This is a genomic window from Cryobacterium breve, assembly GCF_027594785.1.
GTDB lineage: Bacteria > Actinomycetota > Actinomycetes > Actinomycetales > Microbacteriaceae > Cryobacterium > Cryobacterium breve_A.
The window spans coordinates 2,125,042-2,238,622 of record NZ_CP075584.1 but is presented as its reverse complement, the minus strand read 5'-3'; the positions used below and the strand labels follow the sequence as shown (position 1 = coordinate 2,238,622).

Below are 113,581 nucleotides of genomic sequence, written 5' to 3'. Positions count from 1 at the left end.
GGATCACTCTATTCGGGGAGTACAGCAGCCGCCTCGGGGATGAGTCGGTGCTCTGCATTACTACCTGTGTGCGGTTCCGGAATGGGTGGTCCGGAACCTGGCACCCCCGGTGAAGGGGGTTCCTGTTATGCAAGGTACGCTCATTTTTTTCCAAGGTATCCCCCACAAGTGGGGGATTACGGCGCGTCGAATGACGGCGGATGCGGCGAGGCGCCTCCGTTCTGATAGTGCGCTGGGCCGAACTGCCGCGATTAAATCGGGTCTGACCGAGCTATTCGTGGATCGCGACGACCGTGCGCCCGTGCAGGCGACCCGCGAGGATGTCATCGGCCGCGCTGATGGCCTCCCCGAGCGGGATGCTCGACGTCAGGCCGTCGAGGAGCGCCAGGTCGAGGTCGGATTCAAGCCGCGACCACGCCTGTTCCCGGAGGGCCAGGGGGGCCTCGACGGAGTTGATGCCCACGAGGCTCACCCCGCGCAGGATGAAAGGCATCACCGTCGTCGGAAGGTCGGCGCCCTGGGCAAGGCCGCAGGCGGTGACGACGCCGCCATAGTTCGCCTGGGCGAGGACGTTGGCGAGGGTGGCGCTGCCGACGGAGTCGACGGCCGCCGCCCAGCGCTGGGCCTGCAGTGGCTTGCCGGGCTCGGAGAGGGTGCTCCGGTCCAGGACGGCCTCGGCCCCGAGGGTGCGAAGGTAATCGCCGAGCTCGTCGACGCGGCCCGTCGACGCCGTCACCCGGTAGCCACGGGCCGAGAGCAGGGCAACCGCGATCGACCCGACGCCGCCGGCGGCACCCGTGACGAGCACGGGACCGGAGTCCGGCGTCGTGCCGCCGCGTTCGAGCGCGAGCACGGCGAGCATGGCGGTGAAGCCGGCCGTGCCGATCGCGGCCGCCTGGCGGGCACTGATCCCGGCGGGCAGGCGCACCAGGGAGGCCCCCGAGACCCTGGCGCGTTCGGCGAGGCCGCCATGGTGGGTCTCGCCCAGGCCGGAGCCGTTCAGGATGACCCGGTCTCCCGGAACCCAGCGCGGGTCCTCGCTCGACTCGACGGTGCCGACGACGTCGATCCCGGCGATGAGGGGCCACACGCGGATGACCCCGGGCCGACCGGCGAGCGCGAGCCCGTCCTTGTAATTGAGGCTCGAGAATTCGACGGAGATGGTCACGTCACCCGGCATCAGGAAGGTCTCGTCGACGAGCGTGAGCGTCGCGTGCTGCGACTTCGCGCCGTCCTCCGCAACGGTTCGTTCGACGACGATGGCGCGGAACCGAGTCTCACTAGTCATGCTCCGAGCCTACGACTCGTCACTCGCCCGCCTTCCTCCCCCTCCGCGAGAGTGCACTTTTGGCCCTTATGGCGGCGGTTTAAAGGGCCAAAAGTGCGCTCTGGCGGAGACCGCGGGGACCCGGATCACCCTCGCCAGCTCGCGGCCGAATCGATAACATGAGCGCTATGACCGCCGCCGCCGTGCCAGAGAAGGTGCGGATCGTGCCGCGCCGGCTCTCTCTGAGTGCGGGCGTCGACGCCTTCTTCTTCGTTTTCGGAGGGTTCGCCGCGGTCTGGCTCGCCGTTCTGCTCGTGAGCGAGAGCTTCCTGCTCGGCTGGGGTGCGCTCTGGTTCGCCGTGCTTTTCTGGGTGCTGCTCGCGTACCTCGTGCTCCCGAGGCTGCACCGGATCCTCACCCAGCTGTACGTCCCCAACTACTTCATCGGCCGCACCCGCACGAGCGACGGCCTGCTCGGCGACCCGGTCAACCTCGCGATCACCGGCTCGGCGGAACAGCTTCAGCAGGCGCTCGCCGCGGCAGGCTGGACGCGGGCGGACGACATCACTCCCGGCACGGCCTGGAGGATGGTCTCGGCGACGCTCGCCAGGCGCAGTTATGACGAGGCGCCCGTCAGCCCGCTGTTCCTGTTCGACCGGATGCAGGATTTCGCGTACCAGCAGGAGGTCGCCGACAATCCGGCCAAGCGGCACCACGTGCGGTTCTGGCGCTGCCCGGACGGCTGGCTCCTCCCGGGCGGGACGAGGGTCGACTGGCTCGCGGCGGGGACCTTCGATCGCGCCGTCGGCTTCTCCCTGTTCACCCTGCAGATCACGCACAAGATCGATGAGAACACCGACATCGAGCGGGACCACATCGTCGAGTCGCTGCTTCAGGCTGGCTCGGGGGCCCGGGTGGACGTGATCCGGGACTTCGCGAGCGGCTACCACGCGCGCAACGGCGGAGGCGACACGATCCAGACGGACGGAGACCTGCCGGTCATCGACGTGTCCGGCGTCGCGGTGTCCGGCAGCGCGGCTGCGCGGGCGGGTTCTGCTGCCGCGCCGGTTCCGTCCACGGCATCGGGCGAGGCACCGAACGGGAGCGCGGCGCCGGCGGCACCCGGTGTCCACCGGCGGCGGCCGGCTTCGATCAGCGTCGGAGCCCTGATGCTCTCGGCTCGGGTCCTGTCCGGCCTCGGTGTCATCGTCCTCGCCGCGCTCGACTGGCCGGAGTTCGTCTCGGCCGTCGCCATCGACGGCAAGCCGGCGGGCACCGTCGACCCCGCGACGGCCGGCGTCGCCCTCGGGCTATTGCTGGCCGGCTACGGAGTCGTCCTCGCCCTCAACATCGGCTTCGCCGCATTCGTGTACTTCGGCCGGAACTGGGCGCGGATCGTGGCGATGTCGTTCGCGACGGTGAGCATCATCACCAGCTTCGTCGACTATGTCGTCAACGGGGCCGCGATCACCCTGCGGACCTCGCTCGTGAGCGTCACCTTCGACATCCTCATCCTGCTCGCCCTCTCCGCGAAGGACGCCAGGGAGTTCTCCCGCGCGCGGCCGGTCAGGAGTGCGCGGGGCAGGCGGGCGCCGTAGCGGTGCAGTCCCGGCAGACGACGAGCTGTTCCCGGCAGGACGGCTCGCGGCAGTTCATCATCTGATTCGTCGCTGCCGCGCAGCAGGCGCACCGGCCGAGGACCGCGGTGTCCCCGGCGAAGTCGACGGACATCCGCTGGTCGAAGACATAGAGCGAACCGTCCCAGAGGCCGGAGTTGCCGTAGGCCTCGCCGTAGCGCACGATACCGCCGTCGAGCTGGTAGACCTCGCCGAAGCCGCGGTCCTTCATCAGCGAGCTGAGCACCTCACAGCGGATGCCGCCGGTGCAGTAGGTGACGACCGGGCGGTCCTTGAGGTGGTCGTACCGGCCGCTGTCGAGCTCGGCGGCGAAGTCGCGGGTCGTTGCGACGTCGGGAACGACGGCGCCCCGGAAGCGTCCGATCTCCGCTTCGAAGGAGTTGCGGCCGTCGAAGAAGATCAGGTCGTCGCCGCGCTCGGCGACGAGTTCGTGCAACGCGGCGGGGTCGAGCCGGGTGCCGCCGCCCTGCACTCCCGCCCCGGTGACCGTGAGCTCGCCGGGAGCGCCGAAGCTCACGATCTCCTCGCGCACCTTCACCACGAGCCGCGGGAAGTCGAGGCTCAGCCCGGCTTCGTCGAGGCCGGTGCCTTCGCTCCACTTGAAGTCGATGTCGCGGAACGCCGGGTACTCGCGCGTCGTCCGCACGTAGCGTTTCACGGCGGGGAGGTCGCCGCCGACCGTGCCGTTGATGCCGTCCTTCGAGATCAGGATGCGGCCGCGCAGTCCGAGCGCTTCGCACAGGCCCCGCTGCCAGAGCCGCACGGCCTCGGGGTCGGCGAGCGGCGTGAAGACGTAGTACAACAGGATCTTCGGAATGGCCACCGCGCCATGTTACCCGCCCTGGTTCGGCATGACTCCTGCAGATTCCCGCGGTTGACGGCGGGGGCCCCGGAATCACGCGGCAGGAATTCCACCGCAGGGGAATGTGCAGGAGTCATGCCCAGAGGTTGGAGGACAGCCGGGTCTCCTCGAGGTCGAGCATGCGCTGGGCCCTCTCGATGAGGTGCGAGCCGTAGACCCCCGTCTCGCGGGCGTCGAGCAGGGCGGCGCGCTCACGTGCGAGCACGTGCAGCCGCAGCGCACGGTGCTGGTGGTGCGGTGCCCCGGTGGCCGGGGCCGCCGTCTCATCGAGCGCCTGTGCGCGGCGGATGCTGTCCGCACGCACCAGGGACAGTGCCTCCGCGGTGAACGGTTCACCACCGTCCTGCGCGAGCGCAGGGTTGCCGAGGCTCTGGAGCCCGGCCGCGCTGATCTGGCCGACGAGGGCTGCGAGGCCACGCTGGTCATCCGCCTCGGCGCTTCCGGTGAGCCCGAGCCTGCGGATCAGCAGCGGCAGGGTGCCGCCCTGCACGAGCAGGGTCACGAGGGCAACGGTGAACGCGATGAAGATAAGCTGCGGCCGGTAGGGGATGCCGGTCGGCAGCGACTGCGCGGCGGCGAGTGCGACGACGCCTCGCATCCCCGACCAGCCGAGCACAGCGCCGTCCCGCCAGCCGAGGCTCTCGACCGTCTGGAAGTCGAGGTCCGCCCGCCTCCTGGTCAGCCTCCGGTGAGCACTGGCCTGGGCGACGCCCTCATGCCTGGCCATGCGCAGCCGCCGCAGTGCGGAGTCGACCTCCCGGCCGCCGGCCCGGGCCCTGCGCTCTTGTCGTTTGAGCTGGGCGACAAGGGGTACGACGAAGGCGCCCCGGACGACGACGAGGACGACGGTCGCGAGAAGTCCGATGCCGACGGCCTCGATGACGCTGACATGATCCTCGTGCACCTCGCCGACCAGGTACTTCAGTTCGAAGCCCATCAGGAGGAAGACGCCGTTCTCGAGCACGAACTGGATCGTCCGCCAGTTCACCTGTTCGCTGATCCGCATCTCCGCAGTGAAGACCAGCGGTCCCCGATGCCCGGTCACGAGCCCGGCGACGACGACGGCGAGCACCCCGGACGCGTGGACGTGGTCGGTCGGGATGAACGCGAGGAACGGCACCGCGAATGAGATCGTCGTGTTGAGCACGACATTACCCAGGCGCGACCTCAGCCACACGGTCAGGTGCCCCACGACGAGACCGATCCCGATCGCGACTCCGACGGCGTACACGAAGTCCCCGGCCACGCCGATCAGGGACACCCCGCCTGCCGTCGCCGCGATCGCACAGCGGAACAGCACGAGGGCCGAGGCGTCGTTGAGCAGTCCCTCACCCTCCAGCAGGGTCACCACCCGGGGTGGCAGCCCCAGCCGGCGCCCCATCGAGGTCGCTGCGACCGCATCCGTCGGGCTCACGACCGCACCGAGCGCGAGGGCGGCGGGAACGCTGAGGCCGGGCAGCAACCAGTGGAACAGTGCTCCGCTCGCGACGGCGCTCACGATCACGAGCAGCACAGAGAGCCCGGTGATCGCCGTCACGTTGCGGCGGAAGTCGTGCAACGGCACGTTGACCGCCGCCGAATAGAGGAGCGGAGGGAGGACGACCGCGAGGATGAGCTCTGGCGGGAAATCGAAGGCCGGTACGCCGGGGACGAGGCTCGCAGCGATCCCGATGGGCACGAGGAGGAGCGGGGCGGCGACTCCGAGCCGCGGCGCGATGACGGCGACCGACACGATGGTCAGGATGCCGAAGACGCCGAGAAGGGAATAGTCCATTGCTGGACCGTAGCGAGCCGGGCTGGACCCGACCGCTGTGCGACCTTGGCGGCGCCTGAGGATCTTCGAAGCGAGGACGCCTGGCGCCTAAACTGGGGACAGCCCGCACAAGAACCCCCGCCGCCAGGAGGACCCATGACCACCGTCGATCCGCTCGCCGTCTACGGCGAGGTTCCGCTCTTCACCCTCTCGAGCACGGATGTGACCGACGGGGCACCGCTTTCGGCCGCCCAGTTCGGCGCGGGAGCCGGGGGCCTCGACCGGTCGCCGCAGCTGTCCTGGAGCGGGTTCCCGGCCGAGACGAAGAGCTTCGCGGTCACGATGTACGACCCGGATGCACCGACCGGCTCCGGCTTCTGGCACTGGGCGGTCTTCAACATCCCGGCCTCCGTCACGTCCCTGCCGGCCGGAGCCGGCGCACCCGGCGGAGCGCTGCTGCCCGCCGGAGCGCTCACCCTGCCCAACGAGCCTGCGGCTCACCTCCTTCATCGGCGCCGGCCCGCCGCCCGGAACCGGCACCCACCGCTACCAGTTCATCGTGCACGCAGTGGATGTCCCCGCCCTCGACCTCGACCCGGGCTCGACTCCCGCCGTGCTCGGCTTCACCCTGCGGTTCCACACCCTCGGCCGTGCGGTCATCGAGGCGACCGGCGCATTCGGCGGGGCGGCACTGCACCCCTAGAACGCCTGCCCGGGGCCGAAACCTGAGGTCCTCTCAGGTTGCTCACACACGGGGGACCTAGGTTCGTGCTGTGAACCAGATCCGCAGCACCCTCGCATGACCGCAGGCACCACCCTGAAACCCCGCGAAACCAGTCTCCGCCGCGTTCCCGTCTGGGTCTGGCGGGCCCTGATGATCCGGCTCTCTCCCGGCGAGCCTGCACAAGTTCAACCTCCAGCCGATCGATACGGTGGACTACCACCTCGACGTCGACTACATCGGGGACGCGAGCCGCGACCACCGGCTCGACGTGATGGTGCCGCACGACCCTGCCGGTCCGCTTCCGGTCTACGTGTATTTCCACGGCGGCGGCTGGACCTCCGGCGACAAGGCGCCACTCACCAAGTACTGCGCGAGCCAGGCCGCGGACGGGATGGTCGTCGTCAATGCCAACTACCGGATGGCCACCCGGTTCCAGCTCAGGCACATGCTCGAGGACGGTGACGCGGTGCTCGACTGGGTGGCCCGCAACGTGGCCGACTTCGGCGGTGACCCGACCCGGATCGTGCTCGGCGGGGATTCGGCCGGAGGCCACATCGCGGCACTCCTCGCTGCATCCGCGTTCGAGCCGGAGCTCGCGGCCCACTACGGCATCGAACCCCACGTGGCTCCGGGCAACCTCCGCGGTCTCGTGCAGCACTGCAGCATCGCCGACCTCTCGGTGATGTTCGAGCGCGGCTTCGTGCTGAGCCTCAACTTCCTGCGGATGCTGCTGCCCGAGCGGGGGCGCGGAGTCGTGCTGCGGGCCGCGGCTCGGTTCATGAACCCGATCGAATGGCTCGACAGCGGATTCCCGCCCGTCTTCGTCACGACGAGCGAGCGGGACTACTTCTACCGGGCGAACCTGAACTTCATCGCTGCGCTCAAGCGCCGGTCGATCCAGGTGGACAGCCTGATCTACGACCGGCGGCAGGCGAACACCCACCACACCTGGCAGCAGGACGCGCGGCATCCCGAGTCCCAGGAGGTCTACCGGCGCCTCGGCGCGTTCGTCCGTCGGGTCGCGGCCCTTCCAGTGCCCGTTCCGGCCCCGGTCACCGTTTAGGAACGGCGGTTCAGGCTCTGGGCGCCGGTCGCGACCAGGACGCCGCCGAGGCCGATCATCATGACTCCGCCGCCGGCGGAAAGCCGTTCAAGGCGTTTCGGCGACTTCGCGAACCAGTTCCGCGCCGTGCCCGCCGCGAGTGCCCAGACGCTGTCGCCCGCGAGGGCGAGCACGACGAAGATGGTGCCGAGGGTGAGCAGCTGCAGCGGCACCGCACCGGCACGGTAGTCGACGAACTGGGGCAGCACGGCGACGAAGAACACGATCGACTTGGGGTTCGTCGCGCCGACGACCGACCCCTCGGCGAGCAGCCGCCACCAGGGCCGGCCGACGAGCGTGACGCCGCGTGCCCGGGTGACGGCGCCGCGGTGCGTGATCGCGTGGATGCCGAGGTAGACGATGTAGGCGGCGCCGACGACCTTGACGATCGTGAAGACCACGATCGACTGGGTCACGAGCGCGCCGAGGCCGAGGGCGACCGCGGCGATGAGGGGCAGCATCCCGAGGGCGTTTCCGAGCACGCTCAGGAAACCGCCGAGACGCCCGAGCGCGAGGGAGCGTCCGATCACGAAGAGAACGGTCGGCCCCGGCAGTGCGATGAGTGCGACGGAGGCGAGCGCGAACGTGAGCAGGTGATCGATCGGGACCATACCGGAATGCTACCCAATCGCCCGAGGCGTTAACATCGCAGGATGCATATGCTGATGCGCACCCTCTTCCACGGCTGGCTGTCGAAGCGGGGCCCCCGCGTCGGGTCCTATGACGTCGTGAGAACCCGGTTCGTGACCCTCCCGACCGACCAGGACATCCTGCGGCACATGAACAACGGGGTGTACCTGTCGATCATGGACATCGCCAGGCTCGACCTGCTGCACCGCACCGGCATCTGGCCGATCTTCACCGCGCGGGGCTGGTACCCCGTCGTCGTGAGCGAGACCATCAGCTTCCGTAAGTCGCTCACCGTCGGCCAGCGGTTCACCGTCGAATCGCGCATCCTCGGTTTCGACGAGAAGGCCGTCTACGTGGAGCAGCGCTTCGTGCGACCGGATGCCGACGGTAACCCCGAGATCCTCGCGCTCGGCTTCATCCGGGGTCGCTTCCTCAAGCGCAGCGGGGGCGTCGTCGGAATCGAGGAACTGCTCGCCGCCGTCGGACCGGCGCCCGCCGGTCTCACCGTCCCGACGTGGCTGCTCGAGTGGAGCGCCGACGTCGCCCTGCCCGCGACCCGCGCGACCGCCCCGAGTCTCTGGGAATAGCCGGCGGCAGCGGGCGCAGCAGTTCTGGCGCGCCGACGTCCGGGAGGGCTCGCACCCTCGGGGACGGTCGGCAGGACTATGCGCGCGGCGGTGCGGGGACGGGAGCGACCGGGGGCTTGGTCGGGACGATGAGCTCGGAGTAGTAGAGCTCGTGCCCGCCCGCGTAGTGCTCGTGGGCGGGCAGCGGCTGCCCGGTGCGCACGGCGACGAGGCGATCGAGGTAGTAGTCCCAGAACGGCCCGACCCGTGCGGCGTCCGCCGCGGAGTGCAGGCGCTGCCCGAGGGTGAGCGTGGTCATTCCCGCGCCTTCGACGAGGTGCAGGATCAGGTGCCTCGCCGCTTCTCCCTCGCCGAGGTTGACGGTGAACCGCTTCGGCGGGATGCACTTGAGGATCGTCACATACGTCCACTCGGCATCCGCTTCGGAGAGCTTGAAGCGCACCGCACCGGTCTCCGGCGCCCCGGTGTACGTCCCGATCCACCCGGCGAGGCCACCGGGCCGGCTGACGCTCGCCCAGACGTCGTCGATGGGCGCCGTGAAAAGACGATCGAGCATGAGGTACAGCCCGTCCTCGCGATGGGCGAGGCGACCGGTGGGCTTGGCTGACATGGGAACCTCCGCGGTGAGTGAAACAGGAGCCGTGCCTTCAGGCTAAACCCGTTCGGCGTCCCCGTGCCACAGCATCGCCTGTGCCGGCCTGGTCCGCTGGCCCCGGCCGCCGAAATCGACCGACGAAATCGGCCGGCGGGTTCAGTCGTCGAGCTCTGCCTCGAGCACCGCCATGGCGGCGTTGTGCCCTCCGATGCCGCTGACGCCGCCGCCACGGCGGGCGCCGGCGCCGCAGACCAGGATGCGCGGATACCGGGTCGCGACCCCCCAGCGTTCCGCCGCGGTGCCCCGGGGAGCGTCGTCCTCGAGGAACGGCCACTCGAGGGGACCGTGGAAGATGTTCCCGCCGGGCAGGTTGAGGGCGTGCTCGAGGTCGAGGGTCGTCTTCGTCTCGATGCAGGGCCGGCCGGCCGCATCCGTCAGCAGCAGGTCTTCGATCGGCTCGGCGAGCACCGAGTTGAGCGAGGCGAGCACGGCCTCCTGGAGCCGGGCCCGCGTTGCGTCGTTGTTCTCATCGCTCAGCCAGCGGTTCGGTGCGTGCAGGCCGAAGACGGTGAGGGTGTGGGCGCCGGATGCCGCGAGCTCCGGCGACAGGATGCTCGGGTCGCTCAGGGAATGACAGTAGATCTCACAGGGCAGCCGGTCCGGGATGATCCCCCGGATGGCCTCGTCGTACGCGCCCTCGAGCTGGATGTACGTCTCGTTGACGTGGAAGGTGCCGCCGAACGCGGCCTCTGCGGTGACCGACGTGTCGCGGAGCCGCGGCAGGCGGCGCAGCAGGAGGTTGACCTTGACCTGGGCGCCCTCCGGCTTCGGCGCGGGCACCCGGTCGGGAGTGGCCTCTGGCGCGGCGTCGCGATCCTCCCGGCCGCCGGCATCCGCTTCGAGGAGCCTGCTCGAGCACCCAGGGGGCGACACCGGAGAGCACGACCGTTCCGGCGACCTCGCGGATGCTGCCGCCGCGCCGGTAGCGCACGGTCCCGTCCGGAGTGACGCTCGTCACCTCGGCATCGGTCACGATCCGGGCGCCCGCCTGCCGCGCCGCCTTCTCGAGTTCGCCCGTCACGGCTCCCATCCCGCCGATCGGCACGTCCCAGTCCCCGGTGCCGTTGCCGATCACGTGGTAGAGGAAGCATCGGTTCGCAGCGAGGTCGCTCGCATCCGCAGACGTGAACGTGCCGATCAGGCCGTCGGTCGCGACGACGCCGCGCACGAGGTCGTTCGTGAAGGCCTCGGTGATCGTCCGGCCGAGCGGATGCTCGACGAAGCGATCCCACAGGGAGTCTTCGCCGAGCAGCAGCCTCGCCTCGGAGCGGGTCGGCAGGGGTTCGCAGACCGTGGGGAAGAGCGCTCGGGCAAGCCGCCCGGTGTCGGCGTAGAAGTCGGCCCAGGCCGGGGCGTCGGCGGGTGCGCCGATCCGGTCGAAGCTCGCCTGCGTGGCGGAGTCGTCGCCGTTGTCGACGAGGAGCCCGCCGGCCGGGTCCGCGGGGTTCGGCGTGTACGAGGAGAAGCGGCGACGCGCGAGGCCGATCTCGAGGCCGAGTTCGTCGATGATCCGCTGCGGCAGCAGGCTGACGAGGTAGGAGTAGCGCGAGAGCCGGGCGCCGACGCCCTCGAACGCCTCCGCGGAGATCGCGGCCCCGCCGACGTGGTCCGCGCGCTCGAGCACGATCACGCTGCGGCCGGCGAGGGCGAGGTACGCGGCTGCGGTCAGTCCGTTGTGTCCGCCGCCGACGATGACAACGTCATGAGTGGGTTCCGTCACGCCTCGAGACTAGCAACGGGCGCCGTCGCGTGTGGGCCGGCGCGGGACATCCGACCCGGACGGCCCAGACAGCCCGGACGACCTGGACGGCCCGGACGGCCCCGACAGCACTCAGGGGACGATGTGCCCTGCGGCGCGGAAGAGCTCGTACCACTCGGCCCTGGTGAGCGTCACGTCGGAGCCCTGGGCCGCGCCGGTGACGCGCTCGGGGGTGGTGGTGCCGAGAACGACCTGCATCCGGGCGGGGTGACGGAGGATCCAGGCGGTCGCGATCGCGATCGCCGGGACGCCGTACTGGGCGGAGAGTCGGTCGATGACGGCGTTGAGCTCGGGGTACTCCGGCGAGCCGAGGAACACCCCCGTGAAGAAGCCGGCCTGGAACGGCGACCAGGCCTGGATGGTGATGTCGTTCAGGCGGCAGTAGTCGACGATCCCGCCCCCGTCGCGGGTGACGGCCTGCTCCTGCGCGCTCATGTTCGCGGCGACCCCCTGGGCGATGATCGGTGCGTGGGTGAGCGAGAGCTGCAGCTGGTTGACGACGATCGGCTGGCGCACGTACTTCCGCAGCAGGTCGATCTGGCGCGGGGTGTGATTCGAGACGCCGAACGCCCGAACCTTGCCCGCGGCTTCGAGTTCGTCGAACGCGCGGGCGACCTCCTCGGGTTCGACGAGGGCGTCGGGGCGGTGCAGCAGCAGGATGTCGATGTGGTCGGTCCGCAGGGCGGCGAGCGACCCCTCGACGGACTCGATGATGTGCTCGTAGGAGAAATCGAAGTACGGACCGTCCCCGACGATTCCCGTCTTCGTCTGGATCGTGATCTCGTCACGCTGCGCGGGCGTGAGCTGCAGGGCCTCGCCGAAGCGACGTTCGCAGCCGTGCAGTTCAGAGCCGTAGATGTCGGCGTGGTCGAGGAAGTCGATTCCGGCGTCGCGGGCGGTGCGCACGAGGTCGCGGACCTCGTCGTCGCTCTTCTCCTGGATGCGCATCAGGCCGAGGATGACGTTCGGGGCGACGATATCGGTGCCGGGCAGGGTGAAAGTCTTCATGTCGACTCACGCTAGGCGAGGCCCGTGCAGAAGTAAAACAACTGACGGCGATGCGATTGAGAAGGGAAAGCGCTCAATGGCTCGGGGTCGCCCGTTCACCGGTGTTGCTCCCCGGTGGTACTGCCCGGTGTTGCTCCCCTCGGGCGCTGCGGGTCAGTTCGGGCTGCTCGCCGGCTGGCGCTCGAGGGTGCCGATCTCTTTCCCGCCCTGGTCCGTGAGCGTCATCGTTGAGCCGTCGATGGTCGCGGTCGTCGCGGCTCCCAGCCAGGTGTCGACACCCTCGCAGGCCATCAGGGTCGAGGCGATGGGCCCGAATTCGATCCGGTCACCGCTCATCTTCCAGGTGCCGACGAGCCGGTTGCAGCCGTCGGTGCCGGAGAGCGAACGGTCCTCGTGGAGTTCGAGGCTCGGCATCCGTGGGGCGTCAGGGTCGCCCCAGACTCCGGTCGCGGCGCTTTCGGCGGATGCCCCGCACCCGGAGAGCGCGACGGCGACGCTGGCCGCCGCGGCGGCCACGAGAATGCGGCGGGAGAGGCGGGTGACCACGGGGACTCCATAACCGCACGCGGTCGCGGGCGTGCTCTGCTTGTTATTCAAGGCCAGCCCGTGACCCCCGTCAAGGCGCGACCGCGCGGGCGAGCGCGTCGCGCACGGCGACGACGCCCGGGCGCCTCGTGCTCGAGCGGCGCGCGGCCGAGAAGAGGGTGCGGCGCGGGTCGCCGGGCAGGTCGACGAGGCGCACCGTGGGGACGGCACCCGCCCAGACCAGGTCCGGCAGGATGCCGACGGCGTTCCCCGATTCGATCAGGCGGATGTGCGCGATCAGGTCCGCGGTCTCGAACCGGACGTCCGGTTCGAACCCGGCTTCGCGGCAGAGCTGGCTCGCCCACGACCGGGAGACGGTCCCGTGCGGTTCCATGACCCACGGCAGCCCGGCCATGCCGGCGAGCGTCCCTGCTGCGCTCGCGGCCCCATCTGCGCCCACGCCGACACCGGCGCTCGCGGGCGGCAGCGCGAGCCGCAGTGCATCCGTGGCCAGGTGCACCCGGTCGAGGTCCGCCCGGTGCGCCCGACCGTGCCCCGGGTACTGCTCGGCGAGGACGAGGTCGAAGTCCCTGGCGCTCACTTCGAAGAGGCCGCGCTCCGGCTCGCGCTCGGTCACTTCGACACGCAGCCGGGGGAATTCGGCGGTGAGGAGGGTCAGTGCCCGCGGGATCACGGCGTGCGACGCGGACTGGAAGACCGCCACCCGCACGGTGCCGGAGACGGTCGTGAGCGAGGCCATCATCTCGGCCTCGGCGATCTCGAGCCGTTCGAGCAGGTGGGCGGTGTGCTCGACGAGGATCTCGGCCTGCGCGGTGAGCTGAACGCGGCGACCGACCTTGTGCAGGAGCTCGACCCCCGCCTCTTTCTCGAGCAGGGCGAGTTGCTGGGACACCGCGGAGGGGCTGTACGAGAGCGCCTCGGCAACCCCGGCGAGGGTCCCGCGGATCTTCAGTTCACGCAGCAGGCGCAACCTCCGCACGTCCAGCATCGCGTGTACCTTCCACTCGGCCCCATTGCACACAAATACTAACCAATACTCTGCACTAACGGTCGCTTTTGCTTATCGGAAGTTCCCGGGACACTGGACTCAGATTCCGTCCCCCCGGAACGGCTCCCGGCCGTTGCGCGAGCGAAAGACTACCCTCATGACCATGAGCAACTCACCGTCCGTCGTGCACCAGGCCCAGAGCGCGGAGGTTGTCACGCTCGTCAGGAAGTGGCTCGCGGAGAGCACCGCCATTCCTGCGGATGTCTCGGCCGAACGCCTCGCCGGCGTGCTCAAGGACCCGAACGGACTCGACTTCACGGTCGGCTTCGTCGACGGCGTCATGCGCCCCCAGGACCTCATGGTCGCCGGGTACAACCTGCAGGCCGTCGCGAAGAAGGCCCCAGGCTTCCTGCCCGGGTACCTGCGCGGCGCCATCGGCCTCGGCGGCGTGCTCGGCCCCGTGCTGCCGTGGGTCGTCATCCCGGCCGCACGCAAAGTGCTGCGGCAGATGGTCGGGCACCTCGTCGTCGACGCGACGCCGGACAAGCTCGGTCCCGCGATCGCGAGCCTGCGCGCATCCGGCAACCGGCTCAACATCAACCTGCTCGGCGAGGCCGTGCTCGGCGAGAAGGAGGCCATGCGCCGGCTCGAGGGCACCAGGGAACTGCTCGCCCGCCCCGACGTCGACTACGTCTCGATCAAGGTGTCGTCGATCGCGAGCCAGCTCTCGATGTGGTCGTTCGACGAGGCCGTGACGCGGGTCGTCGAGAGGCTGACGCCGCTCTACGAGCTCGCCGCGGCATCCGCTGTGCCGAAATTCATCAACCTCGACATGGAGGAGTACCGCGATCTCGATCTCACGATCGCGGTCTTCTGAACGCATCCTGGACCAGCCCCGGTTGCTCGGTCTCGAGGCCGGCATCGTGCTGCAGGCCTACCTGCCTGACGCGCTCGGCGCCTTGCAGGGCTTGACCCACTGGGCGCAGGGCCGGCGCGCGGCCGGGGAGCCCCGATCAAGGTGCGCGTCGTCAAGGGCGCCAACCTCGCCATGGAGCACGTCGACGCGATCGTGCACGACTGGCCGCTCGCGACCTACGGCACCAAGCAGGACGCCGACACGAACTACAAGCGAGTGCTCAACTGGGCGTTGACCCCGCAGAACACGGATGCCGTCCGCATCGGCGTCGCCGGGCACAACCTCTTCGACGTGGCGTGGGCCCACCTCCTCGCCAAGCGGCGCGGCGTCGACGACCGGGTCGAGTTCGAGATGCTGCTCGGCATGGCCACGAGCCAGGCCGAGGCCGTGAGCCGGGACGTCGGCAGGCTGCTGCTCTACACGCCCGTCGTCAACCCGGCCGAGTTCGACGTGGCGATCAGCTACCTGATCCGCCGCCTCGAGGAGAACGCGAGCCAGGACAACTTCATGTCCGCCGTGTTCGAGCTCACGACCTCGCCCCCGCTCTTCGAACGGGAGAAGGAGCGCTTCCTCGCCTCGCTCCGGTCCCTCGAAACCTCGGTCGGCCCAGAGGCGTTCGTGCCCGCGCCGAACCGCACCCAGGACCGGTCTGCGGTCACCCAGCTCGAGGCGACCGAGTCGGCGGCCGACGCTGCCCAGCACACCGACGACGACCTCGGCCTCACCAATGCCGTGCTCGGCTTCACCCGCGGCTCGCTCAGCGACACGGCCGCACTGCTGACCCACGCGGGGCCGGGGAACGCGGCCGCCGGCATCCGCCGGTTCCACAACGAACCGGACACCGACCCTGCCCTGCCCGCGAACCGGGCGTGGGGGCGCCGGATCCTCGCCCAGGTCGAGGGGTCCCGCCTCGGCATCGACACGATCCTCGCCGCCCGTGTCGACACCGAGGAGCAGCTCGACGCCATCATCGACACCGTCACCGCGAGCGGCGACGAGTGGGGCCAGCGCCCCGGCGGGGAGCGGGCCGCGATCCTGCACCGGGCCGGGCTCGCGCTCGCCGCGAACCGCGACCGCCTGATCGAGGTGATGGCCGCCGAGACCGGAAAGACCATCGCCGAGGGCGACCCCGAGGTGAGCGAGGCCATCGACTTCGCGCATTACTACGCCGAACGCGCCCGCGACCTCGACGCCGTGCAGGGCGCCATCTTCGTGCCTCCCCGCCTCACCGTCGTGACGCCGCCGTGGAATTTCCCCGTCGCGATCTCCGCAGGAGGGGTGCTCGCCGCGCTCGCGGCAGGCTCCGGCGTCATCGTCAAGCCCGCGAAGCTCGCCCAGCGCTCCGGCGCGGTCATGGTCGAGGCGCTCTGGGAGGCCGGGGTGCCCCGCGACCTGCTCGCACTCGTCGACCTCGCCGACCGGGAGCTCGGCACCCGGCTGATCGGGCACCCCTCGGTCGACCGGGTCATCCTCACCGGAGCGTACGAGACCGCGCAGCTGTTCCGGAGCTTCCGCGAGGACCTGCCCCTGCTCGCGGAGACGAGCGGCAAGAACGCGATCATTGTGACACCGTCCGCCGACCTCGACCTCGCGGCCGCCGACGTCGTCAAGAGCGCCTTCGGGCACGCCGGCCAGAAGTGCTCGGCAGCGAGTCTCGTCATCCTTGTCGGTTCCGTCGCGCGGTCCGAGCGCTTCCTCGGCCAGCTCGTCGACGCCGCGACCAGCCTGCGGGTCGGTCGCCCCTCCGACCCGGTCACCCAGATGGGCCCGCTCATCGAACCGGCGAACGGCAAGCTCCTGCACGCCCTCACCGAGCTCGGCGTCGGCGAGAGCTGGCTCGTCGAACCGAAAAAGCTCGACGAGGACGGCGCGCTCTGGTCGCCGGGCATCCGCACCGGCGTCGCCCCCGGTTCCTACTTCCACCTCACCGAGTTCTTCGGGCCCGTCCTGGGAGTGATGCATGCGCGCACCCTCGAGGAAGCCATCCGCTTTCAGAACGCGGTCGACTACGGGCTCACCTCCGGCCTGCACTCGCTCGACCCCGAGGAGCTCGCGACCTGGCTCGAGACGATCGAGGCGGGCAACCTGTACGTCAACCGGGGGATCACGGGGGCGATCGTGCAGCGCCAGCCGTTCGGCGGCTGGAAGCGGTCCTCGGTGGGAGCAGGCACGAAGGCCGGCGGCCCGAACTACCTCTACGGCCTCGGCAGCTGGGTGACCAACCCGGGCAGGAACAGTTCGACCCTGCACCTGCGCGGCCTCGAACCGAGGGTCACCCAGCTCATCGAGGGCTCGCAGGCTGTGCTCGACTATGCCGACTTCGACGTGCTGCGCCGCTCGGCCCTCAGCGACGCGCTCGCCTGGCGTGAGGAATTCGCGATGGTCAAGGACGTCTCCGAGCTCGGCGTCGAACGCAACCTGTTCCGTTACCGGGCGTTGCCCGTCACGGTGCGCCTCGCCGAGGACGGGACCCTGTCGAACCTGTTGCGGGTGCTCATCGCAGCGACCCTGTCGAAGTCGCGTTTCTCGGTGTCGAGCGCGGTGCCGATGCCGCCGATCGTGCGGGTCGCCCTCGCGGAGCGTGAGATCCAGGTCACGGTCGAGAGCGACGCCGAATGGCTCGCCCGCGCCGCGGCAGGCGGCATCACGACGAGCCGGGTGCGGCTCATCGGCGGCGGCCCGCTGACCGGGGCGACGGATGCCGCTGCCCAACTCGCGCACGCCCTCCGCGGCAGCCCCGACGTGGCCGTCTACGCCCACCCGGTCACGCAGGCAGGCCGGGTCGAGCTGCTTCCGTTCCTCAGGGAGCAGGCGATCTCGATCACGGCGCACCGCTTCGGCAACCCGAGCACCCTCTCCGTCGGCATCATCTGACCGCCCCGCCCCGCCCCGCCCCGCCCGCGCGCCCCGCGCGCTCATTTCACACCCCGCGAGAGCGGAGATTTGGCCCTTTAAACCACGGCGTTAAGGGCCAAAACTCCGCTCTCGCGGATTGGGCGGGCGGTCAGGGGAGCGCGGCACACAGCGCGCGTACGAGGAACGATCAGTTGAGTGGGGGATAATACCGGGGACCGTGGCGTGCCAACGGCGCCATAACTCGACAGGGGATCAGCACTTGGACGGAAACGCAACGACGTCGCACACCAACGTCGCGCTCTTGGCGGTAGCGAGCACCCTCGCGCCGATCGTCACGACCTCGATCGAGATCGACCGTCGCCTGCAGCCGGCCCTGAAGCGCCTGCGTCTTCCGAGCGGGTTGCTCCAGCGCGTCGCCGGCGTCTACGAACGCCGCAACTGGGGCAGCGACCTCGCCTTCGACGACGCGGCCGTGTCAGCGGGCAAGCGCGCCCTGAGCGAGGCCGGGGTCGAGCCGGGCCAGGTCGGTCTCCTGATCAACACCTCGGTCACGCGCAAGCACCTCGAACCCTCCGTCGCCGTGCGCATCCATCACGGCCTCGGTCTGCCGTCGTCGGCCACCAACTTCGACATCGCGAATGCGTGCCTCGGCTTCGTGAACGGGATGACCCTTGCCGCCCAGCTGATCGACTCCGGCCAGGTCGACTACGCCGTGGTGATCGACGGCGAAGACGCCGACGAGATCCAGGCCAACACGATCGACCGGCTCGGACGGCCAGACATCGGCCGCAAGGACTTCATGAGCGAGTTCGCCAGCCTGACCCTCGGGTCAGGGCGGGCGGCGGCCGTCCTCGGACGTGCGGACCGGCATCCGGAAGGCCATCGCATGCTCGGCGGCGTCACGCGCGCCGCGACCCAGTTCAACGGGCTCTGCGTCGGCAGCGTCGACGGCATGTTCACCGACGCCAAGGCGCTGCTCAAGGGCGGCATGGAACTCGTCGTCTCGGCCTGGACGGAGGCCAAGCGCGACTGGAACTGGTCGAGCATGGACCGCTACATCCTGCACCAGGTCTCGGACGTGCACACCAACGCGATCGTGAAGGCCACCGGGCTCGATCGGGCGCGCGTGCCCCTCACCTACCCGCTGTTCGGCAATGTCGGGCCCGCGTCGATCCCGATCACCCTCGCCGAAGAGGCGAAGACCCTGCACCGGGGCGACCGGGTGCTGCTCATGGGGGTCGGCTCCGGCCTCAACACCGCCATGATGGAACTGGCCTGGTGACCGGCCGCACCATGACGCACCCCCGGCAACAGCACCAGTACCGCCTGCCGCGCGCCGCGGCGACACCCGCGCCGGCCTCACTGCCGCCCGAGGGGCTGCCGGGGCTCGACCCAGCTCTCTCGAGACTCGTCGAGGCCGAGGAGCCGGGCGCCGGCATCCGCACCTGGCACCTGCTCGACAACGGACCCCTGCTCGCATCCCACGGCATCACCCCGGTCGGCACGGTGCTGTGCGTGCACGGCAACCCGACCTGGTCGTACCTGTGGCGCTCGCTCGTGACGCAGGCAACGGATGCCGCCACGCGTGGCGAAGAGGCCTGGCGTGTGATCGCCGTCGACCAGCTCGAGATGGGCTTCTCCGAGCGCACCGGGACGGTGCGCCCGCTCGCGCGCAGGGTCGCAGACCTGGGCGACCTCACGGAGGCGCTCGGCCTGGCCGGGCCGGTCGTCACCTTCGGCCATGACTGGGGCGGAGTCGTCTCCCTCGGCTGGGCGATCGACCATCCGGACCTGCTCGCGGGCGTGCTGCTGCTGAACACCGCGGTGCACCAGCCGGAAGACGCCGCGATCCCAGCGCCCCTGCGGCTGGCACTTCAGGGCGGCGTGCTCGGTACTGCGACCGTCACAACGTCCGCATTCCTCGACACGACGCTCGCGCTCGCGCACCCGCCGCTGTCCGCCGCTGTCAAGCGCGCCTACCGGGCGCCGTACCGCGGCGCGGCCCGGCGCGGGGGGATCGGTGCGTTCGTCGCCGACATCCCGGTCGGTCCCGGATCCGCCAGCACTCCGGAACTCGACCGCATCGCCTCGGGAATCCGTGACCTCGACGTGCCGGCCCTGCTGCTCTGGGGTCCCACCGACCCGATCTTCAGCGACCGCTACCTCGACGACCTCCTCGACCGGCTCCCCGGCGCCGACGTGCACCGCTTCGAGGGCGCAGGGCACCTGGTCGCCGAGGACGTCGACTACGCCGCGGCGGCACTGACCTGGCTCGCGGACCGCGGCCCGGTCGCGGCCCCGTCCACTCCGGTGCCCGAAAAGGACACCTCGGACCGGGCAACCGCGCCTGGACTCGGGGGCGGCGGATACCAGCCGCTCTGGCACTATCTCGACGAATTCCGGGAGAGCGACGACATCGCCCTCGTCGACATGGCGCCGGGTCGCGGCGCCGCTCCGGTCACCGTCAGTTGGCGCGAGCTGTCCACCCGCGTGCGCCGGCTGGCCGCCGGGCTCTACCAGATCGGCGTCCGTAGCGGCGACCGGGTCTCGCTGCTCGTTCCCCCGGGCGCCGACCTCACGGCCGTGCTCTACGCGTGCGTGCGGATCGGCGCCGTCGTCGTGGTCGCGGATGCCGGCCTCGGCCTGCGTGGCCTGACCCGGGCCGTCCGCGGCGCGCGACCAGACCATGTCATCGGAGCGACGCCCGGGCTGTTCGCTGCCCGGGCCCTCGGCTGGCCGGGACAGAAGATCTCCGCGGTCACCCTCGCCAGGCCGCTTGCCCGGCTCCTCGACGTCTCCTTCACCCTCGCCGAGCTCGAGTCGCTCGGCGCGGAGGAAGGGCTGCCGCCCGAGCCCACCGCGACCGACACGGCGGCGGTGCTCTTCACCTCCGGTTCGACAGGGCCGGCCAAGGGCGTCGTCTACACGAACGGCCAGCTCGCCGCGGTCAGCCAGGCCCTCCGCGCCCAATACGGCGTCGGCCCGGGGACGGGCCTCGTCGCCGGTTTCGCACCGTTCGCCCTCCTCGGCCCCGCCCTCGGTGCACGCTCGGTGACCCCCGACATGGACGTGACCTCGCCCAAGACGCTCACCGCGACCGCCGTCGCCGCCGCCGTCGCCGCGATCGACGCCTCCGTCGTGTTCCTGTCGCCCGCAGCCCTCACGAACGTCGTCGCGACCGCGGGAGACCTCGCTCCTGCGGACTGGGCGTCCCTCGCCGGGGTGCGCAGTTTCCTGTCCGCCGGTGCGCCGGTCGCCGAGCCGCTCCTCGCGGCCGCCGCACGGCTGATGCCGGGCGCGACGGCCCATACCCCGTACGGCATGACGGAGGGCCTCCTGATGACGGACATCACCCTCGAGGGCATCCGGGCCGCGTCGGGAGAACTTCACCGCGCCCCGTCACGGGCCTTGACGGATGCCGCGAACCGTCTGAGCGAAACCGGTCAGCCGGACACCGACGTCGAGACCGCGGCAACCCCGGGCGGGGTCTGCGTGGGATGCCCGACCGGGACCACGAGGATCCGGATCAGCGCGCTCGACGATCGGGGTGCCGCGACGGGCGCGCTGTCCGAGGCGATCGGCGTCACCGGTGAGATCGTCGTCTCAGCGCCCCACGTCGAAGACCACTATGACCGGCTCTGGCTCACCGACCGGGCCGCCCGGCGCGGCGCGATCGCGGGCGAACGCTGGCACCGCACCGGCGACGTCGGTCACCTCGACGCCGACGGCCGGCTCTGGGTCGAGGGCCGGCTGCCCCACGTCATCGTCACGAACGCCGGAGTGGTCACTCCGGTCGGCCCTGAGCAAGCCATCGAACGCATTCGGGCCACGCCCAGGGACGCGGTCACCGGCGACACCCGTGGCCGCCCGGCGCAGGGCCACGCCGGCGTTGCCCGGGCCGCCGTCGTCGGAGTCGGGCCGGTGGGCACGCAACAGCTCGTCGCCGTCGTCGAAACCACGCCGGCCGCACGCCGGGTCCGCCTCGCGTCGAGCGAGCTCGCCGCGGCGGTCCGGCTCGCGTCCGCGGCTCCGATCGCGGCCGTGCTCGTCGTCCCGAACCTGCCGACCGACATCCGGCACAATTCCAAGATCGACCGCAGTCGGCTCGCCCGCTGGGCGGGCGGCGTCCTTTCCGGTGGGCGGATGACGCGACCGTGACTCCGCTGCGGGTTCTCGTCACCGGTGCGAGCGGTTTCCTCGGTCGGTCGGTCGCCGCTGAGCTCGTCGCGGCCGGGCACGAGGTGAGCTGCTTCCAGCGGCGGCCGTCCGGCGTGGCCGGGGCACGGGACCTGCTGGGTTCGGTGACATCCGCGGCGGACGTGACGCATGCCGTCGTCGGCATGGATGCTGTCGTGCACCTCGCCGCGAAGGTGTCGCTCGCCGGCGACCCGCGCGACTTCGAGGCGGTGAACGTCGGGGGCACCCGCTCATTGCTCGGCGCTGCAGCGGATGCCGGGGTCTCGCGCTTCGTGTTCGTCTCCTCTCCCTCGGTCGCCCACTCCGGGGCATCCATCGTCGGCAGCGACGCCGGCCCGGCAGATCCGGCCCGCGCCCGCGGCGACTATGCCCGCACCAAGGCCAGGGCGGAACTGCTCGCGCTCGACGCCGACTCTCCGCTCATGCGCGTCGTGGCCGTGAGGCCGCACCTGGTCTGGGGCCCCGGGGACACCCAGCTGGTGGCCCGGATCGTCGACCGGGCGCGGGCGGGGCGGCTTCCCCTGCTCGGACACGGCGCAGCCCTCATCGACACGACCTACGTGGACAACGCCGCCACGGCGATCAGCGCCGCCCTCGACCGGGCGCGAGACGTGCACGGCAACGCCTACGTCATCACCAACGGCGAGCCCCGACCGGTCGCCGAGCTGCTCGCCGGGATGTGCCGGGCGGCCGGCGTGCGCCCGCCGGCCTGGTCGGTTCCCGCCGCCCTCGCACGCGCAGGCGGCACCGCCATCGAGGCCGCATGGCGAGTGCGTCCCGGAGCCGACGAACCCCCGATGACCCGCTTCCTCGCCGAACAGCTCTCGACCGCGCACTGGTTCGACCAGCGTCGTACGCGCGCCGACCTGCGCTGGGCCCCGCAGGTCACCCTCGACGAGGGATTCCGCCGCCTCGGCGCCTCCTACCTGCAGGTGTAGTTCGCAGCCGACCGTCGCCGTACGCGCCCACAATCGCCGGCGCGCTGGGCAAGCTCGGCGGATTCGGCGACTCTCGCCGGCCGCGATCGGGGTCGGGAAGGCGACGAACCTAGGGGCGGATGCCGAGCGCGGCCGAGACGAGCGCGAGCGCGTCGTCCGTGGCGAGGCCGAGCGCGCGCATCCGCTCGGCGAATTCAGCGGCCGCGCGTTGCGCCTGGCGCCGGGTCGGGTCGCCTGTCGCGGCGATGAAGGATCCCAACCTGCCGCGGGTCTCGATGACTTCGCCCTGCTCGAGCTCGCGATAGGCCCTGGCCACGGTGTTCGGGGCGAGTCCGAGTTCGTCGGCGAGCCGGCGTACGGTCGGCAGCTTGTCCCCGGGAGCCACGGCACCGGTTCGAACGGCCTCGAGCACCTGGAGCCGAAGCTGCTCGAACGGCGGCGTGGGGGAGTGTTCGTCGACGGTGAGCTTCATGATGCCCGCACCCGGCTTTCTTTGTGTTGGTTATGTACCAAGCTAGCCTGCCGGAACCCGTGCGCGAAACCGCTCGCTGCGGCATACTCGGTCCCATGAGATTCACCACAGTCCTCGAGCTTTCCGGTAAATCGGCAACGGGCATCCGCGTTCCCGAGGAGGTCGTCGTGGGCCTCGGTCCCGGCAAGCGCCACGCCATCACGGTCACGATCGGCGGCCACACCTACCGCAGGCTCCCCGTCGCCCCGTACCGTGGCGCGTACATGATCGCGCTGAGCGCCGAGAACCGCGAGCAGGCCGGCGTCGCCGCGGGCGACGAGATCGAGGTCGACGTCGAGCTCGACACCGAACCGCGGGTGGTCGAGGTGCCCGCAGACTTCGCGGCCGCACTTGACGAGCAACCGGATGTCCGGGCCGCCTTCACGGCGCTGTCCTACAGCAACCAGCGAGCTCACGTGCTCGCGATCGAGAGTGCGAAGACTCCGGAGACCCGCCTGCGCCGGATCGAGGCCGCCCGCACTGCCCTCACTCCTGCCACGCCGACTCCGTGACCTCTCAATCCCGGTCTTATCCATTCGGTGTCGGGAGAGACCACATCCCGTCCACCGGCTTTCTCGCTCATTGACCTTTCACGGAGCGGGGACAGTCCCCGCCCAGGAGCGGCCCCGAACAAGGCGGCTCGCCAGGCTCGCTAGGCTCGAAAGGTGACCTGGCCCGCCGACCTCCCCGCCGAACTGGCCGGACTCCTGCCCAGCCTCGTCGGGGTGCTGCTGCTGATCGCGGTCGTGACCGCCCTGCTCCGCGGCTTCCACGTGCCGCGCCCGTACGCCCCGGCACTCGCCATTCTGCGGGGCACGCTCCAGCTCGCAGCAATCAGCCTCATCCTGAGCGGCATCATCTCCGACCCGCTCTGGGTCGGAGTCGGCCTCAGCGTGATGTTCATCGCCGCGGTGAGCACGGTCAACCGTCGACTCGGAGCCACCCGGCAACACTTCGGCTGGATCGCCGTCGCCATGGGGATCGGCATCCTTGCGACGCTCATCGTCGTCTTCTCGGTCGGCGCGATCGAATTCTCTCCGCGGTATGTGCTCTCCTACGGCGGCATCATCATCGGCAATGCGATGTCGATCGCGACCCTCACCGGCCGGCGTTTCGGCGAGGCGGTCACCGACCACTGGGACGAGGTCGAGGGCTGGATGGCGCTCGGGGCTACCCCGCGGCAGTCGACGCTCGACCTGGCGCGACGCGCCGTGTATTTCGCGATCATCCCGACGACCGACCAGACCAAGACCACGGGACTCGTCACCCTGCCCGGGGCGTTCGTCGGAGCCATCTTCGGCGGGGCCTCGCCGCTCGAGGCCGGACGCTTCCAGATCGTCGTGCTCGCCGGCATCCTCTGCGCGGGGGCGATCACCGCAATCACCTTGATCCAGTTCCTCGCGCCGATCCGGATGAAGCCCGCCACGATCCCGACCTAGTCACGACCGACAAAGACCGCTCGCTCTTCCCGCGAGAGCGCACTTTTGGCCCCTAAACTGCTCGCTTAAGGGCCAAAAACGTACTCTCGCGGGCAGCGGTGAGGGTTGTACGGGCGACGGGCGACGGGCGACGGGCAGCGGATGCCGCGGTGCGGCTACTCGGCCGCGCGGTGGATGAGCCGGGAGAGCACGATCGCACTGCGGGTGTGGTCGACGTTGGGTGCGAGGCGCACCTTCTCGAGTGCCGCCTCGAGCCCGGGAATGTCCCGGGCCCGGATGTGCACGATCGCGTCCGCGCTTCCCGTGACAGTCCCCGCGTCTACGACCTCCGGCACGCCGGAGAGGATGCGCAGGAGTTCGTCGGGCGCGACGGTGCCCCGGCAGAAGAGTTCGACATAGGCCTCGGTGCTCATGCCATCGATGGCGGGGTCGACCTGGATCGTGAAGCCGCGGATGATCCCGTCGGCGACCAGCCGGTCCACCCGGCGCTTGACCGCGGAGGCGGACAATCCGACGACTGATCCGATATCGCCGTACCCGGCCCGGGCATTCTGTCTCAGAAGGTCGAGTATCCCGCGGTCGAGGTTGTCCATTCCGAGAGTCTAGGGGGAATTCCGCGCGCCGGCGTGGAATTCCTGCGCAAATGGTCACAATCACGCCGATTATGCGCGCATATTGGCGTGCAACGTTGATTCACGCTGTGTGAGAATGGGCACGGCGTCTCCGTGCGGTGCCGTTCGACAGTCAGTCGACTGGCGAACAGCCGCGCAGAGCTCTCATGAGTGACCTGGTCCGCCCACCCACCCCGCGTTCCGATTCCGCCAGGAGCCGACGGAGCGCAGACGAAGGAGACCTCATGACCATCGATCTCGACCCCACGACGACAGCGACCGCGGCCGCAGCCGCAGCCCCGGTGCGCACCGCCGTCAAGCGCACGGTGCTGATGTGCAAGCCCGACTACTTCACCGTCGTCTACCGGATCAACCCGTGGATGGACCCGGCCATCCCGACCGACACGAGCCTCGCCGTCGCCCAGTGGCAGACCCTCTACGACACCTACGTCGGCCTCGGCTTCGACGTGCACCTGATCGACCCGATCGACGGCCTGCCCGACATGGTCTACGCCGCCAACGGTGGTTTCGTCATCGACAACATCGCCTACGGCGCAGCGTTCACGTACCCGGAGCGCCAGCCGGAGGGCCCCGCATACATGGACTGGTTCCGCGCCAACGACTTCGACGTGCGGGTGCCCGTCGAGATCAACGAGGGCGAAGGCGACTTCCTGCTCGTCGGCGACGTCATCCTCGCCGGCACCGGGTTCCGCAGCGCCTCGAACAGCCACGAAGAGGTATCGGCGATCTACGGCCGCCCGGTGATCACGCTCAACCTCGTCAACCCGAGCTTCTACCACCTCGACACCGCCATCGCCGTGCTCGACGACACCAACATCGCCTACCTGCCGAGCGCATTCGACGGGCCGAGCCTCGCCGTGCTTCGCGAACGCTACCCCGACGCGATCATCGTCACCGAGGAGGACGCCGCGATCCTCGGCCTCAACTCCTACTCCGACGGCTACAACGTCGTCATCGCCGCCCGCGCGAAGGACTTCGAGCGCCAGGCTCCGCGAACGCGGCTACAACCCGATCGGCGTCGACCTCTCCGAGCTCCTCCTCGGCGGCGGCGGCGTCAAGTGCTGCACCCTGGAGCCTGCGCCGATGAGCATCAACACGAACACCCGACCGGGCGCGCACCGCGCCAACCAGCCGACGGATGCCGCCCTCGGCGCCTCCGCGGAGGCATCCGCAACGCCCGCCGCGTTCATCGCCCTCGAAGAAGACCACGCCGCCCACAACTACCACCCGCTGCCCGTCGTCGTCGCGACCGGCGACGGCGCCTGGGTGACGGATGTCGACGGCAAGCGCTACCTGGACTGCCTCGCGGCATACTCGGCGGTCAACTTCGGCCACTCGAACCCCGTGCTGCTCGACGCCGCGCGCGCCCAGCTCGGCCGGATCACGCTCACAAGCCGCGCCTTCCACAACGACCAGCTCGGCCCGTTCGTCACGGCTCTCGCCGAGCTCGCCCACAAGGACATGGTGCTCCCGATGAACACGGGCGCCGAGGCCGTCGAGTCCGGAATCAAGGTCGCCCGCGCCTGGGGCTACCGCGTAAAGGGCGTCGCGGCGGACCAGGCGAACATCATCGTCGCCGGGGGAAACTTCCACGGCCGCACCACCACCATCATCAGCTTCTCCGACGACGAGTCGGCCCGCGCGGGCTTCGGCCCGTTCACGCCCGGGTTCCGCACCGTGCCGTTCGGCGACGCCGCGGCGCTCGAAGCGGCGATCGACGAGAACACGGTCGCCGTGCTGCTCGAACCCATCCAGGGTGAGGCCGGCATCGTCGTGCCGCCCGCCGGGTACCTCCCCGCTGTGCGCGAGATCACCACGCGCCACAACGTGCTCTTCATCGCCGACGAGATCCAGTCCGGCCTCGGCCGCACCGGAGCGACCTTCGCGTGCGACCTCGTCGGCGTCGTTCCCGACCTGTACCTCCTGGGCAAGGCCCTCGGCGGCGGCATCGTTCCGGTGTCCGCGGTCGTCGGCAACCGCGATGTCCTCGGCGTGCTGCACCCGGGCGAGCACGGCTCCACGTTCGGCGGCAATCCGCTCGCCGCCGCCGTCGGCCTCGCCGTCGTGCGGATGCTGGCAGAGGGCGAATACCAGGAACGCGCCCGCGAGCTCGGCGCCCACCTGCACAAAGCCCTCGACGGCCTCGTCGGACACGGGGTCGTCGCGGTCCGCGGCGCCGGGCTCTGGGCCGGAATCGACATCGATCCTGCTCTGGCGAGCGGCCGCGCCGTGTGCGAGGCGCTCATGGTCCGCGGGGTCCTGGCCAAGGACACCCACGGCTCCACGATCCGTCTCGCGCCGCCGCTCTGCGTCTCGGAGGCCGACCTCGACTGGGCCGTCGCCCAGCTCGCGGCCGTGCTCGACGGGTTCGCCGCCGCGTAGCTCACCGACGGCCACCTGCCGCCGACGTGTGCCGTTTTCGCCGAGTCGACCCGTTCCAGCGGGTCGGTTCGGCGGATGCGAGCACTCTCGACGTGGTGATACCACGGTGGTACCATTTCGCCATGGCCATGACAGTGAGACTCCCCCAGAGCTCGACTCCGCGCTGGAGTCCCTTGCACGCCTTCGCCACACCTCCAAGCACGCGTTGCTCATCGAGGCAGCCGATCGTTTCGCACGGCAGGAATCAAAGACCGCGCGCGTGCTCGCGAGCGTTGACGAGATCACCGCAGAATACGCGGATCTGCTGACCCGGCTCGAAGACGCCTGAGTCCGCGGGCGCTCGGTGGTGATTGAGTACATCGAACCTGAGCAAGCCCTGGCCGTCGTGGCACATCTCGGACTTCATATCCGCGATCAGGGCTTACTCTTCTCTGCGCTCGCCCGGCCATCGGCGGGCATGTTCGGCGAAGATGCCTACGCGACGCTTGAGTTGAAGGCGGCCGCCCTGATGTCGTCACTTGCGCAGAATCACCCCCTGTTCGATGGGAACAAGCGGCTGTCGTGGATCCTCACCCTGGCCTTCCTGCGGCTCAACGGCTTTCGTGTGGTCATGTCGACGGATGACGCGTTCCAGCTCGTGATCGCGGTCGCGCAAAGTGAGCTCGACCTCGACGCGATTGCGGCAACACTCGCACGCCATCTCATCCCCCTGAACTGAGCGTCCCAGGGCGACTCGTCGCCTCAGGCCCTGCTACACCGTCGCGGGCACCCCCTCCGGCCGGGCGATACGGCTCAGGCGCGAGAGCTGGGTGACGTGCCCCGGCTCGAGCTCCTCGAGCGACTTCACGCCGAGCAGGCGCATGGTGCGGGTGATCTGTTCCGAGAGAATGGCGATCGCCCGGTCGACGCCGGCCTCTCCGCCGGCCATCAGCCCGTAGAGGTACGCGCGGCCGATCAGGGTGAACCGCGCGCCGAGGGCGACGGATGCGACGACATCCGCGCCGCTCATGATGCCGGTGTCGAGGTGCACCTCCATGTTCCCGCCGACCTCGCGGGCGACCTCGGGCAGCAGGTGGAACGGGATCGGTGCGCGGTCGAGCTGGCGGCCGCCGTGGTTGGAGAGGATGATCGCGTCGATCCCCATTTCGGCCAGCCGGGCGGCATCCGCCACGTTCTGCACGCCCTTGACGACGACCTTGCCCGGCCACTGTGCCTTGACCCAGGCGAGGTCCTCGAAGGTGACGGTCGGGTCGAACATGGTGTCGAGCAGTTCTCCGACGGTGCCGCTCCAGCGGTCGAGGGAGGCGAAGGCGAGCGGCTCGGTCGTGAGGAAATTGATCCACCACTCCGGGCGCGGCAGGGCGTTGACCACCGTGCCGACGGTGAGCCTGCGGGGGGGATCGAGAAGCCGTTGCGCTTGTCGCGGAGGCGCGCTCCGGCAACGGGCACGTCGACCGTGACGAGCAGGGTGTCGAAGCCGGCCTTCGCTGCCCGGTCGACGAGCGCCATCGAGCGGTCGCGGTCCTTCCACATGTAGAGCTGGAACCAGTTGCGGCCGTGCGGGTTGGCGGCCTTGACGTCCTCGATCGCGGTCGTGCCCATCGTCGAGAGCGAGAACGGGATTCCGGCCTTCGCGGCCGCGTGCGCGCCGGCGATCTCGCCCTCGGTCTGCATCATCCGGGTGAAGCCGGTCGGTGCGATCCCGAACGGGAGCGCGACCGGCGCCCCGAGTACGTCCCAGCCGGTCGAGACCGTCGAGACGTCGCGGAGGATCGCCGGGTGGAACTCGATGTCCTCGAAGGCCTGGCGGGCGCGGGCGAGGGAGATCTCTGCCTCGGCTGCGCCCTCGGTGTAGTCGAACGCCGCCTTCGGAGTGCGCCGCTTGGCGATCGCGCGCAGGTCGTAGATGGTGAGGGCGCTTTCGAGCCGGCGCTTCTTCGCGTTGAGCTCGGGCACCTTGAACTGCATGAGCGGAGCGAGATCTTTGATCTTGGGGATGCGTCGTTGAACCATGGTCTGGAATTCCGTTCTGGGCTGGGGGCAGGGCGGGTCGGGAGCTACGGCGGTCGGGTGATCGGGTGATCGGGTGATTGGGTGATCGGTGGTTCAGGTCAGGTCAGGTCAGGTCGGGGAGCGGTGCCCCGACGAGGTCGGGATCGCCAGGTCGTGCCGTGAGCCGGGTCTCGGCGTAGTAGCCCGCGATGTGGGCCTGGACGGTCCGGCGGGCCGCGGCGGGGTCGGCCGCGCGAATGCACGCGACGATCTCGCGGTGTTCGAGCCTGAGGCGAGCGGATGTCTCCGCCCACGACCCGAGCCGGGCAACGCCCGCGCGTGCGTACGCTTCGATCGCGCTGCGGAGTCCGGCCATGGTCGCGGTGATGACCTGGTTCCCGGACGCCTCGGCGAGGGAGAGGTGGAACTGGGCGTCGAGCGCGAGGAACTCGGCCTCGGTCCGGCCCGGGGCGTCCATCGCGTCGAGGAGCCTGTTCCGCGCGGGCCAGGGACGCGGTGCCGACCCTGGCCGGGCCGTCGGCGTCGGCGAGTTCGGTCACGACGGCCGCCTCGAGCACGAGTCTGGTCTTCACGACATCCGCCACCGGGAACCCCTGGGCCGCGACCTGCAGCCGCATCAGCGCCGACATCCCGCCGCCGGGCAGCGCCACGATGATCGCCCCGGAGGTCGGCCCGGAGCCGGTCGCGGTGCGGATGAGTCCGAGCACTTCGAGCACCCGGAGCGCCTCGCGCACGCTCGACCGGCCGACTCCGAGGGAGGCGGCGAGGGCGCGTTCGGGTGCGAGGCGATCACCGGGTCGCAGCCGCCCGGAGAGCAGGTCCCGCTCGATCGACTCGAGCACGAGTTCCCAGGCCCGGCGTTCGTCGGGGAGTGCGCCCTCCGCGGGCACGGCGTCAACGGTCACGGGCTCCTCCTCGGCAGTGGGGTGGTGTCGGTCGTTGGGGCGGCGACTGTGGAACGAAGCCGCTGTGGTCTGACCACACACTACACGGCGACGGATGCCCGGGTCCACCCCTATTCCCCACCCACCCCTCCCGCCGCGAGAGTACGAAAAGGGCCCCTTCACGTCGTCCGGAGGGGCCATTTTCGTACTCTCGCGGAATCGAACGCCGGAGCCATTGCGATATGGTTCGTCCAACCCGAGCACGCCCAGGCCAGGAGGCGCCATGACCGAGAACCCCGCACCGCTGCTGATCGACCTCGAACTTCCGGCCGCGAACGGCGGAAGCGCCGGACTCCGCGCGGTGCTCGGGGTGCCTGCCGGATCCGGTCCCTGGCCCGGTGTGGTGCTCGTGCACGAGGCCTTCGGCATCAGCGACGCGATGCGCCGCCAGGTCGAACGACTCGCGGCGGCCGGCTACCTCGCACTCATGCCCGACCTCTTCACGGAGGGCGGCGCCCGAAAATGCCTCGTCGCGACCTTCCGCGCACTGACCGCCGGCGAGGGGCGCGCCTTCATCGACATCGAGAACGCGCGACAGGCGCTGATCGCCCGGCCGAACTGCACCGGTGAGGTGGGTGTGCTCGGCTTCTGCATGGGGGGCGGCTTCGCGCTCGCGGCCGCGACGCGCGGGTTCGCCGCGGCATCCGTCAACTACGGCCGGTTGCCGAAGGACCTCGAGGCCGCACTCGAGGGCGCCTGCCCGATCGTGGGCAGCTACGGCGGCAGGGACCGCTCGCTCGTCGGCGCGGCCGCCCGGCTCGAGGGCGCGCTCGAGACTGCCGGCGTGCCGCACGACGTCAAGGAATACCCGACGGCCGGGCACTCCTTCCTCAACGATGCTGACACGGGACCCGCCGCCGTGCGCTTCCTCACGCAGCGTATCCTCGGCGCCGGCCCCGACCCGGAGGCCGCCGCCGACGCCTGGACCCGGATCGAAGCATTCTTCGCCGAGCACCTCGCCCCCGCCGCGGACCCCGCCCCCGCAGACTGACCGGGCCCCCGCAGACTGACCGGGCTCAGCGGGCCGACGTGAGGGCGGGTTCCGCCGGGGTGACACCGGATGCCGCGAGCAGTTTCATGAATTCGCGCATCCAGCTGGGGTGGTCCGGCCACGCCCTGCCGGAGACGAGGTTGCCGTCGACGACGCCCGCGCCGTTCTCGAACACGCCTCCGCCGAGTTCGACGTCGATCTGCAGGGCCGGGTACGCCGAGCTCGTGCGGCCGTGGAGCACCCCGGCGGCGGCGAGCAGCATCGGGCCGTGGCAAAGCGCGGCCACGGGAGCGTTCCGCTCGAAGAAATGCCGCACGATCCGCTTCGCGTCTTCGTCGTTGCGGATGTACTCCGGGGCTCGCCCGCCGGGGACGACGATCGCCGCGTAGTCGGCCGGGTCGACGTCCTTGAACGCCACGTCGGCGTCCCAGGTGTGGCCGAGCTTCTCGGTGTAGGTGTCGAACCCGTCGACGAAGTCGTGCACGACGAACTGGAGCTTCCTCTTCTCCGGCGCGCCGATATGCACCTCGAAGCCCTCCTCGAGCAGCCGCTGGTAGGGGTAGAACACCTCGAGGGTCTCGGCGGCGTCGCCGGTGAGAATGAGGATCTTGGTCATGACGTTCCTCTCTGAACGATGTCGAACTCAGCGCACGGATAGTGCCTGAACGCCTTCAGTGTTCCCCCGACCGGCGAGCCGGGCAAGTGCCGCCGGGCGCAGAGCAGAATGCGGAGACACGCCATGCCCGCATGCATCGGCGCGGACGTGCGCGGACCAGCGCGGACAGACGCGGAGCAGGGCGGACCGGAACGGACCGGCTCAGATGAACATCAACACGACGCCGAGGACCGCCGAAACGAGCCCGGTGCCGAGCAGGATCAACCCGGTCAGGCGCAGGGCCTTGCCCTCCGATTCCGGGGCGTGCGTCACCCCGCGGGATGCGTCACGTGAGTGGTACCAGACCGGCACGTCGTCGCCGGGGGCGAGCCGGTGGCTCTCGTGCGTGTTCGCGGCCCGTTCGTGCACGTCCCCTGAGCGGTCGAACCAGCGGATGACCGTGTGCGATCCCGAGGAGGCGATCACGCCATCCGTCGCGACCCACCCGCCCTTGACTCCGCGGATGGCGAGCCCGAGGACATACAGGACGGCGCCGACGACGAAGCCCACGAGGGTCAGGACCTCGCTGATGAGCCCGACGAGGTCGTGCGTGTCCATTCGCCTCCCGCTCGTCTCGTGCCCGTTCGTCAGGTGCCCGTTCGCCCTGTGACCACGATCGTATCGTGCCCCGGCGGGGTGCCGGGAGAGTCGCCGATGCCCCTGAACCGGGGGGCAGCGGATAGAGTCGATAGATGACCACGGTCGAAAAACCCGTCCCCGTCCACAAAGACCGCAGCTTCTTCGGACAGCCGCGGGCCCTCGCTAATATCTTCGGCGTGGAAATGTGGGAGCGGTTCTCCTTCTATGGGATGCAGGGCATCCTGCTCCTGTACCTGTACTACTCGGCCGCCGAGGGCGGCCTGGGGATGGAGCAGGCGACGGCCGCGGGCATCGTCGGCGCCTACGGCGGAGGGGTCTATCTCTCGACGATCCTGGGCGCCTGGATCGCCGACCGGGTGCTCGGAAGTGAGCGGGTGCTGTTCTACAGCGCCATCGTGATCATGCTCGGGCATCTCGCCCTCGCCCTCGTGCCCGGCATCGCAGGCGTGACCGCCGGCCTGCTCCTGATCGCGGTCGGCAGCGGCGGCCTGAAGGCCAATGCGACGAGCGTCGTCGGCTCGCTGTACACAAGGGACGACCCCCGCCTCGACGCCGGCTTCTCCCTCTTCTACCTCGGGATCAACCTCGGCGCGTTCTTCGGCCCGATCCTGACCGGGCTCCTGCAGACCACGGCCGGCTTCCACTTCGGCTTCGGCCTCGCGGCCGTCGGCATGGCGATCGGGCTCACCCAGTACTCCTTCGGACGCAAGAGCCTTCCCGAGATCGTGCACCAGGTGCCGAACCCGCTTCCGCGCTCGCGCTGGACCCCCTACCTCGTCGGTGCGGTCGCCGCGGTGGTGCTCGTCGTCGTGCTCGTGCTTGTCGGCGTGATCACGGCGGACGGCCTCGTCACCCTCGTGATCGCCCTGACGATCATCGCGACGATCAGCTACTTCGTCGTCATCCTGCGCAATCGCCAGATCAGCATCGTCGAACGCAAGCGGGTCTACGCCTTCATCCCGCTCTTCCTTGCGAGCGCCGTGTTCTGGTCGCTCTCCCAGCAGCAGTTCACCGTCGTCACGATCTACACGGACGAGCGTCTCGACCGGCACCTGTTCGGCTGGGAGATCCCGGTGTCGTGGATCCAGTCCTTCAATCCGGTGTTCATCATCCTGCTCTCCGGCGTCTTCGCCGCCCTCTGGACCCGCTGGGGCAGCCGCCAGCCATCGACTCCGGTCAAGTTCGCGCTCGGCACCGCGGTGATGGGCGTCGCCTTCCTCGGCTTCCTGCCGTTCGTGGGCGGCGGGGCCAACTCCACGCCGATGCTCGCGATGATCGGCATCCTCTTCGTGCTCACGGTCGCCGAGCTCCTGATCGGGCCGGTCGGCCTCGCGCTCACCACGAAGCTCGCGCCCGCGCCGTTCCGCACCCAGATGGTCGCCCTGTTCTTCCTGTCGATCGCACTCGGCACGGCCGTCTCCGGCTGGCTCGCCCAGTGGTACACCGAGGTCCCCGAGACGCTCTACTTCAGCGTGATCGGCGGCGTCGCGATCCTGTTCGGTATCGGCCTCGCGGTCTTCGCCCGGCCCGTACTCCGCCTCATGGGCGGCGTGCGCTAGCGAGGTTCCTCCCCGGCTGCCGCGGTCACCGTCGCGCCGGTTTCGGCGGCCCGCTACCGGAACGGCGGGCGCGGCCTGCCGAAACCGGCGCGGGCGCGGCCCGGCGAGCGGATCCCGAGGGCCGGGCTCCCGGCATCCGCTCGCCCCGGTTGCGGCCGGGAGCAAGCACACGGCCGTGCCCTGGCGCACGACACTGCTGCGGTGCGCGGGCGGAGCTAGCGGGTCGCCTCGATGATCGCAATCTCGCGGGTGGCGGTTTCGCGGTCGATCGGGGCGGGGTCTAGCCCGTCGCCGTCATGGCGCACCAGGACATGCGGAAGCTCGCTGCGGCGATATCGCACCCGCAGGCTGCGATACCTGATCAGCCAGAACAGCATGGCCCCCGCGGCCAGGACGCCCGAGAGCGCCGCGACGCCGAGCGCCCACCGCGGGCCGAACTGGTCGGCCACCCAGCCGACGAACGGGGCGCCGAGGGGAGTGCCGCCGGCGAAGATGGCCATGTAGAGCGCCATCACCCGCCCGCGCATGGCCGGCTTCGTTGTGGTCTGCACATAGGCGTTCGCGGTCGTCATCAGGGTGAGTGAGAACAGCCCGACGAACACGAGCGAGACCGCGAAGCTCAGGTACGTCGGCATCACCGCGGCGATGCCGCAGGACAGCCCGAACAGCGCGGCGCCGGCGACCACGAGGCGCAGGCGGGGGCGACTGCGGCGTGCCGAGAGCAGCGCGCCGGCCACGGAGCCGATCGCCATGATGGAACTGAGCAGCCCGAACTCGCCGGCGCCCATGTGGAACTCGATCGTCGCCATGGTCGCCGTGAAGATCGCGAAGTTGAGCCCGAACGTGCCGATCAGGAAGACGGCGATCAGCACGACGATGATGTCTGGCCGATGCGAGACGTAGCGGAATCCGGCCATCAGCTGGCCGCGCTTCCGGGGGCCCGTGGCTGCGACCGCAGCTCGCTCGTGTGCAGCAGGGTCATCGCGAACACGGTCGCCGCAAAGGTGACGGCGTTGATCAGGAACACCCAGCCGGCGCCGACCGCGACCGTCAGGAGGCCGGCGACGGCCGGGCCGATCAGGCGGGCGCCGTTGAAGGACGCCGAATTCAGTGCGACCGCGTTGGAGAGGTTGCTGTCTGGCACGAGCTCGGAGACGAAGGTCTGGCGTGCGGGAGAGTCGATGGCCGCGACGACACCGAGGCCGAGCGCGAAGAGATAGACGTGCCAGAGCTGGGCGACGCCGGTCACGACGATCAGGCCGAGCCCCAGCGCGAGCACGCCCATGAGGCTCTGGGTCGCGATCAGCAGCTTGCGCCGGTTGAACCGGTCGGCGATGAGGCCGGACCAGGGCATCAGCAGGAGTTGCGGTCCGAACTGCAGGGCCATCACGATGCCGACCGCCGTCGCGTTGTGGTCGGTGAGCATGGTCAGGACGATCCAGTCCTGGGCCGTGCGCTGCATCCAGGTCCCGACGTTCGACACCAGGGCGCCTGCGAACCAGATCCGGTAGTTCGGGACGCTCAGGGAGCGGAACATGGCACTCAACTGTCGGTGAGCTCCTTCATGACCGTGATGGCCGCGGAGAGCACCGTGCGCTGCTCGGGGCTGAGCCGGTCGATGCGCACGGCGAGCCAGGCATCCCGGCGATTACGGGTCTCGTGCATGAGCGTCCGGCCGGAGTCGGTCACCGTCAGGATGATCTTTCTACCGTCGTCTGTCGAACCCGCCCGGTGCACGAGACCCGCCGCGACGAGCGCGCCGACGGTTCGGCTCATCGACGGCGGTGTCACGCGCTCGTGCTCGCTGAGTTCGCGGAGCGTGAATGGGCCGTTGAAGAAGAGCGAGCCGAGCGCAGAGAACTGGCTTGCGCTCAGTTCGTTGTCGGCCTTCTCCTGGCGCAACCGGCGCGCGAGACGGCCGTTGGCCACCCGGAAGTCATGGCTGAGTTCGGCAATGGTCGGCCGGTGGCCGGCGTGGGTGTCCGGCGGGGTCACGGCCGGTTCGAGCATGGATTCCATAGCACAACAGTGTAACCGTTTAGCGATGCTAAGTATTCCCGGAATTCTGTCCCCGCGGGGCGTATCCGTTCTGCCAGACTGGCGGCGTGCCCACCTACACGGATGACTATGGCGTCGCCTTCGAGTACTACGTCTGGGACGTGCCGCGCCCGCGCGCCATCGTCCAGGTGGTGCACGGGGTCGGTGAACACGCCAACCGCTACACCGAGCTCGTTGGACGGCTGAACGAGGCCGGCTACACCGTCTACGCGGACGACCATCGCGGCCACGGCCGGACCGGGCTGCGGCAGTACGCGGGGGACGCGTCCCGGCTCGGGCGCCTCGGCCCTGGTGGGCTCCGTGCGGCCGTCGCGGGCGTGCACCAGCTGACCGGCATCATCCGCTCGAAACACCCCGACCTGCCCCTCGTCCTGCTCGGGCACAGCTGGGGTTCGTTCATGGCGCAGATGATCGTGAACGACCATGCGGATGACTATGCCGCGGTCGTCCTGACCGGAACCGCCTACCGCTGGCCGGGCTACCTCAACGGCGGTGACCTCAACGCCCGGCACAAGCATCTCGGAACGACCGGCGTCGAATGGCTCAGCCGCGATCCCGCGGTCGCGGAGGCCTTCGTCGCCGACCCGCTCACGACAACGACCCCCCTCGCGAAGCTCTTCGGCCTGCGGGAGGCCGCCCGACTCTTCGGTCGGCCGGCCCGCGGACTTCCGCCCGACCTTCCGCTCCTGATCCTGGTCGGCGGCGACGACACCGTCGGTGGGGAGCGCAGCGCGACCATGCTCAAGGACGCATACGCGCGTCGCTCAGGACTGCGTGACATTCACCTCGTGGTATATCCCGGTGCACGGCATGAGGTGTTCAATGAAACGAACCGCGCGGAGGTCTTCGCCGATCTGATCGGCTGGCTCGATAGTCAGTTACCCCCTGGGGCCGGGGGAATCGACGGTTAGGCTGGCCTCATGCATGGTGAATACAAGGTCCCCGGTGGCAAGCTCGTGGTCGTCGACCTGGACGTCGTCGACGACACGATCATCAATTTCCGGCTCGCGGGGGACTTCTTCCTCGAGCCCGACGACGCCCTCGGGGCGATCAATGCGGCCGTGACCGGCCTCCCCGCGAGCACGGATGCCGCGAGCCTGGCCGCCGCCGTGCGCGCGGCCCTGCCCGCCCACGCGGTGCTTCTCGGTTTCTCGCCGGAGGCGGTCGCGGTTGCGATCCGCAGGTCGCTCGCGCAGGCGAGTACGTGGCGCGACTACGACTGGCAGCTCGTGCACTCCAAGGCCGTGCCGCCGGTGATGCAGATGGCGCTCGACGAGGTGCTCGCGATCGAGGTCGGGGAGGGCCGGCGCCAGCCGACGCTGCGGATCTGGGAATGGACGGAGCCCGCCGTCGTCATCGGCAGCTTCCAGTCGCTCCGGAACGAGGTCGACGCCGAGCAGGCTGCAGCCCACGGCTTCACCGTCGTCCGCCGGATCAGCGGCGGCGGCGCCATGTTCATGGAAGCCGGCTCGGTCATCACGTACTCGATCTACGCCCCCGCCGCGCTCGTGCAGGGCATGACCTTCGCCGATTCCTACGCGTTCCTCGACGAGTGGGTGCTCACTGCGCTGCGCTCGCTGGGCATCGACGCGCACTACCAGCCGCTCAACGACATCACGAGCCCGACCGGCAAGATCGGCGGTGCCGCTCAGAAGCGTCTCGGCAGCGGTGCCGTGCTGCACCACGTGACCATGAGCTATGACATGGACGGTGAGAAGATGGTGCAGGTGCTGCGCATCGGTCGCGAAAAGCTCAGCGACAAGGGCATCACGAGTGCCGTCAAGCGGGTCGACCCGCTCCGCAGCCAGACCGGCCTCAGCCGTGCCGAGATCATCGACCGGATGAAGCAGACGTTCACGTCCCTGTACGGAGCCGTGGACGGAGACATCACCGAAGCGGAATACGCCGCGGCCGAGGCGCTCGTGGCGAGCAAGTTCGGCACCGACGAGTGGATCGCCCGCGTCCCCTGAGGCAGCGAGTCCGCGCGAATCGGCGGGACGAGCGCGCCCTACTGGCCGCGGGTCAGCAGGTCCTGGTATTCGGCGTGCTTGTCGATCCACGCGACGACGTACGGACAGACCGCGACGACCGTCAGGTCGGTGCGCTCCCGCATGTCGTCGAGGGCGTGTTCGACGAGGATACTCGCGAGGCCTTCGCCCCGGTGCCGGGGGTCGACCTCGACGTGGGTGAAGAGCACCCGCGAGCCCTCGATCACGTAGTCGGCGAAACCGGCCGTCGTTTCCCCGAACATCAGGCTGTACCGGGAGAGGGCCGGCTCGTGCCGGACGGTGGGCTGCGCGGAATCCTGCGTCGTCGCATCCGCCGGAGTCGTCGTCGATTCGGTCGTCGGGGAGTCTGTAGTCATCCCCATAGAGTAGGCCGACTGACACAATGAGGGAATGCCAACCGCGTGGTCCCCGTCCTCCCCCAACCGTGTCATCCGTGCAGACAACCTCGAAATCCTGCCGTCCCTCCCCGAGGGGGCGTTCACGCTGATCTACCTCGACCCGCCCTTTAACACCGGTCGAAAGCAGAATCGGCGCACGACGACGTCCGTGCGGGTGCTCCCGGCGAGCGAAGCACCCTCCGAAGCTGGCCCGGGCTCCGTCCCCCGGAATGGGGTCCCTGTGACTTCGCCCCGGGCGGGCGGTTTGGCGGCGTCCGGCACGATCACGGGATTCAAGGGGCAGCTGTACGAGCGGATCAAGGGCGACCTGCTCGGCTACGACGACCAGTTCGAGGACTACTGGGCGTTCCTCGAACCAAGGCTGATCGAAGCCTGGCGCCTCCTCGCCGAAGATGGCACCCTCTACCTGCACCTCGACTACCGAGAGGCGCACTACGCCAAGGTGCTCCTCGATGCGCTCTTCGGCCGCGACTGCTTCCTCAACGAACTGATCTGGGCATACGACTACGGCGCGAAGTCCAAGAACCGCTGGCCGACCAAGCACGACACGATCCTCGTCTACGTGAAGAACCCCCAGCACTACTACTTCGACTCGACGACCGTCGACCGCGAGCCCTACATGGCGCCCGGCCTCGTCACGCCGGAGAAGGTCGCCCGCGGCAAGCTGCCCACGGATGTCTGGTGGCACACGATCGTGTCGCCGACCGGCAAGGAGAAGACCGGCTACCCCACCCAGAAGCCGGTCGGCATCCTGCGGCGGATGATCCAGGCCTCGAGCCGCGAGGGGGACTGGGTGCTCGACTTCTTCGCCGGAAGCGGCACGACGGGCGCCGTCGCCGAGTCCCTCGGCCGCCGCTTCCTGCTCATCGACCAGAACCCGGAGTCCATCCAGGTGATGCGCACCCGGTTCGCCGCCCTGCCGGAGGTCGAGTTCCTCGACGCATCCTGACCCGCAGGTACGCGGCCCGTACTTTCGGCCGCCGCGCTGCATGAGGTGTCGCATATCGAGGTTCGCGGGGCCTGCGAACGTCGATATGCGACACCTCAGGCATGAATGCGCGGCGATTCGGGCCGTCTGGGAGACTGAATGGATGAGACTCCGCATCTTCACAGAACCCCAGCAGGGCGCCAGCTACGACGACATCCTCGCGGTCGCTCAGGCGACTGAGGCGCTCGGGTTCGACGCATTCTTCCGCTCCGACCATTACCTGGCCATGGGCGGCAGCGGACTTCCGGGACCGACGGATGCCTGGACGACGCTCGCCGGACTTGCCCGCGAGACCAGCCGCATCCGCCTGGGCACCCTCGTCTCCTCGGTGACCTACCGGGCGCCGGGGATCCTCGCGATCCAGGTCGCCCAGGTCGACCAGATGTCGGGCGGACGGGTCGAGCTCGGGCTCGGCACCGGCTGGTTCGAGAAGGAGCACCTCGCCTACGGGATCCCGTTCCCCGCCAAACGCTTCGGCATGCTCGAGGAGCAGCTCGAGATCGTCACCGGGCTCTGGGAGACCCCGGTCGGTGACCACTACAGTTTCACCGGCGAGCACTACACCCTCGTCGATTCGCCGGCCCTGCCGAAGCCCGCCCAGGCGCGCGTTCCCGTGATCGTCGGCGGCGGCGGGGCGAAGCGCACCCCGGCCCTCGCGGCTCGGTTCGCGACCGAGTTCAACCTGCCGTTCCCCGAGTTCGCGGACATCCCCGGCAAGTTCGCCGGCGTGCGGGCGGCGTGCGCGGCGATCGGGCGGGACCCGGGGAGCCTGCACTACTCCGTGGCGCTCATCGCTGTCGCCGGGCGGGACGAGTCCGCGTTCGTGCGTCGTGCGGCCGCGGTCGGCCGCGAGCCTGCCGAGCCTGCGCGAGCACGGCCTCGCCGGTACCGCCGCGGAGGTCGTCGACCGCCTCGGAGCCCTCGCCGAGGCCGGCGTCGACACGGTCTACCTCCAGATCATGGACCTCGCCGACCTGGACCACCTCGACTTCATCGCCCGCGAGGTCGCACCCCAGCTCCCCTGACCGCGTCCCAACCCCGCTCGTCCCTCAGGAGGTGTCGCATATCGAGGTTCCGGGGCGCCGGGAACGTCGATATGCGACACCTCACGCAACTCGTGAGCGGGCGCGCGCGCGGGCGCGCGGGCGGGGCGGATGCCGCGGGGCGGGTCAGGCGGACTCGCGCAGCACCAGGCTCGTCGGCATGATGTTGCGGTGCGGCACGGTCTCGTCGTCCGCGAGCAGGCGCAGGAGCAGGTCCGCCATCGCGAAACCCATCTCCTTCGAGGGCTGGCTCACGGTCGTCATCCCGATCGACCCCGAGATGGCAGCGGGGCTGTCGTCGTACGCGACCACCGCGATGTCCCTGGGCACGGCGCGGCCCTGCTCGGCGAGGACGCCGAGCGCGCCGGTCGCCATCAGGTCGCTCGCCACGAAGAGGGCGTCGATGTCCGGGCAGCGCTCGAGCAGGCGCCGGGTGGCCGCTGCGGCACCGGCGGCCGTGAAGTCGGCGTGCTCGACGGCATCGGTCGCGAGGCCCGCGTTCTCGAGCACACGGCGGAACCCGGTGAGGCGGTCGATACCTGCCGGCATGTCGACGGGCCCGGTGATCGTGCCGATCCGGCGCCTGCCGATGTCGACAAGGTGCTGGACGCCGCTCATGGAGCCCGCGATGTTGTCGACGTCGACGAAGTAGTTGTTTGCGCCGGAGTCATTGGTGGGGCGCCCACCGAAGACGACCGGCATCGTGGATTCGAGGTCGGCGACGAAGCTGTCCCCGGTGTGGTGCGAGATGACGAGCGCCCCGTCGACGTTGCCCGCGCGCAGGTAACGCATGGTCTTGTGACGCGGGTCAGTCGAGGCGACCAGAAGGTTGAGCGTGTAGTCGCTTTCGTCGAGGCGCTGGGTGATGCCCTGCACGACGGCGGCGAAGTAGGGATCGCCGAAGAATTTCGTCATGTCCTCAGGCACGACGAGGGCGACCGACTGGGTCTGCCGGCTGGCCAGTGAGCGGGCAGCGCGGTTGGGCACGTAATTGAGCCGTTCGATCGCGGCCGTGACGGACACGACGACCTCCGGCCGCACCTTGGGCGACCCGTTGACGACCCGGCTCACCGTGGCTCGGGACACGCCTGCCTCAGCCGCCACCATTTCGAGCGTCGGCTGCGGCGGACGCGCGTTGCGGACTCCCATTGTCATGGGGTCATTCTATTTGGGTGCGCGCGACCCGCTGGTACGCCGCGGCCAGGGCGCCGTCCCGAGGCGTGCGCGGGCTCTCCCCGAAGCCGCGACCGAACGGGTTTCGTGTCGCCTTGACAAGGACTCGGTGGAGGACCTAGTGTTGCGTTGATCAGTGAGAGCGCTCTCATACCCTAAATGAGAGCGCTCTCACACCACATTCGGTGCGTGCCTCTCGCTGAGAGCCACTCGTCGGGCGCCGGTCGCTCGCAACACACATTTCTCGCCTTACACACGCACAACCACGCACACAAAGGAGTGACAGTGAAGTTCTCACGACGCACCAAGGTCGGGGCAGCAGTAGCCTGCGCCGCATCCTTCGCCCTCATTGCGACGGGTTGTTCATCGGCAGGAACCGGCACCTCAGCCGGTGCCTCCCCGGTCGAACTGACCGTCACGACGTTCGGCACCATGGGCATGGATGCTCTCTACGCACAGTACGAGGCCTCGCACCCCGGCATCACCATCAAGGCGAACAACATCGACACCGGCGCCAACGCCCAGACGGATGCCTTCACCAAGATCGCGGCAGGAAGCGGCCTCTCCGACGTCCTCGCCGTCGAAGAAGGCTGGCTGGGCGCGATTCAGAACGTCTCGAGCCAGTTCACCGACCTCAAGGCTTATGGTGCCGATTCGGTCAAGGACCGTTGGGTGTCGTGGAAGGTCGCCCAGGCCACCGACAAGGATGGCCGCATCATCGGCTACGGCACGGACATCGGCCCGGAGGGCATCTGCTACAACAGCAAGGCCTTCGCAGCAGCCGGTCTTCCGACCGACCGCGCCGCGGTCGCGACCCTGCTCGGGGGCAGCGGCTCCACCTGGGACAAGTACTTCGCAGTGGGCGAGCAGTACCAGAAGGCAACCGGCAAGGCGTGGTTCGACCAGTCCGGCTTCATCTGGAACTCGATGGTCAACCAGCTCCCCGAGGGTTACTACACCAAGGACGGCAAGCTCAACGTCGAGAACAACGCAGATCTGAAGTCCGCCTGGACGAAGCTCGCCGCCGCGAACGCGGCCGGCCTCTCCGCCAAGCAGACCCAGTGGGACTGGAACAAGGGCACGTCGTTCACCGACGGCACCTTCGCGACCTTCATGTGCCCGGGCTGGATGCTCGGAGTCGTCCAGGGCCAGGTCAAGACTGCCGGCGGCGACGCCGTTGGCGCGACGGCCGGCTGGGACTTCGCCGACGTCTTCCCCGGAGGAGCCGCCAACTGGGGCGGTTCGTTCCTGACCGTTCCGACGCAGTCGAAGCACCCGAAGGAAGCCGCTGAACTGGCCACCTGGCTGACCGACGCCAAGCAGGAAGTCGCCGAGTTCCAGACGGCAGGTGCGTTCCCGAGCGTCACGGCCGCCCAGACCGATCCTGCACTCGCCGCGGGGACCGGCATCTCGGCGTTCTTCAACGACGCACCGCTCGCATCCATCCTGAGCAAGCGTGCCGACGGCGTGAAGGCCCAGTACAAGGGACCGGATGACTCCACGATCCAGGAGAAGGTCTTCGGACCGTCCACGATCTCCCTCGATCAGGGCGTGTCAGGCGACAAGGCCTGGTCAGACGCCATGACGCTGTTCAACCAGCTCATCGTCAACAAGTAGGCACGTAGCCAGCATCCGCTTGCCGGGCTCTCCCACGCCGCACTCCGGCGCAGGAGGGCCCGGCTTGAATGCAGAAAGCCACCATGACACTCACACGTGAACCAGAACTCAGCAGCCCGCCGCGGCCAGACCGCACCGGTCGCAAGAGCGCCCTCACCTACAAACATCGGCTCAGCCGCCTGGATGTGAAGCTCTCGCCCTACCTGTACATCTCGCCGTTCTTCGTGCTCTTCGGCGTCGTCGGCCTGTTCCCGCTGGTGTACACCTTCGTGGTTTCGCTCAATAAGTGGAACCTGCTGAGCGGACCGGGGGAGTGGGTCGGCTTCGACAACTACGCCGCCGAGCTGAACGACCCGCTGTTCTGGAACTCGCTGTTCAACACGATGAGCATCTTCCTGCTCTCGAGCATCCCGCAGCTGATCGCCGCGACCTTCATCGCCGCGGTCCTGGACCAGAACCTGCGCGCCAAGACCTTCTGGCGCATGAGCGTCCTGATCCCGTACGTGGTGACCCCGGTCGCCGTCGCCCTGATCTTCTCGAACATGTTCAGCGAGCAGAACGGCATGATCAACCACCTCCTCAGCTTCGTCGGCGTCGATCCGGTCATGTGGAAGACGGATGTCTTCCCCAGCCACATCGCGATCGCGAGCATGGTGAACTGGCGCTGGACCGGGTACAACGCCCTCATCCTTCTCGCCGCCATGCAGTCTGTGCCGCGCGATATCCACGAATCGGCCGCCCTCGACGGTGCCGGATTCTTCCGCAGGTTCTTCTCGATCACGCTGCCGAGCATCCGCCCCACCATGATCTTCGTGATCATCACCGCCACCATCGGGGGCCTGCAGATCTTCACGGAGCCGCGCCTGTACGACGCGACGACCCCGACGCCGGGCGGTGCCCACCGGCAATTCCAGACCACCGTGCTCTATCTGTGGGAGATGGCGTTCCAGCGGCAGAACTTCGGCAAGGCCTCGGCCGTCGCCTTCATCCTGTTCATCATCATCGTGGCGTTCGGCGTGCTGAACTTCCTCATATCTCAGCGCATCGCCACCACTGATTCCCGCACGGACGTGAAGTCCGCGAAACGGGTGCTGCGGCGCAAGGCCGCGGCCGACCGGGAGGAAGCCCTGGCGGCATCCACCGCGGGCCTGCCTGTTGATTCCCCTCCATCCAGCACGCTTCCCTCCGGCGCGAAGGAGCCCAGATCATGACCGGCACACTCACCCCCACTCCCACCGAGCCGGTTCGCCCGGCCCGGCCCGTCAAGCCCCGTGCCGAGAAGAACCCCGCGGGGCGGATGAAGGGCCACAAGGGCCTGGGGATCGACAGACGACCCGGTTTCCTCACGTACGGCATCCTGCTCGCCCTGTTCCTCGGTGGTGCGTACCCGCTCTGGTGGTCGGTCGTCGTCGGCTCGAGCTCGTCATCCGTCTTGAGCCAGGAATGGCCGCCGCTCCTCCCGGGCGGACAGTTCTGGGTCAACGTCGCTGCCGTTTTCGACACGATTCCGTTCTGGCAGGCGCTGCTCAACAGCGTCGTCGTGTCGACGATCATCACGGTCTCGGTGGTCTCGTTCTCCACGCTCGCCGGCTACGCCTTTGCGAAGCTGCGCTTCCGCGGCAGCAATGGACTGATGGTCTTCGTCGTCGGGACGATGGCGATTCCCACCCAGCTGGGGATCATCCCGCTGTTCATCCTGATGCGCCAGTTCGGCTGGACCGGTACCGTCGGTGCCGTCATCGTCCCGACCCTCGTCACCGCGTTCGGTGTGTTCTTCATGCGGCAGTACCTCGTCGACGTCATCCCCGACGAGCTCATCGAGGCCGCCCGCGTCGACGGCGCGAACATGATCACGACGTTCTGGAACGTCGCCGTTCCCGCGGCACGACCGGCGATGGCGATCCTGTCGCTGTTCACCTTCATGATGGCCTGGACCGACTTCCTCTGGCCGATGATCGTGTCCCCGCAGAACCCGACACTCCAGGTCGCGCTCAGCCAGCTCCAGTCCGCCAAGTACGTGGACTATTCCGTCGTGCTCGCCGGAGCCGTGCTCGCGACCCTGCCCCTGCTGATCCTGTTCGTCCTGGCCGGCAGGCAGCTCATCTCCGGCATCATGGCGGGCGCCGTCAAGGGCTGATCGTCGCCCGACCAGAAACGCGAAAGCGGGTAAATCGTCGTTCTCAGTGTTCGAAAACGACGATTCACCCGCTTTCGCGTACTTTCGATCCGATCAGGCGAGCGCGGCGACCGCGGACGGGACCGGTGTGCGGCCGGAGACCAGGTACAGGGTTTCGAGGGCGCCGGAGCCCGAGGCGATGAGGGCGGCGAGCACCGCCGCGACGTCCGCGCGCGGGATCGTGCCGCGTACCTCGGGAATGCCCGGTCCGGTGTGCTGGAGGCTGACGAGCCCGGTCGCCGGGTCGTCGGTGAGGGTGCCGGGGCGCACGATAGTCCAGGTGAGGTCGCGGCGCACGAGATCCTCTTCGGCGGCGAGCTTGGCCTGAAGGTAGGCGAGCATGTCTTCGGGTACTTCGGCCGGCTCGGCCCCACCGCGCACGAGGTCCACCCCGGTCGATGAGACCTGCACGAAGCGTGGGACTCCGGCGGCCTGGGCGGCATCGGCCAGCAGCACGGATGCCCCGAGGTCGACGGACTTCTTGCGCGCGTCGCCGCTGCCCCCGCCTGCGCCCGCCGCGAACACGGCCACGTCTGCCCCGGACAGGGCCGCCGCCAGCTCGGCCGCTGTCGAGGACTCGAGATCGAGCACGACCGGGGTGGAGCCGTCGGTGCGGAGGTCCTCCGCGTGAGTCGGGTTCCGGATCAGTCCGATCACCTCGTGACCGTCCGCAGTGAGGTTCCGGGTCAACAGCCGGGCGATCTTTCCGTGGGCACCTGCAATAACAATACGCATCTGTTTGACAGCGCCGCAGGGACCTCACAAATTCCCGCGCCCGGCATACGCTCGCCTCACCGTGCCGGCAAGCGGATGCTCGGGGCGTGGTCAGGCGCGGCCGGGGCGCTCGAATTCGTCGCTGTCGAGTCCAGGCTCGACGAGGGCGCCCATCGTGTCTGCGGCGTGCTGGGCGATCATCGCCTCGGAGGAGCGCTCGGTTGCCTGTGCGGCGGCGTGCTCGTCGGCCGCCTCCTGCATGGCGCTCGTCTTGCGGAGCGGATCGACCTTGAGGAACAGGCTCAGCACGAATGCGATCAGCACGACGACGAGGCTCACCCAGAACACCGTGACCGTGGCGTCGTTGAAGCCGACGAGGAACGGCTGCGACAGCCGCGGGTCTGCCGCGTTCAGGAACGAGGTGTCCCCGTCGAGAGCCGTGCCGAGCCCTGCCGGGTTCTGCAACAGGGCCAGGATGCCCGAGTTGGCGGGGTTGGCGAGCACGGCGGGATCGGCGGCGGCCGCCTTGACACCCGCGACGATCGTCGGATTCCCGAATGCCGCGCCGAGGGTGTCCGGGATGCGGGTGAAGAGCACCGAGAACAGCACGGCGGTGCCGAGCGTGCCACCGATCTGACGGAAGAACGTCGAAGCGGATGTCGCGACGCCGATGTCCCGCGGCCCGACCGAGTTCTGGCTTGCGATGGTGAGCGTCTGCATGAGCTGGCCGAGGCCGAGGCCCACGAGGAGCATGCCGGTCATCATGAACCAGACCGGCTTGTCGGCGGTCGCGAAGGTGAAGAGGAAGAACCCGCCGGCCATGAATGCGGTGCCGACCGTAGGGAACACGCGGTATTTGCCGGTGCGTGCGATGATCTGGCCGCTCACGATCGAGGAGATCATCAGGCCGAGGATCATCGGGAGCATCATGAAGCCGCTCTCGGTCGGGGTGGCGCCGTTGACGAGCTGCAGATAGAGCGGGACGGTCATCATCGCGCCGAACATTCCGAAACCGACGAAAACGCCGAGCACGGTCGCCATCGAGAACGTCGCCGACCGGAAGAGCTTGAGCGGGATGAGAGCGTCGTCGCCCATCAGTCGCTCGGCCACGATGAACAGCACGATGCCGAGCACGCCGGTGACGTAGCAGGCGACTGAGGTGAACGACCACCAGCCCCAGGTGCGGCCCTGCTCGGCGACGAGCAGCAACGGCACGGCGGCGACGATGACCGTGACGGCGCCCCACCAGTCGATCCGCACGGGACGCTTGAAGTGCGGGATGTGCAGGAAGCGGATCGCGATGATGAGCGCGACGATGCCGATCGGGATGTTGATCAGGAAGACCCAGCGCCACCCGGTGATGCCGAGGATCGTCGTCGCTCCGGAGAGGACCCCGCCGATGAGCGGGCCGATCACGCTCGAGATGCCGAAGACGGCGAGGAAGTAGCCCTGGTACTTGGCGCGCTCCCGCGGCGCGAGCATGTCGCCCATGATCGTGAGCGGCAGGGCCATCAGGCCGCCGGCGCCGAGGCCCTGGATGGCCCGGAACACCGCGAGCTCGTACATCGAGTGCGACATCCCGGCGAGGAGGGACCCGATCAGGAACACGGTGATCGCGATCAGGAACAGCGGCCGGCGACCGAAGATGTCACTGAGCTTGCCGTAGATCGGCGTGCTGATGCACGACACGATGAGATACGCGGTCGTCACCCACGCCTGTAGCGACATGCCGTCGAGGTCGTCGGCGATGGTGCGCATCGACGTTCCGACGATGGTCTGGTCGAGGGCCGACAGGAACATCCCGGCCATCAGGCCGAAGATGACGAACAGGATCTGCCGGTGCGACATCAGGGGAGCGGAGGAGGGCGAGGAGGCGGGAGCGGGAGGAGTTTGCATCGTCTGCAAAGTTACACGATGGGCAGGGAATCCTCAACAGGTTTTCGGGCCCGGGCCCGGGCGTTGGGGGGTGGTGCGGCACGCTCATCGGGCCGCTCCCGGGACTAGGCTCATGAGCGTGCGTACAGAAGGACAAGCGGGGGGCTCACGCCGGATGGGTTGGCGACGAATCACGGCCATCTCCCTCGCCGCCGTTCTCGTGGCCGGCGGGGCGGTCGCGATCGGTTTTTTCGCGACTCACGTCCCGACCTCCGTCGCGACGGCGCTGCCCGGAGCGACGCCGGGCCAGGGGGCTTCCGCGACGCACGCGCCCGGTGACAGGCCGACACCCACGGATGCCGCGCGCTCGGCCCCGACCGGATCGCCGACCCCGATAGCCCTGGTTCCGCGCTTCGACAAGGCGGCGCGTTCGCACGATGACCCGGCCAGTATCTGGGTCGTCGTCGACAAGGACCGCCCCCTTCAGCCGGCCGATTACGCCCCGCCGGACCTCGTGGCCGTACCCGTGCCGCACGTCTGGGAACCGCAGCTGCGCCGGGAGGCATCCGACGCCGTCGTGGCCCTGTTCGCCGCCTTCACGGCCGAGACCGGGCTGCAACTTCAATCGCAGAGCTCCTACCGCAGCTATCCCACCCAGGTGTCGGTGTACAACGACGACGTCTCAGCCCACGGGCAGGCGGTCGCGGACACGAGCACCGCCCGACCGGGCACGAGCGAACACCAGACCGGCCTCGCGATCGACATCAGCGCGCTGCCGGGGAATTGCTCCCTCGAAGCGTGCTTCGGGGCGACCCCGCAGGGCACGTGGCTCGCGCACAACGCCTGGAAGTATGGTTTCCTGCTCCGCTATCCGGCGGACAAAGTCGCCGTGACCGGCTACGCGTATGAACCGTGGCATTTCCGTTACATCGGCATCGATCTCTCGACCGAAATGCACACGGACGGCGTGACCACCCTCGAGGAATTCTTCGGTCTCCCGGCGGCCCCGACCTATCACTAGCTCCGGCTCACGCATGGGTTTCGGAGGCTCTGCACAGGGTTCTGGCATGTGGGCGTGTTCGCATGTCGGGTCCCCGTTCGCCGTCCAGAAACGATTTTGTGCGCCCCCATACACGTCCTGAAGGTCCCGCCCGCTCCCGCCATCGCCGGGAAGATCCACTGCCCCTCCACCCCGTCAGCCCCACACAGCCGGCCGATTCCCGGTCGACCGACCCCCTCGGCGCCGTCCGCTCCCGGCACCGCCTCGAGAAGGCACCGTCCGGTCACCGCCCGCTGATCTGGCTCGCCGGCACGGCCGCAGCAGCCAGCCTGTGCCTCGGCCTCTTCGTGCCACTCTCGAGCCAGGCGTCCCCCGGGGCCGCCACCGCGGCGTCCGCGCCCCGCGCCACCTCGCGACCGGTGCCGGCGAGCGTCGTGCCCGCCGTGAACGTCGCGGCCGGGAGCCCCGTGATCTACAGTTCCGTGAGCGCCGGCGACGGCGGGTCCGCCGGACCCGTCACCGGAGGAACGGTCGTGAGCGTCACCGGCTCCGGGCTCGCGGGCGTGTCAGCCGCGAGCTTCGGCGGCAATCCCGGCACCGTGCTCTCGGCGACCGATACGACGGTCACGATCTCGACGCCCGCGTCGACCGACTACGGCACGGGTTCGGTGACGGTCTCGCTCGTCGACAGCACCGGGGCGATCGTTCCCGTGGCGAGCACCCCTGCGGACGCCGCGAACGCCGCCGCGGCGGCCGCGACGGCAGCCGCAGCGGCGAAGGCGTCTTCGGTCGCCTCGCTGTCGCAGGCGATCACACCCCTCGTGGATGCTACTGCCCCACTCGCCGCCGCGACCCCGGTCCCGAGCAGCGCGTCGGGCGCCCTCGCGAACACCGGCTCCGGCACCACGGCCGGCGAGGCCGCAGGCACAGTGAGCGCGGCAGCCAGCGTGAGCGCGCTCACCTTCCAGTACGTCCCCGACCCGCGCATCACCGCGCAGGTCGACTATGTGCGCGCCCACTGGAGCTCATACAACTCGGCCGTCTACGGCTCCATCGGCGGCAACGACTGCGTCAACTTCACGAGCCAGTCGTTGATCGCGCGCGGCTGGACGATGGACGCCGGGTGGTCGTACAGCCCGGCCGGCGCCGGATACAGCACCGCCTGGTCGAGCTCGACCGCGTTCGCCGCATACCTGTCCGCCCACCCCGAGCGCGCCACGCCGCTCACCGCAGGTCAGAGCGACCGGGTCAAAGTCGGTGACATCGTGCAATTCGACTGGGACCGCTCCGGCGACAAGGACCACACCGGAATTGTCACCCGCGTCGTCAAGGACGCCTCGGGAACGCACATCTATTACGCGGGTCACACCGAAGATAGCCTCGACAAGTCCGTGGAGGAATCCCTCGCGAACACCGGTGGAACGGTGAGCTACTGGAGCGTCGCCTAGCCCGGCGATTCAGCGACACTTCATAGCGTGGGGACCGCTTTTCCCATTCAAGTGTGATTATCTGGATGTATCCCCCCCAAACGAGACGAGGAATTCGTGCAGTTCACCCGACGCTTTCGCATCAGCGCAGCAGCGCTCGCGTTCGCCGTTCTCGTGATCGGCACCGCAGCCGTCGCATCGTGGGGCAATGACGAGTCAGACTCCGCGCGTGCGGAGATCGCGGCGTCGGCGATCCCGACGGACACGGCAACGGACACCGCGACCCCCCGGGCGACGCCGGCGGATGCCGGTGCACCCGTCGCTGTCGACACCGCGCCTGTAGCCACGGCGACACCCACGCCGGCGCCGGCGCCCGCTGCGACCGCGGCCCCCGCCCCGGTCGCAGCGGCCTCGGCCGGGGGGGTGCAGGCCCAGGTCGACTACATGATCGCGCACTGGACCGACTACAACACGGCGGACTACGGCATCATCACCGACAACGACTGCGTCAACTTCACCAGCCAGTCCCTGATCCAGCGCGGCTGGGCCATGGACGGCAGCTGGTGGGCCAAGGGCACCGGATCGTCCTTCACACACTCGAACGCCTGGGTCAGCTCGACCGCGTTCCGCAACTACCTCGCGAGCTCCGGCCGGGCGACCGCTCTCACCGACCAGCAGCGCGACCAGGTCAAGGTCGGCGACGTCGTGCAGTTCGACTGGAACAACTCGGGCGACCGCGACCACACCGGCGTCGTGACCCGCATCGAGGGCAGCGGTGACGACATCGTCATCTACTACGCCGGCCACACCGACGACACCGACTATCTCTCCGTCGACTACGCGATCACCGTGAAGCACCCGGGCGCCACCGCGTACTACTGGAGCATCCCCTAACCACCGATCGCCGCGCCCGGCGGATGCGCCCGCCCGCGTACTCGGGGATCGCGCCCGTAGCCGATTTCGGCAGCCCGCGCCCTCATCCGCTGGCGGCCGCGCCGGTTTCCGCAAGCCGCGCCCGCCGTTTCGGTAGCGGACTGCGCAAACGGGGGCGCCATCGCGTCGAACCCGCCTGGCCGCCCGCGTCAGACGACGGATGCCGCCGCCGGCGCCCGCCGACCGGCGAACGTGAGCGACGGCATCCGTCTCGGAAAGCGCCTAGGCGATGGCGGCGTCGACGATCGCCTTCGCCTCGAGCCTGCACCTGGCGCAGGTGCTCCGGGCCCTTGAAGGACTCGGCGTAGATCTTGTACACATCTTCGGTGCCGCTCGGGCGGGCCGCGAACCAGGCGTTCTCGGTGACGACCTTGAGGCCGCCGATCGCGGCCCCGTTGCCGGGCGCGTGGCTGAGCTTCGCGAGGATCTTCTCGCCGGCGAGCTCGGTCGCGGTGATCGCGTCGCCGTCGAGCTTGCCGAGTTGCGCCTTCTGGGCGGGCGTGGCCGCGGCATCCACGCGGGCGTACGCCGGGTCGCCGAAGTGCTCGACGAGCTCGGCGTAGCGCTGGCTCGGGCTCTTGCCCGTGACGGCGAGGATCTCGGAGGCGAGCAGGGCCAGCAGGATGCCGTCCTTGTCCGTCGTCCAGACCGTGCCGTCGAACCGCACGAAGCTCGCACCGGCGCTCTCCTCGCCGCCGAACGCGACCGAACCGTCGATGAGGCCGGGCACGAACCACTTGAAGCCGACGGGCACCTCCCAGAGGTCGCGGCCGAGGAATCCGGCGACCCGGTCGATCATGGTGGAGGAGACGAGCGTCTTGCCGATCGCGGCATCCGCCCGCCAGCCCTCGCGGTGGCTGTAGAGGTAGTCGATCGCGACGGCGAGGAAGTGGTTCGGGTTCATCAGGCCGCCGTCCGGCGTGACGATGCCGTGCCGGTCGGCGTCGGCGTCGTTGCCGGTGAGGATGTCGAAGTCGTCCTTGTGCGCGATCACGGAGGCCATCGCGGAGGGGCTCGATGGGTCCATCCGGATCTTGGAGTCCCAGTCGAGGGTCATGAAGCGCCAGGTCGGGTCGACCTTGGGGTTCGTGACGGTGAGGTCGAGCTCGTAGCGGTCGCGGATGGCGCCCCAGTAGCCGACACTCGCGCCGCCGAGCGGGTCGGCGCCGATGCGGATGCCGCTCGCCTTGATCGCGCCCATGTCGATGATGTTCTCGAGGTCGTTCACGTACGCACCGCGGAAGTCGTAGGTCTCGACCGCGCTCGGTTCGCTCATCTTCACGTCGACGAGGCCACCGGCGATGAGACTCGTTGGCCCGGGCGGCGATCCAGGAGGTGGCGTCGCTGTCGGCGGGTCCGCCGTGCGGGGGGTTGTACTTGAAGCCGCCGTCGGTTGGCGGGTTGTGGCTCGGGGTGACGACGATGCCGTCGGCCTCGTCGGTGTTCCCCGCCCGGTTGTATGCCAGGATCGCGTGCGAGAGCGACGGGGTCGGCACGTAGTCATCGAACTCGTCGACGAGAACGCGCACTCCATTGCCCACGAGCACTTCGAGCGCAGTCGTGTACGCGGGGGCGCTGAGGGCGTGCGGGTCGGTGCCGATGAAGAGCGGACCGGTGATGCCCTGATTCGTGCGGTATTCGACGATGGCCTGCGTCGTTGCGATGATGTGATTCTCGTTGAAGGCTGTGTTCAGCGAGCTGCCACGATGCCCGGAGGTTCCGAAGGCCACCCTCTGGGCGGGCACGGTCACATCGGGTTTCAGGTCGTAGTACGCCTTAACCAGCGCGTCGACATCGATCAGGTCTGATTCCAGGGCCGGAGTGCCCGCACGTTCATTCATGTCCCCAGTCTGGCACTGCAAGTAGGCTGTGAGCCATGTCCGAGACGCGCAAAGCCAGCTACAGCTTCCTGGGGCCGGCTGGCACCTTCACCGAAGCGGCACTCGCCCAGGTGCCCGAGGCGCGCGGGCAGGCCTGGCGTTCGGTCAACAACGTCGGGGAGGCCCTCGCAGACGTCGTCTCCGGCCGCAGCGTCGCCGCGATGATCGCGATCGAGAATTCCGTCGACGGCGGCGTGTCCGCCACCCAGGACGCCCTCGCGAAGGTCCCGGACCTCCGGATCATCGGCGAGTATCTCGTGCCGGTGAACTTCGTCCTCGTGGCCAGGCCGGGCACGACGCTCGCCGACGTGAAGATCGTCGCCGCGCATCCGGTCGCCTACGCCCAGTGCCGTGACTGGCTCGAGACGCACGTGCCGCACCACGGCCACATCCCCGCCTCGAGCAATGTGGCCGCGCCGGCGTCGCTTCTCGAGACCGAACAGGCGGATGCCGCGGTCGCCCCTCCGGGGATCGAGAACCATCTCGACCTCACGGTTCTCGCCACCGACATCGGCGACAACCCGAACGCCGTCACCCGGTTCGTGCTCGTCAGTCGAACGACCGTGATCCCGGCCCGCACCGGTGCAGACAAGACGAGCCTCATCGTCGAACTGCCGGAGGACCGCGCCGGGGCGCTCCTCGAACTGCTCGAACAGTTCGCGACCCGCGGGGTCAACCTCTCGCTGATCCAGTCGCGCCCGATCGGCGACGCGCTCGGCCGGTACCGGTTCGTGATCGACGCCGACGGGCACATCCACGACGAACGCGTCGCCGACGCCCTGCTCGGCCTGCGCCGGTTCAGCCCGAAGGTGATCTTCCTCGGCTCGTACCCGCGGGCGGACCGGCAGCAGAACGAGTACACGAAGCGCTACGACGACGACGTCTATATCGGCGCGCGCGCCTGGCTCGACACCCTCCTCCGCGGCGCCTGACCCGCCGCCCCATCTCCCCCTCCCCCCCCCCCTCGTCCCGGTCTACTTCGGTCCGCGAGAGTACACTTTTGGCCCTTTAAACCCGCGGTTTAAAGGGCCAAAAGTGTACTCTCGCGAGCAGGAAAGCAGGAAAGCATGCGAAGAGGGGCGGGGCCGGGCGGTGGGCGTTACGCGGAAGCGGGCGCGGGCATCCGCACCGTGAGCGCGTCGGGGTCGGCCCGCAGGGAAACCGCGCGCACCGGACCGAACTCGTCGCCGTCGATCTCGAACTCCTGAGGGTGCTCGAGCACGATCCTGATCCGTGAGCCCCGCAGCGTCGTCATCACCCGTTCGTTGTTCGACTCGCTCTGGGCGATGATCCGGCGCCCGACCGCCGAGCGGCGCAGCACGCCGTTCTCCCACGTCACCCGGCGCCAGATGGTCAACCAGCCGAGGACGCCCTTGGGCTGCAGCACGGCGATGTCGAGGATCCCGTCGTCCACCTGCGCGTCGGGCAGGAACTGGATGTTGCCCGGCAGCACCCCGCAGTTCGCGACCAGGATCGTGCTCACGTGCGCCGGGCGGTCGGTGCGACCCTCGAGGCTATAACGGATGCGGAACGGTTTCGACTTCGGAATCACCCGCATTCCAGCATCGACGTACGCGAGCCAGCCGACCTGCTTCTTGAGGTCGGCGCTCGTGTTCGCGATCATCTGGGCGTCCAGGCCGAGGCCGGCCATCACCAGGAAGACATGTTCGGCCTTCTCGCCGTCGGTGTCCGTGAGAAGCGCGACGCCCAGGTCGATCGCCCGGTCGACGCCGCCGAACGCGATCTCCACCGCGGCATCGAGGCTCGCAAGCGGCAACTGCAGGTTGCGGGCCAGCAGGTTCCCTGTGCCGGACGGCACGATCGCGAGCGCGACGCCCGAGTCGCGCAGGGCCTCGGCGACCGCGCGCACGGTGCCGTCACCGCCCGCCGCGAGCACCACGGATGCCCCCTGCTCGATCGCCGTCCGGGTCGCCCGCTGCCCGGCATCCGTCTCGGTCGTCGACAGCCAGACCGTGCCAGCCCACCCGGCGGCGGACTCCGCCGCTGCGACGCTCGCGCGGAGCTTGTCCACGTCGACCTTGATCGGGTTGTACACGACGGCCGCTCGACGGACGCTCGGAGTCTCACCGGGAGTATTCACGGGTTCAGGCTAGCAAGGCGTTCCGGCGGGCGCTTGTAGACTGGCACCGTGATTGATCCTGTACTGCTGCGAGAGAATCCCGATCTGATCAAGCGTTCGCAGAAGGCGCGGGGTGCGTCGGTCGAGGCCGTCGACGCCGCGCTCGCCGCGGACACCGCTCGGCGCACGTCGATCAAGGCCTTCGAAGACCTGCGCGCCGCCCAGAACCAGTTCGGCAAGCAGGTCGCGAGCGCGCCCCCCGCCGAGAAGAAAGCCCTTGTCGCCGAGGCCCAGGCCCTCGCCGCCCGGGTCAAGGCCGCTGCGGCGACCGCGACGGATGCCGAGGCGCACTTCACCGGGATCGTCCGCACTCTCGCCAACCCCATCATCGACGGCGTCCCGGCCGGCGGTGAGGAGAACTTCACGACGCTCCGCACCCACGGCGAGATCCCCACCTTCGACTTCGAGGCCCGCGACCACCTCGAACTGGGCGAAATGCTCGGCGCGATCGACATGGCCCGCGGCGCCAAGGTGTCCGGGGCGCGCTTCTACTTCATGCGCGGCATCGGAGCCCGGCTCGAGATCGCCCTGATGAACATGGCCCTCGACCGCGCACTCCAGGCCGGGTTCATCCCGCTGATCACGCCCACCCTCGTGCGCCCCGAGATCATGGACGGCACCGGCTTCCTCGGCGAGCACGCCGACGAGATCTACTACCTGCCCGCAGACGACCTCTACCTCACCGGCACGAGCGAGGTCGCGCTCGCCGGGTACCACTCGGACGAGATCCTCGACCTGAATGATGGCCCGCTGCGGTACGCCGGCTGGTCCACCTGTTACCGCCGCGAGGCCGGCTCCGGCGGCAAGGACACCCGCGGCATCATCCGCGTGCACCAGTTCAACAAGCTCGAGATGTTCACCTACGTCCTCCCCGAAAACGCCGAGGCCGAGCACGACCGCCTCGTCGCCCTGCAGGAGGGCATGCTCCAGTCCCTCGGCCTCAGCTACCGCGTGATCGACGTCGCAGCAGGCGACCTCGGGTCGAGCGCGGCCCGCAAGTTCGACATCGAGGCGTGGGTGCCCACCCAGAACGCCTACCGCGAGCTGACCAGCACGAGCAACTGCACCACCTACCAGGCCCGCCGTCTGGACATCCGCTACCGCACCGAATCGGGCAAGACCGCACCGGTCGCCACCCTCAACGGCACCCTCGCGACCACGCGCTGGATCGTCGCGATCCTCGAGACGCACCAGCGAGCGGATGGCTCGGTGCTCGTCCCCGAGGCGCTGCGGCCCTGGCTCGGCGGCCTCGAAGTCCTCGAGCCGATCCGATGACCGCGACCGTCTCGCCCTGGCTCGTCGCCCTCGACATCGACGGAACCACCGTGCACGAAGACGGTTCGATCAGCCCGGCGGTCCTTGCCGAAGTGCAGCGACTCACCCGTGCGGGTCACGAGATCATGCTCGCAACCGGGCGTTCGACGGCGGCGACCCTGCCGGTGCTCGAGCGGCTCGACATCACGCCCCGGTACGTCGTCTGCTCGAATGGAGCGATCACCCTGCGCCGGGACCTCACCGGCCCGACCGGGTACCGCCGCGAATGGGTCGAGACCTTCGACCCGAGCGAGGTTCTGCTCTCGATCCGCTCGCACCTCGGCGACGCGCGCTACGCGGTCGAAGACGAGCACGGCTTCTACCGGTACACCGAGCCTTTCCCCGATGCCACCATCGGCCTCGACAGCGAACACGTCGAGTTCGACGAGCCTGCTCCGCCACGAGGCCACCCGCGTTGTCGTCATCTCGCCGGACCACGAGATGGAAGACTTCCTGCAGGTCGTCGAGCAGATGGGCCTCAACCGGGTGAGCTACTCGATCGGCTGGACCGCGTGGCTCGACATCGCCCCCGACGGCGTCAACAAGGCCACCGCGATGGAGCGGGTCCGGGCCGAGCTCGGCATCCCCCGTTCCCGGGTGATGGCGGTCGGCGACGGACGCAATGACATCGAGATGCTCGAATGGGCTGGGCTCGAGGGCCGCGGCGTGGCCATGGGCCAGTCTCCCCGTGAAGTGCTCGCGGCGGCCGGGGAGATCACCGGAGCCGTGCTCGACGACGGCCTCGCCACGGTTCTCGCTTCGCTCTGACGCCCCTCCGGCACCCCGGCTGACCGCCTCGCGGCGGGCGTCCCAGCTGGCTGGCAGGGCGGGTAAGGCGCGATCGGCTAGAATCGGTCGGTATTCGTGTGTTGTCGACCGGGCGTTCTTCGTCGGACCGGGCCACGAACGGGAGGGCTGTCCGAGCGGCCGATGGAGCCAGTCTTGAAAACTGGTGGACAGAAATGTCTCGTGGGTTCGAATCCCACGCCCTCCGCACGAACCCGTTACCCGGCCGGCACAGAAGGGATCTGAGTGATCGACCAACCGAGACTCCGTTCTGCACGATCGCACAAGCTCAGTACTATCGCGCGGCACGGCCGGTTGAAGCACTCGAATCCTGTTGTCACCGTCGTCAAGTTCCTGGCAGCCGCCATGGCCGTCGTGCTCGTCAGCGGCGTCTCCGTCGCCGCGATCGCCACCCTCGACGTCGCGTCGAGCGCACAGCCCGGGGTACACCTCGCCAACGAGACGAACGGCCCCGTCCCGCAGATCGGCGCCATCACGGGTGGCGTCAACCTCCTCATCGTCGGCAGCGACAGCCGCAAGGGCCAGGACCCCTCGTTCGGCCCGGTGGACTCGACCGGCGACCTCAACGACGTGACCATGCTCCTGCACATCTCGCAGGACCACACCAATGCCTCCGTGATCAGCTTCCCGCGTGACATGTTGGTGCCGATTCCGGCCTGCCCCGACCCGAGCGGCGGCACCTTCAACTCGATGAGCCGCCAGAAGATCAACACGACGCTCACCTACGGCGGGCTGGCCTGCACGGTGCTCACCGTCGAGAAGCTCACCGGCCTGACGATCCCCTTCGCAGCCGAGGTGCAGTTCAGCGGCGTCATGGCGATGTCCACCGCTGTCGGCGGCGTCCCGGTCTGCGTCGCAGAGGAGATCCAGGACGAGTACACCGGCACCTTCCTGAAGCCCGGCATGCACACCCTCGAGGGTGTTGCAGCCCTGCAGTTCCTCCGCACCCGCCACGGCGTCGGCGACGGCAGCGACCTCACCCGGATCAATAACCAGCAGGTCTTCATGTCGGCCCTGGTCCGCACGATCAAGAGCGCGAGCACCCTGTCGGACCCAATCAAGGTCTACTCGCTCGCGAAGGCCGTGACCGCCAACATGAAGCTCTCCGACAGCCTCAACAACGTCTCCACGATCGCGTCGATCGCCGTCGCGCTCAAGGACATCGATCTGAACCAGGTCGTCTTCGTGCAGGTGCCCACCGGCGGCACGGCCGGCGGAGTCCTGCCCCTCCAGCCCGACTTCAAGGAACTCTTCACCGCGGTAGCGGCCGACAAGGCCCTCAAACTCGGCGGTACGACGGGCCGTGGCGCGACGCTGGACCCGAGCGCCACTGCGACTCCGGCACCGACCGCGACGACGGATGCTTCCGCGACGCCCGATCCCGCGGCATCCGCCGGCGCCACCCCGACCCCAACCCCGACGGACGTGACCACGCTGTCGGACTCGGCGACCGGCCAGACCGCGGGGGAGCTGACCTGCTCCGTCGGCCGCACCCTCGACAACCAGTAGAAGCGGGGCCGTCGGGCACCTGTGCAAACGGATGCCGCCGGTACGGTTATGATTACACTCGTGTGTTTGCTCGGTGAATTCTGCCGCAGGCGCCAAGGAGACGTCGCATAGTACGGCTTAGTGCACCACCCTGCTAAGGTGGAGTACCCTTCACGGGGTACCGTGGGTTCAAATCCCACCGTCTCCGCACTAAAAGGCCCCCGAGATCCGCGCAAATACGCGGAAGTCCGGGGGTCTTTTTCATGGGCCGGGCGGGTTTGCCCACATTTTGCCCACAATTGCTGGAGCGGCGGCGTGGTTGAGGCCCACTGCAACGGCGTCTAGATCGTCATCGAACAGGTCGGCGTAGACGTCGAGGGTCATCGCCGCGGACGCGTGACCGAGCATCCGCTGCACCGCCTTCACGTTCGCTCCCGACGCGATGGCGAGGGATGCGGCCGTGTGGCGCAGGTCGTGCAGGGTCATCGCGGGCAGGTCGGAGGCGACGAGCGCCGTCTTGAACCACGACCTCGAGCCGCTGCTCACTCGGGTTCGCCGGAGGTGTTCCCCGGCGCTGTCGGAGAAGAGCAGATCGTTGGGGCCCTTGCCGGTGAGGTTCTCGAGCAGGGACTGGGTGAGGAATGCCGGGAACACGACTGTGCGGCGCTTGTCGGACTTTGGAGTCCCGACCTCGATGATCCCGCCGACTTCGACGGCGTTCACGCTGACGGAGATCCGGTTCCGGACCAGGTCGACGTCTCGCACGCGCAAGCCGATGGCTTCGCCCCAGCGCAGCCCCGTATACGCGAGCACGAGCAGTAGCGTGCGGTGGATGCCGGAATTGTCTGCGAGGCGCACCACCTCCTCGTGCGTGAGGTAGCGATGCTCTTTCTTGGGCTTCCTGGGGAGGTTCACGCCCCGGGCGGGATTCGTGGAAATGCGCTTGTCCCGGACCGCGACGTCCAGAATCGACGCCAGGACTCCGAAGGCCCGGATGACGGTCGTGGCGCCCCGCGTGCCCGTCATCGTCGACACCCACGCCTGGACGTCGCTGTGGCGGACCCCGCTGACGGAGATCCTCGCCCAGCGCGGCGCCACGTAGAGCCGCCAGGCGATCTCGATGGGACGGAGCGAGGATGGCTTCAGGTGCGTCTGCGAAGCGAGCCAGTCAGCTCCCAGAGTCCCAATGGTGACCTTGGCGGCGGAGGCCTCGACGTACTCGCCCCTCGCCATGGCAATCTCGACGGTCGCGGTGAAGAGCTCGGCTTCCCTCTTCGTCTTGAACCCGCGCTTGTCCGTCTGCGTGTGGTCGGGCCGGCGGTACCGCACCCGGTACCGCTTGCCTGCTGCGGTCGTGTACGAGGTGATCGATGCCATGAGTAATCAGCCCAGCCTTCCAGTCGGACGAGTGCGACCGCCGAGACAGTGTCCGTCAGCGGCGATCTCGATCTCAAGGGTGCACCTGCTCGTGGGTTCGCTCAATGCTCACGTTATCCAGGACGACCGACACTGCATCTGTCGTCGGACGGTGACCAGCGCCACTGACTATCCAAGCCCGACCGCCCGTGAGAAGTGTCCTGTGGATAACTTCCGTCGGCCTGTCGCTTTGGGGAACGATTATTTGTCCCTCCTGGGGACCAAAAATTTGTCCCTGAAGGGGACCAAAAAGTTGCCTCGAAGGGGACCAGAAAATGACCCCCTAGCAAGAAGGAACAGGAATGAGCAAAAACGGAGCATTACGCGCGCGCGAGAAGAGGCTGTGGATAACTCTCTCGGCGGCTTCGCCCATACCGACATCCGGCCCTGACTGTGGTCGTTTCGCGGGCATCCTCGCACACGATGCAGGTCCGATCGACGGGCCCGCTGCCAGGCCGCGTCGCCGCAAGTTCGCGTGCCCGATACTGTCAGTGCTGGCGGAGCTTCGAGGATCGCACCGTCAACCGGGCACTCGTCCGCTTTGGTATCCAATGCGTCCTTGGCGAGGACCTGGCGACCGACAAATGCCTCACGTCATCGGCGACGGAAGCAACGCACGGACGCCGCCGGCATCGCCGCTGAGGCCCGGGTGCGGGTCCCTATGGTGAACGCTGTTCTCCGACGAGGGGACCACGAGCAGTGTGCACGTGGGGGGCATGCCGCGGTGACTCGACGATGGCAGGACGTCGATTTCGCCGCGCTAGTTTGAAGCCGAAATCGCGTTCTTATGGATGCGCAAATCGCGGCTGCCTATTCGTTTGGGTATTCGTTTGGGTATTCGCCCAGAGCGAATACCCAAACGAATAGGTAAGGGCCTCTTTCCCTGTCCCACCGCGACCCCCTCGCTGCGCTCGCTTCCCAACCCCCCACACCCAACGGCTTTGTGTGGGGGGTTGGGAAGTAAAGGGGTAGTGGTGGGACAGGGAAAGAGGAAGAAGTGTATGAGAGAGATAAGTCAAAGAAACAAACAAAAACAAAAAACAAAAAACAAAACTAAGTACAAAAAAACAAGAACAAGGAACAAGGAAAACAGGACGACGTAAATCAGAAAATCACTGGTTTTAGAGCGGACGGATATTGCGACGATCGTGCAGTGGACAGACCGTGACCAGGCGATGGTCGACTGGCTGCTGGTCGTGCGACTGGCGGGAATGGATGCAATCCGCTGGGCACTGGGGGCGCTCTCTGGATCTGGTTTCCCCGTGAGCACTCGGAAGGCGCAGAAGTGCGCGCGTCGCCGCTGGGGGTGTCTCATAACTAGCGGTGTGCACCGCAATTCAAGCCGGAGGTTGTGTTACGTAGCTATGAGACTCGCCGCGGGACGAGATTCCGGCGATCGGTCAGGGCGAGAAAGCGAGTTGTTAGATGTCTTTCATCTCTAGGGATACAAGACATCGGGACGAAACCGCATGTTGCGGAGATCCCGCAGGATCAGTCTTCGACTCAGCCGCTCCATACAATCGAGAGATGGTTGACGATACGGTGTTCGGGGAATGGTGGCTGCCCGAGGAGGATCAAGCCAGAGCCTCAGGAGCGTTGGCCCTGAGTTCTCGCTTTGCCAAGTTGAGTCTGATCGGATCCCTGGAGCCAGCCTCGGCGGGCCTTGCTTCGCTGTTTTCAGAGCCCTCAACACACCCTGTGGTATTCGGTAGCGAGATGGTGCCCGACCGGAAAGTCACCATCTTCAACGCGAGCGGATCAGTCGTTCACAACGGTTCCCTATCGAATCCGGTCACGAGACAAGACCTGAACATCACGGGCACCATTCTTTTCGGCTGCCACCTGGCTGATAGCAGCCTGCCCGTCGTATCCACAATTACCGCTCGGATATTTGGCCTCGGACATTGGCTAGGAGCAAAGAGCGTGCTCGGCCAGCGGGAGACTTCTGCAACGGACCCGTCGAGGACCTTGGCCATCCTGGTATCGCACAGTCCGAAGCTAGAAGCGATCGAGATTCGGAAGGGAACATCCCTTCAGTTCTTCTTCACCTATTCCGAAAGCACTGTCTACGGGGCTGAGGGAACAGTCCTCTCGCTAACGAACGATGGTGCAGCCCAGCTTTCGTACGAGACACCGGCCACTCTGGCAGAAGCTGAAAACGACGTTACACTGTTGGTCCGGCTTGTGACCTTCTTTACGGGGTCGACGTCGTGGGTGCAGAGCCAAGTCGTGACATTGGGCGGTGACTCATCTCCGATCGAGGTGTGGCGGGGCGGCCGCCCAGATTTCGAGGTGCCGGAAACCTCGGATCTCGGTCAGCGTGAAGTACTCCACTCCACGCAAATCGAGCTCAGCAGCGTCGTGACGAAATGGTACGAACTAAATCGAGGCACTGGGCGAGCCGGGGTGAACGTTCTACAGGCACATCACTTCAAAGTCGACCAATATGTGGAGACAGGATTTCTTGCCGCCGTCACCGCATTTGACGTCCTCTATCGGGTCTTGTCAACGGGCCGAGAACAGGAGCCTGCCGACCAGGAAGGCAGCAAACCCCGACGCCGTTTCGAAAGCTGCCTGCGCACGGAAAATACTTCCCCCGGAACTCCAAGGTGCGATACGCAAGACGGGACACACCGACACTCCCTTGCGGAGCCAGTTGCGATACCTACTGACGTGGATTGGCCCGCAACAGTTTGCTGAGGTCGTCCCAGTAGACAAACAAGCCTCATGGACCGATCTGACGAAAGACGTTCGAAATTCCATCACTCATGACGGTGATTTCACCGCGTGGATCGATAGCGGCGGACTCCTCGCACTGCAGCTGCAGGTCCGATGGCTCCTGAAGCTCGCGATCCTCAAACACTTGGATGTCAGCGACGATCAACTGGTCAAGGCAACTCTACATTCCGCGGAAGGCCGTTCCGCCAGCTACACGTGCCGCTATCTTCCGACACTCCAAAGCGGGGTCGAGTAGCGTCTACTGCGATCGTCGCGTGACTTACCCGCGATGACTGTCTCGTAACCAAAGTGTCTCGTGTCCTATGGGTTGCGAGACAACCGGACGGGTACAAACGTTGTCGCGTTAGAGGCGCCTGAGTGCGAAACCTTAGCGGGCGGGTCTCACGGGCACCTCTTGCCCACGCACTTTGTGAATGCCTCTGTCCGCGGGGGAGTGTCCGTTGGAGGTCCCGCGTGCGGGCATGTCGCGTTATGGCCTGGCGAGTGGGTTATCACACGTTCGCGGAGAGGGCGGCCCCGGTGATGTCCAGCACGTCGAGTACCTGCACGGTTGGTTCAGTACTTGGACGGTGTCCACCGAAAGCCGCATCCACAGCAGCGTGGATTCGCTGGTCAAATGCCTGGGTGCAGGCTTCCTCGGACTCCCATACGTCGATATAGCGAAGCCCGCCATCCTCGCGGCGGACGCAGAGGTGAAGGATCGACCCCGCAACCGGCTCAGTGCCGAGGTTGTCCATGATTCGGCGGTACCCCGCTTCGTCAATGGGAACGTCTTGAATGAATGCATAGACCATATCGACCCACTCCTTATTTGATCCGAACTACAATCGGATGAATATGCACTACTGTGATCTTCATGACGACCGATGTCAATGCTCCGCGAAAATATCGCTCGACGAAGCGAGCCATGCAAGCCAAAACCACACGTCTTCAGCTCTCCTCTCGGCAGCCTGGACCCTTTTCACCGAACGCGGATACGTGGCAACAACGGTGGCGCAAATCGCACAAGCGGCGGGAACGTCCGTGGATACGCTGTACGAAGCTGTCGGTCGAAAGCCGGTACTGCTTCGCCAGGTCGTGGAGTCAGCGATATCTGGAAGCGATGAGACCATTCCCGCCGAACGGCGCGACTATGTGCAACGGATCCGAGAAACGCCGGATGCCGCGACGAAGTTCCAGATCTACGCAGCTGCGATCGCCGCCATGAGCCCAAGAACCGCGCCCATCTTCCTGGCACTACGGGACGCAGCGCGAACCGAGCCCGGACTGCGCCGCCCTCCACGAAGAAATATCGACCCGACGCGCCACCAACATGCTTCTGTTCGCAGCCGACTTGCGCCTGACCGGGGCTCTTCGCCCCGAACTATCGGATGAAGTCATCGGCGACATCGTTTGGGCCACTGCTGGAGCAGAGCACTACACCCAGCTCGTGGACTCCCGAGGATGGAGCGCCGAACGTTTCGGCGACTATCTCTACGAAATGTGGTCCCGACTGTTCCTGGCCTCACCGGGCACTCACCTCAATCAAGGCCGCGTGCCGGGCCCACCCTAACGCCCGCCGTTGGTCCTTCAGAAATTGCGTTGCGGGCCCGTCGGAGGGGACTGCCCCGAGCGCCGTTCTTCGCTGAGACACGTCCTGAGGCTTCGCGCTGACCTCAGCGCATTGAGCATTTGAGACCAACCCCCTTGTGACCGCTGGGCCGGCACGCAAAGCCTCCCAGTAAGCGTTGGGTTATTGGGTGCGATCTGCCGCGTGGAGTTCGCGAAGGGCTTCCGCGGGCGAGGTGCAGGGCACGTCAGGAAAGCGGGCGCGCACGCCGTCGACGCCGGGTAAGAAAGTCATGTCGGATCGGTCCATCGCGAGCGCGGCTCGAGCTTGTCTGCCCAGTTCAGGGCGCAGCCGTCCGATCGTGGCGGCCATGATATGTAGAGCGACGCGCGGGATATGCCGGGGTGCGTCTGAGCCGCCGCTGTACGCGACCACCATGCGGGCAAGCTCGTCAAAGGTGAGGTTCTCCGGTCCGCCGATCTCCAGCACTTGTCCGCGGGTCGCCTCATCCAGGGTGACGTGCTCGACGAGCGCGGCGACGTCCCGCACCGAGACGAAGTTGATCGGGTTCTGTCCGCGACCGAATACCAGCGGGCGGTTCGACCGCCCAGCCGTATTGTTGAGAAGATCGATCCACAACTCCAGGAACGCCGTGCTTCGCACGACCGTTGAGGGAACTGTGCTGGCGGCTAGGACGGTCTCGGCGGCATGCTTCATCCGAAATATGTCGAGGGGGCTATCCGGTGCGGCACCAACGATCGACATGAGCACCATCTCGGCGCTTGCTGTTTGAGCGGCCTTGATCAGGAGCGTATTGCCGTCCCGGTCGACCGTCTCGGGTGAAACACCTCCCGGTCCGGCGAAGCCGTGCACTGCCGACACCACGACATCGACACCGGCCACGGCGGCCATCGTGCTGACCGGATCTCGCACATCACCCGTCACCATCTCGATTCGCTCACCGGCCAGATGCGCGGCACGATGCGGATTACGCGTCATCACGCGCACGTCAATCCCGCGGGCAGCAAGGTCACGGACAACGAGCGTGCCCAGTCGTCCGGTGCCTCCGGCAACAAGAACCCGGGAGATCATGACGCTCTCCTCACGTCGACCTGGCCCCGTACCGCTGCATCGACATCTCCACCAGCCGCATCGACTGGCTCCAGGAAGAAACGGGCCGAAGCGATCAGCCCGGCAGTGACGGCGAAGACAACCACCCCCCGCATCAGATGCGCGGTCCCATCCCGCCTCGTGCCGCGGTGCTCCCACTCGGTCCACACCACGTTGCCCGACACGACCAACGCCACGATCTCTGTCGAGACGTCGGGTATTGCAGCCAGGATCTGCATCCAATTACGGCGTACCTGCTCATGACCGACGAAGCTGCGTTCCGGATGCACCGGCGTCTCATTTCGGTAGTCGGGCGTGAAACAGGCGACGATCGCGTCTATATCGTGCGCGTTCGTGGCGACCCGCAACCGTTGAACGACCGCGCTCGGATCTACTTCCACCACAGACATGCCGTCTCCATTCCCAGACCGGAACTGGCGCGGCCAGTCGTCTTGTGAAGCCGCTCTGGTTGACCATCAAATTCGTTCCAGTACACTGGAACCATTCTCTAATTGTGGAGCCGATATTGGACACTGTCAACCCTCGCCCCTATGATTCCAGCCGCCGGCGCGAACAGGCACGCCACAACCGCGAGGCAATCGTCGTCGCCGCGCGGCAACGATTCCTGAACGACGGCTTCACCGCCACGACGATCGCATCGATCGCGGCCGACGCCGGCACATCCGCCGACACCATTTACAAGTCCTTCGGAGGAAAAGCAGGGCTCCTGCGCGCGATGTGCAAGGACGCGCTCAAGGGCGAAGGCCCGATCCCCGCAGAACAGCGCTCGGACGCGATGCAGGCGGCCGAAGCCGACCCCCGAAGGATGCTGCGCGGACTAGGCGCGTTCACCACAGAGGTCGCGCCCCGGATCGCTCCATTGCTCCTGCTGCTGTCAACAACGGCGGAGGTTGATCCGTCAATGGCTCAATTGCGTGCCGACTTCGACACCGCGCGCCTGACCCGAATGACCCATGTAGCCCAAGGCTTGGCCAGCAAGTTTCAGTTGCGTCTGGGCCTCTCCGTCGATGAGGCGGCCGAGATCATGTGGGTATACAGCTCGCCTGAGCTCTACAGCCTCCTGGTGCTCACCCGCGGTTGGCGCCCCGAGCGCTACGGCGAGTTCGTTGGCGAATCGCTCGTCGACGCCCTGCTCGGGGGCGCGATGCCGACAAGGGCACCGAGCCCCTCGACCAGCTCTGACCGCGACCAGCACGGGGGCCTCATAGTCGCAGGAAGAATTGCCATCCGACCGACCCCCGCATGTGCGAAATACGAGCATCCCGTAGGCGGAATCCAGGTGAAAACTATGCTCCGTTGACCGTTCCTTTGTGAAACGCGAGCACGATGTCCGGTGTCTGTGCTGGCTGGGCAAGAATCCGTCCCAATAGAGGGCCGGCCTGCGGGCGGATCGGCGACAATGCGGCGACAACGCAAACTGCCACCATTGCGCCATAGTTGGAACGACGAGAGGCTCAAGTAGATATGGTGACAGGGACTTACGTTCCGAATGAACTGCTGTCGCGACTGGTTGGTGATCGGATGTATTCGGTCGAGTTCGTACTGAACGCCTATGTCCAGTTGCGATTCGATGGAAGGCCCGGTTCCGGTCCGGTCACTCTGAACTGCTACGTATGGCCGGTCGTCCAGACAGCTGATCGCCTCTGGCACGAGCAGGACCTTGGCTACGCAGATTCGGTACGCCGATTGACCCCTTGCGCGGTGACGTCGACGTGCGAATCCACCGGTGCGGGCATTCGTATCGACCTCGATACTGGCGCCATTGTGATTCACCCTGAGAAAGACGATGTCTACGTTGAGATCGCAGAGTTCAGGGGATTCCACGACGAAGCTTGGATGGTCTGGCGCCCCGGCGAGGACAGCTTCGAGGACTTGGCCTGACCGCACACTTCCGGGAAGGGGTGGCCCAAAGGCTCGAAGGGGGTCGCCTTTAAGGTCTGTTCGCGGGCGGCAGGTGAAGCGTTCTAGGTTAGGTAGATGCTTATCCTCGAAGCGCCAGATGCTCAGGGAATACTGCTGTTCGGATCGGGCGCCGGTGGCGACCCTCGCCGGTACGGCACTGTGCTCCACTCTCTCCCGGTAATCGGATTCACGGTACTGGCACCTACGAACGAGCGGTTCGACCCGCGGACCGTGACGACCGAACAGCTTCTTGATCGGGTGCATGGCATGGCTTCTGCTCTCTCGAAATACGCGCGCACCGATCTGCCGGTGGTCGCCGCTGGACACTCAGTGGGCGGTTGGGCGGCCCTGTGCCTGGCCGGAGCTCATCCTTGGGATCGCGACGGTCAGCCGATTCCGGTTCACGCCGAGGAACGGGTGACGCGGCTGGTGCTGCTCGCGCCGACCGTCGGCTGGTTCCAAGCCCCTGGGGCACTGGCGGAGGTCACGGCGCCCACGGACGTTTTCGTGGGGGCGAAGGATTCCATCACTCCTGCTTCAACGCTCGAGATCCTGCGGTCAGCACCCGCCAGGGTGAACATTCACACGGAGGAGAATGCCGGGCACTTTGACTTCATGACCGACCTGCCTCCGGGCATGACGCCCACGAGCGGCCTTGACCACGTCACGTTCCTGCACAAGCTGGCCTCACAGATAGCCGTTGCCATCCAGCAATGAGATTGTGAAACGGAGGCCAGCCTCTGCCCACATTTTGCCCACATCTGAAAGAAATCACGCTGATTCTGACCGTGTCCAAGTGACCCAAAAACGTTGAAATTACGCGGAAGTTGGGCCTCCGTCAAGCTGCCGTTGGGGTCCGATTAGAGTTCAAATCCCACCGTCTCCGCAGTTTTTCACCCCTACATCCCAGTGCTTTCAGGGGATGTGGGGTTTTTTCTTCGCCGAAATCCTCCCGTGGCAACACTGTGGCAACACGTTGAGAACGTGGCAGCCTGATTCAGGATGGTGGCAACGGCGTCAAAGCGAAGCGCGATTCCCTGCACCTCTATGAGGAGTGCGAGGTCGATGCCGTTCATCAACGCATACCACTTCCTCTCCCAGATCATCATCGGGCTCGTGCGGCAGCCATGCGCTCCGGGCTTCGGAGAGCCCCACGGACCGGCCTCTGATGCGTTGCCACTCGCGTTCACGGAGTCTCCCGCCCGCGAACAGGCACGCAATCATGGGTACGCTCGATGAGGTGCGTCTGCAAAACCAGTTGACGTGCCGCTCGACGGGCAATGCCCCCGTCGCGCTCGGCTCGTACGTGAAGGAAACACCGTGTCTGATCACGCAAGAATCAAGGGCCACACCGTGACCCGCACCGTACACATCGAGGCTCCGCGTGCGAACGTCTGGAAGGCGCTGACCGACCCCGAGGTGATGGTCAAGTGGTTCGGAGACACTGTGGGGTTCGCCGCGCTCGAGCCCGGTGCCGCTGGGAGCATCGACTGGGATGACTACGGCAGCTTCCCGATCGAAATCACCGAGGTGGTGCCCGACTGCTCGTTCGGCTTCCGTTGGTCGGGAATCCCCGCCGAAGCGCTCGCCGAGTACTCGACGCACGTGCGCTTCAACATCGCCGATGCAGGTACAGGGACGGATGTCACGGTGATCGAATCGGGCTTCGACACACTCCCCGGCGGCACCCGCTACCGTCGCGAACGTCTTGAGCAGAACCGAGAGGGCTGGGACCTCGAACTCGACGAGCTCGCGATCCTACTCGAGGGTGTCACCCAGTAGTTCACGTGCTGGAAGAAACTCGAGCCTGCAGTGCACCTCGGGTCAGGGTCATCCACCACGAGTCACGAAACTGCCGCTTGAAACCGAACCCGGCGTAGAACGTCTCGGTTCTGTTGAAGTCCCCTGAGGGGAGATTCGGCACAGCACTGTCGTATGCAGGGGTCTAGGCCATGCTTCGATCGTGTCAGGCAACCGGTCCTGCCGGTAGATCCGATTCCGTCTTCGCCTCGCTGGGTGCATGGTGCGGTCGCCAAGCAGTGGTTCCGGACTGGGATGATGGCTGGGGACAACCCCACATTCGCACAAGGAGGTACCTGCCGGTGGCCGGTATCGAACTGCCCGGCTCCGGCGGGGTGAGCGCTCGCCGCCAGCGGAACATCGCGCTGCTCGTCGCGGGGACCTTCTTCATGGAGATCCTCGACGGGACGATCCTGACCACGGCCGCTCCCCAGATCGGGCGCGCGTTCGGGGTGGCATCCGTCGACGTGGGCGTTGCGATCACCGCCTACCTGCTCACGCTCGCGGTGCTCATTCCCCTGAGCGGATGGATCACGGCCCGCTTCGGCGCTCGGAGGGTCTTCCTCACGGCGATCGCGGTCTTCACCGTCGCCTCGATCCTGTGCGCGGCGAGCCCCAGCCTGCTCCTGCTCACCCTGAGCCGGGTGTTGCAGGGTGCCGGCGGAGCCATGATGGTTCCGGTCGGCCGGCTCGCCGTCCTGCGGGTGACCGCGAAGGGCGACCTGATCCGCGCCATTGCGCTCCTCACCTGGCCGGCGCTCGCCGCGCCCGTCATCGCGCCCCTGGCCGGGGGCCTGATCACGACGTATGCGTCGTGGCACTGGATCTTCCTGATCAACGTTCCGCTCGGCCTCATCGCGTTCCTCGCCGCGCGCGTCCTGGTGCCAGGGGAGGAGCCGGTCAGTCCGGCAGCCCTCGACTGGGCCGGCCTGTGGCTGAGTTGTTCGGCGCTCGGTTCGCTCGTCGTGGCGGCGTCGCTGCTGTCCGCTCCGGTGCCGGACTGGCCGGCGCTGTTGGCTCTCGCGTCGGCCGGTGCGGCGCTCGGGGGGCTCGCCGTGCGGCACCTGAGGCGAGCCCGGCATCCGCTGCTCGACCTCGACGCCCTGCGCATCGAGACCTTCCCGCGTCGCCCACGCCGGCGGCTGGATGTTCCGGCTGACGATCAGTGCGGTGCCGTTCCTGTTGCCGCTGTTGTTCCAGGACGCGTTCGGCTGGTCCCCCGTGCTCGCCGGCTCGCTCGTGCTCGCCCTCTTCGCGGGGAACATGGCGATCAAGCCGGTGACCACGCCGCTCCTGCGGCGGTTCGGATTCCGGCGCGTGCTCCTGTCCGCCACCACCGGCGCCGCTCTCAGCATGGCGCTTGCCGCGCTCCTGACCGTCGAGACGCCTGTCGTGATCATCGTGGTCCTGATGGTTTTCAGCGGGGTCGTGCGCTCGGTCGGCTTCACCGGGTACAACACCATCGCCTTCGCGGATGTCGGGCACGGGCAGATGACAGCCGCCAATACGCTGGCCTCCACGCTGCAGCAACTCGCCGCGGGATTTGGAATCGCCTGCGGCGCCATCGCCCTCCGCGCCGGGTCCGCCCTTGTCGGAGCGGATGCGCTCGGCGCGCTGGGCGCGGGAAGCGAGGCCTTCCGCGTCGCATTTCTTCTCCTGGCGCTGCTCACGGTGCCCGCCGTCGTCGAGGCGTGGCGCCTCTCGCCGGGAGCCGGGGAGAACATCCGCCCGTCGCGGCAGGCATGAATGCCCGCACGCACAGATCCTCGCCTTCCACCAGGTGAGTGAGTGCCGGGCCGGGCGAATGCGTCATTTCGGCCTCAGCGTGGCGCGTCGAGAGTGCGTGAGGAGAGCTCGGCCGGGTGGCGTGCAGAAGCGTTCCACGGTCGTCGGGCGCGGTCATAGGGTTGTAAGTGGTCCGCCTCGCTGAATTGCGGGAGTCGCGGGCGATTTGCCGATCCATTGTCCAGGAGGAATCCATGACCGAATTCGCCCCCGTTGATCCCACGTCCACCGACGCCTGGAGTCAGCTCGCCGGCATCGCCGAGGGATTTTCGCCCGATCTCCGCGAGTGGTTCGACACCGACCCGGGACGGGCCGGTCGCTACACATTTCAGGCGGGCGACCTCACGGTCGACCTGTCGAAGAATCTCCTGACCGACGAGATCCTCGCCCACCTCGTGCAGGCTCGCGAAAGACGTCGACGTCCCGGGCCGGTTCCAGGCCATGATCGCCGGTGAACACATCAACGTGACCGAGGACCGCGCGGTTCTCCACACGGCGCTCCGCCGCCCGAAGGACGGCGTCGGCCTCGTGCCGCCGACCGGCTTCGTCGTCGACGGTGCGGACATCGACGCCGACGTTCACGCCACCCTCGACAAGGTCTACGCGTTCGCAGACAAGGTGCGGTCCGGCGCATGGACCGGTATAACAGGCAAATCCATTAAAACCGTCATCAACATCGGGATCGGCGGTTCCGACCTCGGCCCCGTCATGGTCTACGAGGCGTTGAAGCCGTACGTGCAGGCGGGCCTCGAGTGCCGCTTCGTCTCCAACATCGACCCGACCGACGTCTACGAGAAGACGGCGAACCTCGACCCGGAGACCACTCTCTTCATCGTCGCGTCGAAGACGTTCGGCACCCTCGAGACCCTCACGAACGCCCGTCTGGCCCGCGAGTGGCTCTGGAACCAGCTGCTGGGTTCCGGCGCGATCGAGGACACCGATGCCGCCCGTGCCGCGGCCGTCGCCAGGCACTTCGTCGCCGTGTCGACCGCTCTCGACAAGGTCGCCGCATTCGGCATCGACCCGGAGAACGCGTTCGGATTCTGGGACTGGGTCGGGGGCCGGTTCTCGATCGACTCCGCCATCGGTACGTCCGTGGTCGTCGCCATCGGCCCGGACAACTGGCGCGCATTCCTCTCCGGTTTCCACACTGTCGACGAGCACATGCGCACAGCGCCGCTCGAACGGAACGTGCCCGTCCTGATGGGCCTGCTCAACGTCTGGTATTCCAACTTCCTCAAGGCCCAGAGTCACGCGGTGCTCCCGTACGCGCAGTACCTCCACCGCTTCCCCGCCTACCTCCAGCAGCTCACGATGGAGTCGAACGGAAAGAGCGTCCGCTGGGACGGGACCCCCGTCACGACCGATACCGGCGAGATCTTCTGGGGCGAACCGGGAACGAACGGACAGCACGCGTTCTACCAGCTCATCCACCAGGGCACGCGCCTGGTCCCCGCAGACTTCATCGCGGTCGCGAATCCCGCCCACCCGCTGAAGGACGAGACGGGCGACGGCGCCGCCGTCGAGCCAGGACAGGACGTCCATGGACTGTTCATGGCGAACTTCTTCGCCCAGACCAAGGCGCTCGCCTTCGGGAAGACGGCCGCCGAGGTGCGCGCAGAAGGCACCGACGAGTCCGTCGTGCCGGCCCGCTCCTTCAGCGGGAACCGTCCGACCACGTCGATCCTCGCGCCGGCCCTCACGCCGAGCGTCGTCGGCCAGCTCATTGCGCTGTATGAGCACATCGTGTTCACCGAAGGCACGATCTGGGGCATCGACTCGTTCGACCAGTGGGGCGTCGAACTGGGAAAGCAGCTTGCGCTCCAGGTCGCTCCTGCCGTCGACGGGGATGCGGACGCTCTCGCCGCCCAGGACTCGTCGACGAAGGCCCTGATTTCGAAGTACCTCGAGCCTGCGCAACTGACGCCGAACGGGTACGTCACGCGTGGTGACGTACCCGTTGCGGGTCTCCGGACGCGGCTAGTCGTCGATGACCGCGAGACCCTGGCGCTTCAGCTCGGCGAGGCCGTCGCGCATGGCCTTGAGCCGTTCGGGGGAGTGTCCTGTCCAGTCCACGAGCTCGCCGACGATCGTCACCGGCTCCCGGGTGCGATACGACAGGGTCGGGTTCCCCGGGAACTTCTTGTCCGTGACATTGGGGTCGTCTTCGAGGGCGCCCGTCGGTTCGACGATGTAGATGCGGCCGCGGCCGTCACCGGCCGCGAGCTCGGCCCCCCCCGTCGCGGCATCCAGGGTTCCCGACAGATAGACGTAATTCGTGGTTCGTCCGGCCTCGAAGTTGGATCCACGCCCCGGCACCAGCAGGTCGCCCACTGCCAGGTCTGCCTTCGTGCCGTGGAACAAAGCCCCCGATTCGTGGACCTCGAAGGGTCTGGGTTCATCGGTCATGCGCACTCCCTGACTGTCGATTCACGATGCTACCCGGCCGATGCCGTGCCTCACCAGGATTGTCGTCCCGCGAGCCCGACCGTGCCGGCGCCGCCTGGTGGAGAGGCCCTCTCGTTCCGGGTACTGGCAGGACCTCCCACCCTCCACGGATTCTGACGTACCGTTTTGTCGTGGACAACAAGACCGAAATCCGTGACTTCCTGGTGACGCGGAGGGCACGCATCACGCCAGAACAGGCCGGGCTGCCTGACTTCGGTGGGAAGAGGCGAGTCGCCGGACTCCGCCGCGAAGAGGTCGCGATGCTCGCCGGAGTGAGTGTCGACTATTACGTGCGGGTCGAACGCGGCAACCTCGGTGGCGTCTCAGAGGGTGTCCTCGAGGCCCTCGTGCGCGCTGTTCAGCTCGATGAAACCGAGCGGGCGCACCTGTTCGACCTGGCACGGACGGCCAACGCCTCCGTGGGAACCAGGCGGCGACCAGCCGTCAGCCGGGTCCGCCCTGGCGTCATCAGGTTGCTGGATTCGATCGCCGCACCCGCGTGGCTGCGCAACGGGCGGATGGACATTCTCGCGACCAACACTCTGGGACGCGCGTTGTACGCGCCGGTTTTCGATGGCCCGCTGACGCCTCCCAACACCGCGCGGTTCGCGTTCCTCGATCCCCGAGCGGCCGACTTCTGGCCCGACTGGAACCTGATCGCTTCCGGCACAGTCGCAACGCTCCGGGCGGAAGCAGGCAAGAACCCCTATGACCGGGGCCTGACCGACCTGATCGGGGAGCTTTCGACGAGAAGCGAGGAGTTCCGCATCCGCTGGGCCGCCCACGATGTCTATCAGCACACGTCCGGGGAAAAGCGGTTGCACCACCCCGTGGTCGGCGACCTCGAACTCACGTACGAGGCCATGCAACTCGTGGCGGACGAGGGCCTCACCCTGCTCGTGTACGGCGCCGAGCCTGGCTCGAAGTCCGCAGACGCCCTCGGTCTCCTGGCGAGCTGGGCTGCGACGGAGGCGCGGGAATCGCGCGCCCTGTCGATCGATGAGCACCACGCGGGCTGAGCAGCACCCGGCCGGCCGATGAAAGGAAGAACCTGATGGACTACCGCCTCCTGGGACGCACCGGAGTAGAAGTGAGCCCCCTGTGCCTCGGCACGATGATGTTCGGCCCCTGGGGCAACCAGGACGTGGACGACTCGATCCGGGTCATCCACCACGCCCTGGATGCCGGGATCAACTTCGTCGACACCGCCGACGTCTACTCCGGGGGCGAATCCGAGGAGATCGTCGGGAAGGCGCTCGCGGGACGCCGTGACGATGTCGTCCTCGCCACGAAATTCTTCATGCCGATGGGGAAAGGCCCGAACCAGAGCGGCGGGTCGCGGAAGTGGATCATGCGGGCGGTCGAAGGTTCGCTGCGGCGCCTGGGCACTGACTACCTCGACCTCTACCAGGTGCACCGCCCGAGCGCCGCGATGGATGTCGAAGAGACGCTCGGCGCACTGACCGATCTGGTCAGGCAGGGCAAGGTCCGCTACATCGGCTCGTCGTCGTATTCCGGCAGTCAGATCGTGGAGGCGCAGGTGGCGGCCCGCGACCGGAACCTCGCCCGGTTCGTCACGGAACAGCCGCCGTATTCGCTCCTCGTCCGCGGCATCGAGCAGGATGTCCTTCCCACGGCACGTCGCTACGGCATGGGCACCCTCACGTACAGCCCGCTCGCCGGCGGGTGGCTCTCCGGCAAGTGGCGCAAGGACGCCGCTCCCGTGCCCACCTCGGCGGCACGACCGAGCGCCCGTTTCGACATGACGAGTGTTGCGAACCAGCAGAAGCTCGAGGTCGTCGACGCCCTTGCCCGGGTCGCAGACGAGGCCGGGTTGACCCTGATCGAGCTGGCGATCGCGTTCGTGATCAACCACCCGGGAGTCACCGCGGCGATCATCGGCCCGCGCACGATGGAGCAGCTCGTCTCGCAGCTTCCCTCCGCGGAGGTCACGCTCCCGACGGAGGTGCTGGACCGCATCGACGAGCTCGTGGCCCCCGGGGTCACCCTGAACCCCGACGACAACAGCTACGGCGCGGCCGAGCTCACCCCGGCCGCGCGCCGCCGCTGACGATCAGGACCCCGCAGCCCGCATCCCGTAGCCCGTAGCCCGTAGCCCGTAGCCGCGAGAGCGGAGTTTTGGCCCTTAAACCATGGGTTTAAGGGCCAAAACTCCGCTCTCGCGGCAGGGCGGATGCCGCTGGGTCGACAGTGAGACCGACCGACGGTCAGACCGTGCGCGGGGCCTTCGCGAGGTTGGCCTCGAGCTCGGCGGTGGTCTGGCGGATGACGTAGGCGGGACGGTCGCGCTCGACGCGCCAGCTCTCGGAGAGCGGGCCGATGTTCACGGTATCGAAGCCGAACTCGTCATACAGCTTCGTGACGAAATCTGAGGCATCCGTGAAGTCGGACGCGGTCGCCAGCGCGCGCCGCGCCGGGTCGCCGGCCGGGTGCGCGTCTCCCGTGATGTCGACGGCCATGATGTGGTTGAAGCCCTTCGCAACGCGAGAGGTGGGCAGGTGCGCCTGCAGCATGCCGGTCACGGTCGCCTCACCCTTGTCGAGGGCCTCGATGTGGCCGTCTCGTTCGAAGTAGTAGTTGTTGGTGTCGATCACGATCTTGCCGGCGAGTGGCTCGACGGGCACGTCCGCGTATGCCTTGAGCGGCACGGTCACGACGGCGACGTCGGCGGCCTCCGCGGCCTGCACGGCGGTTCCGGCCGTCGCCTTCGGGCCGAGTTCGGCCACGAGGTCGGCGAGGGTCTCCGGGCCGCGAGAGTTGCTGATCACGACGTCGTAGCCGCTCTCGATCGCCTTGCGGGCGACCTGGCTGCCGATGTTTCCTGCTCCGATGATTCCGATAGTTGTCATGATCGCGACAACGAGGCCGGAGCCTTGGATGTTCCCGCATCAGTGAAAAGTACGCGCGTGGCGAAATTCTTCAGACGGCGAATCGGGTGATGGCCGCGGCCGGCCCGCCACCGGGAACGTCGTCGGCGCGGACCGCGAGCACTCGCGCTCCGGAGAGCAGGGCTCGGCGGGCGATCTCGTCCACGACGCCGTAGTTGTGGGCGTCGTCGACGTCGTCGAAGGTGATCGCACCGGATTCCTCGTCGACGTACCCCGGGATCCTCCGGTCGATGTCGACGACCAGGGTGTCGATGGCGCCGTAGGTGGCGGCACGGGCGATATCGCTGAGGTCGGTGGCGCCGCGGCCCTCGTTGAACCGGGCCTCGATCAGATCGGTGAGTTCGCCGAGCTGGGCGGCGTAGAGCCTGTCCAGCACGGGACGCGCGACGGCCGCGAGCTCCTCGGGAGTCCGTTCGTCGGGGTTTCCTTCGATGGTCGGGGCGGCGAGGAGGGGATACGCGCTGACACCGCGGAAAATACCGTTCAACGGTTCCGCGGTGGCCAGAATGAGCGGCAGGCCCGAACCCGTCACGAGTGGCCTGATCGCGGCATCCACCGAGCGGGAGTACTGGGCGAGGCGTACCTTCTGCCCCTCTGAGCCCTGGATGCGCCCGGACGGAGACCGGCCGCTGATCGACGGGAGACCGACGGCGCTCGCCGCGTCAGCGGGCAGGCCGGGCACGTCGACGACGTACGCACCCGCGTCTGGCGAGACCTCGACCAGCCGGGCCGCATTCTGCGACACGGCGAGAACGAACGCCGTCTGGGGGAAGGTGATCGCCCGGAGCAAGGGCTTGATGTACAGACGATCGGCCACTTCGAGCACGGAGGGGAGCACGTTGGGCACCCGAAACGTCTGCAGGTGGCCCGAGTAGTGGAAGATCGCGAGCGACCGCGACAGATAGGACCAGAACTGGCGGTCCTGGATGAGATCAGCGATCGCGTCCTCGAGCTCTTCGACGACGGCCCGGCCCGCCCCGGCCTCCGTGAGCTGCCTGGCCGCGGCCGCGACCTGGTTGCGGAGCTCGATCCGGGACGGCTCGGATTCGGTCGGAACCGGACTCGTCGGCAGGTAGATCGACACGCAGAACGGTTCCCGCACTGCCGCCAGCTGGCGGATCGACGTTGGATTGGGGATGTCTGTGTGCAGCATGTCTGTCCCGTACCTTCCGGAGAGTCGTTGTCTGGTTTCTCGTGCCTCCCCCGCGACGACGACAGTGTATCCCCGGCGTCGGGAGGCCTGCGCGGAGTATCCGTGCAGGCGCGGACCGTAGTGTTCAGGTGAGGGCTCGATCGCGAGGACGTAGCAATCAAGAGGACGCAGGGTTCGGGCCGGTCACGACAGAGAAGAATTCAACATGGAATATCGCCGTTTGGGTAAGTCCGGACTGCAGGTCAGCGAGGTCTCCCTCGGGTCGTGGGTGACGTTCGGCAAGCAGGTGCGCGAGGACGACGCGCTGGCGTTGATGACGCTCGCCTATGACTCGGGGATCAACTTCTTCGACAACGCCGAAGGCTACGAAGCCGGTGCATCGGAGGCGCTGATGGGGGCCGCGCTGGAGAAGCTCGGCTGGGACCGTGATTCCTACGCCGTGTCGTCGAAGGTCTTCTGGGGCGGATCGAAGCCCACGCAGCGAGGCCTGTCGCGCAAGCACGTGACCGAAGCGTGCCACGCCGCGCTCAAGCGCCTGCGGGTGGATTACCTCGACCTCTACTTCTGTCACCGTCCGGACATCGACACCCCCATCGAAGAGACGGTCTGGGCAATGCACAACCTGATCACGCAGGGCAAGGTGCTGTACTGGGGCACCTCGGAGTGGAGCGCGCAGCAGATCACGGAGGCTCACGCCGTCGCCCGTGCCCTGCACATCACGCCGCCGACCATGGAACAGCCGCAGTACAACATGTTTTCGCGCGACAAGGTGGAGGGCGAGTTCCTGCCGCTGTACGACACCGTCGGGCTCGGCACGACCATCTGGTCGCCGCTGGCTTCCGGGGTCCTCACCGGCAAGTACAACGACGGGGTTCCCGCCGACAGCCGGATGAACCTCCCGGGCTACGAGTGGCTCAGGGCGGAGTGGGAGTCCGAAGCCGGGAAGGCCAAGCTCGAGAAGGTCCGCAGACTGGCGATCGTCGCCTCGGATGCCGGGCTGCCGTTGACGCACCTTGCGCTGCTCTGGTGCCTGCGCAACCCGCGGGTGTCGACCGTGATCCTGGGGGCGAGCAAGAGGGCGCAGCTGGCCGACAACCTCGCGGCCCTGGACTCGAAGGCCGCCCTGACCGACGAAGTGATCGCCGCGATCGAGGAGATCCTCGGCAACGAACCGTCCGCTCCCCAGCGCTACTGAGCTCAGCCGCGGAATTCGCCCGGGGTGGTCCATACGGAACTCCCCGGGTGTCCTAGGGAATGCTCGGCGCCGGTGCGACCCGGTCGAGCCGGTCTGGGCAGAGCACAGCACCCGAAATGTCCGGCTGCGGACGCGCGAAGAGATAACGCTGTCCGTAGCGGCAGCCCATCTCGCGGAGAAGTTCGTGCTGTTCGCGCGTCTCGATTCCCTCGGCGACGACGTCGAGTCCGAGGGAATCGGCCAGGTGCAGTATTCCCCGCACGATCGCCTGGTCCCGGTCGGACGAGACAAGGTCGTCGATGAAGGTCATGTCGATCTTGAGCAGGTCGACCTCCAGCGAACGGAGCCTGGGCGAACGAAGAATAGCCGGTCCCGAAGTCATCGATCGCGAGGCGGACGCCGAGATCGCGCAGCTCTCGTCGAACGTGCGCGTCGCCGAATCCATCACGTCGATGACGGCGCTCTCGGTGAGCTCGAGCCAGAGCTGCCCCGGTTCCAGCCCGGTTTCCAGGAGGGCACGGCGCACCACGGTGCCGAAGTCCGAGCGCACGAACTGTCGCGCGGACACGTTGACACTGACGGCCTGATCAGCATCGAGGGAGGTCGCCGCCGAACATGCCTGCCGCAGCACGGTCCGGCCGATGTCTTTGATCAGACCGGTCTCCTCGGCGATCGCAATGAAATCGCCAGGCGCGACGATTCCGCTTCCCGGCCTCCGCCAGCGCGCCAGGGCCTCGGCCGCCGCCACCCGCGGGTGCTGCAAGTCGACGATCGGCTGGTACCAGGTCTCGATCTCACCGCGGCCGACGGCGGTACGCAGCCCGATTTCCGTGTCGACCCGTCGGCGGATGCGACTGCGCAGGTCGTCATTGAACACCTCGTACCGGGCGCGACCCTGGTCCTTCGCCAGGTACATCGCCTGGTCGGCCTGCCGGAGCAGCGTCTCGGCGTCCTCGGCACCCGTGCTGACGGCGATGCCGATGCTCGTGTCGACCATCGCGGTCTGGTCGCCGATCTCAATGGGCAGGGACACCGCGGCCTGCACCGCCTTTGCCACCCGGCGTGCCTCCGCTCCCGTGCCGATGTCGGGACAGAGCACGACGAACTCGTCGCCGCCGATCCGGGCGACCGTGTCCGAGGCCCGGACCGCCGCGCGCAACCGGGTCGCGATCTGGACAAGGACCGCGTCTCCGGCGTGGTGGCCGAGGCTGTCGTTGACGACCTTGAAGCGGTCGAGGTCGATGAAGAGCACGCCGACTCCGCGGTGCGCCCGGGCAGCGAAGAGGAGTGCCTGATCGAGACGGTCGAGCAGGAGCAGGCGGTTGGGCAGGTCGGTCAGGGGGTCGTGGAACGCAAGGTGCTCCACGCGCGCCTCGGCCGCCCGCACGTCCGTGACGTCGGTGACGCTCAGCAGGTAGCCGGTGGTGCCGGTCGTGTCCAGAATCCGGGTGGCGCTCGCCTGCACCCATTTCGCCTCACCGGATAGGGTCTGGAACCGGAACGTCGATTCAAAGGCTGCACCGGTCGAGACGGTCTTCCGCCACGCTTCGAACACTCGCTCCGCGTCGTCACCGTGGATGTTCCGGCCCCAGCCGTCTCCCCGCGACGCCTCGATGGTCAAGCCGGTGATCCGCATCCACTGCTCGTTGGTCGTGACGACACCACCGTCGGCGTCGAATTGCACGATGCCGACGGGCGCGATGCGGATGAGCGCGTGCAGCCGTTCGGCGGTGCTGGACAGCTCGCGGGTGCGGTCGTGCACCGCGCTCTCGAGGGTTGCGTTGGACACGGCGAGGGCGAAGAACGCTCCGTCGCGCTGGATGTCGAGTGCGCGCAGCCGCACGGCCGCGATCCAGGCGATGCCGAGGACGAGTCCGATGGTGGATGCGACGAGCAACGCCGTGCCCAGGACCGAGTCGAACCAGCCCTCCCGCTGGGCCCAGAGGCGCAGCCAACCCAGGGCGAACGGACCGAGAACGATGATCGGGAGACCGCTTCTGAGCAACCGGCCCGCGCTCCGGCGATCGCGGACCAGGCCGACCAGGCCGAGATCCGGCCGTTCGAACAGGATCGCCGCTGCGATCGCGCTCACGGAAAGGACGGAGAGGGTGGAAACATTCAGTGGCCGGCCGGCGTCGCTCACGGCCGAGACACCGTAGGCCGCGCTCAGGATCGTGAGCAGCACAAGCAACAGGGTGAGGACGGCGAAGCCCGCAGTGACGGCGGCACCCGCCATGCCACGGAGACAGAAGGCGAGTCCGAGCAGCACGAGGGAGAGGGCCGTCCCGATCGCCATCCTCGGCGGCGAGTCGCCGAGCCGAAGCCCCGGCACAAGAACGTCGACGCCGAGGCTTAGGCCGGAGACGTATTCGGCGAGGGTCAGCGCGCCGATGACCGTCACGACGGAGCCGACACCGGTCGTCACCGCGGGCCGATCGGCGAGGGCGAGCGCAACCGCGAGGAGGAGGAGCCCGACGATCGTCGTCGGCTTCATGACGTCGTGCGGCAAGGCGTCCGCGGCCGCGAGATCGAGCGTGTACCACCGGGCGAGGGAGGAGAGTGCTACGAGCGCGACCAGCGCGGAAACGACCCGACTCTCCCGGCTGACGCGCACCGAAGCTCCCCCCACTGCCGGGCATTAGTGCCGGTCGACACTTGAACAGTACTGGCTTCCGCTCTCGTCACGAACACGCGGGTCGTCTCCCCTCCGCGGAAGCGGGTGAATCGTCGCTTCGCGGCGCCCATACCGACGGCTCACCCGCTTTCGCGACGACTAGGGCGACTCCCAGATCTCCAGCTGGATGCCGTCGGGGTCGCGCAGGTATGCCCACTTCGAACCGATCAGGGCGCCGGAATCGAGAGTGACGGGCGGTGCGTTGAACACCGCACCCTTGTCCAGCAGGTCCCGGTATGCGGCGTCGAGGTCCGACACCTCGAGGCACACATGAGCGCTCCCGACATCCCCATTGCTGCGATCGAAGTCGCGCCCCTCCGGATGGTGGTACTCGAGGAATTCCAAGCGGGTGTTCCCGATCATGATCATCGAGAACGCCAGGGCGGCGTCGTCGACCTGGACGCTGCGCGACAGGGCCTCGCCCGATCCCTCGCTGACCGGCCCGGGAGTGAGACCGAACATTCGTGAATACCACTCGAAGGAACGCTTCATGTCGCGCACCGTCACTCCGACGTGGTGCACTCCGAGAACCTGGAAGGCCATCTGACTCTCTCCTCTGTATCCCGCCGCGCTGCGGATCGCTGTCGTGTTGCTGTCACTCGAGACACATTCTGCTGCCTCGGCCGCGTTTTGTACAGTGTCACTACACATCCGTTCACTGGGCCAGACCCCCGGATCGCGGGTGTTCGCCGTCCTCGGCTGTCGGGGGCGATCGCACTCCCACGGACCTCGGCCCTGCCGTTTCTCGAATCGTTACCGGCAACTACTTGTGAACAGCTCAGGATTTTTGTAAAGTGACGCTCAACACACCGCGCGTGACATCGATGTTGCCCGGTGAGAATTGTTGGGAGAAAGCATGATCGACGCAACGGTGCGTGAACCGGCGAAGCTACTCACTTCCCGACTTGTCGTCTCTAAGGGATTCGTCACTGTCGGCGTCTCCACGGTGCTGCTCTTCGTCGTCTGCGCCCTGGTCGCGCCGACGAGCGTCTCCGGCGGGGCCGTTCTCGGGATGATCCCCTTCGCCGCCGTGCTCGCGATCGTCGGCCTCGGCCAGATGCTCGTCGTGCAACAAGGCGGCATCGACCTCTCGATCCCCGGCGCAGTATCGCTCGCCATCGTGATCGTGAGCCACGAGCCGGACGGCGACAACAGCAGGTTGTTACCCGCGGTCGTTCTGGCGCTGGCCTACGCGATCGGGGCCGGACTGCTCAATGGCTTCATGGTCGGTCGTCTCGGACTCAACTCCATCATCGCCACCCTGGGCACGAACGCACTGCTCTTCGGGGCCGTTCTGGGCATCTCCGGCGGAACGCCGCGCAGTACCACCAGCCTGCTGGCGGGAATCGCCGGCGGCCTGACCTGGGGCATCCCGAACTCGGCCTTCTTCGCCCTCGCCGCGCTCGCGCTCGTGACCGTCATGGTCAAGCGCACGGTGGCAGGGCGGCGGTTCGAAGCCGTCGGGGCGAACCCGCTGACTGCCCGTGCGACGGGCCTGCGCGTGACGATCCACCAGTCGCTCGCTTTCGTGTGGGCCCAGCTGCTGTTCTGCCTGGCCGGCATCCTGCTCGCCGGCATCACCAACCAGCCCACTGCCTTCCAGGGCGATGCCTACCTGCTCCCGGCGGTCGCGGTCGTCGTGCTGGGCGGCACGTCGTTACTGGGCGGCCGCGGGTACCCCATCGCCACGGTCATCGCGGCGTTGTTCCTGAGCCAGCTCGACCAGTTCGTGCTGTCGCTCGGCGTGCCCTACGCGGTGCGCACCCTCGTGCAGGCCGCGGCCCTCGCCATCGGCGTGGCGCTATACACGGTGGACTGGGCGGCATTCCGCCAGAGGTTCATCCGCAGATCCCCCGGATCGGCACCCCGGCATGACTACAGACCGGGGACACAGTTTTCGACGGAGCGGTCGAAATAGTGCGACAGAGGCGTCGCTCTCACAATGGAGGAAAGCAAACATGAAACGTCCCAAGAGTCTCGCAATGCTCGTCATGTCCGTCGCCGCAGCTTCGCTGGCGCTCGCGGGCTGCAGCGCAACGACGTCCAGCTCGGGCTCCGGCTCGACAGCGGAGGCCGGAACCTCTGTGGCCGGGGCACCGTCGTGGTGCGGTCCGAAGAAGATCTCCCTCGGTCTGCTCGACGGCTTCGGCGGAAACAGCTGGCGCCTGGTGACGACGGCGGCCGGTGCCGATGAGGCCAAGTTGTGCCCGAGCGTCACAAGCTACGAGTACGCGGACGGCCAGGGCGACACCCAGAAGGCCATCTCGGACATCCAGGGCATGGTCGCCAAGGGCGTCAACGCCCTCGTCGTGTTCCCGGACGCGGGCCAGGCCATGCTGCCCGCCCTGCGCAGCGCATACAAGGCCGGCGTCGTCACGGTTCCCTACCGGGTCGACCCGGGCGGCAAGGACGGCGTGGACTACGACGCCTGGATCGGCGCGGACTTCGTGACCGATGGCAAGAACTGGGGCAACTGGCTCAAGACCAACCTTCCCGACGGCGGCAACATCCTCTTCATCAGCGGTCCGAAGGGCAACAGCCAGGCCGTCGACGAGTTGAAGGGCATGAAGACGGTCATCACCGACTCGAAGTATGTCTTCATCGGCGAGACGCCCGAGGTCACCAACTGGGACCCGGCACTCACCCAGCAGGTGCTCACCGCGGACATCGCGAAGTACCCGAAGATCGACGCCATCGTTTCCGACTTCGGTCCGTCGCTCGTGGGCGCCCTGCCCGCGTTCGCGAAGAGCGGGCGTTCCGTGCCGGCCATCGTCACCTCTGACGGAAACTCCCTCGGTTGCTTCTACACAGACAACAGCGCGGCCAACCCGGACTTCAAGCTGATGACGGTTGCCACCGGAAACGACAACGTGCGACTCGCCGTCGACTACGCGGTCGCGAAGGCGACCGGCGGCGTGCTCCCGACCGACACGGTCTTCAAGGCTCCGGCCTTCGAGGATTCCGTGAGCGGAAAGCCGAGCGCGGTGCAGTGCAAGAAGGACCTGCCCGGCGACATCTACCTCTCGGCGAAGATGTCTCCTGCAGACCAGGCGGCCCTGCTGAAGAAGTAGGCCAACCGGCACCTCCGTCGGGTCGGTCGCGACTGTCGCGACCGACCCGACGGCTGGTTCGTTCCCCACATTGCACAGACAGGAAAAGGTCACAACTGTGAACAACCACGACACCGTCGACGTGACAACGCCGGACAAGGTCGAGCCCGCCGCCCCCGCAACCCTCGTGATGTCCGACATCTCGAAGCTCTACTCCGGCGTCGCGGCCCTCTCGAACGTTTCCGTCGAGATCCTGCCCGGCGAAGTCCACGCCATCCTCGGCGAGAACGGCGCGGGCAAGTCGACGTTGATGAACGTGGCCTCGGGCACGGCGCAGCCCGATGGGGGCAGCATCACCTTCGAAGGCACCCCGATCGGCGTGCTGACGCCGGCCATCGCCGTGCAGGCTCGGAATCGCGATCGTCCACCAGCATCCCGCCGTGCTTCCGGACATGACCGTCCTGGAGAATCTGCAGGTCGCCCTGCCCGCCGCGGTCCTCGCGTCCGGCACGTCGCTCGAAGCCACCGCCACGGCGCTGCTCGCAGACGCCGGCCTGAGCGTGCACCTTCAGGATCGCGTGGAACTCCTGTCGGTTGCCCAGAAGCACCTGCTCGAGATCGCCAAGGCTCTTGCCCTCAAGCCGAAACTCCTCATCCTCGACGAACCGACCGCGCCCCTCGGTCAGGCATCCGTCGACCTCCTATTCGAACGTGTGCGCAGGTCCGTGTCGAACGGGACGGCCGTCGTCTACATCACCCACCGCCTGGCCGAAGTCCGTGAGCTCGCCGACAAGGTGACCGTACTGAGGGACGGCCGCGTCCGCGGCAGCGCCCGGGTCGCCGACATCACCGACGACGAACTGCTCGCGATGATCGTGGGACGCAAGCTCGAATCGACATTCCCGCCCAAGCACATCGGCTCGCCGGACGACGAGACGAACTTCTCGATCAACGGGTTGAGCGGCTCGGGATTCGCGAACATCTCGGTCAGCGCCCGTCCGGGCGAGATCATCGGCATCGCCGGGGTCGTCGGAAACGGCCAGAGCGAACTGATGCGCGCGCTCGCCGGTCTCGACTACTTCACCGGAACGGTGGCCATCGCCGGCAAGACCCTGAACTCCCGGCAACTGCTCCAGGAGGCGGCATACATGCCCGCCGATCGCCACCGCGAGGGCCTCCTGATGTCCCTCTCGGTGCGCGAGAACGCCGCCGTCTCGGCACTGGCGAAGTTCAAGCGGGGACCGCTGCTCAGTCGCAAGCGTGAACTGGGCACCGTGGCCGAGACGCTCGGTTCGCTCGCGGTGAAGGCAGCGTCGATGGATTCCGTCGTCTCCTCCCTGTCCGGCGGCAACCAGCAGAAGGTGGTCCTGGCGCGGGCGCTGCTCTCCGAGCCGCTGCTGGTCGTGGCCGATGAGCCGACCCAGGGCGTCGACGTGGGTGCCCGAGCCGAGATCTACCGGATCCTGCGGGAGGTCTCAGCCTCCGGCATCCCCGTCGTCGTGGCCTCCTCGGACGCGAAGGAGCTCGAGGGTCTCTGCGACCAGGTCATCGTGATGTCGCGAGGGCACGCCCTCGAAGTGCTCCAGGGCGCTGCGATCAGCGAAGAACGCATGATCCACGCCGCCGTCCGTTCGACGACCCGATCGGTGTCCGTCGTCGCCGATGAATCGGCCTCCAAGCACTCCGGTCTCCGTCGTTTCCTGCAGGGCGACTACGCCCCCGCGGTGCTCCTGGTCGGTGTCATCGCCCTGCTCGGGTCGTTTCTGTTCAGCCAAAACGCCCGCTACCTCTCCGACTTCAACATCTACTCGGTGCTCACCCTTGTCACGGCGCTCGGTTTCATCGCCCTGGGTCAGACCATTTCGCTGCTGATCGGAGGCATCGACCTGTCCGTGGGGCCCCTCGCCGGGTTCCTCGTGGTGGTCGGTTCGTTCTTCATCAACGACGACAAGTCGGTGATGATGATCGTCCTCGGCTTCGTGCTCATGATCGTCGTGGCGGCCGTCATCGGGGTGGTCAACGGATCGCTGATCAGGTTCGCCCGGTTCACCCCCATCGCCGCCACGCTGACCGTGTACATCGCGTTGCAGGGATTCAGCTTCCTGCTCAGGAGGCTCCCCGGACGGGTACATCAACTCGACGATCACCGGAATCATCGGGTGGCAGCTCGGACCGGTTCCCGTCGCCTTCATCGTGCTCGTCGTGGCCACGCTCGTGACCGAGTTCCTCCTGAAGAAGCGGCGCTGGGGCTGGCGGTTGCGCGCGACCGGGTCCAACGAGGAATCGGCGCGCAGGAACGGCATCAACATCAACCGGACCGTCGTCCTCGCCTATGTGGCCACCTCACTGTTCGCGTTCGTGGGTGCTGTGATGCTGATGGCGCAGATCGGGGTCGGCGACCCCGCCCAGGGCGTCGGCTACACGCTGACGAGCATCACCGCGGTCGTGCTCGGGGGAACGAGCCTGCTCGGCGGGCGGGGCACGTTCATCGGCACGCTCCTCGGCTCCATCCTGCTCGTGCAGGTGCTCAATGCGACGTCGTTCCTCGGGCTGTCCCAGATGTGGCAGTACCTGTTCCAGGGGCTGCTGATCCTGGTGGCGGCGATCGTCTACTCGCTCGCACGACGCAACAACAAGCGCAGGAAGACGTCCTTCGCGCTCCGGTAGCCCGTCGTGATCCTGCTACCGCACGAAGAACCGCCGGGCACGATACGTGCCCGGCGGTTCTTCGTGCCCGAGGCGGTTCAGTCCGAGGTGCTGAGCCCCCGGGTGATCTCGGCGATGGCCGACCAATCCAGAGGTGCGAGGTCGGGATCGGCGAGCGTTCGCTCGAACATGTCGCGCAGAACGGGCGCCGTCGGGAGCACGACGCCGCTTCCCGCCGCAGCCCGTTCCGCGAGGGACAGGTCCTTGAGGCCGAGCCCCACGGTGAAACCGGGCGGGCTGTATTCCTTGCGGGCGATCAGGCTTCCGTAACCCGTGTACACGCTGCCCGTGAATGCGGCATCCGTCAGGATCTCGACGAAGGTCATGGCGTCGACTCCGCCGTGTTCGACCAAAGTCACCGATTCGGCGAGGGCCTGGAGCGCGTGGATGAGGGTGTAGTTCACGCCGATCTTGACCAGGCTCGCCGTGCTCGGGCGCTCGCCGACGACCCAGGTGCGTTTGCCGATCGCGTCGAGCCAGGGCTGCGCCCGGGCCGTGGCGCTTTTCGTGCCCGCCGCGACGACATTGAGTTTCCCGGCCGCCGCGATGTTGGACCGGCCGAGCACCGGCGCCGCCACGTAGTCCATTCCGGCGAGGGAGTGCAGGTCGGTCAGCCGGTCCGTGGCCTCGACGCTGAGGGTGGCGCAGTTGATGTGCAGGGTGCCGGCCGGCGCGTCCGCGAGGGCCTCCGCGCTGAAGACTGCCTCGGCGGCCGCGTCATTGGCGAGCATCGAGATGACGGTTCCGACGCCGAGAGCGTCGGTGATGGAGGTCGACCGGGTGGCGCCGGCTGCGACAAGGGCGTCCACCGCTCCGGACGATCGGTTCCAGACCCGCACAGAATGGCCGGTCTCGAGGAGGTGGCCGGCCATGGCCGAGCCCATTTCGCCGAGTCCGATGAAGCTGATGTCCGACATGCTCTCACGCCTTCCAGATCGTCTTGAGGTTGCCCGGATCCCGAATGCCGGATTCCGGCAGACGCTCCTGCGCGCCGGACCGAGGCCCCCGCCCCCAATGTACAGTTTCAGTGAACACTATCGCCAGTTCCTGGTCCGCTCAACGTGATTTCCGCCGCGACGCCACCCTGTGCTTGACAAGCTCCACGCCGCTGAGTTGAATGTCAAGCAACACCTTGTGCAGTGAGACTGTACAAAATAGTATTGCTGCGAGACCCCGGCTCCGGCCGGACACCAGACTTCGTACTGCAAAGGAGCAGAACACGTGGGCAATCGACTTGCCGAGAAGACCGTCGTCGTCACGGGGGGCGCATCCGGAATCGGAGCCGCCATCGCGAGGGGCGTCGCCGCCGAAGGCGCCAACGTGATGATCGCCGACCTCGACCTCGCGGCAGGCCAGCTCGTCGCGGACGACATCGTGGCGCGCGGCGGTGCTGCGGCGGCGGTACAGGCTGACGTCACGGACCGCGAAGCGGTGCGGTCCGCCATCGAAGCGACCGTCTCCCGCTTCGGCCGCCTCGACGTCTACTTCAACAACGCCGGCATGAACTCGCCGATGAGGTTCCTCGACATCACCGAACGGAATTTCGAGACTCGTGATGAAGGTCAACGCACTCGGCGTACTGATCGGCACGCAGGAGGCCGCGAAGCAGTACATCGCCCAGGGCGGCACCGGCAAGGTGATCAACACCGCTTCGATCGCGGGCAGGACCGGCTTCCCCAATTTCGCGCCGTACAGCGCGGCCAAGGCCGCCGTGATCTCCCTCACCCAGGCTGCGGCACGAGCCCTGGCCCCCGAGGGCATCACGGTCAACGCGTTCGCACCGGGCGTCGTCGCCACGCCGCTCTGGACGAAGCTCGACGCCGAACTGACCGAGATGGGCGCAGGCGACTCCGGCTTCGACTCGATGGCCGGCGACATCCTGTTGGGCCGCCCCGCCGTGCCCGAAGACATCGTGCCCACCGCGGTGTTCCTCGCCGCGAGCGATTCCGACTACATCACGGGCCAGGTCATTCCCATCGAGGGCGGCATGATCCTCGTCTGAACCCCAGCCCGTCCCCGACTCTCAGCACGACACCCAGCAAAGGAATGACACGACCGTGACTACAGCTACCTTCGGAACCAACGCCGTCGACTGGGAGGAGCGCATCCAGTTCGATCGCCTCCGCACGGACAGGCTCGCCAAGCTCCGGCGCGAGCTGACCAGCTCGGATCTCGGGGCCGTTCTCGCCTTCGATTTCGCCAACATCCGCTACATGTCGTCCACCCACATCGGAACCTGGGCGATGGACAAGCTCATCCGTTTCTCCCTGCTCACCCGGCACAGCGACCCGATCGTCTGGGACTTCGGTTCAGCGGCCAAGCACCACCAGCTCTACAACCCGTGGCTGCAGACCACGACCGCCGAAGCGGATGCCGACCCGCACGCCCCGCACCACGGCGCGGTCCGGCCGCGGGCCGAGAACGGCGCCCGGGCCGGAATCTCGACCCTCCGTGGAGCCTTCCACCCCGACGCGGGGATCGCAGAGGGCGTCGCCAAAAAGATCAAGCGCGAGCTGGAGAAGTTCGGCCTGCAGAACGAGCCGCTCGGCGTCGACGTGATCGAACTGCCCATCCTGATGGCCCTGCAGAACGAGGGGATCCGGGTGGTCGACGGCCAGCAGGTGTTCCTCAACGCCCGTGCGGTCAAGACCGGTGACGAGATCGCGCTGCTCACGCAGGCCGCGTCGATGGTGGATGCCGCGTACGAGTCCCTCTACGAATTCCTGCGGCCGGGCGTACGCGAGAACGAGGCCGTCGGGCTCGTCTCGAAGGTGCTCTACGACCTCGGGTCCGAGTACGTCGAGGGAGTGAACGCCATCTCGGGCGAGCGCTGCTCCCCGCACCCGCACGTCTTTTCCGACCGGCTGATCCGGCCGGGTGACCCCGCCTTCTTCGACATCCTGCACAGCTACCAGGGGTACCGCACCTGCTACTACCGCACCTTCGCGGTCGGGTCTGCGAGCCGCGCGCAGCACGACGCCTACAAGATCGCCCGCCAGTACATGGACCGGGCGATCGCGCTCGTGCGCCCCGGGGCCACCACCGCCGACATCGTCAAGGTCTGGCCGACCGCCCAGGAATTCGGCTTCCCCGACGAAGAGGCCGCCTTCGCTCTGCAGTACGGCCACGGCGTCGGCCTGTCGATCTGGGAGAAGCCGATCTTCTCCCGTCTCGTGTCCCTCGACCACCCCGAGGTGCTCGTGGAGGGCATGGTCTTCGCCCTCGAGACCTACTGGCCGTCCGCCGACGGCATCGGGGCTGCCCGCATCGAGGAAGAGGTCGTCGTCACCGCCACCGGGTGCCAGGTGATCACCAAGTTCCCGGCAGAGGACCTGCTCGTCGCCGGCCAGCGCTACTACAGCGTCGGCGGACCGTTGTCCCTCGTGCGCGACTCCCAGTCGCACCTCAACACCGCCGCCGGTCGCGGCGAAGCCGAGTAGGGCGAGGAATGCGCGCCGCCGTCTACCACGCCGATCACGACGTGCGCCTCGAGGAGGTGCCCGTACCCGTCCGGGCTCCGGGCGAAGCCCTGCTCGAGGTGCTGCGCAGCGGCATGTGCGGAACAGACGCCACCGAGTGGAAGGCCGGCCCGCTGACCTTCCCGGTGCAGCACCGTCACCCCGTCACCGGCCAGGCCGGACCGATGATTCCCGGCCACGAATTCGTCGGGAAGGTCCTCGCGGTCGACGAGTCGAGCCGCTTCTCCGTCGGAGACATCGTCGCGAGCGGTGCGGGCGTCTCCTGCGGCGTCTGCGACCGGTGCGCGGAAGGTCGCACGAACCTCTGCGACCGGTACTACACGCTCGGGCTCAATACCGACGGCGGCATGGCCGAGTTCGTCTCCTGCCCCGAGAGCACCCTCGTCCTCGTTCCCGAGGGGCTCCCGGTCGACCTCGCGGGCCTGGCCCAGCCGCTCGCGGTCGGCCTGCACGCCGCCCGACGGTCCGGGGTGCGTGACGGCGACCGCGTGGTCCTGATCGGGGCTGGGGCGATCGGCTCCTTCGTGCTCGCCGGGCTGAACTCGCTTGTGTCCGCCGACGTGACCGTGATCGACTTTCCCGGCGCGCGCCTCGAGCGAGCCGGTCGCCTCGGCGCGACCCGGGTCGTCGAGGCGGGTGCGGATGCCGCCGCCCGCGTCGCCGAGGCCATCGGGCCGTTCGGCGCCGACGTCGTGATCGAGGCCAGCGGCGCGCCCGGACAATTGAACAACGCCCTCTCGATGGTGCGCAAGGGCGGAACCATCCTCCAGGTCGGTCTGCCATCGACAGAGCAGTCCGTGGACATCCATTCGCTCGTCATGCGTGAGATCACCGTTCAGACGACCCTCGCGCACGTCTGCGGCACCGACCTCGCCCCGGCGCTGGGTATTCTGGCGACGACGAACCTGGGCACGGAACTTCTCGACTCCGTCCGACCTCTTGACGATCTCGCCGAACAGCTCGAGCGGCTCGCGACAGGCCGGCTCGAGGGCAAGGTTCTCTTCGATCCACGACAAGGGGCAGCAGCATGAAGGCAGCAGTTTTCCACGGCGCGCACGACATCCGCATCGAAGACGTGGACGGGCCGCCGCCGCTCGGCAGCCTGGACGTGTTGCTGCGGCCGTACTGGTGCGGCATCTGCGGCACCGACCTCCACGAGTACGCCATGGGGCCGATCGTCATCCCCTCGCACCCGCATCCGCTCACCGGGGCAACGGCCCCGCAGATTCTCGGTCACGAGTTCTCGGCGGAAGTGCTCGAGGTGGGTTCGGGCGTGCGGTCGGTGCGCGTCGGCCAGCGGGTGTCCGTGATGCCGCTGCTGTACTGCGGCAGCTGCTACTACTGTCGCCGCGGCCTGAACCACCTGTGCCAGTCGATGGCCTGCGTCGGCCTGAGCTTCGCCTCCGGGGGGATCTCGGAGCTCGCGGTCGTCCCGGCCAGTCACGTGAGCGTGCTGCCCGATTCCGTCTCCGACCTCCAGGGCGCCCTCGTCGAGCCGGGAGCCGTGGCCGCATACGGAGTCGACACCGCGCAGGTGCGGCCGGGGGACACCGTGCTCATCACCGGCGCCGGTCCGATCGGCGCGCTCGCCTCGCTCTACGCCTCGGCGCTCGGTGCCCGCGTGTTCATCTCCGAGGTCAACCCGACCCGGGTCGCGCTCGCAAGGAGCCTGGACGTCGGCGAAGTGATCGATCCGTCCAAGATCGACGTCGTCGCCTGGATCAAGGACCAGACAGAAGGAATCGGGGTCGACGCGGTGATCGAGTGCTCGGGAAACGAGCGGGCCCTCCAGACCGCGATCGCCTCGGTGCGCTCGGCCGGACGCATCTCGCAGACCGGCCTCCACACCAGGCTGGCGGCCATCGACCCCATGGTGCTCTCCGAGCACGACATCACCCTCTCAGGCACCTGGTGCTATCCGGTCACGGACTGGCCGCGCATCATCGACCTGATCGCCCGCGGCCGGTACCCCGTCGAGAAGGTCGTGAGCGCCCAGATCAGCATGGCGGATGTCGTCGAGAAGGGATTCGAGACCCTGCTGTCGCCGACCGGCGACCAGGTCAAGGTCCTCGTCAACGCCCGCTGACGTCGATTCGGACTGACGAACGCACCGCCTCCCGGCTCCCGCTCTTCGCCTCTCTCCTCGGCGTACCTTCTACGATTGGAAACCCCATTATGAAAGCGCTGCGCTTCGCGGAACAGGATGTTCCGCGCATCGACGAGCTGCCCATCCCCGCAATCGGAGCCGACGATGTGCTCGTCGCCGCGCGGTCCGTCGGGGTCTGCCACTCCGACATCGATCTGCTCGAGGGGCGGTACATCATCCCGTTCGAGTACCCGATCATTCCCGGCCACGAATGGTCCGGCGAGGTCGTCGCGGTGGGAAGCCGGGTGCGCGACTTCGCCGCCGGTGATCGAGTCGTCGGCGAGTGCGTGATTGGAGAGGACCATTTTGGGTTCTCGATCAGCGGTGCGGCCGCCGAGTTCTTCGTGGCCAGGCCCGAATGGTTGCACAAGCTGCCCGCGAGCGTGTCGTACACGAACGGCGCGCTCGTCGAGCCGTTCAGCGTCGCCTACTACGCGCTGATGCGGGTCGGCAACGTCAACGCGAGCGACACCCTCGTCGTACTCGGAGCCGGACCGATCGGACTCGCCGTCACCGCGGCCGCCGCCGCTCTCGGCGCCGTGACGATCGTCGTGGAGCCCTCGACCGAACGGCGCGACGCCGCGCTGCGACTCGGTGCCCGCCACGCCGTGCACCCCGACGACATCGTCGATTTCCTGAACGAGCAGACGGAGGGGCGTGGAGCGGATGTCGTCGTCGAGGCCAGCGGCCGGCCGGCCGTGATGGCCCAGGCACTCGAGCTCGCCGCCTTCCGGGGCCGGGTCGCCTACATCGGCATCGACGTCGGGCGCGAGGCGCCGGCGAAGCTCGGACTCATCCAGTCCAAGGAGCTCAAGATCACCGGTTCAGTCGGCTCGCCCGGAGTGTGGCCTGAGACCCTGCGCTTTCTGGCCCACACCGGAATCGACCTGAGCCCGCTCGTCACGCAGCGGTTCGGGGTCGACGACGCCCTGGGCGCACTGGAGGCCGCACACCACCCGGCGACCACGATCAAGGCGCACATCGAATTCGACGCCGTGCTGCCCGCCTGACAACGGCGCCGGAACGACGGATGTCCCGGACGAGCGCTGCTCGTCCGGGACATCCGTCGTTCCGGCGGGGGAAACGGCCTAGGGGATGATCTTCGCCGCGCGGTAGCGCTCGACCTTGTCGAGGAAGCTGTCCGGCGTCGACCGGAAGCCGAGGAAACCGGCCTGGCGACTCTTGTTCATGTCGGTGGAAGCACTCGATGTTCCGGCCGAGGTCGCTGTCGGTGTGCCACCACGACGCCAGGCGGGTGACATCGGTCTCGACGAGTCCTTCCCGTTCGGCGATGGCACTCCAGATCTCGTCCTTGCCGGCCATCTGCACCGTCAGCGGACGGGGTTCACCTTCGAAGCCGGCCCAGGGCACGTCGAAGATCGCGGCCACCCTCGGCCACAGCCAGCGCCAGCGGGAAGACGTCGCCGTTGGCGATGTTGAAGGCCTCGTTGGCGCCCTCCGGGTGCGTGCCGGCCCAGATGATCTGCTCGGCGAGCAGGTCGACGTCTGTGACGTCTGTGACGCCGTTCCACTGGGTGGCCGACCCGGGGAAGGTGAAGGTGAGCCCGAGTTCCTTGCAGATCGTGGCGTAGACGGAGAGGGTGAGCACCATGTTCATCGCGTTGTCCGTCGCGAATCCGAAGACCGTGTGGGCGCGGTGCACGCTCCAGGTGAAGCCGTTCCGGGATGCGGACCCGAACAGCTCGTCCTCCTGCGCGTAGTAGAAGTTCGGCTGCGGGAGTCGCGGCTCGTCCTCGTGGAACGGGGTCTCCGCGGTGACGCCGGTCGCATAGTTGTCGAACGGACCGAGGTAGTGCTTGAGCCCGGTCATCAGGGCCACGTGCCTGACGGACTTCTCGCCTTCGAGAGCCGCGAGCACGTTGCGCACGAGGGCACTGTTGACCTCGATGTTCTCGGTCTCGGTGTCCCGCTTCACCCACGCCGTGATCACGACGAGTTCCGGGCGGGTGCCGGTGAGGGCGGCGGCGAGGGACTCGGGGTCGAGGAGGTCTGCCGTCACGGAGGTCACGCCGGCGGTCTCGGAATGACCGCGCCTCGAGAGACCGGTCACGTCCCAGCCCGCGTCGACCAACTGCTTCGCGACGGTTTGGCCCGTGATGCCCGTTGCGCCCACGATGAGCGCGCGCTGGCGGGGGACTGTTGAGGGGGATGTCACAAGTCGATCCTTTCCTGATGGACGGGGACTTCCTTGTCGTCGTCCTGAGGTGTTCAATGTTACTTAACATTGGATTTTCCGGCAAGCCGCACCGGCACGGCCGGAACCGCCGATTTGGCCCTAATGACGGGGTGTTCGGGGCTCATTCTGTGTATATTTGACCGTACTCACCTTTTTTCCGGAGTGTGGGGTGTATAGCCGGGCTTCAATGATGATGCGAGGCAGGGCCTCGTCGTCGTCGTGCTGATGTATGACAGAGGAACATGATGGACAACTTAGGGTCTCGGCTGAAAGACATCAGGCTCAAGGCCGGCCTGACGTTGCGCGAGCTGGCGAGACAGGTCGATGTTTCGCCCTCCTTCGTCTCCCAGATCGAGAACGGCAAGTCCCAGCCGTCCGTCGCGACCCTGTATGCCTTCGCCCAATTGCTGAACGTATCCGTCGACGACCTGTTCGAGAGTAAACCGGCCCTCGGCTCTCCGGTTCCGGCCGTCCATCACGGAGAGGTCCTGAGTCGGGGCGACGTGACGAATCCCTCGGAGGCGTGGCATCCGTCCGAGTACGCGAACCGGGTCTCCGTGGTGCATCCCTCCCATCGGTCTCGACTCAACATGGCCGCAGGAGTCAACTGGGAACGCCTGGCCGCCACGCCGGAGCGCGACGTCAACTTCATGAAGATCGTCTACGCGCCGGGAGCCACATCGACGGACGAGGGCGACACCGTTTCCCACGCCGGATACGAATACGGATACGTCATCTCGGGTGAGCTCGAAGTGACGATCGGTGACGAGGCATTCACGCTGCACGAGGGTGAGTCGCTCGGCTTCGATTCCTCGATCCCACACAGCCTGAAGAACACCGGAAGCGTCGACGTCCAGGGAATCTGGTTCGTGCACGGCGCGCACGCGTAGCCGATCCGGGCCGGTAGCACTCGTCAGGAGTGCGGTTGACAGCGGCGAGGGAGCCGTCGTAGCCTGTGTGTTAAGGAATACTTAACAGGTGTTCACTCTCGTCTTCGACGACGGCACCTTTCCTTCATATCACGACGATGTGAGCCGGATGACCGGCGGAAAAGGACCAGACCTCCATGGATCTCGGACGCGGCCTCGGCCACCTGTCATATTCCACCCTCGTGCACGCCGGCGACACCTGGGCGGAGATGAAGGAGAGCCTGCACACCTTCGTCCCCGCCGTGAAGGCTCGCGTCTCGCCCGATCAGCGCTTCGGCGTCTCGTTGCGCATCTCGGCCGACTCGGCGAAGACCCTCGCCGCGAGTCCGGCGGAACGGGCCGAGCTCAGGGCGTTCCTCGACGCCAACGACCTGTACGTCTATACCGTCAACGCGTTCCCGTACGGGCCGTTCAAGGGCGATCTGGTCATGGAGCGGGTCTACGAACCCGACTGGTCGACCGACGACCGGGTCGCGTACACGACCTCGGTCGCCGACATCCTCGCGGAGATCGCTCCGGCGGACGTGAGCCCCAGCATCCAGACGGCTCCGCTCGCGTTCGCCCCCAACGTCTCGGACGAGGACTACGTCGCCCGGTTCACCGCCAACCTGTTCCGGGTCGTCGCCCATCTCGTCGACCTCGAGGCGCGCACGGGGCGCCGGGTCAAGCTTGCCCTCGAGCCGGAACCCGCCTGCTTCCTGGAGACCACGGCGGAGACCGTCGCGTTCTTCACCGACCGTGTCTACTCGCCTCAGGGAATCTCCGAGCTCGCTCGGCTCGCCGGGCTGCCGCTGTCCGAGGCCGAGGGCGCGATGCGCCGCTACCTCGGCATCGTCTTCGACATCGGTCACCAGTCGGTCGGCTTCGAGGACATTCCCGCATCGCTGCGCAGCCTGGTCGACGCCGGGATCCCGATCTTCAAGCTCCAGGAGGCCGCGGCGCTCTGGGTTCGGGACCTCACCCCGGGCCTCATTCCCCAGCTGCGCGTCTTCACCGACACGATCTACCTGAGCCAGACGACGATGCGCCAGGACGGTGTGGTCACGAAGTTCCTCACCCTCGGCGACGCGCTCGACGCGTACGAGGCGAACCCCGTCCCCACCGAGATCCGCACCCACTTCCACGTTCCGGTCTTCCTCGAGGAACTCGGCCCGTTCGTCACGACGCGGTTCGCGGTGCAGCAGGCGCTGCAGATGCATCGCGAGACACCGCTCTCCGACCACCTGGAAATCGAGACGTACACCTGGGACGTGCTCCCGGCGCACCTCAAGACCGGCGACATCACCGATTACGTGACCCGCGAACTCGAGTTCGTCCGCGCTGAGTTGTTGGACCCCCGGCCGTGAGGGCCGCCGTTTTCCACGGAGCCGGCGACATCCGCGTCGAGGAGGTCACGGCTCCGGGGGCACCCCGCGCCGGCGAGGTGCTGGTCAGGCCGCTGTGGTGCGGTATCTGCGGCACCGACCTGCACGAATACGCCCAGGGCCCGATCGTGATTCCGCGGGAGCCGCATCCGCTCACCGGGGCGTGCGGCTCGCAGATTCTCGGCCACGAGTTCTCGGCCGAAGTGGTCGAGGTCGGCGAGGGTGTGACCGCGGTGCGGTCGGGCGAGCGGGTGTCGGTGATGCCGCTGCTGTCCTGCGGGCACTGCTACTTCTGCCGCAGGGGACTGAACCACCTCTGCCGCACGATGGCCGCGGTCGGGCTCAGCTACCAGTGGGGCGGTATCGCCGACCTCGCCATCGTGCCTGCCGTGAACGTCACGGCGCTCCCCGACGGCGTCTCCGACCTGCAGGGCGCCGTCGTCGAACCCGGCGCCGTCGCAACCTACGGTGTGGACACCGCCCGGGTGCGCCCCGGCGACAACGTGCTCATCACCGGGGCGGGGCCGATCGGGGCGCTCGCGTCGCTCTATGCGGCCTCGCTCGGGGCGAACGTCTTCGTTTCGGAGGTCAATCCGGTGCGCGCGGCGCTCGTGCGCAGCTTCGACGTCGGGGTGGTGCTCGACCCGACCGCCGTCGACGTACCGGGCTGGCTCCGCGACCGCACAGACGGCATCGGTGTCGACGCGGTGATCGAATGCTCGGGGAACGAGCGGGCGCTGCAGGCGGCGATCGCCTCGGTGCGTTCTGCTGGGAGGATCTCCCAGACCGGGCTGCACACGAAGGCGGCGGCGATCGACCCCATGGTCATCTCCGAGCACGACATCACGATCTCGGGCACCTGGTGCTTCCCGGTCACCGACTGGCCGCGCATCATCGACCTGATCGACAGGGGCCGGTACCCGGTGGAGAAGGTCGTGACGGCCCAGATCGCGCTGGAGGATGTCGTGGCCCAGGGCTTCGACACGCTGCTGTCACCGACCGGCGACCAGGTCAAGGTGCTCGTGCGCGCCGGCTCGTGACGCCCCGTCCCTGGCGGCCGCCTACTGAGCGAAGAGTGCCGGATGCTTGGACAGTTCGAGCCGGGTGCGGCGGATGTGCCCGCCCAGCATCCGTTCGGCTTCCTCGCTGTCGCCGCGCCGCAGCGCACCGATGAGCAACTGATGCTCGTAGTGCACGGCGCGGCCAGCGTCCGGGCCGATCAGCGTGGTGAATGCGCGGCGGTAGTGCTGGGTCGAGTTCCACAACCGATGTACCGTCTCGCCGAGGATCGACGTGACGGCACCGGAGTATGAGAGCAGGTGGAACTCGCGGTCCAGGCGCAGGAAGGTCTCGACGTCCGTGCCGGCCTGCATCTCGTCGGCGAGCTCCTGCAGGCGGCCGAGCGTCTCCGGCGACAGCTGGGGCAGGCTGTAGCGCAGCAGCAGCGGTTCGATGCGCTCGCGGATCTGGTACATCTCCTCGCACTCCGCGAGGCTCAGGTGCGAGACCCACGCACCGGTGTTCGCGACGAGGGTGACGAGGCCGTCGGATTCCAGGATGCGCAGCGCCTCGCGAACGGGGAGCCGGCTCGCGCCGAACTGTTCGGCGACATCTTCCTGGCGGATCCGGGTGCCGGGGGCATACGCGCCGGACAGGATCTCGTCCCGCAAGCGCGTGGCGATCCGGCTGCCGGCGCTGCCGTCGCGGCTGGGGGCGCTGGCCATGGGGTCCGTCCGGTCGGTGGTGGCGGTCATTCGGCCGGGTGGGCCGGATGCCACAGTTTAGTGGCAGCGTCCTTCTCGTAGGCCTTGCCGTCCGGGTAGCTCACGAGCTCGAACTGCATGCCCCAGGGGCTGCGGAAGTAGACCCAGCGCTGGCCGGTGCTCCAGCTGGAACTCGACGTCGGTTCGCCCATGATCTCCACGCCGTGAACCCGCAGGTGCTCGAGGGCGGCGTCGAAGTCGTCGACATAGAAGGCCAGGTGATGCCCGCCGATGTCACTGTTCCTCGGTTCGGGAGCCGCTTCATCCGCTGGTTCGTACTGGAAGACCTCGAAATTCGGCCCGTGACCGCACCGGAAGAAGCGGAGCTCGCGCATCACCGTGCGCGGGTGCACGCCGAGGTGCTCGAGCATCCAGTCGCCTTCGGCGTGCGCGAACGGGCCGAGCGAATAGACGAGCTCGCAGCCGATCACGTCGACCAGGAACCGTTCGGCCTCGTCGAGGTCGGGGACCGTGAAACCGATGTGTTCCGTGCCGCGCAGGCCCGGGATGCCGTTGACCATCGAGAACTCCTTCGTTCGACGCCGATTTCTCTCATTGTATCCAAAGACCTGAATTGCGCCTGTCCTGATCGGAGTTGTTGCAGCTAATCCTTGGCATTGGATTCAATCGACGATACAGTGTTGCTCACATGTAGTCGATCCCCGTGATCGACACGACCAATGGAGACCGGCACATGCCTGAACGACGACGTTTGGATCCCCTGGCCCCGTGGGTCGAGCTCAGCACCACGGCGCTGGACTGGGCGAGTGCGGACCCGGCACTCCTGGCCACCATGCTCGGCCAGCTGCACCTCATCCGTGCCTTCTGAAGAAACGGTGCTCGAACTCGCCGGCGAGGGCCTCGTGCACGGGCCCGCGCACTCCAGCATCGGCCAGGAGGGCGGGGCGGTCGGCTCGATCGTCGGCCTCGGGTCGACGGATGCGATCAACGGCTCGCACCGCGGGCATCACCAGTTCCTCGCCAAGGCGATCAACCACGTCTCCGGTGGCGCCCTCGACCCCGCGGCGCTCGTGACCGCGGACATCCAGACCGTGCTGCAGCGCACCCTCGCCGAGATCCTCGGGCTCGCCCAGGGCTACTGCCGGGGCCGCGGCGGCTCGATGCACCTGCAGTGGTTCGAGGCCGGCGCGCTCGGCACCAACGCGATCGTCGGCGGCGGAGTGCCTCTCGCCGCCGGCAACGCCTGGGCCCAGAAGCACGCGGGCACGACGGATGTCACGGTGAGCTACTTCGGGGACGGCGCGACCAACATCGGCTCGGTACTCGAAACCATGAACCTCGCGTCGGCGTGGAAGCTCCCACTCGCCTTCTTCATCGAGAACAACCTCTACGCCGTGTCGACCACGGTGGCCGAGTCGACCGGCGAACCGCGGCTCTCGGCCCGGGCGCTCGGGTTCGGCATTCCGAGCTGGCGGGTCGACGGCATGGACCCGCTCGCCGTGCACCTGGCAACGAAGGAGGCCGAACAGGTGATGCGCTCCGGCCAGGGACCCGCCGTCGTCGAGGTCGAGGTCTACCGCTTCTTCCACCAGAACGGACCGTACCCGGGCAGCGCCTTCGGCTACCGCACCAAGGACGAAGAGGCCGCCTGGCGCGCCCGCGACCCTCTGGACCGGGTCGCCCGCGAGATGATCGCGCTCGGCCAGATCGACACGGCCGGCATCGCCGCGGTGCGCGAGCAGGCCCAGTCCGCGATGCGGGCTGCCGTGGCCGAACTTCTCGAGGGCGACCCGGAGTCGGCAGGCAAGCGCCGGATCCGGCCGGAACTCTGGCCCGACGTGGACTTCGTCAATGTCGGCGTGCGAGGCGACGCGAGCGAACTGAACGGCTTGCGCACACTCGAGCCGACCGACTATCGGGGCGAGCTCGAAACGAAGAAATTCGTCGACGCCGTCGCCGCCGTGATGGACCGCCGCATGGCGGAGGACGCCCGAATCGTCGTGCTCGGCGAAGACGTGCACCGCCTCAACGGCGGCACCAACGGCGCGACCAAGGGGCTCGCGAAGAAGTTTCCGGGCCGGGTGCTCGGCACGCCGATCAGCGAGAACGCCTTCGCCGGCCTCGGTGGCGGGATGGCGCTCGACGGGCGCTACCGCCCGGTCGTCGAGTTCATGTACCCGGACTTCATGTGGGTGGCCGCCGACCAGGTCTTCAACCAGATCGGCAAGGCGCGGCACATGTTCGGCGGCGAGAACCCGGTGCCCCTCGTGCTGCGCACGAAGGTCGCGATGGGAAGCGGCTACGGCTCGCAGCACCTGATGGACCCCGCGGGCATCTTCGCGACGAGCCCCGGCTGGCGCATCGTGGCCCCGTCATCGGCGGCCGACTACATCGGCCTGATGAATACCGCGCTGGCCCTGCAGGACCCGGTGCTCGTGATCGAGCACGTCGACCTCTATGCCGAAAGCGGCGAGGTGCCCGCGGGCGACCTCGACTACTTCATCCCGCTGGGGAAGGCGGCCCTGCGCCGCGAAGGCACCGACGTCACCGTGATCAGCTACCTGTCCATGGTCAAGCACTCTCTCGAGGCCGTCGAGCAGACCGGCATGAGCGCGGACGTCATCGACCTGCGCTGGCTCGACCGGGCCTCGATCGACTGGGACACCATCGGCACGAGCATCCGCAAGACCAACAGCGTTCTCATCGTCGAGCAGGGGGCCCGCGGCACGTCCTACGGCGCCTGGCTGTCCGACGAGATCCAGCGCCGGTTCTTCGACTACCTCGACCAGCCGGTCGAACGAGTGACCGGTGGCGAGGCGAGCCCAAGCATCTCCCGCGTTCTCGAGCGCGCGGCCATCGCGCGCACCGAGGACGTCGTCGCGGGCCTCGAGATCATCAAGCTCGGTCTGGGAACCCGCTGATGGCCACGCTCGTGCGCATGCCGGAAGTGCTCGCCAACGCCGCAGAAGCCGCCATCCAGACCTGGCTGGTCAAGGTGGGTGACACCGTGGCGATCGGCCAGCCGCTCGCCGAGATCGAGACCGAAAAGGCGGTCGTCGAGTACCGCGCCGAAACGGAAGGGGTGCTCGCGCGCGTCATCGTCCCGGAGGGCGTGCCCGTCGAAGTGGGTGTGCCGATCGGCGTGATCGCCGCCGTCGGCGAAGCGGAGTCGGACATCGATGCCTTCCTCGCCGGTGACACTCCGCAGCAGGCAGGGTCTCCGACCCCGGATTCGGCAACCCCGGAGACGGCAACCCCGGCGGCGGCGACGCCGGCCGCGGCAGTCCCCGTCGAATCAGCCCCGGACGGGCAGGCACCGCTCGCCGCGGCCAACGGCCGGCGTCAATTCGCCAGTCCGCTCGTGCGCCGCATCGCCAGGGAACGCGCACTCGACCTGTCCCGCGTCGTCGGCAGTGGCCCGAACGGGCGGATCGTGCGCCGGGACCTCGACACCCTCAAGCCCGCGCCCGCGGCTGCAGTCGCGTCATCGCCGGAGCCCGTTACGCCGGTGGCGGCCCCTGCGATGTCCATTCCGGCGGTACCCACGGTCGGTTCCACCGGCACATCCGTGGTCGACGCCTCCGGATTCACCGACGTTCCCCACACCGGGATGCGACGGGCGATCGCGCGCCGCCTGACCGAGAGCAAGTCGACGGTGCCGCACTTCTACATCACGGCGGACTGCCGTGTCGAGCGCCTGCTCGCCCTCCGCAGCGAGATCAACGCGACGTCGCCGCGGAAGATCTCGGTCAACGACTTCGTGGTCAAGGCCGTCGCGGTGGCGCTCGTCCGGGTGCCCGCGGCGAACGTGATCTGGACCGAGACCGCCACGCGGCGATTCGAGCACGTCGATCTCTCGGTGGCGGTGTCCACCGAGACGGGGCTGCTCACCCCGGTCCTGCGTGGCGTCGAGGGCCTCACGCTGACGAACATCAGTGAGCGGGTCGCCGACCTCGCCGCTCGGGCGCGCCAGGGGAAGCTGCGGCAACAGGAACTCGAGGGCGGCAGCTTCGCCATCTCGAATCTCGGCATGTTCGGGGTCGACCAGTTCTCGGCCATCCTGAACCCGCCGCAGTCCGGCATCCTCGCCGTCGGCGCCGCGAAACAACGGCCGGTCGTCGACGGTGGACAGCTGTCGGTCGGCACCGTCATGACGGTGACCCTGTCGGCTGACCACCGGGTGGTCGACGGTGCGGTGGCCGCGGAATGGATGGCGCAGTTCGTGGCCTGCATCGAGAATCCACTCTCTATAATCATCTGAGGTTGCCAGCACGAGAGGCTGCCGACATCCCCGTGAGCAAAGGCGCGCATATGGACCCCCGACTCGAACGTCTCGTCGCAGAGCGGACATCCCTCACGGCCGAATCGGAACGCCTGGCCGCGCTCATCGCTGAGGAACGGTCCGGCCGGGCGTTGCGGGCGATCGCCCTCGCCTACGGGACGGGCTGCAAGGACGACTTCGATCGGGAGCGCCAGTGCCGCGCGGATGAAGAGCAGATGAAGCAGGTGCGTTCCCGCACCCGAGCCGTCGACCGTCAGTACCGCCACCTGACCACGAGCGCCCGCGCAAGCGGTGTGAGATCGTCGTTCTGACGGGCTCAGAACGACGATTCACCCGCTTGCGCGACGGGCAGAGCGGGCGTGCCGGTGATCTCGTCGGCGTTGTCGGCGATCCAGTCCATCAGGGGGACCAGGCGGTCGGCGAGCTGGTGGCCCATCGGCGTCAGTTCGTAGTCGACGCGGGGCGGGATCGTCGCCTGCGCCTCGCGGTTCACGAAGCCGTCTGACTCGAGGGTGCGTAGCGTCGACGCGAGCATCTTCTCGCTGATGCCCTCGATGGAGCGTCGCAACTCGCCCCAGCGGAGCGAGTCCTGCTGCAGGGCGAGCAGGATCAGCACGCCCCACTTGCTCGTGACGTGGTCGAGCACGGTGCGCGTCGCGCACTTGGCCGGGTAGACACCGGAGACGGCGCCGGGACGCACCCGCGAGACGTCAAAACTAACCTTCATGTGGGTAGCTTACCTAAAGGTGGGTACCCGTGCGCGGGAAGGTACTCGGCCGTGCCGTGGTTGACTCTGACACGCCACCGAAAGGACAACACATGTCATTCATCGTCACCGCCACCTCTGGTCATCTCGGCCGCCTCATCGTCGAGGCCCTCCTCGCCCGCGGCGCGGCCCCGGACAGCATCGTCGCGACGGCCCGCAACGTCGACAAGCTTTCCGCTCTCGCCGCGCTCGGCGTGCGCACCGCGGTGCTCGACTACAGCAAGCCCGAGACCGTGACGTCCGTCGTCGAACCGGGCGACGTGCTGATGCTCGTCTCCGGCAGCGAGGTCGGCCAGCGCGTGCCACAGCACACTGCTGTCATCGCGGCAGCGCAGGCAGCCGGCGTCGGCCGCATCGTCTACACGAGCGCACCGAAGGCCACGACCTCCGCGCTCATACTGGCGCCGGAGCACAAGGCCACCGAGGAGTTCCTGATCGCCTCCGAGGTGCCCTTCACCATCCTCCGCAACGGCTGGTACACCGAGAACTACGCCGGGGAGATCGAGAAGGCGCGTCAGGCGGGTGAGATCGTCGCGAGCGTCGGCGCCGGCCGGGTCGCGAGTGCGAGCCGGGCCGATTACGCGGATGCCGCGGCCGCGGCCATCCTCGACGACTCGCTCGCGGGCCAGACCCTCGAACTCTCGGGCGACCACGCCTGGGACTTCGCCGAACTCGCCGCCACGATCGGAACCCTCATCGGCTCATCGGTGGTCTTCCGCAACCTGACACCCGCAGCACACGCGGAGCCTGCTCGCGTCGTTCGGCCTCGACGCGGGCACGGTCGGCTTCGTCGTGGGTCTCGACGCCAACATCCGCGACGGGCTGCTCGGCGAGACGAGCGGCGACCTGGCCCGCCTGATCGGCCGGCCGACGACCCCGCTCGCGGCGGGCCTCGCCGAGAGCCTGTAGGCGGGGGCCCGAGGGCGGAGCCATTGCTGCTCGCGCGATTCCCTGGCATCGCGCGTTTCGCTGAGCAATCCGCTCGGGTTGCAAACGGGGCCGGGCAACCGGGCCAGGAACGTGACCTCGCTCAGCCGATCCGCTCCTTCCAGGAACGCCACAACCCGGTCGCGGGCGGCCGATGCGGAGTTCGCCGGATTCGCGCGCACCTCATTGGTCAGCACAGAGTGTGCCGACTTCGGGTACCCATCGGGATTGCCCGGCGACGAGTCCAGTTGGATGATCTCGAAGGCCTCGCCCAGGCGCGCCTTGATGGTGTCGAACCGGGCTCGTGGCACGGAGCCGTCTTCGCTGAAGCGCAACCCCAGCGCGCACACCTCGCCTGCACTCGCGCGGGCCGCGATGCGGTCGAAGTCTTCCGGGGAGACTCCCGGGTCGAGTCGGCGGGCGCGGCCCAGCGGAAACGGCACGGCGGGTTGGCTCAGCACAGAGGCCGCGACCGAATCGTCAATCGCGGCGGCCAGGGCGAAGCCGCCCGTGAAGCACTGGCCGATCATACCCACGCCTTTCCCGGGGGTGCGGGAGGCGAGGTCGGATGCGACTGCCCTCAGATAGTCCGTGATGGGGCGATGTGCATTCGTGGCGAACGCCCGGAACTCCGACGAGACACACAGCCGAAGCACCGTCCCCAAGATGTACCCGCCCGAAGCGGCCCGCCCCGGATCGCCGAACGGCGAGGGCACGACCACGGTGAAGCCCGCCGCGACGAGGTGCTCGGCAAGGCCGAGAACCTCGGGTGTGATCCCGGGGATCTCCGGGATCAGTACCACCCCGGGCCCTGAACCCTTCTCGTAACAGTCGTAGGTCCTGCCCGCTCCGGTGAACGGGGCTCGCACCCATCCGGTGAGAGGGGCTACGTGGGCTGACGGGGTACCTGAGGCTGCCATGCGTACATCCTCTCCTGCCCGGTCGCGCACGGAAACCAGACCGGCCGTTTCTTCCCAATTTTGCTTAGATGTTCATCTACTTACACGTTCATCTACTTAGAATCTAAATTACTTGTAACAGGATCACTCCGGCTCATCCGCATCCGCATCCGCATCCGCCTCCGCCTGACGTCCCACGAAGGACACTGTGACTCCCAGCATCTTTCCGTTCGGTCGCCACGAAACGCGCGACAGCGGTGGCGCTCTGCCGTGGAGTGAGGAGGGCACCACGCTGCCCGGTGCTCAGGAGCCGAGTCCGCTGGGCCGTGGTATTGCCGTCCAGGTCCCGGACTCGCTTGTCATCGACGTCCCCGATGTCGGCGTCTACGATGTGGTCATCCTCGGTGCGGGATGCTCGGGGCTCTCCCTCTGTCTGGCGCTTCTGGAGCACGGGGCCACCGGCCCGATCCTGTTGGTCGATTCGCGCACCGAGTACCACGACGACCGCACCTGGAGTTTCTGGGATGTCGAGCCGACCCGGTTCACGCACCTGGCTCGGGCGCGCTGGACCACCTGGCGGGTGTCGACGGCTACGGACCAGGTCCGCTCGTCGACTCTGAGCACTCCCTACGTCTCGCTCGCCGCAAACGATTTCTACCGTTACCTGCTTGGTCGTCTGGCGGAGTACCCCCATGTCCGGTTCCTGACGGGCGAGGACGTGGTGGGCTACAGAGAGGTCGCGGACGGTCTCGAGGTCGCCACGACCCGGTTCCGGGTGCGCGGCGCGCAACTCGTCGACAGCCGCGGGCTTCGGCCGACCCGAGGGGAGCGCGACGACATCGCACGACGTTCCACCTGGGTGCCGCAGAAGTTCGTGGGCTGGCATCTGGTGAGCTCGCGACCCGTCTTCCACGCCGACGAGTGCATGCTGATGGACTTCGATGTCGACCAAACCCGGGGACTGCGTTTCGCCTATGTCCTTCCCGTTTCGCCGAATGAAGCCCTTGTCGAGAATGTCTATCTTGCCGACGTGCCCGTGACGGAGGCCGAGCACCGGGCTGAGGCTACTCGAGTCTTACGTCGAGAGCCGCTTCGGCCTCGAGCCCGGCGACTACGAGATCCTCGGTGACGAGCGCGGGTACATCCCGATGACCGATCACGTCTTCACCCAGCGACCGATGCCCCGGGTATCGGTGATCGGAACCCTCGGCGGTGCAACGCGCCCGAGTACCGGCTACACCTTCCTGCGCATCCAGCGCTCGAGCGAGGAGACAGCCCTGCGACTTCTCGGCGATTCCCCGGACGACGGTCGGATTCACACCTCTCGAACCTCGATCCTCGACAGGGTATTTCTGCGATTCCTCAAGGACCACCCGGAGAGGGCCCCATTGGTGTTCGCTCGAATGTTCGCGCGGGTGCCCGCGGAGAGCCTGGTGCGATTCCTGTCCGACCGGAGCGGGCCGATCGACATCGCCCGGCTGATCCTGGCCCTCCCGAAGCGCTGGTTCCTCGGGTCCGCCTTCCTGGTCGTGCTGCGAATGGTCACAGACAGGGGGCGGCATGACCGACACAACTGAGCCCGCTGACGCCGCGGATCTCGCCGAAGCCGCGGATCTCCTCGTCTGGCGGCGGGCCAGGAGACAGCTGTTCGTCCCCGTTGACATCCTCGTGCTCGCTCTGTCAGTGGCCTGCGCGGCCGGGCTGCCCATCCCCGAGGCGCTTCAGTATGTGCCGTTCGCCCTGGGCCTCGTGGTTTTCGGCCTGCCCCACGGAGCCCTGGACCATCTGGTGCCGGCCCGGCTCGCCGGCCGACGCCCGACCGTTGCAACCGTGGCCCCGGTCGTCGGCCTCTACCTCGTACTCGGCGTCGCCGTCGCGGCCCTGTGGGTCGTCAGCCCGACCGTTGCGTTCGTCTTCTTCATCGCTCTCACATGGTTCCACTGGGGCCAGGGCGACGCTTTCGCCTCGGCCCGACGCACCGGGGAACGCCTCGGGTGGCCGAGGGCGATTGGATTCCCGCTGCTGCGTGGCGCCCTCCCGATGGTCGTTCCGTTGATCGCGTTCCCCGCCACATACGCCGTCGTCCTCGGGGCCACCACGCGCGCCTTTGGAGGCGACTCACCGTCAGGGACCCTTGCCCCGGGGATCCGGCTCGCACTCGGTGTCGGCATGCTCGTTCTCGCCATCACCGTCGCCCTGCTCGATGCGTGGGAGCGACGTGGCACCGCGGGCGGCCGGAGGGCCTGGCTCGGCGACGTGGCAGAAGTGGCCCTTCTGGCCTACTTCTTCTCAACAGTGCCGCCCGTGCTCGCCGTCGGACTCTACTTCGCCCTCTGGCACTCTCTCCGTCACATCGTGCGACTGTCGCTGTTGGATCCTGCGCTGTCCCGTCCCCTCGACGAGGGCCGGTGGGGGATCGTGCTGCTCCGGTTCAGCGGGCAGGCGGCCCCGGTCACGGGCATCGCCCTGTTGATCCTGGCGGGCCTCTTCTTCGCGCTCACAGCGAGGACATCCGGCGGCCCGATGGGCCTCCTCGGCATCTATCTCGTGCTCATCTCGGCCTTGACCGTTCCCCACACCGTCATCGTTGCGATGATGGACCACGCGCAGGGCCGTCGGTCCGGCCGCACGCCGGCGCCCGAGCATCTCGACGCCTCAACGGCACGGGACGCCTGACGCGGCCATCGGTGCGGCCGCCTACTGTGGCGGGCCCGCGGCCTGGAGGGTGACCGCCACGACCTGCCAGGCGAAGGCTGCTCGTGTCACGAGGCCGAGCACCAGATACGCACGCTCCTCGGTGGGGTAGGTGCGTCCCGCGGGAACGCCGCGGAACCCGAGCCACTGGTTGACCCCGAAACCGAAGAACAGCAGAAGAAGGGTGATGGTGAGCAGCCGGATCCCGCCGGGCTGGTCGTAGCCGCTTGTCGCTCCCGGAGCGAGGACGTGCAGAGCGATGACCCCCCACGGAACGATCCCGATCACGCTTGCGACGACGAAGGGGCGGAGGGTCCGGGCGGGGGTGCCGAGCCGTTCCTGCAGCCAGAGCAGGAGGACCACGGCCGACTGGGCCGTGTAGGTCAGCACGAGCGTGCCGACATCCGTGATGCCGTTCAGCTGTGCGATCAGGAACAGCATGATCGACGAGAACTGAACGCGTACTCGACCCACCGGATCGGGTTGCGCTGTCCCTCGATCGCGCTCCGGTAGCGGGCGCCGAGGATCGGCGACGCGATGAGCAGGTGAGTGACAAACGGCAGCAGGAGCACAATGACGGCACCGATGCCGACATCGACGGCAGCGACCGAAATGCGTTCCGGCGGCAGTCCCGAAGCCGGCGATCCGGTCGGGTACTCGACGGTGACAGGAAGGAGAAGACGCCCGGAGAGGTTCACCGTCCAGACAACCGCGACAGCCTGGGCGAGGTGCAGGATGCCCGCGACGAGATTCAGCATACGAAGGTTCACGTGGGCCATGCGCGTCCCCGTGCTGGAGTCTGCTCGAGGTCGGATGCGCGCTGCCGGTGGGCCACCACACCAGTCTGTACCACCGGTCGCGCGCCCGCGCGCTCTGGCCTGAACGGCGACCTTCTTGCCCTCGGCGTGGCGCTCGCGTTGGTCGGAGTGCGTCGCCTCCGCGATCCGCGCAACCACCCCCGCAGCTGAGCCGGTTCCGGGGGAGCGGGCGCGACAGCATCCGCCCCCGGCTCGGTAGGCTGTGCGTCTGCGACGTGTGCGCCGCAGACACCCGAGCGAGACGACTGAGGAATTCACCATGAGTGGCAGCACCGAACGCCCGTTCCGTTTCGAGCGGGTGGAGTGGGCCGACCCGCGAGCCGCCGTGCTGCGCGCGCGGATGGACGTGGAGATGACCGCGCGCTACGCCGGCCCGAGCAACCCTGAACTCGACGATGCCGTGACCGAGGCGCTCAGGATCGACCCGGCCGACATCCTGGCGACCGTGCTCGTGATCGACGGCGACGACACCCCCATCGCCCACGCGGCCCTGCGCATCCACGATGGCGACTGGGAGGTCAAGCGCGTGATCGTCGCCGACGACCAGCGCGGGCGCGGCGTCGGCCGTGCGCTGATGAACGAGCTCGAGCGCATCGCCCGCGCCGCCGGTGTGCCGCGCCTCATCCTGCAGACCGGCAGCAAACAACCGGATGCCGTCGCCCTCTACGAAAAGATCGGCTACACGCCGATCCCGATCTACGAGCCGTACATCGAGGCGATCCCGCACTCCTTCTGCTTCGAGAAGCTGCTCGCCTGACCAGCTCGCCTGACCTGCTCCCCGGACTGATTCGACGGAGTCACGTGATCAGCCCGGGAAGCTCCACGAGCCGGCACGAACCGGGTTCGGTGCGCGTCAGGCAGGCTTCGCGTACTGGCCGATTTCCTGCAGCGCCCAGGAGTTCCCGTCGGGATCGCTGAAGTACGCGTACTTGACGCCACCCATGTCGTGGATCTCGGTGATCTGCAGGCCACGGTTCGCGAGTTCGTCCCGCGCCGCGCCGATGTCGGAGACGACCAGGTGCAGGTTCTTGACCGTACCGTGCTCGGGGCCGTTCCCCATGCCGGTCCCGATGACCACGGAGCACGCCGAGCCCGGCGGGGTGAGCTGCACGATCCGCATTCCGTTGCCGGGCTGCACATCGTGGTCCAGGTGGAAGCCGACGACATCCACGTAGAAGGCCTTGCTCCGTTCGACGTCCGCAACGGGCAAGGGCACAAGCTCCAGTCGCATGTCCATGGTCGTCACTGTATCAAGGAGCGACAGGCACTCGCAGCGGGCAGTGGCGTGGGGTAGCGTGGCGGTCCACACCGTCAGACAGCTTCTGAGGAGGAACCGTGACCACCCTCGACAACCGGCCGAACACCGCCCTGCTCGTCATCGACGTCCAGACCGGTTTCGTCAAGGACGCCTACGAGCGGGACGCGATCGTCGGGAACGTCAGCACCGTCGTCGACAAGGCGCGCGCCGCCGGCGCCGACCTCGTCTGGGTGCAGCACCACAACGACGACCTGCCGCAGGGCAGCGAACTCTGGCAGGCTCGTGCCCGAACTCGTGCGCCTCGAGGCGGAGCCGCTCGTGAACAAGGCATACGCCGACGCCTTCGAAGACACCGACCTCGAGTCCGTGCTCGCTGAACGCGGCATCGGCCGGCTCGTCATCGCCGGTGCGCAAACGGATGAGTGCATCCGGTCGACGCTCCACGGCGCGATCGTCCGCGGGTACGACGCCCTCCTCGTCAGCGACGCCCACACCACCGAGGACCTCCGGGAGTATGGCGCGCCGTCGCCGGACCTGGTGATCGCCCACACCAACCTGTACTGGGAATACCACACGGCTCCCGGACGGACCGCGGGCACGGTGACGACCGCCGACCTCGACTTCACCGGGATGGCCTCCTGAGGCAGCGTTGCGTCGCGCGAGGCTGTGAGGTCGCCGGGACAGCCTTCCGTGGTCCGCCGGGGCGCGGCAGAATCGCCACCGACAGAAGCAGCTCAGACCTCCCACAAGCCGAACATGGAGTGACGAATGGGCAGGCGTACTCGGGTTTCGAACAGGCCATCGGGGCGACGCGTTCGCGTGAAAGCCGGCGTCGGCATCCTGGCCGCGGCACTTGTTCTCGCCGGAGTCGCGACGGTCGCGCCCGCGTCAGCCGAGACCGCCACACCCGACGGCGCGGCCGAGGCCAGCGACATTCCCTCGGTGAAGGCCATCGACTCCGACCAGGTCATCACCGACCCGACCTGGTTCGCCGCCGCGTACGCCGAGGGATTCCGCCTCTACATCCTGGCCACGACGAATTGGGGTACCTGCACCCCAGCGGCCCACACCCAGCCGCAACTGCAGATGGCGCTCGACGCCGGGCTGAAGGTCGCCGCGTACACCCGTGACCCCGCCTGCTGGCAGGCCGGCATCGCGGCAACCGGTCCGTACAGCACCGTGCTCCAGTTCTTCGCCCTCGACATCGAGACCGGGAGCCCGCCGCTCACCCGCGACATGATCACCGGGGTGCAGGACCTCGGGGTGCGCCCGGTCATCTACAGCGGAGCCGCGATGTGGCCGCTCCTGATGGGAGACACGACGGAGTTCTCCGACGTCGCCCTCTGGGACACCGCGGCCGGCCCGCTCGACTATCCGAGCTGGACGGCCGACGTCCTCGCCCCCGAACCGGTGCCGTACGGAGGCTGGAATGACTCGGGCAACCTGCGGATCGGCGTGCAGCAGGAGTTCGAGCGCACCCTGAACGGCGTCAGGGTCGACCTTGATTCCTTCGACGCCGCGTTCCTCTACTGATCTACTGATCTACTGATCTACTGATCTACTGACGCGAGAAGACGGACGCCGCCAGGACCTGATCCGGGGTCGGCCGCACCCCGGTGTACAGCTCGAACTGGTGCGCGGCCTGCAGCGCGATGACCTCTGCGCCGGTGACGACCCGCTTCCCGGCCGCGCGGGCCGCCAGGATCAGGGGCGTCTCGGCCGGAAGGGCGACCACGTCGAAGACGGTCGTGGCCGCGTCCACCGTGCCGAGCGGGTAGGAGAGACTCTCAGAATCTGCGCCACCGCTCATACCGATCGGAGTCACGTTGACGATGAGCGGCGCGGTCTCGGTTCCCGGGTCCGGCAGCCACCGGTAGCCGAGCTCGTCCGCGAGCCGGCGACCGCTGGCCTCGTTGCGGGCGATGATGGTTCCGCTGGAGAAGCCGGCGTCCCGGAACGCCGCACCGACGGCCTTTGCCATTCCGCCGCTGCCGCGGAGCAGGAGCGGTGTGCCCGGATCGATGCCGTGCCCGGCGATGAGGGCGGCAATGGCCAGGTAGTCGGTGTTCGACGCCTTCAGGACCCCGTTGTCGTTGACGATGGTGTTCACCGACCGGATTGCGGTCGCTGAGGCATCCATTTCATCGACGAGCGCGATGACGTCCTCTTTGAACGGCATCGACACGGAGCAGCCGCGGATGCCGAGCGCCCGCACGCCGCCGATCGCCGCCGTGATGTCGGTCGTCGTGAACGCCTTGTAGATGAAGTCGAGCCCGAGCTCGTCGTAGAGGTAGTTGTGGAAACGGGTGCCGATGTTGCTCGGGCGGGCCGCGAGTGAGATGCACAACTGCGTGTCCTTGTTGAGAGCTGGCTTCATGGTTCTTCTCCCGGGATGAGGTGCGGTCTTTCCACGGTACCCGGACGGACCGGCCGGAGGTTCGGCAGGCGGT

Annotated in this window: 96 protein-coding genes, 2 tRNA genes and 18 pseudogenes; 73 read left to right on the top strand and 43 right to left on the bottom strand. The window is 67.9% G+C overall.

What is annotated here, in order from left to right:
• Positions 1-271: 271 nt before the first annotated feature.
• A complete protein-coding gene (locus tag KIV56_RS10945) occupies positions 272-1,288 on the bottom strand; it encodes an MDR family oxidoreductase (protein ID WP_281533474.1) in 1,017 nt (338 codons plus the stop codon).
• Positions 1,289-1,446: 158 nt separating this feature from the next.
• Between KIV56_RS10945 and KIV56_RS10940 the strand changes: the two genes are divergently transcribed.
• A complete protein-coding gene (locus KIV56_RS10940) occupies positions 1,447-2,865 on the top strand; it encodes an LssY C-terminal domain-containing protein (protein ID WP_281533473.1) in 1,419 nt (472 codons plus the stop codon).
• On the opposite strand, the gene KIV56_RS10935 is transcribed toward KIV56_RS10940, so the two are convergent.
• Both KIV56_RS10935 and KIV56_RS10930 read right to left on the bottom strand, forming a co-directional pair.
• On the bottom strand, positions 2,834-3,727 hold the full coding sequence (locus KIV56_RS10935) for a rhodanese-related sulfurtransferase (protein WP_281533472.1): 894 nt from the start codon (positions 3,725-3,727) through the stop codon (positions 2,834-2,836). The two genes, KIV56_RS10940 and KIV56_RS10935, sit on opposite strands and share 32 nt — an antisense overlap.
• Before the next feature lie 112 nt (positions 3,728-3,839).
• The gene (locus tag KIV56_RS10930) at positions 3,840-5,540 is read right to left on the bottom strand and encodes a cation:proton antiporter (protein WP_281533471.1); all 1,701 of its coding nucleotides are present in this window, start codon (positions 5,538-5,540) and stop codon (positions 3,840-3,842) included.
• 135 nt (positions 5,541-5,675) lie between these two features.
• Here KIV56_RS10930 and KIV56_RS10925 point away from each other — a divergent pair.
• Both KIV56_RS10925 and KIV56_RS10920 read left to right on the top strand, forming a co-directional pair.
• Positions 5,676-6,222: pseudogene (locus KIV56_RS10925) on the top strand (YbhB/YbcL family Raf kinase inhibitor-like protein).
• Between the two features lie 229 nt (positions 6,223-6,451).
• A complete protein-coding gene (locus KIV56_RS10920; protein ID WP_281533470.1) occupies positions 6,452-7,306 on the top strand; it encodes an alpha/beta hydrolase in 855 nt (284 codons plus the stop codon).
• Here KIV56_RS10920 and KIV56_RS10915 read toward each other — a convergent pair.
• Complete coding sequence (locus KIV56_RS10915; RefSeq protein ID WP_281533469.1) at positions 7,303-7,956, bottom strand: LysE family translocator; 654 nt, start codon at positions 7,954-7,956, stop codon at positions 7,303-7,305. The two genes, KIV56_RS10920 and KIV56_RS10915, sit on opposite strands and share 4 nt — an antisense overlap.
• Before the next feature lie 48 nt (positions 7,957-8,004).
• On the opposite strand from KIV56_RS10915, the gene KIV56_RS10910 reads away from it, so the two are divergent.
• Positions 8,005-8,562 (top strand): acyl-CoA thioesterase, encoded by a 558-nt coding sequence (locus tag KIV56_RS10910; RefSeq protein ID WP_281533468.1) that lies wholly within the window; start codon positions 8,005-8,007, stop codon positions 8,560-8,562.
• A gap of 76 nt (positions 8,563-8,638) precedes the next feature.
• Here the strand turns inward: KIV56_RS10910 and KIV56_RS10905 are convergent, their stop codons facing one another.
• The 5 genes and pseudogenes from KIV56_RS10905 to KIV56_RS10885 all read right to left on the bottom strand — a co-directional run bounded on the left by KIV56_RS10905 (position 8,639) and on the right by KIV56_RS10885 (position 13,518).
• Positions 8,639-9,172 (bottom strand): SRPBCC domain-containing protein, encoded by a 534-nt coding sequence (locus KIV56_RS10905; protein ID WP_281533467.1) that lies wholly within the window; start codon positions 9,170-9,172, stop codon positions 8,639-8,641.
• A gap of 141 nt (positions 9,173-9,313) precedes the next feature.
• Positions 9,314-10,937, bottom strand: a pseudogene (locus KIV56_RS10900) (phytoene desaturase family protein).
• A 111-nt stretch (positions 10,938-11,048) separates the two neighbouring features.
• Positions 11,049-11,984: an aldo/keto reductase gene (locus KIV56_RS10895; RefSeq protein WP_281533466.1), complete on the bottom strand. Its 936-nt coding sequence runs from the start codon at positions 11,982-11,984 to the stop codon at positions 11,049-11,051.
• Between the two features lie 153 nt (positions 11,985-12,137).
• Complete coding sequence (locus tag KIV56_RS10890; protein ID WP_281533465.1) at positions 12,138-12,530, bottom strand: META domain-containing protein; 393 nt, start codon at positions 12,528-12,530, stop codon at positions 12,138-12,140.
• A 70-nt stretch (positions 12,531-12,600) separates the two neighbouring features.
• Positions 12,601-13,518 (bottom strand): LysR family transcriptional regulator, encoded by a 918-nt coding sequence (locus KIV56_RS10885; protein ID WP_281533464.1) that lies wholly within the window; start codon positions 13,516-13,518, stop codon positions 12,601-12,603.
• A 157-nt stretch (positions 13,519-13,675) separates the two neighbouring features.
• On the opposite strand from KIV56_RS10885, the pseudogene KIV56_RS10880 reads away from it, so the two are divergent.
• The 5 genes and pseudogenes from KIV56_RS10880 to KIV56_RS10860 all read left to right on the top strand — a co-directional run.
• Positions 13,676-14,887 (top strand): annotated as a pseudogene (locus KIV56_RS10880) (proline dehydrogenase family protein); the annotation flags it as partial.
• A 351-nt stretch (positions 14,888-15,238) separates the two neighbouring features.
• Positions 15,239-17,308: pseudogene (locus KIV56_RS10875) on the top strand (aldehyde dehydrogenase family protein); the annotation flags it as partial.
• A gap of 241 nt (positions 17,309-17,549) precedes the next feature.
• Positions 17,550-18,572, top strand: a complete 1,023-nt coding sequence (locus tag KIV56_RS10870; RefSeq protein WP_281533463.1) for a 3-oxoacyl-ACP synthase III — start codon at positions 17,550-17,552, stop codon at positions 18,570-18,572.
• An 11-nt stretch (positions 18,573-18,583) separates the two neighbouring features.
• Entirely contained in the window at positions 18,584-21,448 is a 2,865-nt protein-coding gene (locus tag KIV56_RS10865; RefSeq protein WP_281536130.1) for an alpha/beta fold hydrolase, read from the top strand.
• A 5-nt stretch (positions 21,449-21,453) separates the two neighbouring features.
• A complete protein-coding gene (locus tag KIV56_RS10860) occupies positions 21,454-22,425 on the top strand; it encodes an NAD-dependent epimerase/dehydratase family protein (RefSeq protein ID WP_281536129.1) in 972 nt (323 codons plus the stop codon).
• Between the two features lie 109 nt (positions 22,426-22,534).
• Here the strand turns inward: KIV56_RS10860 and KIV56_RS10855 are convergent, their stop codons facing one another.
• Positions 22,535-22,897 carry a GntR family transcriptional regulator gene (locus tag KIV56_RS10855; RefSeq protein ID WP_281533462.1) on the bottom strand — a complete coding sequence of 121 codons (363 nt, stop codon included), beginning with the start codon at positions 22,895-22,897 and terminating at the stop codon, positions 22,535-22,537.
• Between the two features lie 95 nt (positions 22,898-22,992).
• Between KIV56_RS10855 and KIV56_RS10850 the strand changes: the two genes are divergently transcribed.
• Together KIV56_RS10850 and KIV56_RS10845 are read left to right on the top strand one after the other, a co-directional pair.
• Positions 22,993-23,448, top strand: a complete 456-nt coding sequence (locus KIV56_RS10850) for a YdeI/OmpD-associated family protein (RefSeq protein WP_281533461.1) — start codon at positions 22,993-22,995, stop codon at positions 23,446-23,448.
• A 153-nt stretch (positions 23,449-23,601) separates the two neighbouring features.
• Positions 23,602-24,375, top strand: coding sequence for an ABC transporter permease (locus KIV56_RS10845; RefSeq protein ID WP_281533460.1), 774 nt, complete (start codon positions 23,602-23,604; stop codon positions 24,373-24,375).
• A 155-nt stretch (positions 24,376-24,530) separates the two neighbouring features.
• Here KIV56_RS10845 and KIV56_RS10840 read toward each other — a convergent pair whose 3' ends face one another.
• Complete coding sequence (locus tag KIV56_RS10840) at positions 24,531-24,968, bottom strand: Lrp/AsnC family transcriptional regulator (protein ID WP_134449176.1); 438 nt, start codon at positions 24,966-24,968, stop codon at positions 24,531-24,533.
• A 263-nt stretch (positions 24,969-25,231) separates the two neighbouring features.
• Between KIV56_RS10840 and ddaH the strand changes: the two are divergent.
• From ddaH to KIV56_RS10820, 4 genes and pseudogenes are all read left to right on the top strand, one after another.
• Positions 25,232-26,081: pseudogene (ddaH, locus tag KIV56_RS10835) on the top strand (dimethylargininase); the annotation flags it as partial.
• A gap of 9 nt (positions 26,082-26,090) precedes the next feature.
• Positions 26,091-27,389: an ornithine--oxo-acid transaminase gene (gene rocD, locus KIV56_RS10830; protein ID WP_432432636.1), complete on the top strand. Its 1,299-nt coding sequence runs from the start codon at positions 26,091-26,093 to the stop codon at positions 27,387-27,389.
• Between the two features lie 205 nt (positions 27,390-27,594).
• A complete protein-coding gene (locus KIV56_RS10825) occupies positions 27,595-27,717 on the top strand; it encodes a hypothetical protein (protein ID WP_281533459.1) in 123 nt (40 codons plus the stop codon).
• A gap of 15 nt (positions 27,718-27,732) precedes the next feature.
• Positions 27,733-28,107: a type II toxin-antitoxin system death-on-curing family toxin gene (locus KIV56_RS10820; protein WP_281533458.1), complete on the top strand. Its 375-nt coding sequence runs from the start codon at positions 27,733-27,735 to the stop codon at positions 28,105-28,107.
• A 33-nt stretch (positions 28,108-28,140) separates the two neighbouring features.
• Here KIV56_RS10820 and KIV56_RS10815 read toward each other — a convergent pair.
• Together KIV56_RS10815 and KIV56_RS20420 are read right to left on the bottom strand one after the other, a co-directional pair.
• Positions 28,141-29,402, bottom strand: a pseudogene (locus KIV56_RS10815) (alpha-hydroxy acid oxidase).
• Between the two features lie 98 nt (positions 29,403-29,500).
• Entirely contained in the window at positions 29,501-30,307 is an 807-nt protein-coding gene (locus tag KIV56_RS20420) for a FadR/GntR family transcriptional regulator (RefSeq protein WP_432432547.1), read from the bottom strand.
• A 262-nt stretch (positions 30,308-30,569) separates the two neighbouring features.
• Here KIV56_RS20420 and KIV56_RS10800 point away from each other — a divergent pair, with 262 nt between their 5' ends.
• Complete coding sequence (locus KIV56_RS10800) at positions 30,570-31,337, top strand: dienelactone hydrolase family protein (protein ID WP_281533456.1); 768 nt, start codon at positions 30,570-30,572, stop codon at positions 31,335-31,337.
• A gap of 25 nt (positions 31,338-31,362) precedes the next feature.
• Here the strand turns inward: KIV56_RS10800 and KIV56_RS10795 are convergent, their stop codons facing one another.
• Both KIV56_RS10795 and KIV56_RS10790 read right to left on the bottom strand, forming a co-directional pair.
• Positions 31,363-31,953, bottom strand: a complete 591-nt coding sequence (locus KIV56_RS10795) for a DJ-1/PfpI family protein (RefSeq protein WP_281533455.1) — start codon at positions 31,951-31,953, stop codon at positions 31,363-31,365.
• Between the two features lie 201 nt (positions 31,954-32,154).
• On the bottom strand, positions 32,155-32,550 hold the full coding sequence (locus KIV56_RS10790) for a sortase (RefSeq protein WP_281533454.1): 396 nt from the start codon (positions 32,548-32,550) through the stop codon (positions 32,155-32,157).
• 134 nt (positions 32,551-32,684) lie between these two features.
• On the opposite strand from KIV56_RS10790, the gene KIV56_RS10785 reads away from it, so the two are divergent.
• Positions 32,685-34,151, top strand: a complete 1,467-nt coding sequence (locus tag KIV56_RS10785) for a peptide MFS transporter (protein WP_281533453.1) — start codon at positions 32,685-32,687, stop codon at positions 34,149-34,151.
• Between the two features lie 215 nt (positions 34,152-34,366).
• On the opposite strand, the pseudogene KIV56_RS10780 reads toward KIV56_RS10785, so the two are convergent.
• Together KIV56_RS10780 and KIV56_RS10775 are read right to left on the bottom strand one after the other, a co-directional pair.
• Positions 34,367-35,688 (bottom strand): annotated as a pseudogene (locus KIV56_RS10780) (MFS transporter).
• A gap of 5 nt (positions 35,689-35,693) precedes the next feature.
• The gene (locus KIV56_RS10775) at positions 35,694-36,170 is read right to left on the bottom strand and encodes a MarR family winged helix-turn-helix transcriptional regulator (RefSeq protein ID WP_281533452.1); all 477 of its coding nucleotides are present in this window, start codon (positions 36,168-36,170) and stop codon (positions 35,694-35,696) included.
• Positions 36,171-36,256: 86 nt separating this feature from the next.
• On the opposite strand from KIV56_RS10775, the gene KIV56_RS10770 reads away from it, so the two are divergent.
• Positions 36,257-37,120 (top strand): alpha/beta fold hydrolase, encoded by an 864-nt coding sequence (locus KIV56_RS10770; RefSeq protein ID WP_281533451.1) that lies wholly within the window; start codon positions 36,257-36,259, stop codon positions 37,118-37,120.
• A gap of 9 nt (positions 37,121-37,129) precedes the next feature.
• Positions 37,130-38,179, top strand: coding sequence for a lipoate--protein ligase family protein (locus tag KIV56_RS10765; protein ID WP_281533450.1), 1,050 nt, complete (start codon positions 37,130-37,132; stop codon positions 38,177-38,179).
• Between the two features lie 38 nt (positions 38,180-38,217).
• Here KIV56_RS10765 and KIV56_RS10760 read toward each other — a convergent pair whose 3' ends face one another.
• Positions 38,218-38,574 carry a GNAT family N-acetyltransferase gene (locus tag KIV56_RS10760; RefSeq protein WP_281533449.1) on the bottom strand — a complete coding sequence of 119 codons (357 nt, stop codon included), beginning with the start codon at positions 38,572-38,574 and terminating at the stop codon, positions 38,218-38,220.
• A 34-nt stretch (positions 38,575-38,608) separates the two neighbouring features.
• On the opposite strand from KIV56_RS10760, the gene KIV56_RS10755 reads away from it, so the two are divergent.
• Together KIV56_RS10755 and KIV56_RS10750 are read left to right on the top strand one after the other, a co-directional pair.
• A complete protein-coding gene (locus KIV56_RS10755) occupies positions 38,609-39,565 on the top strand; it encodes a DNA-methyltransferase (RefSeq protein WP_281533448.1) in 957 nt (318 codons plus the stop codon).
• Positions 39,566-39,707: 142 nt separating this feature from the next.
• Positions 39,708-40,629: pseudogene (locus KIV56_RS10750) on the top strand (LLM class F420-dependent oxidoreductase).
• Between the two features lie 144 nt (positions 40,630-40,773).
• Here KIV56_RS10750 and KIV56_RS10745 read toward each other — a convergent pair.
• Complete coding sequence (locus KIV56_RS10745; protein WP_281533447.1) at positions 40,774-41,802, bottom strand: LacI family DNA-binding transcriptional regulator; 1,029 nt, start codon at positions 41,800-41,802, stop codon at positions 40,774-40,776.
• 303 nt (positions 41,803-42,105) lie between these two features.
• Between KIV56_RS10745 and KIV56_RS10740 the strand changes: the two genes are divergently transcribed.
• The 3 genes from KIV56_RS10740 to KIV56_RS10730 all read left to right on the top strand — a co-directional run bounded on the left by KIV56_RS10740 (position 42,106) and on the right by KIV56_RS10730 (position 45,574).
• Positions 42,106-43,437 (top strand): ABC transporter substrate-binding protein, encoded by a 1,332-nt coding sequence (locus KIV56_RS10740; RefSeq protein WP_281533446.1) that lies wholly within the window; start codon positions 42,106-42,108, stop codon positions 43,435-43,437.
• Between the two features lie 83 nt (positions 43,438-43,520).
• Positions 43,521-44,648 carry a carbohydrate ABC transporter permease gene (locus KIV56_RS10735; protein WP_281533445.1) on the top strand — a complete coding sequence of 376 codons (1,128 nt, stop codon included), beginning with the start codon at positions 43,521-43,523 and terminating at the stop codon, positions 44,646-44,648.
• Positions 44,645-45,574 (top strand): carbohydrate ABC transporter permease, encoded by a 930-nt coding sequence (locus tag KIV56_RS10730; RefSeq protein WP_432432546.1) that lies wholly within the window; start codon positions 44,645-44,647, stop codon positions 45,572-45,574. Before KIV56_RS10735 ends, KIV56_RS10730 begins: the two co-directional genes overlap by 4 nt.
• A gap of 93 nt (positions 45,575-45,667) precedes the next feature.
• Here the strand turns inward: KIV56_RS10730 and KIV56_RS10725 are convergent, their stop codons facing one another.
• Together KIV56_RS10725 and KIV56_RS10720 are read right to left on the bottom strand one after the other, a co-directional pair.
• Positions 45,668-46,348 (bottom strand): NAD(P)-binding oxidoreductase, encoded by a 681-nt coding sequence (locus tag KIV56_RS10725; RefSeq protein WP_281533444.1) that lies wholly within the window; start codon positions 46,346-46,348, stop codon positions 45,668-45,670.
• A gap of 90 nt (positions 46,349-46,438) precedes the next feature.
• Positions 46,439-48,175, bottom strand: coding sequence for an MDR family MFS transporter (locus KIV56_RS10720; RefSeq protein WP_281533443.1), 1,737 nt, complete (start codon positions 48,173-48,175; stop codon positions 46,439-46,441).
• Between the two features lie 202 nt (positions 48,176-48,377).
• On the opposite strand from KIV56_RS10720, the gene KIV56_RS10715 reads away from it, so the two are divergent.
• The 3 genes from KIV56_RS10715 to KIV56_RS10705 all read left to right on the top strand — a co-directional run bounded on the left by KIV56_RS10715 (position 48,378) and on the right by KIV56_RS10705 (position 51,523).
• On the top strand, positions 48,378-49,223 hold the full coding sequence (locus KIV56_RS10715; RefSeq protein WP_281533442.1) for a M15 family metallopeptidase: 846 nt from the start codon (positions 48,378-48,380) through the stop codon (positions 49,221-49,223).
• Positions 49,224-49,321: 98 nt separating this feature from the next.
• Positions 49,322-50,650, top strand: a complete 1,329-nt coding sequence (locus tag KIV56_RS10710; protein ID WP_281533441.1) for an amidase domain-containing protein — start codon at positions 49,322-49,324, stop codon at positions 50,648-50,650.
• A gap of 96 nt (positions 50,651-50,746) precedes the next feature.
• On the top strand, positions 50,747-51,523 hold the full coding sequence (locus KIV56_RS10705) for an amidase domain-containing protein (RefSeq protein WP_281533440.1): 777 nt from the start codon (positions 50,747-50,749) through the stop codon (positions 51,521-51,523).
• Positions 51,524-51,784: 261 nt separating this feature from the next.
• On the opposite strand, the pseudogene pgm reads toward KIV56_RS10705, so the two are convergent.
• Positions 51,785-53,403, bottom strand: a pseudogene (gene pgm / locus KIV56_RS10700) (phosphoglucomutase (alpha-D-glucose-1,6-bisphosphate-dependent)).
• Positions 53,404-53,438: 35 nt separating this feature from the next.
• Here pgm and pheA point away from each other — a divergent pair.
• Positions 53,439-54,374, top strand: coding sequence for a prephenate dehydratase (gene pheA, locus KIV56_RS10695; protein WP_281533439.1), 936 nt, complete (start codon positions 53,439-53,441; stop codon positions 54,372-54,374).
• A 167-nt stretch (positions 54,375-54,541) separates the two neighbouring features.
• Here the strand turns inward: pheA and KIV56_RS10690 are convergent, their stop codons facing one another.
• Positions 54,542-55,543: a diacylglycerol/lipid kinase family protein gene (locus KIV56_RS10690; protein ID WP_281533438.1), complete on the bottom strand. Its 1,002-nt coding sequence runs from the start codon at positions 55,541-55,543 to the stop codon at positions 54,542-54,544.
• A gap of 48 nt (positions 55,544-55,591) precedes the next feature.
• Here KIV56_RS10690 and serS point away from each other — a divergent pair, with 48 nt between their 5' ends.
• From serS to KIV56_RS10665, 6 genes and pseudogenes are all read left to right on the top strand, one after another.
• Positions 55,592-56,857: a serine--tRNA ligase gene (serS, locus tag KIV56_RS10685; protein ID WP_281533437.1), complete on the top strand. Its 1,266-nt coding sequence runs from the start codon at positions 55,592-55,594 to the stop codon at positions 56,855-56,857.
• Positions 56,854-57,021 (top strand): annotated as a pseudogene (locus tag KIV56_RS19795) (HAD family hydrolase); the annotation flags it as partial. The gene serS and the pseudogene KIV56_RS19795, both read left to right, overlap by 4 nt.
• A gap of 220 nt (positions 57,022-57,241) precedes the next feature.
• Complete coding sequence (locus KIV56_RS19790) at positions 57,242-57,664, top strand: HAD family hydrolase (RefSeq protein ID WP_348648381.1); 423 nt, start codon at positions 57,242-57,244, stop codon at positions 57,662-57,664.
• A gap of 141 nt (positions 57,665-57,805) precedes the next feature.
• Positions 57,806-57,890 (top strand) — tRNA-Ser (locus KIV56_RS10675).
• 107 nt (positions 57,891-57,997) lie between these two features.
• Positions 57,998-59,212 (top strand): LCP family protein, encoded by a 1,215-nt coding sequence (locus tag KIV56_RS10670; protein ID WP_281533436.1) that lies wholly within the window; start codon positions 57,998-58,000, stop codon positions 59,210-59,212.
• Positions 59,213-59,308: 96 nt separating this feature from the next.
• Positions 59,309-59,399, top strand: a tRNA-Ser gene (locus KIV56_RS10665).
• A gap of 53 nt (positions 59,400-59,452) precedes the next feature.
• Here the strand turns inward: KIV56_RS10665 and KIV56_RS10660 are convergent.
• On the bottom strand, positions 59,453-60,568 hold the full coding sequence (locus KIV56_RS10660) for a site-specific integrase (protein WP_134560733.1): 1,116 nt from the start codon (positions 60,566-60,568) through the stop codon (positions 59,453-59,455).
• 1,566 nt (positions 60,569-62,134) lie between these two features.
• On the opposite strand from KIV56_RS10660, the gene KIV56_RS10655 reads away from it, so the two are divergent.
• Positions 62,135-63,307 (top strand): hypothetical protein, encoded by a 1,173-nt coding sequence (locus KIV56_RS10655; RefSeq protein WP_281533435.1) that lies wholly within the window; start codon positions 62,135-62,137, stop codon positions 63,305-63,307.
• A complete protein-coding gene (locus tag KIV56_RS20415) occupies positions 63,252-63,581 on the top strand; it encodes a HEPN domain-containing protein (protein ID WP_432432545.1) in 330 nt (109 codons plus the stop codon). The genes KIV56_RS10655 and KIV56_RS20415 overlap by 56 nt, the downstream gene beginning before the upstream one ends.
• Positions 63,582-63,837: 256 nt before the next feature.
• Here the strand turns inward: KIV56_RS20415 and KIV56_RS10650 are convergent, their stop codons facing one another.
• Positions 63,838-64,140, bottom strand: a complete 303-nt coding sequence (locus KIV56_RS10650) for a hypothetical protein (protein ID WP_281533434.1) — start codon at positions 64,138-64,140, stop codon at positions 63,838-63,840.
• Between the two features lie 37 nt (positions 64,141-64,177).
• On the opposite strand from KIV56_RS10650, the gene KIV56_RS19785 reads away from it, so the two are divergent.
• Entirely contained in the window at positions 64,178-64,720 is a 543-nt protein-coding gene (locus KIV56_RS19785) for a TetR/AcrR family transcriptional regulator (RefSeq protein ID WP_348648380.1), read from the top strand.
• Positions 64,721-65,078: 358 nt separating this feature from the next.
• Here KIV56_RS19785 and KIV56_RS10645 read toward each other — a convergent pair whose 3' ends face one another.
• Together KIV56_RS10645 and KIV56_RS10640 are read right to left on the bottom strand one after the other, a co-directional pair.
• Positions 65,079-65,987, bottom strand: coding sequence for an SDR family oxidoreductase (locus tag KIV56_RS10645; protein WP_281533433.1), 909 nt, complete (start codon positions 65,985-65,987; stop codon positions 65,079-65,081).
• Entirely contained in the window at positions 65,984-66,415 is a 432-nt protein-coding gene (locus KIV56_RS10640) for a nuclear transport factor 2 family protein (protein WP_281533432.1), read from the bottom strand. Before KIV56_RS10640 ends, KIV56_RS10645 begins: the two co-directional genes overlap by 4 nt.
• Positions 66,416-66,474: 59 nt before the next feature.
• On the opposite strand from KIV56_RS10640, the gene KIV56_RS10635 reads away from it, so the two are divergent.
• The 7 genes and pseudogenes from KIV56_RS10635 to pgi form a co-directional block, all read left to right on the top strand.
• Positions 66,475-67,326 carry a TetR/AcrR family transcriptional regulator gene (locus tag KIV56_RS10635; protein ID WP_281533431.1) on the top strand — a complete coding sequence of 284 codons (852 nt, stop codon included), beginning with the start codon at positions 66,475-66,477 and terminating at the stop codon, positions 67,324-67,326.
• Positions 67,327-67,490: 164 nt separating this feature from the next.
• Positions 67,491-67,907 (top strand): hypothetical protein, encoded by a 417-nt coding sequence (locus KIV56_RS10630; RefSeq protein ID WP_281533430.1) that lies wholly within the window; start codon positions 67,491-67,493, stop codon positions 67,905-67,907.
• A gap of 252 nt (positions 67,908-68,159) precedes the next feature.
• Positions 68,160-68,645: a hypothetical protein gene (locus KIV56_RS10625; RefSeq protein WP_281533429.1), complete on the top strand. Its 486-nt coding sequence runs from the start codon at positions 68,160-68,162 to the stop codon at positions 68,643-68,645.
• Positions 68,646-69,248: 603 nt separating this feature from the next.
• Entirely contained in the window at positions 69,249-69,710 is a 462-nt protein-coding gene (locus tag KIV56_RS10620) for an SRPBCC domain-containing protein (protein WP_281533428.1), read from the top strand.
• Between the two features lie 170 nt (positions 69,711-69,880).
• A pseudogene (locus KIV56_RS20410) lies at positions 69,881-70,720 on the top strand (MFS transporter); the annotation flags it as partial.
• Positions 70,721-70,874: 154 nt separating this feature from the next.
• Complete coding sequence (locus KIV56_RS10610) at positions 70,875-71,474, top strand: MFS transporter (protein ID WP_281533426.1); 600 nt, start codon at positions 70,875-70,877, stop codon at positions 71,472-71,474.
• 233 nt (positions 71,475-71,707) lie between these two features.
• Positions 71,708-73,418, top strand: a pseudogene (gene pgi / locus KIV56_RS10605) (glucose-6-phosphate isomerase); the annotation flags it as partial.
• Positions 73,419-73,493: 75 nt separating this feature from the next.
• Here pgi and arr read toward each other — a convergent pair.
• Positions 73,494-73,922, bottom strand: coding sequence for an NAD(+)--rifampin ADP-ribosyltransferase (gene arr / locus KIV56_RS10600; protein WP_281536126.1), 429 nt, complete (start codon positions 73,920-73,922; stop codon positions 73,494-73,496).
• Positions 73,923-74,092: 170 nt separating this feature from the next.
• On the opposite strand from arr, the gene KIV56_RS10595 reads away from it, so the two are divergent.
• Together KIV56_RS10595 and KIV56_RS10590 are read left to right on the top strand one after the other, a co-directional pair.
• Positions 74,093-74,980: a helix-turn-helix transcriptional regulator gene (locus KIV56_RS10595; protein WP_281533425.1), complete on the top strand. Its 888-nt coding sequence runs from the start codon at positions 74,093-74,095 to the stop codon at positions 74,978-74,980.
• A gap of 35 nt (positions 74,981-75,015) precedes the next feature.
• The gene (locus KIV56_RS10590; protein ID WP_281533424.1) at positions 75,016-76,032 is read left to right on the top strand and encodes an aldo/keto reductase; all 1,017 of its coding nucleotides are present in this window, start codon (positions 75,016-75,018) and stop codon (positions 76,030-76,032) included.
• 157 nt (positions 76,033-76,189) lie between these two features.
• Here KIV56_RS10590 and KIV56_RS10585 read toward each other — a convergent pair whose 3' ends face one another.
• Together KIV56_RS10585 and KIV56_RS10580 are read right to left on the bottom strand one after the other, a co-directional pair.
• Entirely contained in the window at positions 76,190-76,831 is a 642-nt protein-coding gene (locus tag KIV56_RS10585; protein WP_281533423.1) for an NADPH-dependent F420 reductase, read from the bottom strand.
• 70 nt (positions 76,832-76,901) lie between these two features.
• Positions 76,902-78,023, bottom strand: a complete 1,122-nt coding sequence (locus tag KIV56_RS10580; RefSeq protein WP_281533422.1) for a hypothetical protein — start codon at positions 78,021-78,023, stop codon at positions 76,902-76,904.
• Between the two features lie 205 nt (positions 78,024-78,228).
• Between KIV56_RS10580 and KIV56_RS10575 the strand changes: the two genes are divergently transcribed.
• Positions 78,229-79,218, top strand: coding sequence for a potassium channel beta subunit family protein (locus KIV56_RS10575; protein WP_281533421.1), 990 nt, complete (start codon positions 78,229-78,231; stop codon positions 79,216-79,218).
• A gap of 52 nt (positions 79,219-79,270) precedes the next feature.
• Here KIV56_RS10575 and KIV56_RS10570 read toward each other — a convergent pair whose 3' ends face one another.
• Both KIV56_RS10570 and KIV56_RS10565 read right to left on the bottom strand, forming a co-directional pair.
• Entirely contained in the window at positions 79,271-81,832 is a 2,562-nt protein-coding gene (locus KIV56_RS10570) for a putative bifunctional diguanylate cyclase/phosphodiesterase (RefSeq protein ID WP_281533420.1), read from the bottom strand.
• A 159-nt stretch (positions 81,833-81,991) separates the two neighbouring features.
• The gene (locus KIV56_RS10565) at positions 81,992-82,435 is read right to left on the bottom strand and encodes a VOC family protein (RefSeq protein ID WP_281533419.1); all 444 of its coding nucleotides are present in this window, start codon (positions 82,433-82,435) and stop codon (positions 81,992-81,994) included.
• Positions 82,436-82,748: 313 nt separating this feature from the next.
• Between KIV56_RS10565 and KIV56_RS10560 the strand changes: the two genes are divergently transcribed.
• From KIV56_RS10560 to KIV56_RS10545, 4 genes and pseudogenes are all read left to right on the top strand, one after another.
• Positions 82,749-83,810 carry an ABC transporter permease gene (locus KIV56_RS10560; protein WP_281533418.1) on the top strand — a complete coding sequence of 354 codons (1,062 nt, stop codon included), beginning with the start codon at positions 82,749-82,751 and terminating at the stop codon, positions 83,808-83,810.
• 40 nt (positions 83,811-83,850) lie between these two features.
• Entirely contained in the window at positions 83,851-84,963 is a 1,113-nt protein-coding gene (locus KIV56_RS10555; protein WP_281533417.1) for a substrate-binding domain-containing protein, read from the top strand.
• A gap of 169 nt (positions 84,964-85,132) precedes the next feature.
• Positions 85,133-85,261: pseudogene (locus KIV56_RS10550) on the top strand (ATP-binding cassette domain-containing protein); the annotation flags it as partial.
• 133 nt (positions 85,262-85,394) lie between these two features.
• A pseudogene (locus KIV56_RS10545) lies at positions 85,395-85,556 on the top strand (hypothetical protein); the annotation flags it as partial.
• A gap of 134 nt (positions 85,557-85,690) precedes the next feature.
• Here KIV56_RS10545 and KIV56_RS10540 read toward each other — a convergent pair.
• Positions 85,691-85,960, bottom strand: coding sequence for a hypothetical protein (locus tag KIV56_RS10540; protein WP_281533416.1), 270 nt, complete (start codon positions 85,958-85,960; stop codon positions 85,691-85,693).
• Here KIV56_RS10540 and KIV56_RS19780 point away from each other — a divergent pair.
• Positions 85,899-86,990 (top strand): annotated as a pseudogene (locus KIV56_RS19780) (ATP-binding cassette domain-containing protein); the annotation flags it as partial. The gene KIV56_RS10540 and the pseudogene KIV56_RS19780 overlap by 62 nt on opposite strands.
• 145 nt (positions 86,991-87,135) lie before the next feature.
• Complete coding sequence (locus tag KIV56_RS10525) at positions 87,136-87,609, top strand: ABC transporter permease (RefSeq protein WP_281533414.1); 474 nt, start codon at positions 87,136-87,138, stop codon at positions 87,607-87,609.
• Positions 87,610-87,686: 77 nt separating this feature from the next.
• On the opposite strand, the gene KIV56_RS10520 is transcribed toward KIV56_RS10525, so the two are convergent.
• Positions 87,687-88,604 carry an NAD(P)-dependent oxidoreductase gene (locus KIV56_RS10520; protein WP_348648565.1) on the bottom strand — a complete coding sequence of 306 codons (918 nt, stop codon included), beginning with the start codon at positions 88,602-88,604 and terminating at the stop codon, positions 87,687-87,689.
• Positions 88,605-88,869: 265 nt separating this feature from the next.
• Between KIV56_RS10520 and KIV56_RS20405 the strand changes: the two are divergent.
• From KIV56_RS20405 to KIV56_RS10490, 6 genes and pseudogenes are all read left to right on the top strand, one after another.
• Positions 88,870-89,136, top strand: a pseudogene (locus KIV56_RS20405) (SDR family NAD(P)-dependent oxidoreductase); the annotation flags it as partial.
• A gap of 67 nt (positions 89,137-89,203) precedes the next feature.
• Entirely contained in the window at positions 89,204-89,650 is a 447-nt protein-coding gene (locus KIV56_RS10510) for an SDR family oxidoreductase (protein WP_281533411.1), read from the top strand.
• A gap of 55 nt (positions 89,651-89,705) precedes the next feature.
• Complete coding sequence (locus tag KIV56_RS10505; RefSeq protein ID WP_281533410.1) at positions 89,706-91,088, top strand: M24 family metallopeptidase; 1,383 nt, start codon at positions 89,706-89,708, stop codon at positions 91,086-91,088.
• A gap of 8 nt (positions 91,089-91,096) precedes the next feature.
• Positions 91,097-92,158 (top strand): zinc-dependent alcohol dehydrogenase, encoded by a 1,062-nt coding sequence (locus KIV56_RS10500; RefSeq protein ID WP_281533409.1) that lies wholly within the window; start codon positions 91,097-91,099, stop codon positions 92,156-92,158.
• Positions 92,155-93,213: a 2,3-butanediol dehydrogenase gene (locus KIV56_RS10495; RefSeq protein ID WP_281533408.1), complete on the top strand. Its 1,059-nt coding sequence runs from the start codon at positions 92,155-92,157 to the stop codon at positions 93,211-93,213. Before KIV56_RS10500 ends, KIV56_RS10495 begins: the two co-directional genes overlap by 4 nt.
• 89 nt (positions 93,214-93,302) lie before the next feature.
• A complete protein-coding gene (locus KIV56_RS10490; RefSeq protein ID WP_281533407.1) occupies positions 93,303-94,283 on the top strand; it encodes a zinc-dependent alcohol dehydrogenase in 981 nt (326 codons plus the stop codon).
• A gap of 335 nt (positions 94,284-94,618) precedes the next feature.
• On the opposite strand, the gene KIV56_RS10485 is transcribed toward KIV56_RS10490, so the two are convergent.
• Positions 94,619-95,449, bottom strand: coding sequence for an SDR family oxidoreductase (locus tag KIV56_RS10485; protein ID WP_348648379.1), 831 nt, complete (start codon positions 95,447-95,449; stop codon positions 94,619-94,621).
• A 263-nt stretch (positions 95,450-95,712) separates the two neighbouring features.
• On the opposite strand from KIV56_RS10485, the gene KIV56_RS10480 reads away from it, so the two are divergent.
• The 3 genes from KIV56_RS10480 (at position 95,713) to KIV56_RS10470 (ending at position 98,803) form a co-directional block, all read left to right on the top strand.
• Complete coding sequence (locus KIV56_RS10480; protein ID WP_281533406.1) at positions 95,713-96,360, top strand: helix-turn-helix domain-containing protein; 648 nt, start codon at positions 95,713-95,715, stop codon at positions 96,358-96,360.
• A 176-nt stretch (positions 96,361-96,536) separates the two neighbouring features.
• On the top strand, positions 96,537-97,745 hold the full coding sequence (gene eboE / locus KIV56_RS10475) for a metabolite traffic protein EboE (RefSeq protein ID WP_281533405.1): 1,209 nt from the start codon (positions 96,537-96,539) through the stop codon (positions 97,743-97,745).
• Positions 97,742-98,803, top strand: a complete 1,062-nt coding sequence (locus tag KIV56_RS10470) for a 2,3-butanediol dehydrogenase (RefSeq protein ID WP_281533404.1) — start codon at positions 97,742-97,744, stop codon at positions 98,801-98,803. Before eboE ends, KIV56_RS10470 begins: the two co-directional genes overlap by 4 nt.
• Before the next feature lie 21 nt (positions 98,804-98,824).
• On the opposite strand, the gene KIV56_RS10465 is transcribed toward KIV56_RS10470, so the two are convergent.
• Entirely contained in the window at positions 98,825-99,517 is a 693-nt protein-coding gene (locus tag KIV56_RS10465; RefSeq protein ID WP_281533403.1) for a GntR family transcriptional regulator, read from the bottom strand.
• Positions 99,514-100,047 carry a VOC family protein gene (locus tag KIV56_RS10460; protein WP_281533402.1) on the bottom strand — a complete coding sequence of 178 codons (534 nt, stop codon included), beginning with the start codon at positions 100,045-100,047 and terminating at the stop codon, positions 99,514-99,516. The genes KIV56_RS10465 and KIV56_RS10460 overlap by 4 nt, the downstream gene beginning before the upstream one ends.
• Positions 100,048-100,220: 173 nt before the next feature.
• Here KIV56_RS10460 and KIV56_RS10455 point away from each other — a divergent pair, with 173 nt between their 5' ends.
• The 4 genes from KIV56_RS10455 to KIV56_RS10440 are packed head-to-tail and all read left to right on the top strand — an operon-like array spanning position 100,221 to position 104,080.
• Complete coding sequence (locus KIV56_RS10455; RefSeq protein WP_281533401.1) at positions 100,221-100,355, top strand: hypothetical protein; 135 nt, start codon at positions 100,221-100,223, stop codon at positions 100,353-100,355.
• The gene (locus KIV56_RS10450) at positions 100,345-102,408 is read left to right on the top strand and encodes an alpha-ketoacid dehydrogenase subunit alpha/beta (RefSeq protein ID WP_281533400.1); all 2,064 of its coding nucleotides are present in this window, start codon (positions 100,345-100,347) and stop codon (positions 102,406-102,408) included. Before KIV56_RS10455 ends, KIV56_RS10450 begins: the two co-directional genes overlap by 11 nt.
• Complete coding sequence (locus KIV56_RS10445) at positions 102,408-103,748, top strand: pyruvate dehydrogenase complex dihydrolipoamide acetyltransferase (RefSeq protein ID WP_281533399.1); 1,341 nt, start codon at positions 102,408-102,410, stop codon at positions 103,746-103,748. Before KIV56_RS10450 ends, KIV56_RS10445 begins: the two co-directional genes overlap by 1 nt.
• Positions 103,749-103,798: 50 nt before the next feature.
• Positions 103,799-104,080: a hypothetical protein gene (locus KIV56_RS10440; RefSeq protein ID WP_281533398.1), complete on the top strand. Its 282-nt coding sequence runs from the start codon at positions 103,799-103,801 to the stop codon at positions 104,078-104,080.
• Between the two features lie 5 nt (positions 104,081-104,085).
• Here KIV56_RS10440 and KIV56_RS10435 read toward each other — a convergent pair whose 3' ends face one another.
• Positions 104,086-104,496 (bottom strand): winged helix-turn-helix transcriptional regulator, encoded by a 411-nt coding sequence (locus tag KIV56_RS10435; RefSeq protein WP_281533397.1) that lies wholly within the window; start codon positions 104,494-104,496, stop codon positions 104,086-104,088.
• 92 nt (positions 104,497-104,588) lie between these two features.
• Between KIV56_RS10435 and KIV56_RS10430 the strand changes: the two are divergent.
• Positions 104,589-105,191: pseudogene (locus KIV56_RS10430) on the top strand (NAD(P)H-binding protein); the annotation flags it as partial.
• Between the two features lie 45 nt (positions 105,192-105,236).
• Here KIV56_RS10430 and KIV56_RS19775 read toward each other — a convergent pair.
• Positions 105,237-106,382, bottom strand: coding sequence for a dienelactone hydrolase family protein (locus tag KIV56_RS19775; RefSeq protein ID WP_348648564.1), 1,146 nt, complete (start codon positions 106,380-106,382; stop codon positions 105,237-105,239).
• A 187-nt stretch (positions 106,383-106,569) separates the two neighbouring features.
• On the opposite strand from KIV56_RS19775, the gene KIV56_RS10420 reads away from it, so the two are divergent.
• Genes KIV56_RS10420 through KIV56_RS10410 form a run of 3 tightly spaced genes read left to right on the top strand, consistent with a single transcriptional unit; the run spans position 106,570 to position 109,037 of the window.
• Positions 106,570-107,490 (top strand): lycopene cyclase family protein, encoded by a 921-nt coding sequence (locus tag KIV56_RS10420; protein ID WP_281533396.1) that lies wholly within the window; start codon positions 106,570-106,572, stop codon positions 107,488-107,490.
• A 19-nt stretch (positions 107,491-107,509) separates the two neighbouring features.
• Entirely contained in the window at positions 107,510-107,938 is a 429-nt protein-coding gene (locus KIV56_RS10415; RefSeq protein WP_281533395.1) for a lycopene cyclase family protein, read from the top strand.
• The gene (locus KIV56_RS10410) at positions 107,922-109,037 is read left to right on the top strand and encodes a Brp/Blh family beta-carotene 15,15'-dioxygenase (RefSeq protein WP_281533394.1); all 1,116 of its coding nucleotides are present in this window, start codon (positions 107,922-107,924) and stop codon (positions 109,035-109,037) included. The genes KIV56_RS10415 and KIV56_RS10410 overlap by 17 nt, the downstream gene beginning before the upstream one ends.
• A 21-nt stretch (positions 109,038-109,058) precedes the next feature.
• Here the strand turns inward: KIV56_RS10410 and KIV56_RS10405 are convergent, their stop codons facing one another.
• Both KIV56_RS10405 and KIV56_RS10400 read right to left on the bottom strand, forming a co-directional pair.
• Positions 109,059-109,496, bottom strand: coding sequence for a hypothetical protein (locus tag KIV56_RS10405; RefSeq protein ID WP_281533393.1), 438 nt, complete (start codon positions 109,494-109,496; stop codon positions 109,059-109,061).
• The gene (locus KIV56_RS10400; protein ID WP_281533392.1) at positions 109,484-109,834 is read right to left on the bottom strand and encodes a hypothetical protein; all 351 of its coding nucleotides are present in this window, start codon (positions 109,832-109,834) and stop codon (positions 109,484-109,486) included. Before KIV56_RS10400 ends, KIV56_RS10405 begins: the two co-directional genes overlap by 13 nt.
• Positions 109,835-110,132: 298 nt before the next feature.
• On the opposite strand from KIV56_RS10400, the gene KIV56_RS10395 reads away from it, so the two are divergent.
• Positions 110,133-110,630, top strand: coding sequence for a GNAT family N-acetyltransferase (locus KIV56_RS10395; protein ID WP_281533391.1), 498 nt, complete (start codon positions 110,133-110,135; stop codon positions 110,628-110,630).
• A 96-nt stretch (positions 110,631-110,726) separates the two neighbouring features.
• Here the strand turns inward: KIV56_RS10395 and KIV56_RS10390 are convergent, their stop codons facing one another.
• Positions 110,727-111,110, bottom strand: coding sequence for a VOC family protein (locus KIV56_RS10390; protein WP_281533390.1), 384 nt, complete (start codon positions 111,108-111,110; stop codon positions 110,727-110,729).
• Between the two features lie 98 nt (positions 111,111-111,208).
• Here KIV56_RS10390 and KIV56_RS20400 point away from each other — a divergent pair.
• Together KIV56_RS20400 and KIV56_RS10380 are read left to right on the top strand one after the other, a co-directional pair.
• A pseudogene (locus KIV56_RS20400) lies at positions 111,209-111,773 on the top strand (isochorismatase family protein).
• A gap of 177 nt (positions 111,774-111,950) precedes the next feature.
• Positions 111,951-112,664 (top strand): hypothetical protein, encoded by a 714-nt coding sequence (locus KIV56_RS10380; RefSeq protein WP_281533389.1) that lies wholly within the window; start codon positions 111,951-111,953, stop codon positions 112,662-112,664.
• Positions 112,665-112,689: 25 nt separating this feature from the next.
• On the opposite strand, the gene KIV56_RS10375 is transcribed toward KIV56_RS10380, so the two are convergent.
• Entirely contained in the window at positions 112,690-113,508 is an 819-nt protein-coding gene (locus KIV56_RS10375) for a shikimate 5-dehydrogenase (protein WP_281533388.1), read from the bottom strand.
• Positions 113,509-113,581 lie beyond the last annotated feature (73 nt).

Excerpts from the sequence above, each read along its gene's own strand:
- KIV56_RS10540 (WP_281533416.1), bottom strand. The coding sequence starts at position 85,960 with ATGCCGATGATCTCGCCCGGACGGGCGCTGACCGAGATGTTCGCGAAT.
- KIV56_RS10730 (WP_432432546.1), top strand. The coding sequence starts at position 44,645 with ATGACCGGCACACTCACCCCCACTCCCACCGAGCCGGTTCGCCCGGCC.
- KIV56_RS10575 (WP_281533421.1), top strand. The coding sequence starts at position 78,229 with ATGGAATATCGCCGTTTGGGTAAGTCCGGACTGCAGGTCAGCGAGGTC.
- KIV56_RS10655 (WP_281533435.1), top strand. The coding sequence starts at position 62,135 with ATGGTTGACGATACGGTGTTCGGGGAATGGTGGCTGCCCGAGGAGGAT.
- KIV56_RS10560 (WP_281533418.1), top strand. The coding sequence starts at position 82,749 with ATGATCGACGCAACGGTGCGTGAACCGGCGAAGCTACTCACTTCCCGA.
- KIV56_RS19785 (WP_348648380.1), top strand. The coding sequence starts at position 64,178 with ATGAATATGCACTACTGTGATCTTCATGACGACCGATGTCAATGCTCC.
- KIV56_RS10445 (WP_281533399.1), top strand. The coding sequence starts at position 102,408 with ATGGCCACGCTCGTGCGCATGCCGGAAGTGCTCGCCAACGCCGCAGAA.
- KIV56_RS10775 (WP_281533452.1), bottom strand. The coding sequence starts at position 36,170 with ATGGAATCCATGCTCGAACCGGCCGTGACCCCGCCGGACACCCACGCC.
- arr (WP_281536126.1), bottom strand. The coding sequence starts at position 73,922 with ATGACCGATGAACCCAGACCCTTCGAGGTCCACGAATCGGGGGCTTTG.
- KIV56_RS10390 (WP_281533390.1), bottom strand. The coding sequence starts at position 111,110 with ATGGACATGCGACTGGAGCTTGTGCCCTTGCCCGTTGCGGACGTCGAA.
- KIV56_RS10940 (WP_281533473.1), top strand. The coding sequence starts at position 1,447 with ATGAGCGCTATGACCGCCGCCGCCGTGCCAGAGAAGGTGCGGATCGTG.
- KIV56_RS10410 (WP_281533394.1), top strand. The coding sequence starts at position 107,922 with ATGACCGACACAACTGAGCCCGCTGACGCCGCGGATCTCGCCGAAGCC.
- KIV56_RS10500 (WP_281533409.1), top strand. The coding sequence starts at position 91,097 with ATGCGCGCCGCCGTCTACCACGCCGATCACGACGTGCGCCTCGAGGAG.
- KIV56_RS10590 (WP_281533424.1), top strand. The coding sequence starts at position 75,016 with ATGGACTACCGCCTCCTGGGACGCACCGGAGTAGAAGTGAGCCCCCTG.
- KIV56_RS10465 (WP_281533403.1), bottom strand. The coding sequence starts at position 99,517 with ATGACCGCCACCACCGACCGGACGGACCCCATGGCCAGCGCCCCCAGC.
- rocD (WP_432432636.1), top strand. The coding sequence starts at position 26,091 with ATGAGCATCAACACGAACACCCGACCGGGCGCGCACCGCGCCAACCAG.
- KIV56_RS10495 (WP_281533408.1), top strand. The coding sequence starts at position 92,155 with ATGAAGGCAGCAGTTTTCCACGGCGCGCACGACATCCGCATCGAAGAC.
- KIV56_RS10800 (WP_281533456.1), top strand. The coding sequence starts at position 30,570 with ATGACCGAGAACCCCGCACCGCTGCTGATCGACCTCGAACTTCCGGCC.
- KIV56_RS10720 (WP_281533443.1), bottom strand. The coding sequence starts at position 48,175 with ATGTCGCACCGGCAGATCCTGTTCGTCATCTTCGGCCTGATGGCCGGG.
- KIV56_RS10405 (WP_281533393.1), bottom strand. The coding sequence starts at position 109,496 with ATGCTGTTCCTGATCGCACAGCTGAACGGCATCACGGATGTCGGCACG.
- KIV56_RS10435 (WP_281533397.1), bottom strand. The coding sequence starts at position 104,496 with ATGAAGGTTAGTTTTGACGTCTCGCGGGTGCGTCCCGGCGCCGTCTCC.
- KIV56_RS10580 (WP_281533422.1), bottom strand. The coding sequence starts at position 78,023 with ATGCTGCACACAGACATCCCCAATCCAACGTCGATCCGCCAGCTGGCG.
- KIV56_RS10400 (WP_281533392.1), bottom strand. The coding sequence starts at position 109,834 with ATGGCCCACGTGAACCTTCGTATGCTGAATCTCGTCGCGGGCATCCTG.
- KIV56_RS10745 (WP_281533447.1), bottom strand. The coding sequence starts at position 41,802 with ATGACAATGGGAGTCCGCAACGCGCGTCCGCCGCAGCCGACGCTCGAA.
- KIV56_RS10440 (WP_281533398.1), top strand. The coding sequence starts at position 103,799 with ATGGACCCCCGACTCGAACGTCTCGTCGCAGAGCGGACATCCCTCACG.
- eboE (WP_281533405.1), top strand. The coding sequence starts at position 96,537 with ATGGATCTCGGACGCGGCCTCGGCCACCTGTCATATTCCACCCTCGTG.
- KIV56_RS10785 (WP_281533453.1), top strand. The coding sequence starts at position 32,685 with ATGACCACGGTCGAAAAACCCGTCCCCGTCCACAAAGACCGCAGCTTC.
- KIV56_RS10510 (WP_281533411.1), top strand. The coding sequence starts at position 89,204 with ATGAAGGTCAACGCACTCGGCGTACTGATCGGCACGCAGGAGGCCGCG.
- KIV56_RS10765 (WP_281533450.1), top strand. The coding sequence starts at position 37,130 with ATGCATGGTGAATACAAGGTCCCCGGTGGCAAGCTCGTGGTCGTCGAC.
- KIV56_RS10735 (WP_281533445.1), top strand. The coding sequence starts at position 43,521 with ATGACACTCACACGTGAACCAGAACTCAGCAGCCCGCCGCGGCCAGAC.
- KIV56_RS19775 (WP_348648564.1), bottom strand. The coding sequence starts at position 106,382 with ATGGCAGCCTCAGGTACCCCGTCAGCCCACGTAGCCCCTCTCACCGGA.
- KIV56_RS10905 (WP_281533467.1), bottom strand. The coding sequence starts at position 9,172 with ATGTCAGCCAAGCCCACCGGTCGCCTCGCCCATCGCGAGGACGGGCTG.
- KIV56_RS10415 (WP_281533395.1), top strand. The coding sequence starts at position 107,510 with ATGACCGATCACGTCTTCACCCAGCGACCGATGCCCCGGGTATCGGTG.
- KIV56_RS10850 (WP_281533461.1), top strand. The coding sequence starts at position 22,993 with ATGAGATTCACCACAGTCCTCGAGCTTTCCGGTAAATCGGCAACGGGC.
- KIV56_RS10650 (WP_281533434.1), bottom strand. The coding sequence starts at position 64,140 with ATGGTCTATGCATTCATTCAAGACGTTCCCATTGACGAAGCGGGGTAC.
- KIV56_RS10865 (WP_281536130.1), top strand. The coding sequence starts at position 18,584 with ATGACGCACCCCCGGCAACAGCACCAGTACCGCCTGCCGCGCGCCGCG.
- KIV56_RS10755 (WP_281533448.1), top strand. The coding sequence starts at position 38,609 with ATGCCAACCGCGTGGTCCCCGTCCTCCCCCAACCGTGTCATCCGTGCA.
- KIV56_RS10645 (WP_281533433.1), bottom strand. The coding sequence starts at position 65,987 with ATGATCTCCCGGGTTCTTGTTGCCGGAGGCACCGGACGACTGGGCACG.
- KIV56_RS10930 (WP_281533471.1), bottom strand. The coding sequence starts at position 5,540 with ATGGACTATTCCCTTCTCGGCGTCTTCGGCATCCTGACCATCGTGTCG.
- KIV56_RS10480 (WP_281533406.1), top strand. The coding sequence starts at position 95,713 with ATGATGGACAACTTAGGGTCTCGGCTGAAAGACATCAGGCTCAAGGCC.
- KIV56_RS10910 (WP_281533468.1), top strand. The coding sequence starts at position 8,005 with ATGCTGATGCGCACCCTCTTCCACGGCTGGCTGTCGAAGCGGGGCCCC.
- KIV56_RS10395 (WP_281533391.1), top strand. The coding sequence starts at position 110,133 with ATGAGTGGCAGCACCGAACGCCCGTTCCGTTTCGAGCGGGTGGAGTGG.
- KIV56_RS10460 (WP_281533402.1), bottom strand. The coding sequence starts at position 100,047 with ATGGTCAACGGCATCCCGGGCCTGCGCGGCACGGAACACATCGGTTTC.
- KIV56_RS10855 (WP_281533462.1), bottom strand. The coding sequence starts at position 22,897 with ATGAAGCTCACCGTCGACGAACACTCCCCCACGCCGCCGTTCGAGCAG.
- pheA (WP_281533439.1), top strand. The coding sequence starts at position 53,439 with ATGTCCGAGACGCGCAAAGCCAGCTACAGCTTCCTGGGGCCGGCTGGC.
- KIV56_RS10660 (WP_134560733.1), bottom strand. The coding sequence starts at position 60,568 with ATGGCATCGATCACCTCGTACACGACCGCAGCAGGCAAGCGGTACCGG.
- KIV56_RS10610 (WP_281533426.1), top strand. The coding sequence starts at position 70,875 with ATGTTCCGGCTGACGATCAGTGCGGTGCCGTTCCTGTTGCCGCTGTTG.
- KIV56_RS10760 (WP_281533449.1), bottom strand. The coding sequence starts at position 38,574 with ATGACTACAGACTCCCCGACGACCGAATCGACGACGACTCCGGCGGAT.
- KIV56_RS10725 (WP_281533444.1), bottom strand. The coding sequence starts at position 46,348 with ATGCGTATTGTTATTGCAGGTGCCCACGGAAAGATCGCCCGGCTGTTG.
- KIV56_RS10795 (WP_281533455.1), bottom strand. The coding sequence starts at position 31,953 with ATGACCAAGATCCTCATTCTCACCGGCGACGCCGCCGAGACCCTCGAG.
- KIV56_RS10630 (WP_281533430.1), top strand. The coding sequence starts at position 67,491 with ATGGTGACAGGGACTTACGTTCCGAATGAACTGCTGTCGCGACTGGTT.
- KIV56_RS10790 (WP_281533454.1), bottom strand. The coding sequence starts at position 32,550 with ATGGACACGCACGACCTCGTCGGGCTCATCAGCGAGGTCCTGACCCTC.
- KIV56_RS10915 (WP_281533469.1), bottom strand. The coding sequence starts at position 7,956 with ATGGTCCCGATCGATCACCTGCTCACGTTCGCGCTCGCCTCCGTCGCA.
- KIV56_RS10490 (WP_281533407.1), top strand. The coding sequence starts at position 93,303 with ATGAAAGCGCTGCGCTTCGCGGAACAGGATGTTCCGCGCATCGACGAG.
- KIV56_RS10715 (WP_281533442.1), top strand. The coding sequence starts at position 48,378 with ATGGGTTGGCGACGAATCACGGCCATCTCCCTCGCCGCCGTTCTCGTG.
- KIV56_RS10640 (WP_281533432.1), bottom strand. The coding sequence starts at position 66,415 with ATGTCTGTGGTGGAAGTAGATCCGAGCGCGGTCGTTCAACGGTTGCGG.
- KIV56_RS10840 (WP_134449176.1), bottom strand. The coding sequence starts at position 24,968 with ATGGACAACCTCGACCGCGGGATACTCGACCTTCTGAGACAGAATGCC.
- KIV56_RS10885 (WP_281533464.1), bottom strand. The coding sequence starts at position 13,518 with ATGCTGGACGTGCGGAGGTTGCGCCTGCTGCGTGAACTGAAGATCCGC.
- KIV56_RS10895 (WP_281533466.1), bottom strand. The coding sequence starts at position 11,984 with ATGAAGACTTTCACCCTGCCCGGCACCGATATCGTCGCCCCGAACGTC.
- KIV56_RS10375 (WP_281533388.1), bottom strand. The coding sequence starts at position 113,508 with ATGAAGCCAGCTCTCAACAAGGACACGCAGTTGTGCATCTCACTCGCG.
- KIV56_RS19790 (WP_348648381.1), top strand. The coding sequence starts at position 57,242 with ATGCCACCATCGGCCTCGACAGCGAACACGTCGAGTTCGACGAGCCTG.
- KIV56_RS10555 (WP_281533417.1), top strand. The coding sequence starts at position 83,851 with ATGAAACGTCCCAAGAGTCTCGCAATGCTCGTCATGTCCGTCGCCGCA.
- KIV56_RS10585 (WP_281533423.1), bottom strand. The coding sequence starts at position 76,831 with ATGACAACTATCGGAATCATCGGAGCAGGAAACATCGGCAGCCAGGTC.
- KIV56_RS10565 (WP_281533419.1), bottom strand. The coding sequence starts at position 82,435 with ATGGCCTTCCAGGTTCTCGGAGTGCACCACGTCGGAGTGACGGTGCGC.
- KIV56_RS10945 (WP_281533474.1), bottom strand. The coding sequence starts at position 1,288 with ATGACTAGTGAGACTCGGTTCCGCGCCATCGTCGTCGAACGAACCGTT.
- KIV56_RS10455 (WP_281533401.1), top strand. The coding sequence starts at position 100,221 with ATGCCTGAACGACGACGTTTGGATCCCCTGGCCCCGTGGGTCGAGCTC.